This window comes from Limnobacter thiooxidans, assembly GCF_036323495.1.
GTDB lineage: Bacteria > Pseudomonadota > Gammaproteobacteria > Burkholderiales > Burkholderiaceae_B > Limnobacter > Limnobacter thiooxidans.
This window is the reverse complement of record NZ_AP028947.1, coordinates 57,672-172,628: the sequence shown is the minus strand read 5'-3', so window position 1 is coordinate 172,628 and position 114,957 is coordinate 57,672. Positions and strand designations below refer to the sequence as shown.

The window sequence follows — 114,957 nt, the reverse complement described above, 5'->3', positions numbered from 1 at the left end:
AGAAATCAATCGTTTGTTTGGTAGTCATGGTGCTTTTCGGCTCCAGATTAGGGTGTTCCTGTGATTCTATCTAACTTATTGAACACTAAGTGGAGACATAAGGTGCAGTTCGCACACCGACCTGCGCCTTGTCAGGAAAAAAGCCAACCCAACCATTGGCTGGCCCAAGGCTGCTTTGACACCCACAGAAAAACGGCATACCCGCCCCACCAAAGCAGAAGCACCAGCAAGGCAGCCAACAGCGTGAACACATAACCGGCCAGCACCAGGCGACCGTCGCGCACCCGCAAGCCAAACGTAATGCACACCATGGCGGCAGCCGGCAGCACATTGTCAAAGGATGCAAAAGGCACTGGTGCGGCCATGGTCAACCCGGCGAAAGCCAACACCAGCCCGTTTAAAGGGCGCATACGCGGATGGCTCATGATGAACAGGCGCGGCTTGCTGTGCTTGGCAACCCTGGTGATGAACACCATCAACAGCTTTTTCAGCACGCTGGCTGCTTTGGGCGGCAAACGCTTTTCACCCACTGATTTTGGAATGGGAATACCGAACCCCAGCGCATAACCCAAACCCAACAGAAAGGTCAGGTAACCCAGACTGGTGGCAATACCGGGAATTCCGAAAGGCAACAACAGGGGCAGGGCAGCCAAACCGATCCAGGTCAGTTGCTGCTTGGGGCTGCGGCCAATGGCATCGGCCACCTTGGCCTGAGCCATGTTGTCAGCGAACAGAACCACTCGCCGCCAGGCGTAGGGCAATGCCTTCAGGACATCATCGTGCTCTTCGGAGGGGTTCAACAGATTGCTCAATCAGGGGTTGATGGGTCATTTGGCGCGGTAGGTATACCGCGGAAACCCGTCTATCTTAGGTGATGTGAATGCGATTGGCGCATAAACCTACCCTTTTCGAGTGAAGGGTATGCCCGATGGACATCAACCTTGACCCGTTCTATAACTGAACCATGAGTCACTACATGGATATCACTCTAGATGATGATTTCCCATGGATCCGAGGAGTTGTCATGTTCAAACGAATTTGTATTTCACTTGTACTTGCTGGCAGCGCATTGATGAGCCTGCCAGCACAGGCAGAGCGATTTCCGGATGTGCTCCGGCCGATCGACTATTTTATTCACGGTGAAGAAATACTTGCCGTGGATACACTGCGGGACACCATTCGCGCACAAGGCAACTTTCCCCTGGGCAAGGCGCTGTTCACCATTGGCCGGACCGACCTGCTGGGCCTGAACCGCAGCCTGGACAGCTTTGACACCAGCACGCTTGAAACACCGCTGGGCGGCAATTTCGAAGTGGATAAGGAACAGGTAGCCGAATTTCGCACTGCACGTGCCCAGCGCGCCACCCGTGGTCTGAATAGCGGATTTGACAGTGGACGCTTTGACTCGCCCTTGGGCGGCCAGTTTTCGGTCGAGATGGTGGAACAGGCCGTGCCTTTTCGCGGTGAAAGAGCGATACGCGCTGCGCGGGGCTTGAACCGCTTGGGATACCGAAGCGGGTTTTAGGTGGAGAGGGATTAATCAGGGTGGGGTAATGTTTGGTGTCTAAAGACGACCTTGTTAACCTTCGACTTCATCATTTTCCACGCCATTGCCTCCAATGCAAACTAAACACTATTGCGACGGAAAGTTGCCCAACTGTATTTCAGTTCATTTCAATCTTGAAGATCTCACCAAAACAAATAGTGGTGTTTCAAACATCCCTCAAGACAACAGTGTAATCGCCAATTTGCGTAAAGTGGCAGAACACATTCTGGAGCCTGTGCGCAAACATTTTGAACAAAAGGTGACAATTCACAGCGGCTATAGAAGCCCGGCGGTGAACAAAGCAGTAGGAGGCTCCAACAACTCCCAACATTCCCGTGGAGAAGCTGTTGATTTTCGGGTGCAGGGCCATACTGTTCATGAAGTAGCAATGTGGATAAAAACCAACCTGATCTTCGATCAATTGATTCTTGAGCACTTTTTGCCAAACTCACCGCATTCGGGCTGGGTTCATTGCTCTTATTCACACAACAACCGCAATCATGCTCTAACCAAATTCAAAGGATCACAGATTTATCACCCCGGTATTTTGCTTGCTCCTCCAACTGCAAAGGTAAAGTAACTGTGCGCGTTCTGCTCAAAACAATGGTTTTGCTGGCCACTGGCGCATGCTCAGTTGAACGTCCTGCTGTGGCACCGTCATTTGTGTACGAAAACTTTCTTGGAGAGGGCAAACCGGAATACAAAATCACGGGGACTCAAATCAAGTTGCTGGACTTACCCAATAGGGAGTCTTCGCTTGTGGGCACCGAATCCATTTCGGGAGAACAGGTGCTGCCGTTTGATGATGTCGTCACCAAGGTCATCAAGACAGGAGAAATCCAGATTTCAGGCGATCTTTCAGTTCAAACCAGAAATTTTGGCGCAATTCAAAAGTTGACCAAGGAAATGTATTACGACGAATCCATTGCTTGGGTCGAGAGAACCCTTACCGCGACGGATCAGCCGACCCTGTTAATGTGGATGTCAGAAGGCAACTGCCTGATAAAAATTAAACAGACCGTTAATGAGAGCAGAGATTGCCCCACAGACTCGGGAAACCCTTGGCAACTGTTGAATCCACCTGAAACAGAAAGCTGGATCAAAATAGAGCTTAATCAGTCAAAGGGCTGGGTGGAGGTAGACGACCGGCAAATCAGGGAAGTGGACAGAAACTTTTGATCTGGAAACTTCTAGCGCTTCATAAAACAACAGCCGGTTGCTCAGCAACCGGCTGTTGATGTGAATGCCTGAATCTTCCGATGAACTATTCGATCTGATTATTCAGCTTCATTTTCCTGATCAAGCTGCCTGTTTTGCAGGTGCCTTGCGGCTTGAAGTTTTCTTGGCAGTGCCTGAACCTGCTTTCGCAAATTCCAGAACACCATCTTCAAGTTTGCCTTTTTTCAACACGGGGCGGTCAGCCAGGTAGTTGTTGACCACGGTCCACGGCGCTTCTGGCCCCTGCTTGGGCAAGCGGTCAGCAGCACGCTTCATGTAACCTGCTTCCAGGTCGAACATTGGCGTGTCGTCTGCCTGAACACCTTCGGCATTGGGCACTACGCGGCTGTATCCGTTCTTGTCCATGTGGTTGATCACGCGGCAAACGAATTCGGCAGCCAAGTCGGCTTTCAAGGTCCAGGACGCATTGGTGTAACCAAACACCATGGCAAAGTTGGGGATGCTGCTCATCATGACGCCTTTGTAGCTCATGACTTCGCCCACATTCAGCTCGTTGCCATCCACGGTGACGCCCATGCCACCCAGAATCTGCAAGTCCAGGCCAGTCGCGGTCACAATGATGTCCGCCTCAAGCACCTGGCCACTTTTCAGCTTGATGCCCTTGTCGATAAAGGTATCAATGTGGTCGGTCACGATGTCGGCCTTGCCTTTTTTCAGCACCTTGAACAAATCGCCATCGGGTACCACGCACAGGCGTTGATCCCATGGGTTGTAGCTCGGCGTGAAGTGCTTCATGTCGAAGTCTTTGCCCATGCGCACACGGGTTGCACTCAGCAGCAGGCGCTTGATGGCTTTCGGGCGCTCCTTGCTCAGCTTGAAAATCAGGCGCTGCAAACCAATGTTGCGTGCACGGCCGATGTTGTACACCCAGGTGTCGGGCATGAACTTCTTCAACACCACCGAAACAGGGTCAACCGACGGGATGGACGCAATGTAAGTGGGTGAACGCTGGAGCATGGTCACATGCTCGGCCTTATCGGCCATGGCAGGCACCAAGGTAATGGCGGTCGCGCCACTGCCAATTACCACCACACGCTTGCCTGCGTAGTCCAGGTTTTCAGGCCACTGCTGGGGGTGAATCACCTGCCCCTTGAAATTCTTAAGACCGGGAAACTCGGGGCTGTAGCCCTTGTCGTAGTTGTAATAACCAGTACAGCCCAACAGGAAGTTGCTGGTGTACACCTGCTTTTCACCGGTTTCTTCGGCAATACCTTCAACGGTCCACTGGTTGGCAGAGGAATCCCAGTTGGCGCTGGTGACCTTGAAGCCAAACTCGATGTCCTTGGTGACATTGTGTTCCTTGGCGGCTTCAGTCACGTACTCGCGGATTTCCTGGCCGTTGGCCAGCACTTTCTCGCCCTTCCAGGGCTTGAAGCTGTAACCCAAAGTGAACATATCGGAATCGGAACGGATGCCGGGGTAACGGAACAAGTCCCATGTGCCGCCAATCGCTTTGCGACGCTCCAGAATGCGGATCGACTTGCCCTTGCAATTCTGCTTGATATGGCATGCTGCACCGATGCCCGACAGACCGGCACCAATAATCATTACGTCTACGTGTGGATTGTTCATTGTGTTGTCCCCTTATGTGACTTTTTGTATTGTCAGTTGAGAGAATAGTGGCGAGCCGGGTCTGTTGGCTAGTAATAAATACTCTAAACTGGGCTAACTATTACACAGAGCAAGGGAAAATGGAATTTCTTGACACATTGAAAAACCGCCACAGCGTTCGTGCCTTTGCACCCACGCCTGTGCCCGAAGACGTGCTGGAACGGCTACTTCAACAGGCTGCACTGTCACCAAGTTGGTCAAACACACACCCCTACAGAATTGCTGTGGCCACGGGCGATGTGCTGGAAAGTCTGCGTACCGAACTGTATGCGCGTTTTCAGGAAACCATCAAATTGCAACGCGGCGGCAAGCTGGCCCAGATCAAGGGATTGATTACCCGCAACAAGGGCATTCCAGACGGGGATGTGAAGCCGGTTGTGAACTACCCCAAAGACCTTCAAGCCCGCCGGGTGGAATGTGGCAAGGGCCTGTACGGTGTATTGGGTGTGGCGCGTAACGATCTGAAGGCCCGCGACCAAGCCATGGCCGAGAACTTCCGCCTGTTTGGTGCCCCAGCCGCTGCGTTTGTGTTTGTCCACGAAGGGGTAGGTATTTACAGTGCATTGGATGCAGGTATTTTTCTGCAAAGCCTGATGCTGGCTGCCACCAATGAAGGCTTGGGTACCTGCGCGCAAGGCGCACTGGGCCTGTTCCGCTCGCCGCTGGACAAGCACTTCGACATTCCAAAGCAATACAAGCTGCTGTGTGGCGTTGCGATTGGCTATGAACTTGATGTGCCGGTGAACAAGTTTCAGCCAGAGAAAATTGCGGCGAGCGAGTTGATGCTACCGACTCGGCGTTGAGCCCATTCGGCATCAGGCTCACTCGGCGCGAACCGCTCACTGGCTGGTTTGAATGCCCACTCGGCGCGAATTACAATCGTTCGCCTGAAAACCTGTTGATCCCGTTTTGACCACGTCACACTGCTCACCGAAATCGGCAAAACAGATGGCCGATTTCGGTGGCGCCCTTCGGGCCCACGCAGCGTACCGGGTCAATCGGGCAGGTTTTCTTGAATGGCGAAACGATCGGAACTTCGCTGCCGATTGGGCTGAAACCTGTCGGTGATACATCGCGCACGAGTGGACGCGACTGTGATAGGTTGGCGCTGTCCGCATGAACCCGCTGCGTCAGAGCTTTCCTGGCAGTGCGCTTGCTCATCTCGCACATTCAGGAAAACCGCCCGTTTTGAACAAGGCTTGAATGCTCGCGCGTTGCGCGACACATGAATCCGACCGTCTTTATTGTCGGATTCATGTGAATGCAAAGCCTTCGTTCAAGAAGGGATCAGCGGTTTTCAGTGCGAAATGAGCAAGGCACGCTGAGCAAGCCATGAACCCGAGGCGAGTTTTCAGAATGCAGAACGGAGGGGCTCAGTAGTTGAATCCCACCGACACGCTCAGCGATTCCTGTTCCATATCAATCGACTCGCGCAAACCGGGCAACGGCAAAGCCGATTCCCCGCGAACCCGCACGGTTGGTGCACGCATGTAGTGCCCGGAAATTTCGGTGGCCTCACTCAAACGATAAGTGGCTCCCAAGGTGTAATGCTTGGTGACCACACCCGGCGCAAGAATGTTGAATGTCACATTCTCTTCAGTAACCGGGTTGTCACCCTTGTTGTAACCCGCCCGCAGCAACAAGTTTCGGGTTGCTTGGTACTCCAGGCCCAACTTTTTCACTGTCACGTCACGCCAGCCAAAGCCTGGTCCATTTTCATCGCCCAGGCAGTTGCACAACGGGGCGGCAGTCCGGCTGGAATTGCCCACCGCCGGCACTTCACTGAACTTGATCTTGGTCACATCGGCGGCAAGCATCAACTTGCGGGTGGGGCGCCACGAAACCCCCACACCGTAATTCGTAGGAATGTCGAAATCACCTTGCCCGGCAAACAGCCCCGCGTATTCATCAAACTTGTTCATGTCCACACGGGGCGAATAGGCTGCCCCCACCTGCAAACTGCCAAAGGTGCCGAAGTACCCCACCCGGTAACCACGCCCATTGCTGGTGCTGGTGCCCTCGTTGGTCAAGCGGTTGGCGTCGCTGCTGTAACCCAGCGTGCCGAACAGCTGCAGCCCTTCCGCGTAAAAACGCTGATAAACAAACAGGGGTGAAAATCCGAATGCGTGGTTTTCATTCAAACGGTAGGCCAGCGTGGGTGCAATCACCAACTGCTCCAGGTTCACGCCCGCTGACCCCTGGCCACAAAACGGGTTACCACGCGCCGTCGGCAGGTTGTTCACACAGGCCGTGCTGTCCCCTTCCTGGTAATCCGTATTCAAGCCACCGTTGCCGTACACAGTTACGCCCACAGTCAGTTTTTGACTGAGTTTTTTACTCATCCCGAAGTCAGGAATGATGAACAGGTTGCGGTCGCTGCGCTCGTTAAAATTAAACTGCCCCAACGGGCCATTGGTACGCTCTGCACCACGCCTGGGTACAAAAGCGTCGAAGCCCGCATCAATCCGATTGTTCAAATCGGCAAACAAGGCCGGGTTGGTTGCACCCGCCATGGTGTCATCCGAAATGGCCAGGGAAACGCCCCCGCGACCCTTGGACTTGGTGCCATAACCATGCGAGAAATAACCATTGGTGGCGTGCGCTGCTGTAAAAGACAGGGCCAACAAAGTGGCCAGGCTGAGTTTTAGTGTGTTCATGTTGCCGGGTTTCAAACAAACTTCAGGTTAGGCTCTCCCAACTTGGGTAAGCCAAAAGCCGAAGCAGTTTAGAACCAAGGGTTATGAGGCACAACAATTAAATTGTAATTTTGTTATAACCAGTGGTGCAGTTCAGGTTTTCCTGATGAACCGGTTGGTAAAGCGTATCGCCTCGGAATAGGGGAAGATATCCTCGATGTGCCCTTTGCCAATCCGGTCTTTTCGCTCTTGCCAGAACTCATATTCCAGCAAATCCCGATGCCGGCTCAGAAACGCCTTGCGTACCCGCCGGTCACCCAGCAGGAAGTGCCCGAACTCCTCCGGGAATACATCCTTCGGCCCCACGGTGTACCAAGGCTCGGATGACATTTCAGCCTCTGGGTTGGGCGCTTCCGGAATGCGGCGGAAGTTGCAATCCGTCATGTATTCAATTTCATCGTAGTCGTAGAACACCACACGGCCCAAACGGGTCACACCGAAGTTCTTGAACAGCATGTCGCCTGGGAAAATATTGGCTGCGGCCAACTGCTTGATGGCGTTGCCATACTCCGTAATGCCATGTTCCACTTCCGCATCGGTTCCCTGCTGCAGGTAAATATTCAACGGGGTCATCCGCCGTTCAATGTAAACATGCTTGATCACCACCGTGTCGTCTTCGAAAGACAGCGAGCTTTCACACGTGTCCTTCAGGTGCTCGATCAACTCCTGAGAGAAACGGTTCAACGGCAAACCCACGTGGCTGTATTCCCAGGTGTCGGCCATTCGGCCAACCCGGTCGTGCTCTTTCACCAATTGGTATTTGCGCATGACCCCGGCACAGTCGATTTCCTTGGAAGGCGCAATTTTGTCCTTGATCAACTTGAACACATACGGGTAAGACGGCAAGGTAAACACCGCCATCACCAAACCCTTGATACCGGGAGCCACGATAAACTCATCGTGCGAGTGTTTCAAATGGTGCAGAAAGTCACGGTAAAACATCGTTTTACCCTGCTTTTGCAAACCCAGCATGGTGTACATCTCGGCCTTGGGCTTGTTGGGCAACAAGGTACGCAGAAACTGCACATAGGCACCGGGCGTTTCCATGTCCACCAGAAAGTAAGCCCGCGTGAAACTGAACAGGGTCGCAATTTGCTGGACGTTGAACAACACCGTGTCCAGGTACAACTTGCCGGAAGAATCCCGCAAAATTGGAATGGCGAAGGGCTGGGGCATGTTGGCATTGATGAACTTGCCAATGATGTAGGCGCCCTTGTTGCGGAAAAACAGGCTGGACAGCACTTGAATTTGGCAATCCGGGTCCACCTTGATGGGCCGGGGCATCAGTTGCCGCGCTGCATGCACCACGTAGCGCAGGTCACGCTCCAGGTCCACAAATTCTGCATTCAACGAAAAATCGGCAATCAGGCTTCTCAGCGTGGTTCTCAGTCCACCGCTTTTTGGATTGGCCGGGTAGTAACTGCGGTAGGAAGGGGGGTCGCTTTCCACATAATCGGTGCTGACAGCCGGGCGAACAAACAAAAACCGATTGTGATAATAGTCGCGGTGAAGAATCTTGGTCACTGCGGAATTGAAGAAAGTTTCCGCCAGCTCGGGCTGCTTGTGGTCCACCAGATAGGTCACAAACCGGGTCTTGATTTTCGCCCAGACCGATTCCGACATCAGCAGCGAACCATAATTGCGCCGCAACAGGTCCACGGCCTCCTTCACACGCTCATCGTAAAAATCAATCCGGTCGCGCGCCAGTTGCTGGATCAAATGCCAATCGCCTTCTTCAAACAGCTTCTTGGTTTGCTGCGCGCAATAGCGAAACAAGCGGTAGTGCTTGTCAAAACCAGCCAACAGGTCAGACGCCACTTTTTTGGACAGCTCACGCTCTTCGTCCTCGCTCAAATGGCTGGTTTCGCTAAGTTCACCAAGGTCTTCTTCGAGGGTTTTCAGGTCCAGGGGCTGGCTGCTCATAAACTGGCTTCACTCCAAATAGTTAGCCTTTAATTCTACGAGATCCCCTTTGTTTCTGCCCGAAAAAATCCCAAACCTTGAAATTACCGTGTGAATCCGGGTGACATTCTGTCCACTTCCTTCATGAACTGGCTCTGAGGAATTCCGCGCACAAACCCCAATTCCGTGTTCGCGACCTGCTTGAACAGATCCACCTTGATTTGCGCAAGTACCGCTTCATCCACGCCTTCCAGCGCATCCATATCTTCCAGCTCGGTGCCGTCAAACAAAGTGCTCATCTCGTTTTGAACCCGCGCGGCCAGCTCAACGACATCCTGTTTGATTTGCTGATCAACGGGGATTGCACTGACAGCGGGGTCAATGCCGTTTGGAATGTCCAGCATCCGCTGTACACAGCCACTGAAACACGGTCTTTCCCTGCCAATCTCTGCCAATTGCAACATGGAGGCATCCCGCAAGTTTGCCGCCACATCCGGATTGTCGTGATGTTGAATGTAGCCAGCCAGGGTTCGAAGCGCCAGACCTGGGCTTAATCTATTGGTTGACGACGCACCGATAGAAACCGCATCGTGGCTACACACATGCCCAATCCCGAGATGAATGTCCTGTCGGTCGCTGCGTTCCATCGAATGCCATTTCACATCAGACAGCACCTCCTCCAAACTGGGCAATTCCCTCCCTTGGAGTTTTTGGCTCATCAAATTCAAAACCTCGTTGCCTGCTTCCACCACGCCATCACTGTGCACAGACTGTTGACGGCTTCCATCCTGACCGCGCATCACGCGATCCATACTGCGGGCAATGTTCAGGCGCTGTTTAGACCAAATGGCCTCTTGCTCGGTTCGTAACGAGAATTTGGAGGACGGGTTTTTCAATTCCTGAATCCAGATTTTTATCAGGCTGCGCTTGACCGAAGCCCCCTGAATCGAAAACTCCTGCCGGTCGGGGGCAATGTCGTTCACCCAATGAGACAACACGGCAATGAACTTCTTTTTGACAAAAGCCAGGTTCGCCAGGCCGCAGTCACTCAAATACAGATCAATCGCCATGCTGGCGAAAAAGCTGTCGCCCCTCTTGGCATTGGCATAATTCACGGTTTGGCCCTCCTCAAGCGTGTGCGCCAGTGCAGCAGACAACTCAAAGCGCAGCGGATGGCTGTGCTCAGGGCTATTCAGGCGCTCAGCCAGGTTACTCGCCAAGGCCATGCGGTGTTTGGATTCGCAGCGACCCGGGCGAGCAAATCCAATCAATTGATCCGCCGAATAAGAGCAGCCTGGTTCATACAGCGCCGGGCTTTCGTCAAGAGCGGGTTTCAGGGAAGTTCTAATGCGAGGAAGATTCACGAACAGCGGGCTCAGAGGCTCAGGCTCTGGCTCATCAATCGACATGCTTGTTGCCTCGTCCGAAAACTGGGGGCTTTGTGGCTCCTCTTCAAAAGCAGGTCTACTTAACTGGAAACCCAAAAACTGCGTGTAGGCGGGCTCCCGCTGCTCCGCAGAAATTCTCACCATTTCCTGAATCAAGGTCGGTGCACTGCGTCGCACAGCATGGCTGAACGCTGAAGGCGTCATTGGCGGGGTGTTTTGCACACTTCGGCCCATTGCATTGATACCAGGATGTGGTGCGTGCACCGACACTCGGGATACCGCATCAGGATTTGACTCTCCGCCCGAACGTCCACAACACGCACCAAAAAGCTGACCAATCATTGTCATTACATACCTCGGTTATTCACAGGACACTTGGGTGGTCGTCAAGCATCCTGGGTTCCTTGGTATGTCAATGCCTGCCTGCCCCTGCAGAACACACCTACAGGGTTTCTGAAAACAGCTCGCGGCCAATCAGCATGCGGCGAATTTCGCTGGTTCCTGCGCCAATTTCATAGAGCTTGGCGTCGCGCCACAAGCGGCCACAGGGGTATTCGTTGATGTAACCGTTACCGCCCAGAATCTGAATGGACTCGCCCGCCATCCAGGTGGCTTTTTCAGCCGCATACAGAATTGCGCCGGCGCAATCCTTGCGCAGGCTGCGAAGTGTTTCGGGCGTGGCCTTGTCGCAGGCTTTGCCTACCTGGTAAACATAAGCGCGGGTAGCCATCATGGTGGAATACATGTCGGCCAGCTTGCCCTGAATCAACTGGAATTCGCCAATGCTTTGGCCAAACTGCTTGCGGTCATGCACATAGGGCACCACCACATCCATGGCCGCTGCCATGATGCCCAGTGGGCCGCCCGACAACACAGCGCGTTCAAAGTCGAGCCCGCTCATCAGCACATTCACACCCCGACCCACATTCCCTAACACGTGGGTTTCAGGCACTTCGCAATCTTCAAACACCAGCTCACCAGTGTGGCTGCCCCGCATGCCCAGCTTGTCCAGTTTCTGGGCGATTGAAAAACCCTTGAACCCTTTTTCGATCAGGAAAGCTGTGATGCCACGGGGCCCGGCCGCCAGGTCAGTTTTGGCATAGACCACCAGCACATCGGCATCGGGGCCGTTGGTGATCCACATTTTGTTGCCGTTCAGCACATACTTGTCGCCCTTTTTGTCAGCCCGCAATTGCATGCTGACAACGTCTGAACCAGCATTGGGTTCGCTCATGGCCAAGGCACCAATGTGCTCGCCTGAAATCAGTTTGGGCAGGAACTGTTTGCGCTGCCAGTCGTTGCCATTGTTGCGGATCTGGTTCACGCACAGGTTGGAATGCGCACCGTAGCTCAAGGCCACAGATGCACTGGCGCGGGAAATTTCCTCCATGGCCACAATGTGGGCGAGGTAGCCCATGCCGCTGCCACCCAACTCCTCTTCCACGGTTAAGCCCAGCAGGCCCATGTCACCCATTTTTCGCCACAAATGCATGGGAAATTGGTCTGTTTTGTCCATTTCTGCCGCCAACGGGGCAATTTCAGCCTGGGCAAAGGTTTGTACTGCATCGCGCAAAGCGTCGATGTCTTCTCCAAGATCGAACTGAAGTCCGGGCAAATTCAACATGGCTGTCTCCGAAAATTTTGGTTTCCAGAATAATGCCTCACATTGATCCAACTCAGCGACGTTCAGCCTCAGAATCGGGTTGTTTGGGAAGCGGCAATGGTTCGCAAATCACGTGGATCACCCCAGCACCGATCAAGGCCTGTTCAAGCTCCTCTTTTTTGGCAAATCGGGATGATGGTTGTATACCCGTGAAGTTCGTTCCGTTGCTGTCAAGCTTCACCCAGTCGCCGTTTTCTGCTCTGGCCACAGCAAAGTAATGACCACTGATCATGCAGATCATGGGAAACCGGGTATTGCCCGCTTGGTCGCCTTCCCGTTTTTGGATCAGGTCTTTAATACTTTCCTCTAACTCAGCTCGATTGTCTGCGTAACCGTCGCCCACCGAGTACCGCGTTACACGGTCAGGATAAGCGGACCAGTCTCGGCTGTTGCCCTTGGTTCTCAAGAATTGGTTGACCATGCTTTCCAGACGATCCACGTGCATACCTTTGGCCACAGACAACCACAGGTCTGGTGTAATTTCCACTTCATCGGGTTTCGGGAGACCGGGATATTTGTAATTGCACACCGAATCCCATTGCTCGGCGGGGGATGTGTTTTCAAAAAGGACCTGATGATCCTCATAGTTGTCCAGTTGGTTATTTACATCTACAAAGTCGTTGCGCCGCATGACTATGCCTTTTCCTTCACGAATGGCAGCAACCAGGTTGGGGTGATACAAGCCTGGAAGACGTGATTGAGCCAGGTTTCTCACTGACGAGAATGATTCATCATGGTCCAGAATGTGATTAACAGCTTTGGCTGGGCTAATGACCGGGGTCTGGAAAAAGCCGTTAATCGCGGCAATTCCACAGTGGTTGTCGTGCCCAATCTGCCGGAATGCACGCCCTTCAATGGGCCGGTACGGCGGTGCTTTGCCAACCAAAGTCAACTCCCTTGGAGAGTCCAGATTGGAAACAGGGGGCACACGCACAAATACAGGTTCGGGTTCGGGATCAAGCAATATCGTTGGCGCGGCGGCGGGCGCAGTAGCGGACACCTGCGATGCATCAGGTAAAGGCGTAGGCTCCGTGCCTCTGACAAAATGCCGTTTGCTTGCCAATGGGCCTTGCTGTATTTCCCCTTCATTTGACTGCCTTATGATCAATTGCCGCTGCAAAACCGGCCCCAACTGCCACGGGGCTTCGCCCGAATTGTTGGGCAGAAATTCTGGGGCCAGTTGCCTCAAGGTTTGGGTCAGTTCGTTCTGGCTTTGGACAAGCCCCGCCTGTATGCGGGACGACACCTCGGTCTGCAGGACATGCAGGTCAGCCAGCCGATTGCAGCCACTGCTCAAAACAAGAGGGGTTTCCACACTGTCCTGATAAGGCGGGTCCACCTTGGACAAATGAAACTGCAAAGCTCTTGCCGATCGCCTCAACCAGTCCTTCTCAATCACCTTGCCGTTAGGAACCTGCAATTCCGTCACAGGCACCACAAATGTATCGACTTCCCCTTCCACGTCCTGTGCAGGCGCACTCACCAAAATCTGGTAATGCTGAACGCCATTCCTGGTTTTCAAACCTTCCAGGCCGTGGACCACAACCCCATGGCCCAGCGACACCGATTGACTGGCGATCAGCCCGCTTTCCAGTTGGCTGCGCAACCCCTTACCCCCCTGCCTGGCCCATTCGAATATGCCCTGGCGACTCAGGATCGAATTACGGAGTTCGCTCCTGAGCGCCTGGTCCGTTTCAATGGAGATACCAAGACGACTCGCGACAGGCACCTTGGCCAGGTTGTAATTCACGCCGAAGGGAAATACATTCGGAAAATTGTCCTCCGGGTTTGCGGGCATGTTGAGTTGTTGCAACTCCACGGGCTTGGGCAAGGGGCGCGGGCAAACGGCGCGGCTTGAAGGGTGAGGCGTAGATTCTGCCTTGGGCGCAATTCGGGATTTCGGAATTTTCAGGCAATCCAAGTCATACCGAGCCTCTTGAGGGTTCCAGGGCTCTTCGTCTACCAAAGCGGGAGCACTTTTTGAACCGCTATCTACTCTTGAGGTGTTGAAAGCCTGTTTCAAGGTATTGGCAATACACCTAAGAATCTGCTTGATGGCCTCCATGGGCCGGGATGCAGAGTAAGAAGATTCTCCACCGGATGCGTTTGTAGACGCACTACGGTCACACAGTGACAGGCCGATTTTCACAAAAAGCCCCGGTGGTTAAATGGACACCTGGGTACCAATTGAAAACGAAAGGGTTCAATAACTACTTCGGTCTGCACAAGCAAGGAGACGCCAAACATCACCAAAAGCCACAATTCACCGACATTTCAGTCACAAAGCGCTCTTGCCGCGCTGCGAAACACTTACCATGATCGCCTGTCCACAAGCACATGATTCATCGCCATGGGAATTGAACGCCTGTTTGAACCGCCCGTCCTGGGCCAGCCAACCCCCGTGGCACCCGGGGTGCTTTGGCTGCGTCTGCCCCTGCCTTTTGCACTTGACCACATCAATGTGTGGCTGATCGAGGAAGAAAACCAGTACACCCTGGTTGACTGCGGTGCAGGCCTGCCCGACGTGGCAGCCATGTGGGAAGAAATCGAACAAACCCTGTTTGTGCGCAAGCCTTTGGGGCGAATCATCTGCACCCACGCCCACCCGGACCACATCGGCATGGCCGGCCCGCTGGCCCGTCGCCACGGCGTGCATGTGCACATGTCAACAGGCGAATATTTCATGGCGCGGGGCCTGTGCGCCAACCTGCCCGGCTTTGACGGCAACACCCTGGCCAACTTCATGGCCAGCCACGGCCTGGTCAACGAGAAAAAAGCAGACGAAACCCTGGAAGCCCGTGGCGGCATGTTCTCCCGCCTGGTGCCCGAGCCACCCTTGAACTACCAGCGCATTCAACACGGCGACCACATTGACATTGGTGGCCACGCATGGCGTTGCCTCGCAGGTTTTGGGCACAGCCCGGAACACATCAGCCTGGTGTGTGAAAGCCTTGACCTCATGATCAGCGGCGACATGCTGCTGCCCACCATTTCAACCAATGTCAGCGTGTACGGTATCGAGCCCGAGGGCAACCCGTTGGCGCTGTTCCTGAAATCAGTGCAAGACATGGCCCGACTGCCCAACACACTGACTGTTCTGCCCTCACACGGCGTGCCTTTCAAAGGCGTTCACGACCGCTGTGCCCAATTGCTGCGCCACCACGAACACCGCTTGAGTGAACTGCTAGACGCAATGAAGGAAAAATCACTGACCGCCCGGCAAGCCATCAGCGTGCTGTTCAGGCGCGAAATGGATGGCCACCAAATGAGCTTTGCGATGGGCGAAGCCATCGCCCACCTGCATTACCTGTGGTACAAAGGCGTGGTGAAACGCAGCAATGTGGAAGGCCTGTGGACCTTTCAAGCGGTTTAATTTGCCCAATACCCCTTTAAATTTGCCCTGGCAACCCCATATCCTCAATCGACCCAATTTTTGCAGCAAACAAAGCCCATGAACAAGCCCGCCCACAACATGATTCCCGTCACCATCCTTACAGGCTTTCTGGGCAGCGGTAAAACCACCCTGCTGAACCGCATCCTCAAGGAAAACCACGGCATGAAAATCGCCGTGATTGAAAACGAGTTCGGTGAAGAGGGTGTCGACAACGACCTGCTGATGCAAAACGACCAGGAAAACATTGTTGAAATGAACAACGGCTGCCTGTGCTGCACCGTTCGTGGCGACCTGGTGCGCATTCTTGGCGAAATGGCAGCAAAACGCTTGGCCGGCACCATCAAGTTCGACCGCGTAGTCATTGAAACCACTGGCATGGCCGACCCTGGCCCCGTGGCGCAGACCTTTTTCGTGGATGACCTGGTGGCTGAAAGCTTCATCCTTGACGCGGTCATTACCGTGGTGGATGCCAAACACGGCATGCAGCAACTGGACGAGCACCGTGAAATTCAGCAGCAGGTGGGTTTTGCAGACCGCATTCTGCTGTCCAAGACCGACCTGTGCACCGAAGACGATGTCACCGCGTTGAAACGTCGCCTGGTTAAGATGAATGCCCGCGCCGAAATGATGATTTCCGAGTTTGGCGTGGCACCAATCGACAAATTGCTGGACGTGCGCGGCTTCAACCTGAATTCGATCCTGGACATTGCGCCCGATTTTTTGGACGAAGACAAACACACCCACAACGATGAAATTCAAAGCTTCGTGTTCAAAAGCACCAAGGCTTTTGACGGGCAGAAATTTGAAGAATTCATGGGCTCCGTGACCCAGGTTTACGGCCCCGACATGCTGCGTTACAAAGGTATTTTGAATATCAAGGCCAGCGACCGACGCGCGCTTTTTCAAGGTGTGCACATGCTCATGGGCCTGGACTGGGGCAGAAAATGGGAACCCAGCGAGAAAAAAGAAAGTAAAATTGTGTTTATTGGGCGTAAACTCCCCAAGGAATTTATCACCCAAGGGTTAGAGCTTTGTTTAGCCCGATAGCAGATATACTGGTATATAGTCAATAAAAACCAAAGAACACGAGGCTGTGCTTATGACCACTGAAAAGACGCCCCTCATCACCGAGAAGCAATTGCTCGCGATGAAAGAAGACGATTACATGAACGAGGTGCAGCTTGCCTTTTTTCGCCAGCGTTTGCAGGACATGGAAAAAGAACTCCTGGCCAACGCAGGAGAAACCACAGAACACCTGCGTGAAACCGTGGTTGTTCCTGACCCCGCCGACCGCGCAACCATCGAAGAAGAGCATGCACTTGAACTTCGCACACGCGACCGTGAACGCAAACTGCTGAAGAAAGTGCAACAGTCTTTGCAGAAAATTGATGCGGGTGACTACGGCTGGTGCGAAGAAACTGGCGACCCGATTGGTGTGCCACGCCTGCTGGCCCGCCCAACCGCCACGCTGTCACTGGAAGCGCAGCAGCGCCGGGAATTGAAGCAGCGCATGTACGGGGACTGATTCTTCGTATTTGCCAGCGATGAAATCAAGCACGTTGATTGATGTCAGCGTGCTTTTTTTACGCCCACTCGGGGCGGGTTTTGAATCGCCTACTGGTTTTCAAGCTCACTCAGCGCGAGTTCCAATCGCCCGCCTGAAAACCTTTTGAGCCCTTTTTGAAATTCACATTGACTCAACCCACTCGACAAAACAGATGGTCGAGTGGGTTGTCGGCTTTCGGCCGAACGTTGCATGTGAATTCAAACGGGCAGGTTTTCTTGAATGGCGGGCGACTGAAACCTCGCTGCTGAATGGGCTGAAACCGGTCGGCGACGCATCCAGCAGATGAGAGCAATCATGCGGGGTTGCAAAACTCGCGGAGAGCTGGCGTGACTTGGCGCTCGTCAGGTGGTTAGTCTGCGGCGTGCTGATCGCATTTACCGGCGGGCTTCCGGCCTTCCCGGCAGGGGACTTGCCTGTTCCGCACATTCAGAAAAACCGCCCCGCTTAAACAAGGCTTCAATGCTCGCGCGTTGCGCGACACATCAACCCGACTGTGTGTTTTGTCGGGGTGATGTGAATGCAAAGCCTTCGTTCAAAAAGGGAGCAGCGGTTTTTCGTGCGGGATCGGGCAAGCCACGCTGGGGAGGCTTTAGAGACCACGGGGAAGACTGAAGCAGCCGATACAGAATCAGCAAGCCGCGTCAAACAGGCACAGTTCAGCCTTTCAGCGCCAGCGCTCTGTCATACACCGTGTTCTTGGCCAAGCCAGTGGCCTTCACCACCACCGCCACTGCGGTTTTCAAAGGCAGCTCCGCCAGCAGCAACACAAGCCAGGTGTCCAGGTCCGCACTGGCCTGGGCGGAATCAGCATCCGCTGCAGATAAGGAAGAACCCGCGATCACCCAGGCCCATTCGCCCCGCTCGGCATTTGGGTCGTTGCGAATCTGTTCAAAAACACTGGCGCCCAAACCCCGGTAAAACGTCTCGAACTGCTTGGTCAACTCTCGCCCCGCGCACATGGCGCGGTCGCCTGCACCCGCGGCCTCCAGGTCATCCACCAGTTGCATCACCCGGTGCGGCGCTTCAAAAACAACCTGGGGCTCGGCACAGGCTAGCCAGCTTTTCAGGGCATCCACACGCCCCTTGCCCTTCGCGGGCAAAAACCCCCGGAAGGTGAAAGGGCCTTCCACCAAACCACTGGCTGCCACCACCGCCAGTACACTGCTGGCACCGGGTACGGGCACCACCTTGAAACCAGCCTGCGCTACACGGCGAACCACCACTGCGCCAGGGTCGGAAACAGCAGGTGTTCCCGCGTCGCTGACCAAGCCCACGGATTCACCCCGCTGCAGGCAGGCCAGAATGCCCTCGGCACTGTCCTGCTCGTTGTGGGCATGGTGCGCCATCAAGGGTTTTTTAATGCCCAAGGCGTCCAGCATGCGGGCTGTGTTTCGGGTGTCTTCCGCAGCAATTCGATCCACCTGCTCAAGCACAGCGCGCGCACGCAGGCTTAGGTCACCCATATTGCCGATGGGCGTTGCCACCACATAGAGTGAAGGTTCTCGCCGGGTTTCATCCTTTGCGTCAGAATTCAAGACACCCTTCACCATTTCCACTTCACCGGCTTTCTGCATGGCATTCACACCCAAATCCAAAGTTCCTGAATTGTCCGGCATTCCTTGGACCCCCAGCAAATCCCGAACACGAAAACCCAAAATTCCTTGGGCAGCGCCCAAAGAAACCCAGCTCACCCCGCCATCAAGCCCGAATGAATACAAACTCGCCATACAGGCCCAAGGCAGGGAAGCAGAAACACGGGCACTTCGCCTGTTGGAATCAAAGGGGCTTGTGCTGATTGCACAAAATCACCGGTGCCGCTGCGGCGAACTCGATCTGATCATGGCACACGGCGATACCGCCGTGGTGGTGGAAGTTCGACAGCGCAGCAAAAGCCTTCACGGCAGTGCGCTTGAAAGTGTTTCAACCCACAAACAAAGCCGTGTAACACGCTGTGCAAAGCTGTGGTGGGTACAGCAGGGTCAACGCAAATTCACTCATCTGCGTTTTGATGTGGTTGCATTGGAAAGCGACAGAGCACCGCGGTGGATACAAAATGCGTGGCAAATCAGCAACTAAACACCCACCAAACATCCACTAAAGCGGAATCAAACCGCTGTGGTAGGTAAATCGCCCGCAATCGGGTCACCTATAATGGAAGACTCGATAACCGCCCGAAGGCCTGTCGCCATGGACATGATTACACGCGTTACCCAACAATTTGACGAAAGCATTGCCGCCAAACAAGCCGCCACCGAAGAACTGGCAGGCCCCATCGCCGAAGCCATTGAGCTGATGGTGAACGCACTAACCGGTGGCAACAAGGTTTTGGCCTGCGGCAATGGTGGATCCGCTGCTGACTGCCAGCACTTTGCAGCTGAACTGGTTGGGCGCTTTGAACGTGAACGCCCTGGCCTGGCTGCCATTTCGCTGGCCACCGACACCTCGGCACTGACCGCCATCGGAAACGACTACAGTTTTCACGAAGTGTTTTCAAAGCAGGTTGCTGCCATTGGGCAACCGGGCGATGTGTTGCTGGCCATATCCACCAGCGGCAACTCGAAAAACGTACAGCTGGCCATTGAAGCCGCCCATGCACGCGACATGAATATCGTGGCACTAACTGGCAAAGGCGGTGGTCAAATGACCCAGCAACTGAAAGAAGGCGACGTGCATATTTGTGTTCCACACAACCGCACAGCCCGAATTCAGGAAATACATTTGTTGGCGATCCATTGCATTTGCGATGGCATCGACCTGAGTTTACTTGGAGAAGAAGAAAATGAGTCTTAAGCCCCTGTTTTTTGCCCGCACCCGGAACTCTGCAATCAGTGCCGTGTTGGTTGCTTCCCTTGCAGCACCGCTGCTCGGCGGCTGCTTCGTGGGTGCCATGGCAGGCATTACCGCAGGTTCACTGGCTGCAGCCGATCGCCGCACCGTGGGTACGCAGGTTGAAGACCGTTCATTGCAGCTCAAGACCGAAAGCGCAATCCGCGAAAACTTTGGTGACAATGTCCATGTGAATGCCACTGTATACAACCGCCAGATTTTGTTGACCGGTGAAGCCCCGGACGAAGCCACCCGCAACAAGGTTGAAGCCCGTGTTGCAACGCTCCCCAATATCCGACTGATCGTCAACGACATTCAAGTGGGTGGCTTCATCAGCTCACTGTCAGCACGCTCCAACGACGCATTCATCACCGGCAAAGTGAAAGCATCGCTGCTGGATGCACAAGACATTTTCGCCAATTCCTTCAAGGTCACCACCGAAGCAGGTGTGGTTTACCTCATGGGGCTGGTCACCGAGCGAGAGGCCAATCGCGCAGCGTCGATAGCTGCCGGAGTTCCCGGCGTGGTCAAAGTGGTGAAAGTCATGGAAATGATTTCCGAGGCTGAACTTTCCCGCCTTTCGGCCTCTCCAAACAACGGAACTGCCCCGGTCGAGAACGGACCCCGTTGATATCACACATTAATTGGCTATGAAAAAATTTCTTTCCCTGTTTTCAACCCTCGCTTTGGTCAGCCTGCTGGCGGCCTGCGGGGGCGACAAAGCACCGCAAGTGGACTACACCACGATCAAAGGTCAAACCATCACGCCTGCCGATTATCAAGGGCAAGTGATGTTGGTGAACTTCTGGGCAACCAGTTGTACCACTTGCGTGAAAGAAATGCCCGCAATTGTCGATACCCACAACAAGTTCAAGGAACAGGGGTTCCGAACCATTGCCGTGGCCATGAGCTACGATCGACCCGACTACGTGGTGAATTTCGCTGACACCCGGCAATTGCCTTTTGACGTGGCTCTTGATGTTTCTGGCAGCATCGCCAAGGCCTTTGACGATGTCAAAATTACGCCCACCACCTATGTGATTGACCGCAAGGGCAAGATCATCAAAACCTATGTGGGCGAACCCGACTTTGCCGCCTTGCATGCGCTGATTGAAAAGTCATTGGCTGAAAAAGTCTAGAAGCGGGTTACATACCAGCGCAGTTCCCAAAGGTCTTACTGAAACCAGCAAAGCCGGTACTGAACAACACAGGCCGGCTTTTGTTTGTACTTGCTCACTCATCGCCCCACTTGTAATCGTCCATCACGCGGCGGTCCCGCTTGGTGGGTCGCGCCTTGATTTCCAGGGCAGGGTCTTTCATGAGCTTGCGATTGGCCGCGCGCTCGGCCCGCTTTTTGGCACTCTCCATGGTTTCTTCGTACAGGCCTTGGGCAATGGCCGCACTGCCGCGCTTGTCACCCAGACCTTTCACCACCAGTACCATGTCGTCCCAACCCACCGGTACAGTCAGCACATCTCCCACCTGCACACCGTAAGCGGGCTTCACACGCTCATCATTGCATTTCACCTTGCCACCATCCACCACTTCGGTGGCCAACGAACGGGTCTTGAAAAATCGCGCCGCCCACAGCCACTTGTCGATGCGAACCTTGGCACCGTGCGCTGAAAAGTCGGTTTTGCCGTTGGGCGTCTTGGCGGGCTCGGGGTTTCTGTTTTTACTGCGACTCAAATTAACTCCGTGCGTCGTGTGGCTTGTACCCTCTCGGGGATTCCCACACTGGTTGACATCCCTTGGCTCAGGTAGCCTTTCGGACTTCAACTGAACTCGAACAAGGGCAAGCTGTGAAACATTCCATCGCGATCATTCCCGGCGACGGCATCGGTCAGGAAATTATGCCAGAAGCGTTGAAGGTCCTGGCATGGGCTGAAAGAACCCATGGCATTCAGTTGGACCTGCATCACAAAGACTGGGCACACTGCAACTATTACCTGAAACACGGCACCATGATGCCCGAGGACTGGAAGCCCCAACTTGAGGCCTGCGAAGCGATTTTGTTCGGTGCCGTGGGCATGCCCGACTTGGTACCAGATCACATTTCACTGTGGGGCTCCCTGCTGCGTTACCGCCGCGAATTTGATCAGTATGTGAACCTGCGCCCGGTGAAACTACTGCCAGGCGCACCCTGCCCATTGGCCAACAAAAAGCCGGGCGACATCGACTTCGTGGTGGTGCGTGAAAACACCGAAGGCGAATATTCCGCCGTGGGTGGTCGCATGTTTGAAGGCACCGACCGTGAAATCGTGCTGCAGGAAAGTGTCTTCACCCGCCACGGTGTGGACCGGGTATTGAAATTTGCGTTTGAAATGGCCAACAACCGCCCCCGCAAAAAACTGACCGCCGCCACCAAAAGCAACGGCATTGCCATCAGCATGCCCTACTGGGACGAGCGGGTGGACAACATGGCCCTAGGCTATCCGGAAGTGAGTTACGACAAGCAGCACGTGGACATTCTGGCTGCGCGCTTTGTCATGCAGCCCGAACGGTTTGACGTGGTGGTGGCCAGCAATCTGTTTGGCGACATTCTTAGCGACCTTGGGCCTGCCTGCACAGGCACCATTGGCTTGGCTCCCTCGGCCAACCTGAACCCCGATCGCACATTTCCGTCACTGTTTGAACCTGTGCATGGTTCAGCTCCCGACATCGCAGGCAAGGGCATTGCCAACCCAATCGCGATGATCTGGTCAGCGGCACTGATGATCGAATTTCTAGGCAACAGCCCCAAGGTGATTGCACAAGGTCGTCAGGCCAGCTACCAGCAGGCACACGACAGCATTCTGGCTGCGATTGAAAAAGTGCTGGAAAGTGGTGACCTCGATGTACTGACCGGAGACTTAAAAGGCAAAGGCACCACCAAAACGCTGGGTGAGGCCATTCTGAAGGCATTGCCTGGACAGTAAAGCAGTCAGTGCAACAATAGCCCCACAACTCGCCTCACTACTGAACGCCGTTTTTGGCCAGGTACCAGCCAGTGTGGGTGGGGCGAAGCGCCATTTCAATCACGAATGAGGGTTGAAGGGTACCGGCCACCGCAGTGCCTGTGCTCAAGGTGAATACGCTGGGGTCGAACGACTCCACCTTCAGGTTCCTGAAATGGTGCAGCATGTGGGCGTCTTTCAAATTCGCTTCAAACCGGGCGGACACCGCATCACTCAAACCAAACGGCTTGTTTTCTGCAAAATCCACCGTGCGCTCAACCCACAGGCGACCAAAGCACAGGGCTTCATTCTCGCCCTGAGGGCCCTGCCGAAAATGAACACCATCCAGCTTTTTCAGGCCCGTCGAGGGCATGATCACCCAACGGCCATCACGGGTCTGAAGAATGTCCAGCAAACCTGACAGGTCCCAAGCTTTCACATCACGCGCCACCACACTGTTGGCGGGAATCAAATCGCGTGAGTATTGGTCAATCGCTTCAACGGTGGGCAAGCGGGCGCAAAACGCGCCGTGGCTCAAAATAAAGGTCTCGGCCCGCGCGCCTTTCAGCAGGTTGTCTTCATTCAGTTGGGTGCGCGGGTTGCAGGCCGTCAACAGGCCAGTGGCCAGCAGACAGGCTAATAAACGAGCAAACACATGGGTCAACAAAGGGGGTATCGCAGAGGACACAGGGCGAATCATTCTCAGGTTCCTTTTTCACTTGCTACCAGTGTGCCGCGTTCCTGACTTCAGCAAAGCCTCAAGAAAAGGAGGAAACCCCCGCCATTTGAAAAGTTTGAATAACTGTCAACTGGACTTTACTTGCGTTCATGGCCCAAGGCGCGTGGCGGCGAATACCCCAACTGGCGTGCGCGCGCTTCAGCCTGTGCAGCCAGCAGTGGCTGGGCAGCTTCACGGTAATACAAGGCCAACTCGTAACTGGCAATTCCATTACCCAAGCCGCTGGCATACTGCAACCAGCCAACATAGCGCAACAAGCCTTGCTCCGTTTCAAGGGCACGGTGAAGACGGGCAATGCGGGCCGCCGCATCTTTGTCACCACGCGCAGCGCGCATCAACTCTGTCCGTTGGCTATGCGGCAGCTGTTCGGAACTTGCCTGGGAAACAGGTGGTGGAATTACAAAACTGGTCTTGAACAGCTTGACCTCTTTGCTTCGCAAAATCCGCAAGGCCTCTTTGGCGCCCGCCAGCAACAACCCAACTGTTTGAGCTTGTGCGCTATCGGGGTAAGTGGCCAAAAACGCGTTGCAAAGTCTGAGCAAATCCACGGGCCAATCCGTGTTTTGAATGGTTTCCCATGCCGCTTGCTCGGCAGGCGGCAAGGGCTGTTCCGCTTTGCCTTGATCATTCGACCCACCCCAGGACAATGGCACTTGAACACGGGTGTTGTCCGCAATGAAGGGGTTCTGGGCCAACTGGCGAATAGCGGCCAGCGGGTGGTTCAACATGGTGTGCTGTACTTCGGTTTTGACCAGTTGAAACAGGTCATTGAAGGTGACCTGACCTGCGGCCTCGCGCAGCAAGCGCACCAGGGCGGCCGTGTAAAAGGTGTTTTGGTCTGCACTTGCTGGCGACACGGCAGGTCGCCCCGCCCCGGTTGAAAAACACACCAGGCTGCCCAAGGGCGCTTCCACCTGGTTCAGGCCTTCGCCATCGCCCAAGGCATTGCGCAAATCGGTTCGGCAAGCGTCAATGACAGTGATGTTCAAGGCTTGCGGCCTGGGTGGCAAAGCCGCAAGCAGTTTTTGCTGCAACACCAGCGAACGGGCAATCAAGTCCTTGCGGGGTGCTGTGGGGTTGGAACCGGAACCCAGCAACAAATTGTTCGAATCCACCTGCAAACCATGGCCGGCATAGTAAAACAGGGTGACCGTATCGCCGGGTGCGGCCGCCACCCTTTTTACGAACTCAGTCACGGTGGCTTGCAAGCTGCTTTCATCCAGATTCATGGCCTGGGTTACATCAAACCCCCGAAAAGCCAGTGCCTCGCCCAGGTCCATCACATTTTTGGCAATGGGCGGCAAATCATGGGGAACCGGGTAGTCGCCGTTGCCAATCAACAGCGCAAGGCGGCCGGCGTTAGGTACAGTTGCAGGGGGTGCGGTTGTATTGGGTGTAGTCGCATTGCCAGCGTGAGCCACGCCGGCAGACACAGGGATGCTCAAGGGCGCTGTGAATGCGCCCGCAGCACCAAGCCACAACGACAAGGCATTGCGCAGCACAGTGCGCCTGCCCGGTGACTGCAAGTTGTACCCGGGCGTGTTTAATGGTGTGTACAAGGGTTCGCGCGCCAGTGTGCGCGCTTCTGTATTACACGTAACAGTAGGTGAATTCATGGCCATCGGTGTCAATGCTCAATTGGGTCACCGGTTTGCCTTCCAGCGTGGCCTGAAGAATGTGACGGCTGATGGTGGGCAACACGGTATTGCTAAGAATGGCCCCCACCATTCGCCCGCCGGAATCAGCTTCGTTGCAGCGCGCCACAATGCGTTCAATTACAGACGGTGCAATGGTCACCCTGATTTTGTGGGCGCTGGAAATGCGCTGCTCGATTCGAGCCAGTTGCAAGCGCACAATGCTGGCCAGCATGTCGCTTGACAGCGGGTAGTACGGCACCACTTCCAGACGACCCAGCAAGGCGGGTGGGAACACTTGCAGCATGGGTGCACGCAAGGCCTGAACAAGTTCCTCGGATGCAGGGTACTGCCCAGTTTGCAAGCCGGTTTTGCACAGCGACATCAGCACTGAAGTACCCACATTGGTGGTCAGTAAAATCAGGGTGTTGCGAAAATCGATTCGACGCCCTTCACCGTCTTCCATCCAGCCTTTGTCAAACACCTGGAAAAACAGCTCATGCACATCGGGGTGGGCTTTTTCAACTTCGTCCAGCAGCACCACGCTGTAGGGTTTTCGGCGAACGGCCTCGGTCAATACGCCACCTTCGCCATAGCCCACATAACCGGGTGGCGCGCCTTTCAGGGATGACACCGTGTGCGCTTCCTGATATTCGCTCATGTTGATGGTGATCACATTGTGCTCGCCACCGTACAGGTTTTCCGCCAGGGCCAGGGCAGTTTCGGTTTTACCCACGCCCGATGTTCCCGCGAGCATGAACACACCCACGGGCTTGTTGGGGTCATCGAGACCTGCGCGGTTGGTCTGGATTCTGCGGGCAATTGTGTCCAGTGCATGGGTTTGCCCGATGATGCGGCTGCCCAAGGCTTCAGGCAGATTCAGCACGTTTTCGATTTCATTGCGCACCATTCGGCCCACCGGAATCCCGGTCCAGTCTGCCACCACGGCAGCCACGCACTGGGCATCCACTTGGGGGTGAATCATGGGGGACTCGCCTTGCAGCGTCTTGATCTCGAATTCCAGTGCTTTAAGTTGTTCAAATACAGCCTGTTGGTCGGCACAAGCGGCTTGCGTATTCAATTCCGCATTGAATTCCGGTACGGGATCGGGTTCGACCTGCGCCTGCCTACTGGCCTGTACCTGTTGCCGCAAGGTCAGCAACGAATCCAGCAGACGTTTTTCCTGCGCCCACTGGGTTTGAAGCTGTTCAAGCTGGTCACCCAACTGTTGAGTCATTTGCGCAATCTCATCTCGCCTTTGCGAATGTTCACGGCCAAAGGCAGTTTCTTTCTCAATGGCCTCACGCTCAGTGCCCAAGGCATCCAGCTGTTTCTGGAGGCATTCAATCGAAGGGGGTGTGGCGTGCTGTGAAACTGCCACACGCGCACAGGCAGTGTCCAACAGGCTGATGGCCTTGTCGGGCAACTGGCGGGCGGGAATATAGCGGTGTGACAGGCGCACGGCGGCCTGCACCGCCTCGTCGAGCAACCACACCCGGTGGTGGGCCTGCATGGCCCCAGCCAGGCCACGCAACATGTCAATGCCTTGGGTTTCCGATGGTTCACCCACCTGCACCACCTGAAAGCGGCGTGTCAGCGCAGGGTCTTTTTCAATGTACTTTTTGTATTCAGCCCAGGTGGTGGCACCAATGGTGCGCAAGCTGCCCCGGGCCAGGGCAGGCTTCAGCAGGTTGGCTGCGTCGCCAGTGCCCTGGTTGCCCCCGGCCCCCACCAGCGTGTGCACTTCGTCAATGAAAAGTATCGTGCTTTGTTCACTGGACTGTATTTCGTCAATCACTTGGCGCAGGCGCTGTTCGAACTCACCCTTCATGGAGGCACCGGCCTGAAGCAAGCCGAGGTCCAGTGTCAGAATGCGCACATTCTTCAAGGCGGGCGGCACGTCACCGGCCACCACCTGCAGGGCAAAACCTTCGACCACCGCGGTTTTACCCACACCAGCTTCACCGGTGATCAGCGGGTTGTTCTGGCGGCGGCGCAGCAAAATATCCACGATCTGACGTACTTCCAGGCCCCGACCAGTGACGGGGTCGATTTCTCCCTTTCTCGCCTTCTCGGTCAGGTCCACTGTGTAACGCTTCAAGGCTTCCTCACCACCCAGCTGCGCAGCGGGCATGGCACCACTGGCTTCACCGGGCACTGCGTTTTCAGGGAGTACGCTGTGTTGCAAAGCCTGCTCCGGGGAGTTCTCGACCATTTTCGCAAACCGGTCGCCAAGCAGGTTTTCAGGGATTTGCCGGAAACGGGGTGAAATGCGGAGAAGTTCCTGCAACAGAAAATCGGTTTTCAACACCGCCAGCAGTACGTGCCCGGTACGCACCTTCTGTGCACCGAACATCAGCGAGGCGTACACCCACGCCCGTTCCACGGCATTGGTAATCGACTCGGAAAGGTCTGAAATACCCTGTGCACCACCAGGCTGCCGTTCCAGCGCGCGTTGAACGTCGGCCAGCACAGCGCCTGCATCCAGTTCAAAATGGCGAAGAATGTGATGCCAGTCGCTGTCGTCCTGTTGCAGGATCTGGGCAACCCAGTGCACCAGTTCCACAACCGCATTCCCGCGGAGTTTGCACAACACAGTGGCCCCCTCAACCGATTTGAATGCGATGGGGTTCAATGTTGCAAACAGGGAAACACGGCTGATGTTGCTCATGCGGTACTCCGAGACAAAGTGGAAGGGTTGGGAATGGCGGGGCATTTGACTCGCACCATGGCGGGAGCATTGCGACGAAGTTGGCCCTGCGGGCTGCCAAGCCAGGTGGTGCGACCCAACTGCGACGAGCCATTCAAACGCGCTGGCGGAATTTGTTCGGGCTTGATCAACAATCTGAATTCGCAATCAAACTCAAGCCCCAGGTAAGCATGGGTGGCCTGAACAAGTTGCGCACGGCCAGTGGTTTTGGGCAGCAAACGCAGGTAGCTTGCATACGGCATGGGGCCGATGTGCACGGTGATTTTGCTTTGTGCGCACCACACGCGGCTACCCAGCATTGCCCCTTGGCCCAGCAGGCCTAAGCCAGCTTTCGGGACAAGTTGCAGCCATTGGGCAACAAAAGGCTGTACTTCAACTGCCTGCCCGGTGCAGGCCGACAAGGCACACGCCAGCCCTTCCCGGGTTTTGGTTCGCCGTGTGAAATGCCCCGCCAGCCCAGCCCGAAAATGGGTGGGCAAAACCTCCCGGCCCCAGCTGGTTTGCGCACCATGCCCGACCAGGCTGTTCAAACGGTGGGCAAACGGGTTGTGAAGGGGACGGTGATAGGCAATGTGGGGTTGCGCCTGTGCCCAGGCCCGGTAAAACAGCAGATAGGTGCGGTGGTGAAACACATCCAGAAATTCTGAAAAGGTGCGGTCATTCCACTGGTGCACACGCGTGTAGGCATGCTCGGTGTAATGCAAAGGCAAGGCACCGTTGGGCCCGAGCAAACCGAAGTTCTGAACATAGAACTTGGGCACCGCACCCAGGCGGGGCGATTGTAGGGTTTCCTCTCGCTGAAAATCTTGCGTGGCGAAATCCAGGTGGGGGTGTTGGCCCAAACGAAGGGGGTCATCCCGCAGACGAAGTGAAGTACCCAGCATCGGCCTGCCCGGGTGTGCATCTTCAATGTGGCGCAGCAATGCAAAAAAATTCGGTGCGGGCGGACGCGTTTTGCTCATTGGCCTGAATTCCGGTTACAGCAAAGGCCGATTTCCGGACCATGCCGGAAAATCCAGCACGGCACCCGAGTGCACACTGCGAATGCGCGTTTGCACGAACGAATTGACTGACACGTGCGCAGCCAGGTAGCGGGCCAACACGCTGCCCAAAACCGCCACTCCCAAGCCCTGCAGCGCAAGTTCGTCGAGGGTCAAGGTAACCTGCAAGCCACGCACCACGGCTGGCTTGCCCTGGCGCACAATGCGGGACACTGCCACCTGGGAATGAACGCTTTGCACTGCACGAACAATGTGCTGCTGGGCAGGCTGTGCCGGGGCAGCGTGCAAACCAAGCAACTGGGTAATCGCGGCAGCACCGCCCTGTTGCTCGGAGCTAGCGGGATCGATCAGACCGAGATAGTTCAACGACAAATGTTCGATCAACTGCCAACAGGTTTGCGCGGTTTTCACGGGTGCTTTGGGTCGACTTGGCCCCCGCAGGAATCGAATGGACTGCAAAGGCAAATTGCCAGGCCACACCAGATCAGTGGGGCCTTTGCCCACAGGCATCAGCAAGGGCAGGTCCCGGTTGGTGCACAGGGCGCGAACTGCCAGTTGTTGAAGTCCATGACCGGCGATCAATTCACCAGTTGATTGTGTCAAGCCGAGATAGACATCCGTGCCGGAATAAGAGGAACGCCCGCCCTCGCGCGCCTGTTTTTCAGAAACCAGTGTGGGCGTGCGCCTGAGCACATAATGCGGCGTATCAAGACCATGCACACCACCGTTGGAATACAAAGCGGGCACTGACAACAACTTGTGTTGACCATGTCCCTGCACGCCCAGCACGCTGTGTACCTCGAAATCCTGTGGGCGGCTTCTGTTGGGCTGAACATGCATTTCATGCAGGCGTTCATCCAGCAACACGCGGTCGCAAGCGTGTTCAAACAGGTTCACAACCGGCGTGCAATTCAGGGCCAGTGAATCCTGATCCACCACCCGATCCATTTCAAGGTTGCTGTCCGTGAAACACAGCGCCAATTCAAAGGACTGTTGCTGAAAACTGGCCAAATGTGACTTCAAGCCACGCACTTGAAAAAACAGAAAGCGCTGGGGAAAGGCAAAAAATTCCTGAAGCAAACGGGTGCCGCTGAATTGCCGCGCATCGGCAGGCAGCAGGGCCTCTTCGTCACTCATGCCCATGGCCTGCACTGCCCCCGCCGGCAAGAAACGCCAGGCGGATTGCCCCGTGGGCCGAATGGCCACAACAGCAGTGGCATAACAGGCTCGTTCGAATAGGGGGAAAGCATATTCGTCGCCACAGCTGACATGAAAGTCGAGCGTGTCGACCGGCAACTGCGACAAAGCCGACTGCGTGGTGGTTTGAATGTGAATGTGCAGGGCGGAACGAACCACACCTTTGCCTGGTACCTTCGGTGGAGTACCCCGGAACGGACCATGTTCCACAGCCTGAATTTCAAGTGGCCACAGGGTCAGGGCATGGCCTGTGCGGAATTTGCACGGCGTGTGAACACCCTTGGCCACCTGACTTTGCAGCACAGTACCCGCAGGGACAGAAACGCCTTTTTTAAGCGCCACATCGCCCAGATTGGGTTTGAGTTGTACGACACCCATGGCAGGCACGGGTGCCAGAAAATTGACACTGATCCGGTTCAGCAATTGCTCGGTGAAGCGGGGAAATTCTTCGTGCAGGCGAAGTTGCACGCGCGCGGTGAGAAAAGCAAAACCCTCGAGCAGGCGTTCAACGTAGGGGTCTTGAACCTCGGTGGCATCCATGGCCAAACGCGAGGCTATTTTGGGGAAACGCGCTGCAAATTCAGCCCCCATGTCGCGCACATGCGCAAGTTCCTGGGTGTAAAACTGGAGAAGACGCGGGTCCATGGTGTTGAGCGGTTGGGGGCGATTCAGAAACCGGAAAGCGGCATCAAAGCTACCTTGCCGGTTTCAAGATCCACTTCCGTGCGAAGCATCAGTTCGATGGGATAAGGTTGCGCCCACAGCAAACCGGAAATGCGCAAACCAATGACGTTGTGCAGGTGCATCAGGCCCTGCTGGGTTTCCGCCTGCACTTTCAGTGAATTGCCATCAATTCGGGGCTCGAAATTGCGAATGAGTGATTCAACGGTGCGCTCGAAATCCTTGACGTCGATCATCGATGCAATTTTTCCCGCCACGGGAGGCATGCCGTAAGCCAGCACCGATCCATGCAATTCAGGATGACGCTCCAGGTGTTTGCTCTCGAGAATTCGGGTGGCGTTCAATAGCTGTTCGAGATCGCGGAGCACCATGTGGCGCAGTGCTTCCTTGGTGATGAAGCGGCTGTTGGCCGACTCCGCAACACGAGTGGGTTCGTCGTCCTGCAGACGGTCCAGCAAGGCGGGCTGCAAGGCATCTCGGGATTTACTCATAGACATCAATGTAGGTGCAGGCGCCTGACTTCAAATTGGCTGCTGACTTGGGGGTGTACACCACTTCAATTTCCTTGAAGGCAATTGAAAAGGACTCGACAACCTGCCGACCTTCATTGCCGCCGCCGGAAATTTCATAGTCGCAGATGCGTGCCTTGCGCAAGGTAATTCGCAGGTAATCGATGGTGGCAATACCGCCTGGGTCGCGGCAAGTCAAGACCACCTTGCCCAGCAATTCGGCCGATTTCAAGGCACTCATGATGGCGGTGCTGGAGCTGTCGATGGCCTTCTGGACATTGAGCGTTCGCACTGAAGCCTTGGAGGCCAGTTGAGAGGCTGAGTGAACTTGCTGCGACATGCCCCAGGACCAGGACAGCACTTCAATTTCACCGGCATGACCCGCAACCTGACTTTCCCCCTGGATGGCCCCCTGACGGGAGCCATCCAGGGCCAGGAACATATCAACTTTGGACATTGTGTTTCCTGGCTTTCCGATTATTTCTCGGAGTTGGTTGCAATGTTGAAAGTCGCCTCAACCTTGCCGTCTGGTCCACCGTCTTTTTTCTGTGGAACATACACGTAGCTGAACTCAGCGAAGTTCAAGGTCACGTTTTCTGTCAAACGGTCTTCACCACCTGAACCGCCCTGGCTGACGTTGGAAATGATGACGTCTTTCATGGTCAACACCACGTATTCCAAGGGCTTCTCGCCAGCCTTGCGCACTGTCAGAATGGCTTCATCGAAGTGCTTGCCGTTGCAACAGGCTTTGATCAGGTTGGGCGTGGACTTGTCGATGTACTTTGTGAAGCTGATGTCTTGCACACTGACCTTGCCTGCACCACCACCGCGACCCACGTGCGTGGTACCTGACTGGGACATGCCCCAGCTCCAGGCGGCGATGTCGATTTCCTTGGCATGCACGCTATCGGCAGACTCACCATCCACACCCTTGATTTTCAAAAACATGTCTACGGACATTTGATTCCCTCTGTAATTGTTAGGTTAAAAAATTGAAGTTTTAAGACGCTTTGGCGGATGGCAACTTGCTGACCAAACGCAAAGACACGGTTAGCCCCTCTAGCTGGTAGTGAGGGCGCAAATAGAAACGGGATGCGTACATGCCGGGGTTGCCTTCAATTTCTTCGACCACCACTTCGGCAGCAGCCAGCGGTCGGGAAGCCTTGACTGCCTCGGAGGAATTGGCAGGATCTCCATCGACGTACTGCATGATCCAGTCTTGCAACCAGCGCTGCATGTCGGCTCGTTCCTTGAATGAACCGACTTTGTCGCGCACGATGCACTTGAGGTAATGCGCAAAGCGGCAGGTTGCAAACAGATAAGGCAAGCGGGCAGCCAGCTTGGCATTGGCTGAGGCATCGGGGTCTTCATATTCAGCCGGCTTGTGCAGGGACTGCGCGCCAATGAAAGCAGCCAGGTCGCTGTTCTTCTTGTGAATCAGGGGCAGGAAGCCGCTTTTGCTGAGTTCCGCTTCACGGCGATCAGAGATTGCGATTTCGGTGGGACACTTCATGTCCACGCCGCCGTCATCGGTGGGGAAGGTGTGCGTGGGCAGATTGGGCACCGCACCGCCCGATTCAATACCGCGAATTCTTGAGCACCAGCCAAACTCCTTGAAAGAACGGTTGATGTTCACTGCCATGGCATAGGCCGAGTTGGCCCAGGTGTAACGGCTGTGGTCTGCAAGGCCGGTGTCTTCTTCAAACGCGAACTCTTCGACCGGGTTGATTTTTGCGCCATAGGGCTGACGCGCCAAAAAACGGGGCATGGTCAGGCCGAGGTACTTGGAGTCGTCGGTGTCGCGCAGGCTGCGCCACGCAGCGTAGTCGGGGGTGGAGAAAATCTTGGTGAGGTCGCGGGGGTTGGCCAGCTCTTGCCAGGAATCCATTTGAAGTGTGGCCGGTGAAACGGCTGACAGGAATGGCGCGTGGGCCGAGGCGCTGACCTTGGCGAGTTCGCCGAGCATTTCCACATCGGGCGGGGAATGGTCGAAGTAGTAATCACCAATGAGGCAACCATAGGGCTCGCCGCCAAACTGGCCATACTCGTGTTCGTAGATTTTCTTGAACACCGGGCTTTGGTCCCAGGCCACGCCCTTGTAACGTTTCAGCGTTTTTGCCAACTCGACCTTGGACACGTTCATGAAACGTATTTTCAGGAACTCGTCAGTTTCGGTGTTGTTCACCAGGTAATTCAAACCACGCCAGGCGCTTTCGATTTGCTGGAAATCGTCGTGGTGAATAATCTCATTGATTTGCACAGACAACTTTTGATCGATGGCGGCGATCATTCGTTCGATGGAATCCACGACATCGTCGCCAATCAGTTCAACGCCATCCAGCGCTTGCCGGGCCAGCGTCAAGACAGCGGACTCTACTTCGGATTTCGCTTCGTCGGTTTTAGGCTTGAATTCTTTTTGCAGCAGGGCCGACAGTTCGCTGCCTTCCAGCTCGAGTACGTCAAGCGCACGGTTTTGCAATTGTTCAGACATGATTACTCACCTTGTGAAGGAGTGGGTTCAACAGGCTTTTGGGTGGCTGACAGGCTTTTCAGCAAGGCTGGATCGGCCAGCAGCTTGGCCAGCAATTCTTCTGCACCTGTTTTTCCATCCATGTAGGTCAGCAAATTGGACAATTGCTGGCGGGCCTCAAGAAGCTTGCGCAGGGGCTCGACTTTGCGTGCGATTGCTGCGGGGCTGAAGTCGTCCATGGATTCAAACGTGATGTCGACTGCGACATTGCCTTCACCGGTGAGGTGATTGGGGGCATGAAAGGCCACGCGGGGTTTGATGCTTTTCATGCGGGCGTCGAAATTGTCGACATCGACTTCCAGAAAATCACGTTCGGCCACTGGCGCCAAGGGCACTTCCGATTTGCCGGAGAGGTCGGACATCACACCCATGACGAAGGGAAGCTGCACTTTTTTCTGTGACCCATACACTTCGACGTCGTACTCGATCTGCACGCGTGGTGCACGGTTGCGCCCTACAAATTTTTGTCCGCTCATTGATTTAACTCGCAAGTAAGAGTGGTTGAACGCAGGGCGACTTTAGGCATCTTCCTGCTCGAGAGAATCGGGATTGACCCCCATGATTTTTGCCACCTCGGCCAAGGCTTCTGGCGCGAGGTCTTTCATCAACTGCATGAAGTTTTTGTCGATCAAACGGCGGGCACGCTTTAACAAAAGCTGAGCAGGGTTGGTGGGTTCGGCACGTTCAAGGTAAATGCACACCTGATCAATTGCGGTCAGCGCCTGTTCACGCGACTGGATTCCCTGTACGGCCTTGGCGAGATGCTGCGCACCCACGCCGGGAGACACTGGATCCAGTGAAACCTGATTCGACAAATCGCTTGGTGGTACCGGTTTTTGACTTGGTTCCATTTGCGGGGATGGCAGGCAGGCCAACAGGTGCCCAAGGAGAGACTGAACTTCCAGCAAGTGGGGAAGACGTTCCGGTTCAACATGGGTCGCCAGCGCCAAATGAATACGCTTTAGACCGGTCAGACCCTGCGTGACAAGCAAACGCAAGGTATCAGGCTGGCCTTCCGGAGAGCGCAGGAACTGCTCCACCTGATCGCGCACCACGTGCAATTCAACACCGGGTGCATTGCCGGTCAACACTTCAAAGTCTTTCAGACGAAGCTCGCCAATGCGGGGATTTCGGACCACCACGCAATTGCGCAAAGACTGAAAGAATGAGCCGCCGTACCCCAGCGCTTCCACGGCGTTCAAGCGCGCATAGGGATCACTGTCGTCCAGGGGAGGGTTCAGGGTGGGCCAAGCCTGCTCCAGCAGATTGCCCATGGCGTGCAAGCCTTGCGGCAGGCTGAAAAAACCCTTCAGATGGAGTTGGGATTGCGCCCAAAGCAAGACCAGACGAAGATCGCGGCTTTGTTGAAGCAGCGACAGAGTGGCTGTTTCTACGGCATTCCAGTCTGGCGGGGTGGCGGGCTCGAACTGCGTTTCAGGTTTGCCAAGCGCAGCTTGCTGCAACTCAAGAAATGCGTTGTCGTATTCCAGGTTGGGGCCACATTCACCATGCTCGAGAGGATAGGCCCACGCAGGAAGGGTGTCAGTTTCGCAGGTGGCGGCGAGCCTGGATGGCGATGATTCAGATGAAAAAGACACGTTGCGCTAAGGCCCTTGGATAAAACCATGCGGGACTCTAACAACGGATTTTGAAGTTGGCGATTGGTCTAACCTGACCGAGATCACCACATGGGGTGAACGAGGTAGACCCTGTCATTATTCATGGGGTGAATAGAAAAAGGCCCTTGCCTGTTGAGTGCAAGGCCTTGAAGTTATCCGACCTTGCGGGTCAATTCGCGCAGCAGCACCCACTCCTCTGCGGAGCTGGGGTGAACTGCAATTGTTTTGTCAAAATCGGCCTTGGTGGCACCCATGGTGTACAACACGCCGAGCAGCTGGATCATCTCGGGTGAGTCTTCTCCCAGCATGTGAATGCCCACCACGCGGTCGGTGGCGTCATCCACCAGCAACTTCATGTAGGTCTTCTGTTCACCACCTGAAAACTTGGTTTTCATGGGTGTGAATTCTGTTTCATAAACACGCGTGGGCCCACGCTTCGCAGCCTGTTCTTCAGTCAAGCCAACACGGCCAATGGGCGGGGAAGTGAAGGTGGCTGTGGCCACGCTGGTGTGGTCCACGGTGAGATTTTTGCCATTGAATTCGTTCTCGGCCAGGGCGCGACCCTCTGCAATGGCCACGGGTGTCAGGTTCACGCGGTTGGTGACATCGCCCACCGCATACACACCTTTGATGCCCGTTTGGCTATATTGATTGACTTCAATTTCACCGTTGGGGCCGGTGCGCACACCGATGTTTTCAAGACCAAGGCCTTGCGTGTTGGGGCTTCGACCTGTGGCGTTAAGCACGAAATCAAAGTGATGGTTGCCCGCTGCGGTGTGCAATTCGAACGCTTCACCTGCCTGCGACAGGGTTTTGAAGTCGGTTTTCGGAAACAGTTGAATGCCTTGCAAGGCCATGGCGGAAACCAGGCGGCTGCGTACGCCGTCATCGAAACCGCGCAGTGGCAAGTCGCCCCGATAGAAGACAGACACCTCGGAACCAAGGCCGCGCAAAATGCAGGCGAATTCAAGTGCGATGTAGCCGGCGCCAATGACGCCGACCTTCTTGGGCAAGGTAGAAAGGTCAAGCAGCTCGTTGGAGGTTGCTGCAAGTTCCAGCCCTTCAAACGCGCTGCGGTTGGGGGCTGCGCCACTGGCGATCAGAATGCGCTGGGTAGACAGAACGCGGTCGCCGACCTGTACTTCGGTCGCGCTGAGGATGGTGCCGTGGCCACGAATGGTTTCCACACCGCTGTTCTCAAGCATGCGGGCGTAAATGCCTTCGAGCCGGTCAATTTCTCGGCCCTTGGCTTCTTGCCATTGCGCCATGGAAAATTCGGCCTGCGTAACCTGCCAGCCCGGTTGTAAACCTTCGCGCAATGTTTGACCGAACTGCGCGGCATACATCATGAGTTTTTTGGGCACGCAACCGCGAATGACACAGGTACCACCCAGGCGACTGGATTCTATCAGCGCGACTTTGGCGCCGTAACTGGCTGCGCGACGGGCGCTTGCGACGCCGCCGGAACCACCGCCGATGACAACAAGATCGTAAGGGGTGTTGGGTGTGGTCATTGTGTGCTCCTGGGGTGCTGCGTTGAGGACCTATTGTAACGCGAGTGGAGGTGTTGCTGCCCGGACGGGCTTGTGTTGACTCGACGGATTGAACCGTTGACTCGACGGGCTTGTTTGTCTTGCACAGAAAACCACTTGTCCCTTTTTGAAGCAGGCTCTGCATTCACCCGGTTCCGACAAAACAAATGGTCGGAACCGCGCGTCGCCCAAAGGGCGAACATTGGAGCCTGATTCAAACGGGGCGGTTTCCTTGAAGTGCAAGGCAAACAAATCCACTGCCGAGCCAACTCAACCACATCCGAGAGGCTCGCCGCGTCCGTGAGATTCACCAAGGCCGTAGCAACGCGCTGCAATAAGGGCTGGCGCACGCACACTGATGAGGCTTGGATGACCAAGTCAGTCGGAGTCTTCGCTGGAAGGCTGGCTGATTCAAGAGGGATAACTAGCGCGACTGGTGAAGGTGGTACAGCTGGTGCAACATTGGATTGGGCTACGCGGCAAGTGACGCTGCGTTGTTCGGGCCACTCGGCAATGGCTTTGCCAGTTCCGCATTTGAAGAAAACAGCCCCGCTTGAACAAGGCTTGAATGTTCGCCCGAAGGTGAAGCCGAGGGCGACACCTGAACCCGACCAGCTCTTTTGTCGGGTTCAGGTGAATGCAAAGTCTTCGTTCAAGAAGGGATTTGATGTTTTCATGCGGAAGCAGGCAAGCCATGACGAGTGGCCAATCTAATTCACGCAGTGGGCAAGCCATGCCGAGTCACCCAATTCACGAAGAGGGCCGCCCTTGCGATTTACCCCAATCGCCACGCATGGTATTTGCCCAACCACACCAGCAGCTTCTCTGGCGCATGCGCCCGCTTCCATTCCCCGGCCGCATACTTGTTGGCCTCGGCCAGCGTGGGGTAGGTGTGTATGGTGCCCAGAATCTTGTTCAGGCCCAAACCGTGTTTCATGGCCAACACGAACTCGGCAAGCAGGTCGCCTGCATGCACGCCTGCAATGGTGACGCCCAGGATTTTGTCTTTGCCGGGCACGGTGAGCACCTTGACCACACCGTGTGCGTCGCTGTCGGCAATGGCGCGGTCCAGGTCGTCGATGCCGTAGCGGGTGACTTCATACGCGATACCCTGCTCTTTGGCGTCTTGCTCGTTCAAGCCGACGCGCGCCACTTCAGGGTCGGTGAAAGTCGCCCAGGGAATGACGGAATAATCCACCTTGAATTTCTTGAGGTGACCAAACAGGGCATTCACCGAGGCGTACCAGGCCTGGTGAGCGGCCACGTGTGTGAATTGATAGGGGCCGGCTACATCGCCTGCCGCAAAAATATTGGGATACAGCGTTTCAAGGTATTCGTTGGTGACCACAGTGCGGTTGGTTTCCACGCCCAATGCTTCAAGACCATAACCGGTGAGGCGGGCTTTGCGACCCACCGCGCAAATGACATCGTCAAATTCAATGTCAACCTGCTTGCCCTGGTGTTCTGTAATCAATACTTTTTGATCACCGCGGCGCTCGAAGCGAATGGCTTTGTGCTGCGTCAAAATGTTGACGCCATCGGCCCGCATGGAGGCCATGGCCATTTCGGAAATTTCCGGGTCTTCGCGCACCATGATGCGCTCGCCCAATTCAACCTGCGTCACCTGCGAACCCAGGCGCGCGAAAGCCTGTGCCAGTTCGCTGCCGATTGGCCCGCCGCCCAGCACAACCAGCCGCTTGGGCAGTTCCTCGCGCTTGGCAAATTCATCCCACAGGGTGTCGCTGGTCAAATAACCACTGGTTTCAATGCCGGGCAGGGGTGGCACCACGGGTGAAGCGCCTGCGGCGATCACGATGCTGCGGGCAGTCAGGCGGCTGGTTTCACCGGTGTTGTGTTTGATTTCAACCGTCCAGGGATCCACAATGGTTGCGTAACCTTGAATCACATCGACGCCCAGGCCGGTGTAACGTTCCACGCTGTCGTGCGGCTCAATGGCCTTGATGATGTCGTGCACACGGGCCATCACCGCTTTGAAGCTGAAGCTGGGCGTGGCTGCGTGCAAACCGTATTGGTCGGCGTGGCGCATTTGGTGGGCCAGCTTGGCACTTTTGATCAAGGCCTTGGAAGGCACGCAGCCGAAATTCAGGCAGTCGCCGCCCATTTTGTGGGCTTCAATCAAAGTGACCTTTGCTTTGACAGCTGCGGCAATGTAGGAACTGACCAAACCCGCTGCACCCGCACCAATGACGATCATGTTGCGGTCGAATTTCGCAGGCTTGGTCCATTGCGCGTACACCTTGCGCGCCTTGATTTTGTCGATGATTTTCTTCGCGACCAGCGGGAAAACTCCCAGCAACACGAAAGACAACACAAGGCCCGGTGAAAGAATGCCAGACAAGCTGTCGATTTTCGCAAGCTCGGTGCCTGCATTCACATACACCACCGTGCCCGCCAGCATGCCCAGTTGGCTGACCCAGAAAAAGGTGAATGCCTTCATGCGGGTCAGGCCCATCAGCAAGTTGATCAGGAAGAATGGAAACACGGGTACCAAACGCAGGGTGAACAGGTAAAACGCGCCCTCCCTTTCCACACCCTCGTTGATGGCTTTCAGGCGGTTACCGAACTTGGCTTGAACAGAATCACGCAACAGGTAACGCGCGCCAATGAAGGCCAGTGTGGCACCAATGGTGGAAGCAAACGACACCAGCACCAAGCCTTGTACAAGCCCGAACAGTGCGCCTGCAGCCAGTGTCATGACAGCAGCGCCAGGAATGGAAAATGCGGTGACCACTACGTAGGCGGCGAAAAATATGCCACCGACCAACCAGGGTGACTCGGCCTGAAAACCGCGGAATTGTTCGAGGCTGCCTTTGAGGCTTTCCAGCGTGAGCAGGCTGTGCAGATCAAAGGCAAAAACCAGCGCCACAGCGGCCACAATCAGCAGCATTATTATTTTTTTCATTTCAATTCCTTGGTATTTCCGGGAAGGTGTCCGATCAATGATGCATGGACTTCATGACATGTACTGATAGTTTCGACGAGTTGTACAAAAAAGTTACCTCGATTTGAAAAGATAGTCCGGTTAGTCTGTGGACATGCCTTTTGACAATCGACTACAACATGACCGCTTTTATTGACTCAATCTTCATCAGCCATGGCGCACCGACTTATGCAATGGATCCCGGGCTGCCAGGAAAAGCCCTTGAGCAGGTGGGCCAAAAACTGGTGGTGCAAGGCACATCGGCCTTGATTGTACTCAGCCCGCACTGGCGAAGTGCAAAGCTGGCGGTAACAAGCCACAGCGCGCCGGTGGTTGTGCATGATTTTCATGGTTTTCCCAAGGCCTTGTATGAATTGAAACCCGAAATTGCAGGCGCCCCCCTATTGGCCGGAAATTTGGTCGAAGCCTTGGGCGGGCAAGGTATGTCGGTTGAGCTTCGGCCACAACAGGGATTTGATCATGGTGCCTGGGTGCCGTACCTTCACCTGTTTCCAAACGGCGGGCCACCGATGCTCCAATTGAGCATGCCGGTGGAGTGGACCAGCCAAACAGCAATGAAGGTGGGTGAGTTGTTGGGTGAATTTGCGCGCAAGCACAAAGCAGTGGTGGTAGGCAGCGGCAGCCTGACCCACAACTTCGAAGACATGGATTTAAGGGGTGCCCTACAGGGACAATCCACTCCACCCGAGTATTTGACTGAGTTTACAGAGTGGGTTAAAGCCAGATTAAGTACGGGCGACAGGCAAGCCATTGCGCAAGCTGAGCATAAGGCACCGCACTTTGCCCGCGCCCACCCCGATGACGACCATTACCTGCCCTTGCCGTTTGCACTGGGTGCAGCGGGCGAGGGGGCAATGGTCGAGGCACTGCCTGAAGAGGTGCGCTACAAAGCCTTGTCGATGCAAAGCTTTATATTCACACGCGGGTTTAAACCACAGTGATTGTTGCCTGCGCAGTGATGGGGCACGGCAAGGTGGGGTCGAAGGTGAGCGACACCGCACTGGCCACAAAAAATCCGCCAATGTGCTGGGCTGCAATTTCCGGTGGTGTGCCTGGCTTGGTCAGGTTCACGTCTTGTGCAAAGGCGTAGATGCGCCACAGCCCGCGCACTTCATGACGGTGCCTCAACAATTGCCGCATTGCTTCCTTGATGTCCAAAGAACCTGCATACGCACCATCATTGGCACCTGGATCAAAACCGAGACCATCGTCAGTCAGCGGCACTACAAAGGTAAAACCATCGGGTGCGCGGAACAGTGCAAAGGCATACAGGTCGGTGCCCTTGAACAATTTGCCCTCGGTGCGATGGAATTTTGCACGTACCCACAGGGGTTCGCCCAGCGCAACGGTGTTGGGTGTTTCCAGTTCCACGCCATCAGACAAATGGATGTTGGTTTGGGTTTCCCGCACGGAGTATTCGTAGGTTTTACCGGTGGTGAATCGAGTGTAAGTCCATTCCACGTCGGCGGTGTAGGCCTTGCCGGCGTTGGGCTCATCCGGCAGCTTCCACTTGGCCACCACTTTTTCACCCACGGTGAGTTCATCCTCAGCAGGCAGGGTATTGGCTTGTCCACGCCAGAAGGGATCTGCTTCATCGGAAAGCGCCACGCCGATTGCCACCGTGGCCACAGCCGAGGCCACGCCGGCGACGGTGAATTCTTTCTTAGGGCCGGCATCGACATCGGGCGTGCAACAATTGACCGAGGGCTCGGTTTCATCGAATGTACCACTGACGCCAAATGAAGCGGTGCCAGCGCCTTTGGCGGCGGCAACCGCAGCCACAATGGCGGCGATGACGGCGATGATGATGGCAAGCACTTTCCACCAAGGGTCGGAAAATGGCAGCTCGGCGTGCATGCCGCTGTACGCCGGGTTGGGCACCCAGGCCAGGGTGGCGCCGGTGGGTATCCAGGGACCCATGTCGGGTGGGCACTCGCAATTGCCCTTTTCATCCCGACCCCACTTCGGATTTTGAACAATGGCGCTGATGTTTGACATGGTCAGAACACCTTCTTCAATGCTACAGGTGTAACTGTTGGTGACCGGGTCATATCGGGTTTGGGATACGAATATTTGCTGGATGGTTCTGCGAGAATCGAAGCCATCGGCCTTGGCCACAAAGCTGACAAGGCGCTTGCCCGGTGTGGCATTTTTAAAATTGGCGTCCCACATGACCAGCACGGCGGCACCTGCAGGAATGGAAGCGAAGTGAAATGTTTTTGCGACCGGCACAATGCCGGGGTCGCCAGTGCTTTCAAGGTAAATGGTGACATTGGTCAGCGCAGCACCCGACATGTTGGTGTAGTGGCAAGCGATGCGCAGGTCATAAATGGCGTTGTCGAAAATGCCATCGGGCAGCATGATGTTGGTGACGGGTTCGATGGCAAATGGACGGGTTAAAACCTGAAGGGGTGTGGCGCTCATGACTGGGCCTCCTTGTGTGTTGTTGCCTGACCTATCAGCACGAAACCGAGTCCACCCAGTACTTCATCGCCAGCACGCTCAACAATGTGAATGAATTGGTATTCGCCAGCTACGAGGCTTTTCGCACGAATGGCCACGTGCAGGCCGGTTGAAGTGCCCTTGGGTATGCGCATTTCCAGTTTGGTTTCCCCCACCGGGTCTTTCTCGCACAAGGTGCGTGGGCTGGAGCTTAGGCCAACTTCCACAGCCGCTTTTCGAGCAGGCTTTAAACCGCGAAGCCCCAGGCTGAGCAGGGTTTTTTCATCCAGCTTGTCGCCCAGTTCGGCCGTCACGGTGACTGCTTTGTCAACACGCGGTAAGGCAGATACGGTGAGTGCGAACAGGAATGCGCGCTGCATGGCGGCATTCAGCACAGTGAGGTTTTTCTGGGCCACTTGCGGGTATATCGGGGGATTGAACGCATCGGGCAGGGGGTTGGGCAATGGGTGCCCGGGATGGTCTGCGACGGCAACCAGGCATTCATGGCCACCGTTGACGATGACGGGGAGCCAGGGCACCAGACACAAGGCGTCTTGCACGCCACCGGCCGGTACATCGGCGAAGGCAGAACCCACCAGTGTTGCGTTGCTGCGCGTGACCTGCAGGGCCGGGTTGGCCCAATAGAAGTCAATTCGTATGCCGTTGGCGGGTGTGGTGCCGTTGTTGGCCACTTTGGCCCACAGGTAAGCAGGCTGCCCGGCCATCGGGCTACCGGGCGAACCGCCGGGGTCGTTGCCGGGAACAACCCAGATGTCCGGGCTTAAATACCAATGGGGTTCGCCGTCGCGAATGAGCAAATCAACAGCCATGAAATTCTCCTTGAGAAGGAAACCTGGTGGGCTTCTGTTGATTGGTATTCTTCGGCTTGGCGGGGTTGGTCACCACCCCCTAAAATGCTCCCTGTTCCGTTCTGGATCTGGTCTTCTGGAATCAGGCGCCCATCCAGGCCAATGCGATGGCGGTGAGCACGGTTGAAATGCCTGCACTGTAAATGGTCTTGATTTTTCCTGTCATTTTGATGCTCTCCGGAATCATTTCATTGCACACCACAAAGGCCATGGCCCCTGCGGCAAAAGCCATGGAAGCAGGGGTGCCCATCGGCCAGGCCTCTGCCACAAGCACACCAATTGCAGCGCCAACCGGTTCAACCAATCCTGTGGCCAAGGCAGCCGACGCGGCGACTGCTTTGTGAATACCGATACTCCACAAGGCAGTGGCCACGATCAAACCCTCGGGTATGTTTTGCATGCCAATGGACAAGGCCGTGCCGGATGCACCGTTGATGTTGCCCATACTGGCACCCACGGCAAAACCTTCGGGCACGTTGTGAAGCGCAATGGCAATGGTCATGAGCAAGGCCATGCGCGTGCGTTCTGCACCCGCCATTTCATGGCCTGCTACAGGGTGTTCGTGGGGCAAGGTTTGATCAAGAATGGTCATGACACCATAGCCTGCTGCCGCAGACACCAGGGCCAGCATCAGGGCACCCTCGGTTTGAATGGCGGGGAGGAACAGGGAGATGACTGCAGCGGCGGCCATCATGCCGCCCGCGATTGCAATGAACAGGCCCAAACCGTTGTCGTCAATTTTTTTCATGACCAGAAGGGCCAAACCGCCCAAGCCTGTTGCTGCTCCAGCAATGGCGGACAATTTCACAGCCTGCAACTGGGCGGGGGTTGCGAGAATGTGCTGAATGGCTGCCCAGACAAGTGGCGCACCTTCCGAAGAGATTACTGCCACACCAAAGCCGGCGATCAGCACGCCCATTGCGGCGCGGGCCACACGCACGGTGTCCAGACCGGGTTGACCCATACGGTTCAATCCCGCAATTCGGGTGATTGTTTGAAAAGTCATGGTGGGCTCCTGTTCTTCGAATTGCTTGAATACAAGATGGATTGTGTTCCACCAATGGACATTGATCCAACGGATTATTTCGATAGAATCAATCGGATTTTCCGATTAATAATGGAGATCCTGACAGTGACCCTATTTGCAGGTACGGAATCCGGACAACACGTCCTGCCGTTCAGGCTGAAAGTAGTTGCGATACTTGGGGTGAACCATTTCAGGTGCAGTGGCCCAGCTGGCGCCTTTGAGCACCTTGCGGTCATGAAACCAAGGTTGGGAATAATCCACGTAGGGATGCATTTTAAAACCCGCGAAGGGCAAAAAGGTGTCTGCGGTCCATTCCCAAACCTGGCCCCAGGTCATGTCGGGTTGGGTGTGGGCAGCGTATTCCCACTCGGCCTCGGTGGGCAATCGGCGGCCGGCCCACTGGCAATAGGCTTGGGCGTCGAACCAACTGAGGTTTTCAGCCGGTGCATGCAGATTCAGCGGACGCTTCTGCCCGAAAGCGACATTCATCCAAAGACCCTGTTCAAACGCAATGAACGGAGGTGCCGTGTGGCCTGTGGCCTGAATGAATTGCAGATACTGCGCCCACGACACCGGCTGGGAGTCGATTTGAAACGCACCGATTTGAACGGTGTGTGCAGGTAACTCGTTGTCGAATGCGAAGCCGCTGGTTTGCCAACCGAGAACCCATTTCGAGGCAGGAATTTCCAGTTGAACGTTTGACTTGCTGACTTGCGCGCCAGCACGCCTTGCGTACTGTGGGCTTAATGGAATATTCAGCAACTTGGCCATGAACACTGCAGCCTCGTTGTGCATTTGCTCATGCAGCAGGCTGAGGCGAAAAAAGTACAGGAACTGGTCGGATTTTTCAGGGTGCTCGCGACACAGTTCATCGGCTTTTTCAAGCAGCTTCAGTGTTTCATCGAGTGCCGATTGCAGGTAGTTGCGTGTGCCTTGTAAATCGGGCAAACCAATTTCCCAACGGGTGTCGTGGGCAATGGTGCTGGAATTCAAACGCGCATCCGCATTGGGCAAACGCGATTCCGTCCGGGGATGATCCGGGTTGCAGGCCAAGCCCAAAGCCCAATCGGGATTACGCGCCAGCCACCAGTCTTGAAACCAGGCCACGTGACACAGTTCCCAAAGTGGCGGGTTTAATCCGGGGCGGCAGGGAACATGGCAATCTGCTTCCAAAGTGGCCACATAATCGGCCAACAAACCCAGTGTGCGTTCACGCGTGCGCAACAAGGCCTCGCGAAGAAATGCGGCACCGGCAGTGCGGGCGAGTTGGGCGGGGCTGGGTTGCTTATTCAAGGTTGATTGCTGCGGTACAGGGGGGTTTAGTGTACGACAGGTTTTAACCCGGATCACTGAACAGAAACGATTGTCGACCCTTGCTACAACAACACAAGTTTGTAAATTTCCTGCCCATCCGGGTATTCCTTGGTTTCCATCACACAGCGCTCCAAGCGCAGCAGTTTGTTGAACTTGCTGCTGTTTTGTTGAATGACATGGCCAGGGAACACGTTGCAATAAAGGTCGCCAGGTTCAGTGCACAAATGTTCCATACGCACCGCGCCTACCACCGGGCTGCCCAGCACGGATATGTCTTTGGCGAAGGTTTCAATGTAGCCTGGGCCGACATCAATCCCAATGCCAACACCCACCCCCCGAGGCATGTTCTTGGTATTGCGGCGCAATTCTTCAATCACTGCGACATTGAAGCGATCCACCAGGTTTTTGGACAACTTCAGCACGGTGTGCATGGTGTCTGCCAAGCTGTTGGGTGAAACCAGCCAGAATGACAGAAAACCATCACCGGTGAATTTGTCGAACCACCCGCCTTGGCTGCGCACCAGCCCCTCGGCATATTCGATGTAGCCACCCACGGTTTTCGCATACAGGTCAAACCGTATGGCCTCTTTCATGAGCATGGTAGATTTTCGGATGTCCAGTGCCATGACCAGCATGTCCAGGGACTGTTTGCTGGCGTTGGCTTGGCAAACCTGTGCGTACAAGTCGGAACCCATGCCGTGCGGCGCATGGGTTTTTAGCAGATCACCGAAGCTTTTGATTTCTGAGGGGTCGGCAAACGCATGGGCAGGATTCATCGAGCAAGTCAGGGGAAATGCGGAAGGGGTATTGGACCGCATCAAAGGAAGGTTTGGCGCACAGTGCTTGAAGAAATGCCCGCGGTGCTCCGTTCTGAATTGCCAAATCAATCATCACCAATACAACCCAATTATTTTTCCTGCTTTAATTGGAAAATACGATTAACAAACGCGCATTAAAACAGGCATTGAATGAGCTCCCGATACACGCACGCACCGGCACTGTCATTAAAACAGCTCAGCTACCTGCTGGCTGTTGCAGACACACTGAACTTCACTCGCGCGGCTGAATTGTGCTTTGTCACGCAGTCGACCTTGTCAGGCGGCATTGCTGAACTGGAACGCACGCTGGGCGTGCAACTGGTTGAACGGGACAGGCAGTATGTGGCCTTGACTCCCATTGGCTTGGAAACCGCCCGGCGTGCGCAAGACATTTTGTCGGCGGGCAACGACCTGGTGGCCAAAGCGGGGCAGGCTGTTGACCCAGCCCTTGGCCATTTCACGCTGGGGGTAATACCGACAATTGCGCCTTTTTTGCTTGGTGCTGTTTTGAGCGAGATACGCACCCAATTCCCGGAGTTGCGGCTTAACGTCCGCGAAAGCCAGACCCGTGCTTTGCTCGATGAAGTAGAGAACGGCGAACTGGACGCAGCCTTGATTGCGCTTCCCTTCGCGTTGGGAAAACTTCAGGCATTCAAGTTGTTTGACGAGAAACTGCACTGGGTGGCCCATCAAAAGGACACCCTTTTCAATGGAAAAAAGCGGCATTTGACAGAAATTGATACAAGTAAACTGCTAATGCTCGAAAAAGGACACTGCCTTCGCGACCACACCTTGTCTGCTTGCAACACAGATGCTGGAAAAAATGGGTTGAGAGACCATGGTTTGGTAGAAGTCACGAATCTGAGCACGATTGTGCAGTTGGTAAACTCGGGCCTTGGCAGTGCGATGCTGCCGGCCATGGCGATTCAGGCTGGTATTTTGAAGGGTACGGATGTGAAAGAGGTGTCACTGGGCTCCCCCCACCCGGTGCGGACCATCGCCTTGGTAACCCGAGGCAGCCACCCCAACCTGGGTTTTGTTGAGCATCAAATTTGCCCACTTCTAAAACACAGCAAACCCGCGTGACTTAGGTAGTCAAGTCAATATCGCCAAGCCCTCTTAACTGGTATGATGAGTTTACCAGTTAGTCTGAGTTTAAATTAGGCAATGCGAGACCATGGATTCCATACAAAAAACGTCAATTTCGGAGCAAGTCTACTTGCAGCTGCGCAAGCGAATTCTGAGCCGCTCCTTGCCCACAGGCGCGGAGCTGCCATCCGAACGTGAACTGGCTGAAACTCTCGGGGTGAACAGAGGTGCGGTGCGTGAGGCCATCAAACGCTTGCAACAGGCCCGTTTGGTACGTGTCAGGCATGGTGGTGCAACCCAGGTTGAGAACTTTGAATCAGAAGGCGGGCTTGAACTGCTGCCCAGCCTGATGAGCACCGCAAAAGGCCAGGTGAATCTTGAAGTGGCGCTGGGCATCATCGCGCTGCGCAAGGCGATTGCACCGACAGTGGCGGCACACGCCGCAGTGCACGGGGGTGAAGTGCTGGCACAACAGCTTCGTCCAATCGTCCACAAAATGCAGGCTGCGACTGAACTGGAGACCTTGCAGCAACTGGCCTTCGAGTTTTGGGGACATGTGGTTCAAGGCAGTGGAAATGTGGTCTTCAAACTGGCCTTCAATTCCATGAACCAGACCTACCTGGCCGCCTGGCACAGCCTGACCCAGGTGATGCAGGAAGAATTTCGTGACGTTGTCACCCTGGCGCAATTGGCAGACGCCATTGGTGCCGGGGAACACCGCCGCAGCGAAGTGCTGGCACGGCAACACATCGAGTTGGGCAGCCGGGCTTTGAGCGCCGCATTCAGCAAAACCAATTCAAACAATTAAAACAAGTGACGGAGACATCTCATGCTGGGAATTCCATTGGGCCTTTTCACTGCCAACGCGGTGGAGTGGGGCATGCACCGCTACGTGCTGCACGGCTTGGGCAAGAAACGGGGCACGTTCTGGGCGTTTCATTTTCATGAGCACCACAAGGAAGTACGCCAACATGGGTATTGCGACCCCAACTATGAAAAATTTCCTCTGGGACTTCACGCACAAGGCAAAGAGGCCTGGGCGCTGATTGCCAGTGCAGTGGCTATCGCACCGCTGTTTCCAGTGGCTCCATTTTTTGTGGGTACCCTGTGGTACAGCGGTTTTAACTACTACCGGGTTCACAAGAAGAGCCACATGAACCCGGCCTGGGGTGAACTACGGGTACCTTGGCATTATGACCACCACATGGGCAACAACCCAAGTGCCAACTGGTGCGTAACCCGCCCATGGTTTGACTACATCATGGGAACGCGAGTTTTTACCGAAGATGGCATGCGCGAAACCAATGTGCTGGGGTTGAAAAAAATACCGGCCTGGCTGGAACGCGCATTGCCCAAACCGGTAATGCTTGGCAAAGTAACCTCAAAAACAGCGCAACAGCGCACCGCCTGAGCCTGTGACATAATCGCCCCAACACAACAAGGAGAATTGAATGGGCTTGCTGATTTTGGTTACCGGCCTGGTGCTGTTTTTGGGTATGCACGCTGTACGCATTCCAGATGAGCAACGCAGGGCTGGCATGATTGCCCGTTGGGGGAAAAACAAGTACCGGGGAATTTACACGGTTTTGTCAATTACCGGTTTGGTATTGATTGTTTACGGTTACGGACAAGCCCGACTGGACCCGATTTTCGTGTGGAGCCCACCTGCAGCCACACGACACATTGCAGCCCTGCTGATGCTGTTCTCGATGATTCTGCTGGCTGCTTGCTATGTGCCGATGAATCACATCAAGGCCAGGCTTCAACACCCCATGACGCTGGCAGTCAAGGTCTGGGCGCTGGCACACTTGCTGTCCAATGGCACCTTGGCCGACATCCTGTTGTTTGGCTCCTTCCTGGCCTGGGCTGTTCTGCTGTTCAAAAGCGCACGCAAAAGGGCTATTCCGATGAGTTTCAGCGGAGACGGCCCCACCAAGGTCGGCACCATGATGACCGTGGTGGTGGGCGTACTCGCCTGGCTGGTGTTTGCAGCCTGGCTGCACGTGCAACTGATCGGAGTCAGCCCCTTTAGCCGTTAAAGCTTCAGGGGTTTACAAGTACCAGAAACACAAGGCTGCTACTGCTGTGGGCGCCAAAGCCCCAGCAAGCAGCCCGCCTGCGGACACTGCTTCGCCGGGAAACTGGCGTTTGAGCAGTGACAAACCAGCCGGGTTTGGTGCATTGGCGATCACAGTCAAGCCACCGCCCGCTACCGCACCGGCCACCAAGGCATAACGGAAACTTTCTGAGGTGCCTTCAATCAAGGAACCAAGGTAGGTCAGAGCCGCATTGTCGGTAATGGCTGTTAGCGCCATGGCTGCAACAAACAACACACCGTCATCCAGATCGCTGACCGCAGGCTGCAACCACCATTGCTGCATGCCCCCCAGCACCACCAGACCGGCCAGGAAGAAGGCAACCAGCAGACCTTCCTTCAACAGAAGGCGCGACTGGAAGGAGTTGTAAGCAGCCGTGAAACCCAGAAAGAACAAGAAAATACCCATGAACACCGCTGGGTGGTGTGCAAACAGCACCACAGCGCCCAAAAAGGCAAGGTGAATCACCATGGCCCACCAAGGCACAGGGGCCAGGGGTTGGCCATCTTCACCCAGGGCTTCAGGCGTTTTGACTTCGGCACCCAAATGTTTGGCCGCAAAGAAGATGAACACGGTGGCGTTGATGAATACGCCAACTGCAGCCTTCCAGCCAAAGTTGGCGAGCATGAACGGTGTGTCCCAGCCCCAGGTACCCGCGACCATCAACACGGGGGGCGCGGCAAACGAAGTCAGCACACCGCCAATTGAAATATTGACGAACAACACGCCCAAGCCCCAATAACGAATGAAATTGGGTACGGCCTTGTTGAACAACACATCGCGCAACAACAGTGCAGCAAGCGTCATTGCAGCAGGTTCGGTAATCAGGCTGCCCAGCAACGGGACCATGAACAAACCCAACCACGTGAATGCAACACCCTTGCTCACTGGCATCAGCCTGGCCAGCCCTTCAACGAGTAAGCGCGAAGCATCCAGCACCGGGCGGCTGGCAGCCACCACCATGATGACGAAGACAAACAGGGGTTCTACATATTTGCGCGTGTCGACATATTCCACTGCGGAATCAAGATTGACACTGAAAGCCATTGCAATGACCAGGAACAGGGCCCAGATGCCGAAGACCGCTTCAACTTCGCCAAGCAGGTGAAACAAGCCACTGTGGTGCTTGCTGGTGTGGGCCAAGCGCTCAAAGTAGCTGGCAGAAAAAGTATGTACAAGTGCGCCGGCAAAGAGAAAGGCGGCTATCCACTGGATGGTCGTTGCAGTCATGTCGGGTTCTTTTTTTGTGGGTTTGAAAGGACACTGGTCGGGCCTAGAACGCCCGGAATTCAGCAGGGTTGATAGAAAGAGCCTATCACACCATTAAAGTTCCCTTATTTCACTATCTAAAGGGAATTTCATCAGAATGGCCACAAATCCATGAATAGCCTAGAGACATTCCCTTGAGCAGCACTGCATTTCGGGAAAAATTCCCTATGTGACCACCGGTCAACATTCCTACACTCGCAGGACTACTTATACAGTTCACGAGAGGGACGACATGCAAGCATTTCGAATTACCGCAGTAGCCGGTGCCGTACTGGTAGCGATGGGGTACACCACATTCAGTCAGGCACAGAGCGCAGCATTGCCAGGCGTTGAAGTGTCAGGCAGCAGTATTTTGCCATCCAATATCGAAAACCTGCCTGGCTCCTCGAGCGTCTTGACACGGGACGACCTGGACAAGCGCGAGCCATTTTCAATTCTGGAAGTGGTGCGAGAAGTACCTGGCTTGCATGTGGTGTCGGAAGATGCTGCAGGTACACACCTGAATATTGGCTTGCGCGGATTGAACCCGCGCCGCAGTTCGCGGACGTTGCTGCTGGAGGATGGAGCCCCTACCGTATTTTTTGCACCTTATGGCGACCCCTCGGCGCACTATTCGACTCCATTGGAGCGGATCGAACGAGTTGAGGTCTTGAAAGGATCAGGCCAGATTCTGTATGGCCCGCAAACATTGGGGGGCATGGTCAACTTTGTGACCAAGCCTGTGCCCAAGGACGGCTTCGAAGGCTCCGCCAAGCTGTCGGTTGGCAACCAGGGTTACCGTGGCACACACTTGAACATGGGCACGGGTTCAGAGCAGGGCGGTGTCATGATTGACCTGCTGAAACGACAAGGCGACGGTATACGTGCACAACATGATTTTGATGTGCAGGATGTCACCATCAAAGGGCAGTTGAATATCAACAGCCAGCATTCGTTGACCGCCAAGTACACTCGTTTTGAAGAAGACTCTCTGTTCAGTGAAACGGGTCAGACCGCTGCGGAGTATCTTGCCAATCCCTATTCTGTTCCGGGCAGTGAAGGCGAGCGATACGAGATGGAACGCGACACCATTCAGCTGATTCACGGCTGGAAACTGGGTGAAAAAGCGAAACTGACGACGCAGGTCTATCACTCTAAAACGGATCGAACCTCCAGACGTTCAAGGGAATTCGAATCTGAGTTTGACCCCGCCGACCCCACTACTTTTGGCTTGGGCGAACTGGAAACCGATGCATTTGCAACTCGACCCCGTGAGTATTCTGTTTTTGGAATCGAACCGAAACTTGAATTCACGCACACTGCATTCGGCTTGCCCAGTGAAGCCATCATCGGGATGCGTTATCACACTGAAGACATCGACAGAAAGAAGTTCCTGCTTGATTCAGTCAATGGAAACGTAACCAACTTTGACGAACGCTTGCTGGCCGATGTTGAAGCGACTGCATTTTATGCCCAAAACACCTTTATCGCTGGCAACTGGACAGTGACACCAGGCCTGCGTGTTGAGCGCATTGAACTGAACAAGACACTGTTTATCGAAGATGCAGGCAACCCACTGGGGTTTGCCCAGGCCGACAGATTGCAAAGCAGTGAAACCGAAACATTGCCCGGCATCGGTTTCACCTGGAACGGACTGGACAACACCACCGTGTTTGGTGGAATACACAAAGGGTTCGCACCCCCACGCCCTGACCGGGATGTGGACAACAATATACTTCAACGTGTAACGCCTGAACTGGCCACGGTGACTGAGCTGGGTATTCGCCGAAATGTAAAGGCTGGCACATTGGAAGCGACCCTGTTCAACATGGACATCAAGGACATCGTGGTGCAGTCAGGCGGCGTGTTCCGCAATGAAGGTGAAGCACAGCACACCGGCCTGGAGTTGGGCGGCAAATTGAACCTGGGCGAACTGTTCAGCGAAAAAGCCAATCCTTTCTTTGTCAGCGTGGCCTACACGAACCTGTTTACAGCCAAATTCAAGAACTCGGGTATTGTTGGCGGTGAAGGTGAAGACGGCTATGGCGCTTACCAGGCCGGTAACCGCTTGCCATACGCACCAAAACAAACCCTGGCGTTGAACTTGTCTTATGAAACACAGCAGTGGAACGCGCGCCTGGGTGCCACCCATATCAGCAAGCAGTTCGCCAACACTGACAATTTCAGCGGGACGAGCCCTCAAGGTTTTTGCCCCAATGGAGACGACCCAGCCAACGACCTGTTCTGCGGACTGGCTGGCGAAGTTGAAGCGGTCACCTTGTTGAATGCATCCGTCAGCTTTCAGCCTGCAGGCAGCAAGGTTGGCTATTTCCTGAATGCGGAGAACCTGACTGACAAGCAATATATTTCTGCACGCACCAACGGTATTCAGCCGGGAAGGCAACGGCAGGTTGTTGCGGGTATCAATGTGAAGTTCTAAACGAAGCGCGCGTGCACCGAGTCTTTTGCACTTGGTGCATGCCCTTCATTAGTTTGCTCAGGCGCATGCCCTCTTCCGCCAGAAAGCCTGTATTTCCCTTTTTTGAAATTCACACTGACTCACCGGGTTCGGCAAAACAGATGGCCGAACCCGTTGTCGGCTTGCAGCCGAACGTGGCGTGTGAATTCAAAACGGGCAGGCTTTCCTGAATGGCGGTACGAGGGCCATGCTGCCTTTGCAAACTGAACGGGCAGCGCCTGTTAATCGCTGTGAGCGACTTGCGACTTGCAGCGTCCACTGAATCACTGGCCCCATCTCCGGCGCTAGTTCGCGGCCTGCGAGATGTTCGTTTGCTGCATCATCTTGACGATTCAGGGCAAGGCTGCCCGGCTGATTCGCAGCGCGGGGCGATTGCGCAAGCAATCGATGCGAAGACGCGATCGCGTTTCGCATTCCCCAAGCCAGAATCAACCAGCCGGGAAATCAGCCTTGACCAAGGCAGGATGAGCAGCAACGAACATCGAGCAAAGCCAGTGGAATCTAGCGCCCAACCGGCTTCTTGGCCAGCTTGCGTTGCAAGGTCCGCCGGTGCATGTTCAAGGCTCTCGCAGTAGCAGACACATTGCCCTCGTTCTCATTCAACACACGCTGAATGTGTTCCCATTCAAGCCGCGACACAGACATGGTCTGGAACTCCGAGGTGTCCTGTTCAACAACCTCAGCGTCGGCCACATCTTCATCTAGCGCACGCAATATGGCAGTGCTGTCGGCGGGTTTAGCGAGGTAGTTATCCGCACCCAGCTTGATGGCTTGAACCGTGGTTGCAATGCTTGCATACCCAGTCAGCACCAGCAAACTGGCCTGGGGTTGCAGGGCGCGCAGCTGGGTAATCAGTTGAAGGCCAGACTGTTCGCCAAGATTCAAATCCAGGGTAATGTCAGTGAAGGCGCGCTGGCTGGCTGCAAGTATGGCCTGCTCGCGGGTCAACGCCACGCAGGTCTGAAGCTGCTTTCGCTCCATGGAATTTGCCAGGGTGTTCGCAAACGCTTCGTCGTCATCCACGATCAGGATTGATCTGTTCATGCGGGCAGCACCGGCAAACTCAAACTGGCGCAAACACCCGGATTAAGGTTGCGTAAGCTCAACTTGCCGCCTTCCCTTTCAAGCAGGTTCGACAACAGGAACAAACCCATGCCCTGTCCATTGGCCTGAAACAGCTGCTGTCCGATCTTGGGCAACAACTCGGCATCAATGCCACCACCGGAATCATTCACGAACAGCGTCATGCAATTGTTGTCACATTGCATGCCCACCTGCAAGGGCGCCTGAACACCCGCGCGCTGCTGGCTTTGGGCGGCGTTGTCGAGCAGTGTCGTCAGACCCAATTCGAGCAATTCCTTCCTGACCTTGAACTCACCGGCAATCGAGGCGAGGCTGGGCATCAAACGGACCTCGTGCTGGGGATTGCGCGTACGCCATGTGGACAAGGTGCGCTCAAACCACTCACTGGGCTTGATGAGCTGGGCATCGGCAATGTGGCGGGGGTCGACCTCGATTTGCGCCCGCAATTGGCTCAAAGTGTCGGTAATCGACTTCACCTGCGCGCTCAAAATGGCCATTTCCCTTGCATGGGCCTGCATGGCGGGCTCGTGCTGCCAATCTGAAACGATGGTTGAAATGGTTGATACTGGCGTGCCCAATTGGTGCGCAATGGATGCCGCCTGATTGCCCAAAGCGGCTAGCCGAGCCTCGCTTGTCAATCGATTCTGGGCCCTGCCCAGGGCCTGGTCACGGTTGCGAATGGACGAACTCAGCCGTGCCACAAAACCCACCAGAATCAGGACGCTGACCATGAAGTTGACCCACATGCCCACCAAGTGGAAATGAACACCATCGTCGGGATTGGACAATACCAGTGGCAGGTAGTTGGTCATCAACACGGTGTAAGCCAACACACTGAAAATGGCCAGCAGTGCAACCTGCACCCAAGGCAACAAGGCCGCAGCCAACCCGAGGAGGGGCAAATAGAGCGACACGAAAGGGTTGGTCACACCACCGGTGAAATAGAGTACAAAACTGAACGCGGCTAGGTCTGCAAAAAGCTGTGCCGCCACTTCAAAACTGCCAACCGATTGACCCTTGTGCAAACGGATGAAGGTCAGCGCGTTCAGTAAAGCCAAAGCGCCCAAAATGCCCATCAAGGTCAGCCAGGGCAAAGAGACTTTCAACAGTAAACCGACCACAGCAAGCAGCATGACCTGCGCGCACAAAGCCAAAGTACGCATCCAAAGCACGGTGACCAGCTGTTGCCGGCGCACCGAAGGGGCGGTTTGATCCTTCAGTCCTTTGACCCATGCCGGAGCATGCAGTCCTTCTGCACTGGCTTGGGGTGATGCCGCTTGATCAGGAATTGGTGTTGATTTCATGTGCTTATTTTAAGGGGCTTCTCGCGTGGCTGCCGGGAATTGGTGGGGTCTGATGACGGCTGCGACAATATGCCGCATTCACTCTCATGTTACTCAGGGGTATAAGTCCAAGTCGACATTAATTTTCAAACTACCTGAGCCAATGATGCCAATTCGCCCACCCCACGCCCTTCGCCTTGTTCCAGCAGCTTTGTTGTTTGCCCTTTCGCAAGGCCATGTTCACGCCCAAACAAATCTTGCCGATGTTGAAGTGAAGGCACAACGCGAAGCGCTGAGCGCGGCCAACGTGCGTGTGGCCACTGAAAAACTGGAACAGATTCCGGGCGGTGCCGCTGTGGTGGATGCGAAAACCTTTGAAGCCGGTAAGGCGGTGACCATCAAGGACATGCTGGATTTCACACCGGGTGTTTTTTCTCAAAGCCGGGTGAATGAAGAATCGCGCTTGAGCATTCGGGGATCCGGTTTGTCACGCACATTCCACATGCGTGGCATTCGCCTGTTACAGGATGGTATTCCCATCAACCTGGCCGATGGCGGTTCAGACTTCCAGGACATCGACCCGCTGGCCCTTCAGCACATTGAAGTTTACAAGGGCGCGAACGCGCTGCAATACGGCGCAGCCAGCCTCGGGGGTGCCATCAACTTTGTGACACCGACCGGCTACACCACGCCCAACAGCGTGGTACGCGTAGACGCCGGTAGTAACGAGTTTGCCCGTGCACAGTTCAAAACAGGTGATGTAGTAGGCAACTGGGATTACTTCGCCTCGATTTCGCAACTTCGTTCAGACGGGTTCCGCCAGTTCAGCGGACAGAAAAACACCCGCTTGAATGCCAATGTCGGCCTGAAAATCAGCCCACAGCTTGAAACCCGTTTTTACGTGATCCACGGCGACATGAATCAGGAACTGCCTGGTAGCCTGACCAAGGCACAGATGCAGGCTGACCGAACTCAGGCAAACTCTGTGTCTTCATCGAACAACTCCCAACGCGATTTCCTGATTACCCGTGTTGCAAACAAGACCACGTGGATTTCACCCAATGGGGTGGAATACAACGCCGGTGTCTATGCGGTCAACAAGAACCTGTATCACCCACTGACCTTTCCCAACATTGTGCAAGGCAACCCAAATCCGCCACGGCCAGCATTGATTGACCAGCAAAACCGTGATGTAGGAATTTTTGGCAGTCGCATCAGTGAAAGTGAATTGTTTGGCTACCGACACAACGCAACCGTGGGATACAACTATGTCAAGGGCATGACCGAGAACAGGAACTTTGATCATGTTCGCGGAGAGCGGGTAAGGCTTCATGCCTACGATGATCAGAAAGCCAGGAACATCGAGCTTTACGGAGAAAGCCGATTACATCTGAATGATCGCTTTCAATTCATAACCGGTCTGCAATGGACACACGCCAAGCGCACATCAGATGATCAATTGCTTAGCGACGGGAACGGCAGCTATGAACGCCGCTATGCACAGTTCAGTCCCAAGGTGGGAGCACTGTGGCAAGCCGCTGACAACATTCAAATCTACACCAACTTGAGCCGTGCATTTGAACCCCCCACGTTTTCCGAGACCAGCCCCGTGCGTGCTTTGGAGGCTCAAGAATCAACCACGTTTGAATTAGGTACACGCGGAAACCTGAAAGAAGTTAAATGGGACATCAGTGTTTACCACAGCCGACTGAATAACGAGTTTGTAACCTATCAGTTGCCGGCCATGCAACCAGCCATTTTGAATGCCGACAACACACGCCACCAGGGCGTTGAAATTGGTTTGGCTGGCCCCTTCGCAAAAAATGCACTGTCGCAGGGTGACAAACTGGACTGGACACTGGCCTACACATTCGGTCGCTTCCGCTTCGACAATGACAGCGTGTACGGTAATGCTGCCATTCCCGGTATTCCAGAAGAGTACGTTCGCGCGAAACTGGATTACACGCACCCCAAGGGCTGGACCGTTTCCCCAAATCTGGAATATGTGCCACAGGGTTATTTCGTAGACCTGAGAAACACCTTCGCCAGTGACCCCTACCTTCTGGTGGGGCTGAGTGCTTCTTACAAAGCGAGTGAGACACTTCGCTTCTTTGTGGATGGAAGAAACTTGACTGACAAAAATTATGCTGCGACAACTGGTGTGGTTATTAACGCTGGTGGAGCAGATGTCGCCCAATTTGCCCCAGGGGAAGGCCGTAGCGTGTTTGCAGGTGTGGAAGTCAAATGGTGAAGCTTCAAGGCGCATGACCTTCTTTAGTTTGCAAGGCGCATGCCCTACTTCCGCCAGAAAGCCTGTCTTTCCCTTTTTTAAACTCACACCGACTCACCGTGGTTCGGCAAAAGGAATGGCCGAACACGGTGTCGGCTTGCAGCCGAACGTGGCGTGTGAATTCAAAACGGGCAGGCTTTCTTGAATGGCGTTACGAGGGCCATGCTGCCTTTGCAAACTTGAAGGAGCTCTACGCCTGAGGCTTGCAGCTTGCGACCTGCGACCTGCGACCTGCGACCTGCAACCTGCGGTGTTTCTTGAATCACCGGCCTTCCTCCAGCGGAAGTTCGCAGCCTGTGAGGTGTTCGTTTGCTGCATCATCTTGCCGATTCGGGGCAGGGCTTCCCGGCTGATTCGCAGCGAGGGGCGATTGCGCAAGCAATCGATGCGAAGACGCCACGCGTTTCGTATTCCCCAAGCAAGAATCAACAAGACGGGAAATCAGGCTTGTCCAAGGCAAGATGAACTGCAACGAACACCGAAAAGAGCCTGCGCAACGAAGCGCCTCAGCGAAACTTGCTTCGCAATCCAAACCCCGCCATCAACACGATCGACAGAATCACAAACACGGCCATTGCGATGTTCTGGATTTCCCTGCCCAATGGGAACATGAAGTTCCACTTGTGCAGCATGCTGAAACTCCAGGTTTCCGGCTTGGCTGAATTCAGCGCCTTGTCGGCCATCACGCCCGTGGCAGTGTCGATAAAAACACTGGCATTCAAGGGTTGTGCGTACTCAAACTTCCACACCGGCAAGCGTTTGTTTCTAAAATCATAGTCGGGGCCAAACCGCGTCACGAGCGTGGCATTTTGAATGGCTTCACGTGGCAACCCCGTGTGGTAAGCAGCCAATTGATAGGCCAATTCCCGGTCGCCTTCAGGCCATACCTTGCCGTCTGCCGCATCAACATAGAGCGCGGGGCCGGTGGGTTGTACACCATCGAATCGCGCGTTGCGAATGGCAGAATCACCGATCGGCACCTGCCCCTTGGGAACAGGAAGCGCCAAGCGGTAAAAAGTGTTGCCCGATTCATTGGCCACAAGTGAAACCCCCGACACGGTCAGATTTTCAGTCAAAGCGACCCACTCGGAATTCACCGGAAACTGCAAACGCGAGATGTCCATTGGCTTGCCCATGCTCAAGTACGAGGTGTCGCTTGGCCAGCCATGCTGAATGAGGTGATAAAAACCACTGAAAGAAAACATGAACACCGGCAACACCAGCACGTACCCAGCAATGCGATGCCACCCTTTGGCGCCCGCAGCGCGCACCTTGCGACGAATCAGAATCAACATCGAGAGGCCGGTCAGACTCATCAACACCAAGGCACCTACCAACACTGCCATTAATATCACGCGTGGGGTTTCGGCAGATTTTGGCATCCAGCCCCAAGTGTGAAACCACTGGAACCCGGTCTGAACCCAGTCCTTGGTGTGATTGGACACGCCAGCCAGCGAGGCTGTTTCGGTGTACACCAGCGTATTCAAACCATCGGCACGGTCGAAAGTGACGCGGTAAACAGGCAACAGCCGGTTCACGGGGTGATAGTCGGATGAAAACTGGTCGATCCACTGCACTGAAGCAATGTTCTCGTAAGGCAAGTTCATGTAGTGCCGGGCCAAAAAGGCGGCGTACGCCTTGTCATGATTGGGCAGCTCAACCCCTGTTTTCAGGTCAAAGTAACGACGAGGCTTGCCTTGTTCTTCTGTGACTTGAAGTAGATTGTCTGCTTCACCCACCACCACCTTCACGGCCACTGCCTTCTGAATACCGGCTTTGGTCAGAATGTCCCGGAATGGCTGCGCCGCAGACAAACTCAATACCCGCTGCGGTGGGGCGAACACGGCGGGTTGTACACCAAACAAGGTCAACCACGAGTGCAGCAAACCCGAACCACCCCACAACAACAAGGCCGCAAAACCAAGCCAGGCCAGGCGGCGGTGCCACTTCAGCATACGGACCTTGAACTGGGTGGGTACAGACTTATTGGATGACGACGACATAGTTGAGCAAACCTGAAAAAACAATTTGCGATTGTGGCGCATGTCAACGCGCATAGGCTGCGACATTTCGTCGCAGGGGCGGCAGAGTGCTGAGTACCCGCTCTTTCACCTGCGCAAGTGAGCAGCCTTCAGAGGTGTTCGTTTGCTGCATCATCTTGCCGATTGAGGGCAAGGCGAGATGAGAAGCAACGAACACAGAACAAAGCCTGCGTTACACAACACCGAGTGAGGGAACATCGCCCAACCGAAAGATTGAACCATTCACCGCCCTGCGTTACAGTGACTCATCCCCAACTGCAAACCATCCCAAGCCCCATGCTGAAATTCAACGTTCGGGCAAGCTTCACGAGCCGCCTCATCGCCGGAAGTCTGATCGCCCTGTTCCTGCTGTCCATCCCGGTGGCCATCACCGCGCACTGGATTTTGCGCAACAGTACCATTGAGAAGGCCGGGGCCAATGCACTGGCACAGACCGAGCAGATAGCCCAATCGGTGAATCGGCATTTGAAGGAACACCTGCGCGACCTGATCTACACCAGCAAAATTGAGCAGTCCTTTGGCAATTTCTCTGCCGAGCAACAAACTGCCCTGCTGCAAATCATGCGGCAAAACACACCCGGCTATCTCTGGATCGGTGTCGCCTCCCCGGACGGCACGGTATTGGCCGCGCTGGATGACCTTCTCGTAGGCAAGAGTGTTGCTGCACGTCCTTGGTTCAAACAAGGCCTGATTTCCCCTGCAATCATGGACGTGCACGAAGCCGCCTTGCTCGCTGCGTTGTTGCCAGCCCGGGCCGAAGAGAAGTACCAGTTCATCGACTTCACCACCCCCCTGAAGAACCAGCGCGATGAAATCATCGGCGTGATCGGCATTCACCTGGACTGGAAATACTTCATTTCTGAAATCGAGCAAGATGTCTTCAACACCATCAACCCTTCCGCGCCCACGGTCATTCTTGCCAAAGACGGTACCCTGAGAATGGGCAATCGCCTGGAATTGGCAGACCTTCAGGACAGCACCGCTTGGACAGCCATGCAGGGTTTTCAACAGGCAGTGAACGGCAAAAGCAACTGGTCCATTGAAACCTTGAGCGACGGGGAAAGCTACCTGATTGCCTTTGCGCCCAACAAAAGCGCGGAAACCGACAGCCTGGGTTGGGTGTCGGCCACCCTTACGCCACTGAACGCAGTGTCCTCCCCAATTTCTACAGCCTTGATGGGCGCCATTCTCGCCCTGATTATTGGTACCCTGTCGACGCTTTTGCTGGTATTGGGCCTTGGGCGCAGCCTGTCTAACAAGGCCACAGCCTACCTGGAGCTGGTGCGCAAAAATGACGAGAAGTCACTGGCCCGCTCACTCAACGAACTGCCAACCGAATTGCAGCCGATTGCCCGGGACATTCTGGACCTGACTCGCGGGCTGACCGAGAAGAGCAAGTCACTGGAAAAAGCACTGAGGTCCACCAAGGAAAGCTACTGGATTGTCGAAGCATTGATTGTTCAAGCGCCTGTGCCAATTGCCATGTTCGACACCGAAATGAACTACGTGGCAGCTTCGTCCCGCTGGGCGCAAACCTTCACGCGCACACCTGGCAGCCTCGTGGGGAAAAATCACTACGATGTGGTGGAGAACCTGCACGAGCGCTGGCGCCAGGCCCACCAGGCTGGCTTGGCGGGCGAAAGCATTTCAGCTACGTCCGACCCGTGGACCAGCCCTGAAGGAGACACCATTTGGCTGGACTGGGCCATTGAGCCTTGGCTCAAGCCCGACGGCCAACGTGGCGGCATTATCGTGATGTGTAAAGACGTCACGGAAGAAAGGCAGGTACGCGATAGCCTGGCGGAGAGCGAGGAACGTTTCAAGCTCGCGATGGAAGGCTCCCACGACGGGCTTTGGGACTGGGACATACACGCCAGTACAGTTTATTTTTCTCCAAGCTGGAAGCGCCTGCTGGGCTATGAGGACCATGAACTGGAAAACTGTTTCAGCACCTGGGAGCGGCTCACTGCACCAGACGATCTTGAAATGGCCAAGAGCAGACTGACCGAAGCACTCCAGGACCCGGAGAAAAAGTCGTATGAAGCCGAATTCAGAATGCGCCACAAAAGCGGGCACTGGGTCAATATCCTGTCCAAAGCCCTGATTGTGCGTGACCTATTGGGAGAGCCCACCCGCGTGGTCGGTACACACTTGGACCGCACTGTTCAACTGGCACTGGAGAGCCAGCTGCGCGAAACAGCCATCGCCGCCAAAGCGGAAAAAGATGCGAACACTGAAAAAAGTCGCTTTCTGGCCACGATGAGCCATGAAATCCGCACACCCTTGAACGGCATTTTGGGCTTTTCCCGTTTGCTCGAAGCAGACCTGCCTGCGGGCGAGCTCAAGGAACAAGCGGGGTATCTGGTTCAATCGTCAGAAACACTGTCAACCATCCTGAACGATATTCTGGACTTCTCCAAGCTGGAATCGGGAATGGTTACCCTGACCGAATCACCCTTCGTGATGGATCAATTGCTCAAAGGCAGCTCGGAACTGTCGCGCTTGAATTGCGAATCCAAGGGGGTGGCCTTTGAAATTGAAAACAACCTGGGTGAACATCAAATTTATCGTGGCGACATAGGCCGCCTGCGGCAAGTTATTCAGAACCTGCTTTCCAATGCGATCAAATTCACTTCTCACGGCAAAGTAGCATTAAAAGCAAGCAAGTCACCCTTAAACGATGGCTTCTACCGACTAACCTTTGAAGTCATCGACACGGGTCTGGGCATTCCGGCCGACAAGCTCAGCCAACTGTTCAAACCCTTTTCACAGGTACATGTCGACCGGGACAACCGCTTTGGTGGCACCGGGCTGGGACTGTCGATTGTAAAAAGCCTGGTCGGTGCCATGGGTGGGGAAATTCACCTGCAGTCCGAAACCGGCAAGGGTACGCGAGTGACCTTTTCAGTTTCATTGAAGCGGGAAACCGCACTCAAAGAACACAGTGAAGAGCGGATCTTGCCCAAGCGCGCGCTCCGTGTGCTGGTTGCAGACGACATGCCGTTGAACATCAAACTGCTCGAGGTGTTTCTGAAAAAGGATGGTCACACTGTGGAAATTGCCCGGGACGGACAACAGGCCCTGGAAAAAGCCAAAAATGGGGTTTTCGACTTCATATTGCTCGACATCGACATGCCGAAATTGTCTGGTTATCAGGTCGCTGTGGAAATCCGCAATACCCCTGGCCCCAATCAACAGTGTGAAATGGCTGCCCTGACAGGTTATGCTTTCGACACCGACATTCACAAAGCGCAAACAGCGGGTTTTAACTTCCATTTTGCCAAGCCGATCCAGTTCAATTTGTTGTTAAATCGCTTGGCAATCAGTAGCCAGAATACGAAATGACCACCCACAATGCGAAATGTGGTGCAGAATAGCGGCCTGTTGATCTCTTGATTCAAAAGTGGAGTTTTCTATGGAATTACTGATGGATCCAAACGTCTGGATCGCCTTTGCGATTTTGACGGCTTTGGAAATTGTGCTCGGCATTGACAACATTGTGTTCATCACGGTGTTGGTATCCAAACTGCCGGCAGACATTCGCGACCGCGTGCGGCAATTCGGCCTGATGTTCGCCATGGTGACCCGCGTGGGCCTGCTGTTCTCGCTGTCCTGGATCATCGGCCTGACTGAACCACTGTTTGAAGTGATGGGGGCGTCAATCACCGGCAGGGACCTTGTCTTGTTCTTTGGTGGCCTGTTCCTCTTGTACAAGGCATCCAAGGAAATCTACGAGGAAGTTGAAGCGCCTCAAAAACACGAGGACGAGCTGGCCTTGGGCGCTGCCGCGCAGCAAACCGGCAAGAAACTGTTTATTTATTCCATTATTCAGATTGGTATTCTGGACATCGTATTCAGCTTGGACTCCGTCATTACCGCCGTGGGTATGGCCGATGACATCGAAGTCATGATTGCAGCCGTCATGGTTGCCGTAGGCGTGATGATGGTATTTGCCAAATCCATTGGTGAATTCGTTGAAGCACACACCTCTGTCAAGGTTTTGGCCCTGGCCTTCCTGATGATGGTCGGTATGCTGCTGATCGCGGAAAGCTTCGGCCAGCATGTGCCAAAAGCCTACCTGTACAGCGCCATGGGCTTTTCACTGCTGGTTGAGTTGCTCAACCTGCGCTCGAAAGCCAAGCGCCAGCGTTTGCTGGACGAGGCAGCACAAGCCAAAGCCTGATTTTTCAGGTTGTTGTGAAATGCAAAAAAGCCAGTGTAGACTGGCTTTTTTGTTTTCCGAATGCGGAAAATTTCATGAAGAAGGTGAATTCATGCTGTACCGAATTGCGCGCGTTTTTTTACTCCCTTTCTTCGCTTTATTTCCCTGCTTTGCCTTGGCACAAACTGCCACCGATCCTTGGCAACTGTGGAAACAACCGGGTGTTCACGCCATCATGCGGCATGCTACCGCGCCTGGTTTTGGCGATCCCGAAGGCTTTGTTCTTGGTAACTGCGCCACGCAGCGTGACTTGAATGCGACTGGCCGCAAAGAGGCCCGAGTTCTGGGCAGAGCCATCCGCGACAAGGGCATTGCACTGACCGCTGTGTATTCAAGCCAGTGGTGCCGGTGCCTGCACACCGCCGAAGAACTGGATGTAGGAAAGGTCCGGGAGCTGCCCGCACTGAATTCGTTTTTCCAAGGGCGTGGTAACAGCGCTGAACACACAGCGGCCTTGAAGAAACACCTGGCCACTCTGAAACCTAGTGACAAGGTGCTGTATGTCAGCCACCAGGTCAACACCACCGCACTGACCGGGGTTTATCCAGACTCGGGCGAGGTGGTGCTGTTCAAATTTTTGCCCAACGGCGAGGTGACGGTACTGGGTCGGGTGCGGGCAGACACCCTGTAATCGCCGCTATGGGCATGATGTAGTGACCATGAACTGGAGACCCGGACCAAGTGCGCGTTTTTGGTCACGAAACAAAGACTTCACAAAACTTGATTGCAAATACTTGAACTTACTGCCCCTAATGGCCTCGAACTAAAACGATTCCGGTTTGTACACCGAAGCGTATGGAAGATCTTTAGTTCGAAATTCCAAATTGGAGGTTATAAGAATGTTGAAGTCAAAATTCACGAAAACCGCACTGATCAGTGGCCTGGCCCTTTCTGCAGCAGCCATCACCCTGCCTGCGCAAGCGGATGTCATGGTGGGCGGTGCAGCCATGTACGCCAACAAAGACATTGTCGACAATGCGGTGAATTCCAAAGACCACACCACCCTGGTGGCTGCAGTAAAAGCCGCTGGTTTGGTCGACACCTTGAAAAGCAAAGGGCCTTTCACCGTGTTTGCCCCCACGAATGATGCATTTGCCAAATTGCCTCCCGGCACTGTGGACACGCTGTTGAAGCCTGAGAACAAGCCCACCTTGCAGAAGGTGCTGACTTACCATGTGGTGCCCGGCAAGATTTCCGCAGCCGACCTGAGCAATCTGATTGTGCAGGCTGGCGGCATGGTGAAAGTGAAAACCGCTTCGGGTGGTTCACTGGGTGCCATGTTGAATGGCGACAAAGTGATACTGACCGACGAAAAAGGCGGCACGGCCCAGGTCACGATTGCCAATGTGTATCAGTCCAACGGGGTGATTCACGTGGTGGACAGTGTGTTGCTCCCTAATTCTTGAGCAATAAGTCTTGAGCAATCCCTGATCGTCTTCATCGCGATTGCTAAAGTGGCGAACCTGACTGGTTCGCCATTTTTATTTGGACCGCGTCACGAGCACAATGCCCAGCACCACCGGCACAATGCCCAGAAAGTCAGCCCAGTTCAAAGGCTCATTCAACAGCCATGCGCCGGCCAGCAGCCCCAAGGGGGGAGTGAGGAAAAACCACACACTGGCGGCACTGGCACTGCCTTGCTCCAGCAAATTGAACCAGAGCTGGTACCCGGTGATGGACACCACCAGCACCAACCAGGCAAATGCACCCAAAAATGAAGGCGTCAACGCCATGGCCGAAGGGTCTTCAAACCACAGGGCAACTGGCAGCAACAACACACCACTGATCAGGATTTGAAAGCCGGTGCCGGTCACCACATCGGTTTTTACAGGCCATTTTTTGTACAACACGGTGCCACAGGCCAAGGTCAGCAAAGCCGCCAAGACCAGTAAAAAACCTTCCAGCGTGTCGGTGGTCGACCCCATTCGATTGCGCACAATGTAGGCCACACCCAGAAAGCCCAAGGCCAGTCCCAGCTGCTTTTGGCGGGTCAGCGGTTCGCGCAGCAGAAAGGTCGACAACACAGCCACCACGATCGGGTTGGCACTGATCAGAATAGTAGACAACCCCGAGGACAAACTGCCCATGCCGGTCCAGCTCAACCCCAGGTACAAGGCATGGTTAAGCAAGCCCAGTGTGGCCAGTACGGCCAACTCCTGCAAGCTCATTACGCGCAAGCTGCCACGCCAATGGGCCCAAGCCAGCATCAACGCGCCGGCAACCAGAAAACGCGATGCCAGAAACAGCAGGGGCGGGCTATCCATCAGGCCAATTTTTGCGGCTGGAAAAGCACTCGTCCAGATCAGCACAAAGGGAAAAGCCAGGCTGGCATTGCGCAACAGGGTGGATTGATTCATTTCAACACAACTTAAAAGGCGTGCCACATTGTAATCAAGCCAGTGACATCACAGTGCGGTGTTTTTCAGCTTGGTTTCAGGTGGGCTCACTACACTGGGAACCATCGAGTCACACACTGGAGTTTAAAAATGAAAAATACATGGATCAAAACCCTGTCAGCCCTGGCCATTGCGGCTGCCATTCCTTTCGCAGCGCATGCCGATAGCGACCACCGCAGCAACGGCCAGCGCGATGCAGAAATCGTGAAAACCTTTGGCCTGATCTCCGCTGAACAGGCTCGTGAAATCGCCTTGAAGGAATTTCCTGGTGTAGTCACCGAACTGGAACTCGATGACCGCGATTATGGCAAGGGCTGGAAATGGGAAGTGGAAGTGGTGAATACCGACGGCAAGGAAGTGGAAGTGGATCTGGATGCGAAAACTGGCAAGGTCCTGAAAGTGGACAAAGACTGGTTCTAAAGCAGCACACCGGGCTTGAAGTGCACGCTCACTTCAAGCCCGGGCCGATTGGTGCTACCACTTGTGGCCAAACGGCCTGGTGACCGAAATTCCAGCCGAGCCTCGTAGGTGCCAGCAATGTCCTGTGCAATGGCCAGGCCAAGCCCGCTTCCTGGCGTGGATTCATCGGCACGAAACCCGCGCTGAGTCAATTCAGCCAAGGCTTCGGCAGGGCAGCCCGGGCCATCGTCTGCCACCGTCAAGGTGTTCCCTTCCATCACGATGTAAACCTCGCGGTAAGCCCACTTGGACGCGTTGTCGAGCAGGTTGCCAAACAACTCAAACAGGTCTTCCCGATCGCCGAGCAACTTGGTGCCTTGGGGCAGCTCCACAACAAATTGAAGTGATTTGTCCAGGTACAGGGCCCGGCAACTGTTGACCAACGCATCCAGAATTTCACGCAGGTCCACACGCTGGCCAGGCCGCAAGTCGCCCACCACGCGCACACGGGCTGTTTCACGGTCAATCAGGCGGGCCACTTCCTGGTTAAGTGTTTGTACTTCAAGGGCAAAACCGGCTGTACCTGCCTCATCGCCCTCACTCAATTGCGACAAGCGGGCCAGGCGGGTTTTCAAGGCATGCGCCAGGTTGCCCATGCCCTCACGGGACCGTTTCAGGCGTTGATCGATGGCAGTCAACAGGCGGTTCAACTCGGTCACCAAAGGCTTGATTTCATCCGGGCCGCGAAATTCAAGCTGGGCAATCTCGCCTTGCTGCAAACGCACCAATGCCGACTGCACATCGTTCAGCGGCTTGAGCGTGTTGAGCACAATCCAGCGTTGAATAAGCACCAATGCCAACAGGAACAAGGCTGAAAAACCGGCATTGGCCAGTTTGTAATCGGACAGGTTGTTCAAGAGGGGCGTGATGTCACGGGCCATTGCGATGGTGAACTGTTGGCGGTCTTTCTGGTAAGTGCGGGCGTGCACCAGCAAACGCTGGCCGTCCGGGCCCGATTGGCGGGCAGTCACGGCCAGCTCGGTTGTCGGGTCTGGAAAACTGAAATCAGCCCCCCACAGTGAACGGGAATAACGGGTATCCGCTCCAAACTGCAAGGCAAAGTAACTGCCGGAATAGGGTTGCTGATAAGCAGGTGGCAGGCGGGTGCTGTTCAGCGTCGGCTGACCTTCGGCATCAAACTCGATACCAGCCAGCAACACCTCGCTGTCCTGTTGAAGCTGATCCAGAAACTGGTTTTCCAGCAGTCGTTCAATGGCTTGGGACGACAGCCACCACTGGGCCAGCAACAGCACCAGCAGGCTGAGAATCAAACCAAAAGACAAACGGTTGCGCAGTGAATTCAAGGCGCAGGCTCAGCAAACACGTAACCTTGCCCTTTGCGGGTTTGTATCCACTGTGGGCCAATTTTCTTGCGCAGGCGGTTCACATACACCTCCATCACATTGCTGTCTTTGTCGGCATCGTATTCATACACATGCTCGGTTAACCGGGTTTTGCTCAAGGGCTGGCCGGCGTGCAGCATGAAGTAGCGCAACAGGCGGAATTCGGTGGCGGTCAGTTGCTGCGGTGGGTCGCTTTGCACCTGCACGGTTTGTTGGGTTTCGTCCAGTACCAGACCCCTGGCATTCAATGTGTCAGGCGCATTGCCGATGGATCGTTTTAAAACAGCGCTGATGCGGGCCAGCAATTCTTCCGTTTGAAAAGGCTTGGGCACATAGTCATCGGCCCCGGCGTTGAAGCCTTCCACTTTTTCCTGCCAGGTGCCCCGCGCGGTCAGTACAATCACGGGCAATTTCAGGCCCTCCGCTCGCCAGGCTTTCAACACCTCCAGACCTGGCTTTCCGGGCAAGCCCAAATCAAGCACCACCAGGTCATAAGGCTCTATGCTGCCCTGTGCCTGCGCCTCGCGGCCATCTTGCACCCAATCGGCGGCATAACCAGCCTTGCCCAACTGTTTGTGCAGTTGTGCACCAAGTACCGGGTCGTCTTCCACCAACAACAATCGCATGGCCTTCAGTCGTCCTGTTCCAGTTCAATCAAGCGCCCAGTCCTGGCATCCAGCTTCATTTCCCAGACGCGCCCACGGGCGTCCAGCAATTCTATTTCATAAACCAGCCGGCCGTCGTCTTCATCCAGGTCGGCGTCCAGGATACGGCCTTGTTTCACAGCGCGGGCACGGTTGAATATCTGGTCCAGGGACAGAACTTCGCCACTGCGTTGCAATCGGCGAATGCGTTTGTCATCGTCGTCGGCATGGGCCAGCGGCGCCAGTGCAACTGCACAGGCCATTGCGGAACCAAGCAACAGGAGAAGGAGGGCGCGGGTTTTCATGGTGGAAGCTACTTTAAACCATCCACCTGAACCAAAGCTTAAAAAACGGGAGTCAAGACTTGTTTGAACTGTTGCTCGATTCAACCAGGCGGGGTTGTTCGTCATCCGGCCATTCAAAACTGTAAAAGCCTTCCTTCCCATTGATGGTGTAATCGAATTGCCCGCTGACCGATTGACCTTTGACTTCCAGGTTAAAGGCACAGCGGTTGGGGGCCTCGCAGCCATGGCGCTGCACCAGTTGCGACACCGCGGGGTCGATCAAGGGAGCGGTGTGCAAGCCATCCGGGGTCATGAAGTACACCCCGGCGTCTTTTCCGCAATGGTTTTCAATCAGGGTCAAGCCCACCCCTTCAAAACGAAACTCACAATCGTTTTTTGACACATACGCCAGTGTTTGCTGATGGGCGGCCTTGTTCTGGCAAGACGATACGCCGAACAAGGTCACGGCCGCGATCACCATCAAACTGAACACGACGAAAAGAAACTTGCCCAGCTTGCCGACAAACGATCCGCGATTGCGGTGCGAGTCAAAAGACAAGGAGCGTGACCTGTTGCGTTGGTTGAACATGGCGAAACCTGTTGATGAGAAGTAAAGAGTTTGACAATGAAGTCATATCTTTCTCAACGTGACAGGTCGGTCTGCGTTTACCCGTGAGCAGTTCCGGAAGGAATTTTTTACAGAAAACAGCCGCGGGGCCTGGCTTTGCGGGGCATGCACAAGCACACAAATTTGTATCATCAGATTGGGTGAAGGCAGCAACCTTATCGGGGTATACCGCCTTGTTCAAGCCTGAATCGTGAATCCAATTCGTACCCAATCCCCGTCGCAGTGTGCAAAAGGCTCACCACCGTGAAGCCGTGCGATGGCGGCCACAATGGCAAGGCCCAAGCCATGGTTGTGTCCACTTTCATTGCGAGATTGATCTACCCGGTAAAATGGCTCAAACAAGTGCGGAATACTGGGCTCGGGAATACACACGCCCTTGTTGCTGACGGTGATGCGAACCTGCCCTGAAGGCATGGTCTTGTCGATCCTGATCTGGATCACGCTGCCTTCCTGTGCATACCGTGCGGCATTGGATAACAGGTTGGACAGGGCCCGCTTGATCAATTCTGAATCCACACGTACGGCCGCGTCGCCCTGAATCTCAAAGCTCAGCTGCTTTTCTTCCAGCATGGCTTCCATGTAATCCACCACTGTCATTACCGGTTCGCTGAGTTTGTCGACCCAGCGGAAATTGTTGTATTGCCCTTGGCTTGCATGCGACAAAAACAGCATGCTCTGGATGATGCGGTTCATGCGCTGCAATTCTTCAAGGTGACTGTGTAATGCCTCCCGAAGTTGCTCGGGGTCGAGCGTTTTTTCACGCAGCAACAGCTCGTGGCTCACAGTGAGGCTAGACAGCGGCGTGTTCAACTCGTGCGCCACATTGGAATTGAATGAACGCAACTGGTCGTGAAAATACCCCACCTTGCCCATCAGCTTGTTGAACTGTTCAATGACCGGATAAAGCTCTTCGGGCTCGTTGTCACTTTTGATGCGGGCCCGCAAATCCGAGGGGTCAAAGTCGGCAATCCGGCGGCCAAATGTATTCAAGGGCTTCAATTCGAAGCGGGCCAGCGTGCCGCTGACCATCATGATCACAAACCCCCACACCACGGTGACACCGGCAAACAGCAGTGCAACGAAATTCAGGAACCGTTTGTCTTCTGACACGTCCAGCGCCAGCTCCAGGTCCCGCATGGGCATGGTGCCACCCAAATTGTGCAGCGAGTGCATGTAGGTGGCCTTGTGCTTGACCCTGCTTAACAGCACTTGCGGGCCATACAACACCTGGCCAGCGTTGCCGTGCACCTTGGCTCGTAAATTGCCCAGGCTCAACAACAATTCATCGACACGACCCCACATGTCGGTGGGCTCCAGCTCGCTGTTTCTGGCCAGCACTTGTTCGATACTTAAAGCGGCGCGGGTCATGGTGTCCTGATGGCGCATGTCTTGCCACATGTGGATGGCCTGAAAACTGATGATGGCAATCATCGCCACACCCAGCGTGCTGAATATCGACATTTGCAAGGCCGAGCGCCAGGCCATCGAATGTCTTTTCACGCTCCATTCTCCACGGCGCGTTGCTCAAGCACATAGCCCATGCCCCGCACGGTGTGCAGCAGGGGCTGGTCAAACGGTTCATCCATTTTGCCGCGCAAGCGCCGAACAGCCACATCGACCACATTGGTTTCACTGTCAAAGTGCATGTCCCACACCAGCTCAGCCAGTTCAGTTCGTGACAACACTTCACCCTGCCTGCGCAGCAACAACCACAACAAGCTGAACTCCTTGGCGGTCAGGCGCAAATCCTGCCCAGCGCGGCGGGCCTGGCGTTTCACGGCATCCAGTTCCAGGTCAGCCAGGCTCAAGTGACTGCTGTCCGAACCTGCACTGGGCTTGCCTTGCGCACGCCTCGCCAACGCATGAACACGGGCCACCAGTTCGGAAAAGGCAAAGGGCTTGGTGAGGTAATCATCCGCGCCAGCCTGCAGGCCCTTCACCCGGTCTTCCACCATGGCGCGCGCGGTCAGCATCAAAACGGGAATGTCCATGGTTTGGCGCAAGGCTGCCAACACGCCCAAACCGTCAAGGTCAGGCAACATGCCATCGAGAATGATCAGTTCATAGTGCCCCTCGGTGGCCAAGTGCAAACCATCGATACCGCGATGCGCGACATCGACCACAAAGCCTTCGGAGTTCAGGCCCTTTTGCAAATAGCTCGCCAGTTTTTTTTCGTCTTCAATGACCAGAATTTTCATGGCGGGCAGATCGCTTTGCGAAGGATGGACAAGCTTTGAAGTATAGAAGGGTGGCCCTGTTTTTTAAATTACAAATTTGTAATGTTTCTGTGGGGGCTTGGTCATGCATGGATGCGTAAAGTACAACTCATGCCAACGCAACAATGCTGCGGCAAACAGTTAAAAAACAATCCATTCAGGAGATTTACCATGAACGCACGTCAATTGATCGCCACTTCCGTACTCGCCATTTCCGCTACCGTACCCGCTGTTGTAATGGCCAGCCCAGCAACCCAGCAAGGCGATGGCACATCGCATGTTTACAGCGTGAGCCAGCAGCGTGACCAGATCACACGCCAAACCGTGTTGAATGAATATCAACAAGCCGTGAAGTCTGGCCAATTGAGCCCAGTAAGCGGCGATGCCAGCGTGGCCATGCAGGTTGGCAAGTCCAACGCCACCCGCGCTGAAGTTTTGGGCAAGATCATGGGTGCCAACTTGACCGAAGGCGATGCCAGCTAAGCACTGAATTTGTCAAAAAACTGGTCTGATTGACGGTTTTCAAAGGGCGCCTGTGATTCCCCGCACAGGCGCCTTTTGTTTTAAGATGAAGCTCAGCCCCGCATCAAGCAGTGTCCAAATGCCTTCCAAAAAATCACCCTCCGAACAAAACAACCCGAATGAAATGGCAGTGCCCTCCGGGAGGTTCGCCCGCCTGAGCAGGTTTGGGGCGCTGGCAACCACCGTGGCAGGTTCTGTCGTTAAAAACGGCACCAAGCAACTGGCCCAAGGCAAACGCCCCAAGTTGAGCAGCCTTTTGCTGACCCCGAAAAACGCCTTGCGCGTGGCTGATCAACTGGCACAACTGCGCGGTGCGGCCATGAAACTGGGTCAGCTGGTGTCGATGGACGCAGGCGACATGCTGCCACCCCAACTGGCTGAAATTCTGGCCAAACTTCGGCAAGACGCCAAGCACATGCCCCGCGCGCAATTGTTGAAAGTGTTGGAAAGCGAGTGGGGCGCACAGTGGCGCGACCGAGTGCGGGAATTCAATTTGACCCCCATCGCCGCAGCGTCCATTGGCCAGGTGCATGAAGCCATTTCGCTGGAAGGCGAAAAACTGGCCATCAAGATCCAATACCCGGGGGTACGCGACAGCATCGACAGCGACATCGACAACGTGGCCACCATTTTGCGTTTCACTGGCCTGGTACCCAAAACATTTGATTTGGCCGCGTTGTTGACCGAGGCCAAAAAGCAGTTGCACGAGGAAGCCGATTACCTGCGGGAAGCGCAGTGCATCGTGCAGTACACCGCTGCGTTGGGTCAGGATGACCGTTTTGAAATACCCACCGTGAATGAAGTGCTGACCACTCGGGGTATTTTGGCCATGCGATTTGTGGAAGGTGTGCCAATTGAATCCATGGCACAGGCAACCCAGCCAGTTCGCGACACAATTGCCACCACCCTGTTCGAGTTGATGTTCAAGGAATTGCTGGGCATGCGCCTGATGCAAACCGACCCCAATTTTGCCAACTACCGCTACAACCCAAAAACCGGCAAGGTGGTGTTACTTGACTTCGGGGCCACCCGGGGCTTCGACGCAGCACTTATTGATGGCTATGTCGCCGTGATGAACGCGGCCCAAGCCGGCAGCCGCAGCGCAATGGATGCAGCGGCCCGACAAATTGGCTACTTTGACAGCACCACGCAAGCCCACCACCGGGAACTGGTACTGGACCTGATGGAAATGGCCTGCGAGCCCCTGTGCACCAAAGGTACTTTTGACTTTGGCAATACAGACCTTGCCGCACGCATTCGTGACAAGGGCTTTGAGCTGGGCGAGGACAGAAAATTCTGGCATGCCCCGCCCATTGACTGCCTGTTCATCCACCGCAAACTAGGTGGCCTGTTTTTGCTGGTCACCCGGCTGAAGGCGCGGGTGAATGTCAGCGCGTGCACTTAACCAATACAGTGCGGGGGTGATGTAGCTGTCCAGCAAGGTCGAACTGATCAAGCCTCCGAAGATCACCACCGCCACGGGGTGCAGTATTTCTGTGCCCGGCCTCTCGGCTTCAAACAGCAGGGGAGCAAGCGCAAATGCGGTGACCAGGGCTGTCATCAGTACGGGGCTTAAGCGTTCGATGGACCCGCGTACAATCATGGATTGGCTGAATTGCTCTTGCTCAAAACGCATCAGGTGGATGTAGTGACTTACCTTCAATATTCCATTGCGGACAGAAATTCCCGCCAGTGTAATAAAGCCGATCAGTGCCGCCACCGACAGGGGTTGGCCCGACAGCCACAATGCGAACACCGCCCCCACCAAGGCCAATGGAATATTGGCCATGATAATGAGCGACAGCTTTACCGACTGATATCGACTGTAAAGCACAGCAAACATCAGCCCCAGCGACACAATTGACAAAACACCGACCAATCGAGTGGCTGTTTCCTGCGCCTCAAACTGGCCGCCCAACACCACAAAATAGCCCTCAGGCAGCGCCTGCCGTGCCACCACAGTGCGAATGTCTTCGACCACCGCCGATAAAGCCCTACCTTGCGCATTGGCAGAAATCACGATGCGGCGTTTGCCATCGTCGCGGCTGATCTGGTTGGGGCCATCACTGTCCTCAACCTCAGCCAGTGCGGACAAAGGCACCGCACCACTGGGCGTTTGTATCAACAGTTGTTGAAGCTGCTCCAGGCTTCTGTCACGGTCTGCAAGCTTGAGCACCAACGCAAAGCGACGGTTGCCCTCCACGATCTGGGTGATTTTTTCACCCTCGACCAGGGTTTGCAGGCCCAGCAAAATGTCAGTGGCCGATACCCCGTATTGCGAGGCTGCGGCGTAATTCACCCGCACCTTGATTTCAGGCGCCAGCACCTGCTTTTCCACTTCAAGGTCAACCAACCCATCAATGTCGGCCAGTTGCATGCGCAACTGTTCCGCTGTGCCTCGCAAGGTGTCCAGGTCTTCACCGAACACCTTGATGGCAATTTGTGAACGCACGCCAGAAAGCATGTGGTCTATCCGATGGGAAATGGGTTGCCCCAAGGCAATGGCTGCAGGCAGATTTTGCAGGCGCGCGCGAATGTCGGCATTCACTTCATCCATGGGCCGGGTCATTTCCGAAACAGGGATCAAGCCAATGTCCAGTTCCGACACATGCACCCCCTCTGCATGTTCGTCCAGTTCTGCGCGGCCGCTTCTGCGCCCGATGTGTGTAATCTCGGGCACGCCCGCCAACAGCTGTTCGGCCTGGGTGGCCAGTGAAGATGAATCTTCCAGCGTAACACCGGGGTTCAGGCGTAAACCGATCAACAACGTTCCTTCATTGAAGGGCGGCAAAAAGGTTTTCGGAAAAAACGGTACCGAAGCGGCTGCCACAACAACAGCAAGCAGAGCCACCCCAATGGCTTTTTTAGGTTGATTCAACACACCCTGCAAGCTGCCCCGGTAACGTGCCTTTAGCCAGGCCAGCGCCCGGGTGTCGCCATGGTCAAGGTTCTTGATGCCGGGCAACAGGTAATACGACAACACCGGCGTCACTGTGACCGACACCACCAGTGAGGCCAGTGTGGACACAATAAAGGCAATACCGAGAGGCACAAACAACTTGCCTTCAATGCCGGGCAATGCGAACAGGGGAATGAACACCAGCACCACAATGGCCGTGGCAACCACAATACCGGCGCGCACTTCAAGGCTGGCCTTGCGCACCAGCGCCACCCAGTCGAAAGGCTGACCAGGGTTTCTGGCCCGTTGCTCTTTCAGGCGCCGCAAAATGTTTTCAACATCGACCACGGCGTCGTCAACCAGACCACCAATGGCAATGGCCAAGCCACCCAGTGTCATGGTGTTGATCGACAGGCCAAAGTACTTGAACACCAGCGCTGTCATGAAAATGGACACTGGAATGGCGGTGAGTGCAATGACCGTGGGACGCAGCGTGCCCAAAAACAGAAACAGCACCACCGCCACAAACACCGAAGCCCCAATCAGTTTGCCCTGCAAGGTGGTGATGGACGCTTCAATAAAACTGGCTTGCCGGAAGGTGACGCGTGGTTGTTCCATGCCTTCTGGCAAACTGTTTTTCATGCCAGCCAGCGCCTCTTCAATGGCGCGGGTCAATGCCAGGGTATCGGCATCGGGTTGTTTTTGAATGCCCAGAATAACGGCTGGCCTGCCTTCAAAACCGGCATCCCCCCGCTTCACCGCTGCAGCAAATTCAACCTGGGCCACCTGCATCAGCAAGACAGGCTGGCCATTGCGAACCCCCACCGCGACATTGCGCAAATCATCCAGCGAAGATGTTCTGCCCAGATGACGAATCAGGTATTCACGGCCATTCAATGACAAAAATCCGCCCGATGTGTTGGACGCAAAACCTTTCAGTGCAGCTTGCAGGTGTTCAATCGTGATGCCCAGATCAACCATGCGCTGCAAATCGGGCTGCACCTGAAACTGACGCACCTCACCACCAATCGGGATGACCTGTGCCACGCCCTGAATGGACAGCAAACGGGGCCGCAGCACCCAGTCTGCGTACTCGCGCACCGCCATCGGGGACAGCTTTTGTGTGTCGATCGGAATGGCGATCTGCATGATCTCACCCATGATGGAACTGACAGGCCCCATCGTGGGTGTCAACCCGGCCGGAATGGATTCTTCCATGCTGGTCAGGCGTTCAGACACCATCTGCCGGGCGCGGTAAATTTCCACATCCCAATTGAAAGTGACGTAAATGAATGAAAGCCCAGCACTGGACACGGAACGGATCACCTCCACACCAGGTAACCCATTCAACGTGGTTTCCAGCGGAAAGGTGATCAGCTGCTCCACTTCCTCGGAAGCCATGCCACCAGCCTCGGTAATCACCGTGACTGTGGGCTTGTTCAAATCGGGAAACACATCCACGGGGGTTTGGGTCAGTGTGAATGCCCCATAAGCCGTCAGCAGCAAGGCACCGAACAACACCAGCAGCCGGTTTTTCAGGCTGCTGTCGAGTAAAAACTGAAACATGCTGTTCTCCCTTTAGCGAACCTGGTTAATCAAGGTTGCGCCTTGCGTCACCACGCGGTCATAGGTCGTCAAGCCGCTTTTCACCAGCACGCGCTGCCCATCGAGTGGTTCTGTCACTACCACCTGTGGCTGAAAGGTTTCGGGTTCGGTTTTCACCCACACCATGGTTTGGTTCGCCGCGTTTTTCACCACGGCTGAACTGGGTATGGCAACACCCTCTGTTTGATCAGCCAGCGCGGCGAACACTTTCACCAGTTGCCCGGTGAAAAACCGCGTCTGCTCCAGTTTGCGGTTTTCAAAGACCAGGGTGAGCGATTGATCACGCACGGCACCCGCTGCACCCACGTAGTTCAATTGGATGGTTTGGTCGCCCAGCACCACTGTTGCGCCACTGAAACCCGGGGGAACGCCGCCGCTGGCCCACGTGGCATCGATGCGCACCACCGAAGGATCAAGCACTTCAAACACCAGCGCACCCGCGTCAAACACTTTGCCCGAAATGGCCTGGCTGCTCGATACAACACCACTGGCTGGTGCTCGCAATGCTTCTTTCGCGCCGATGCCACCCGCCAGGGCAGCAACCTGGCCTTTCAAACCCTGCACCTCGGCATTGGCGGCGTCCAGTTCTTTCCTTGGCAAAGTGTCTTGAAGCTGCTGTACTCGTTGAAGCCTGCTTTCAGCGAGATTCAGTTGCGATTTCAATTGCGCCAGTTGACCCTGCTGGGCAGACCGCTCCAGCGTGCCATGGCTGGCCAGCACATGGCCCAGCAGTTCGCCTTTTGTCACCTTTTGACCCATCTGCGGGATGCCTTTGGGTGGGGCTTCAAAACGCCCACCTGCGGTGGTTTGCACTAGCCCGCCGGTTTGCGGATCAACAACAACCTTGCCATTCAGTTCAATGACTTTCGCATGCGCCTGAAGCACTGCAGGAGTGGTGCGCACGTTGAGTTGCCGCTGTGCGGGCTTGGGTAAAAATACCTCGCCAGTGGGCAGGCGGCGCGGGCTGTTGCCCATCGCGACATCAGGTGTTGCCTGCGCTTGCGCATTGTCGTGCTCTTCGCCATGGTCATGCCCAGGCCCAGCCCAGGCAGTGGTGTTGTTTGAGAAATTCAGCGCCAGCAAGGCCAATGCGCAGGTGAACACGGATGAACGTGAAATGACTAGTTTCATGATTATTTCACTCCCTTGTTGCGGCGTTTGATGAAGAAGGCAATCAGGCCCAAGGCCAGCAGCGCAGCAGCGCCCACCACCACCCAATATTCAACACCGTGCGGGCCATGCTCTTCGTGGCCTGCGTGGTCAGCGTGTTCCTCATGGCCTTCGTGCGCATGGCCTTGATCTGCCAACAGCAACGTGCCAGTCAGCACCTCGCTTTGATCACCCACGCTGACCTGCAAGGCCACCGCCAGTTGCTCACCCAATCCGGATTCGGGCAACACGGCATCGAACTCACCCTCAGCGTGCAATTCAAGCGGTACTTTTTGCCCGTTCAATTGAAGATCAAGAGTGGCGTTTTGCACCGGTGCATTGGTGGCGGCGTGGTCGACAAAAATTTCAAGCGTGCGGCCATTCAATACGCCCACGGCTTCAAACAAATCGGATTCCATGACAACACGGGGCAATACAGCCCCTGCCGCAACAGAGGCTTCATCGCCATGGTCGTGGCCGGGGCCAGCCAAGGCCAGTGTGTGCATGGCGCATAACAACAAAACAGTGACAGGTTTTTTCATGGTGCTTGCTCGGGTAACAGACCCAGCGCCTGCAACAAGGCAGACACTTTGGTCGAGAATTCAATGGTGGATTTTTTGGCCAAACGCTCAGCCTCAAAGGCCTGCTGCTCGAAACGCAACAGCGTGGGGAAATCGGTTTCACCCAGTGCAAATGACTTTTGATGCAAGGTATAAACCTGTCGGGCCAGTTCCGCCTGTGCCTGCGCATTGCCTTGCAGCTTTTCAAACCACTCCACATTGGCCTGCGCGGCAGTCGCTTGCGCCTTGATGCGGGTGCCCACACGCTTGAGCGTTTCCTGAGCCTCGGTTTCATCCGCACGCGCTGCCAGCAATCGGCTGGCATGCGCTGTCCGGGAGCCCAAGGGAATTCGGGTGGAAAGCAGCAGCGACTTTTCATTCGGCGCACCGAAAGCCGCGCGCTCGTTGATCAATGCCAGCCCCACCTCGGGGTTTTCACGCCGTTGAATGGCAACCAGGTCTGCCCGGCTGCCATTGAGCAGTGCCTCGTTTTGCGCTGCCTGAAAAAGCGGATGTCCCTGAATGTTCAGCGTGGTTTCATTGGGCAGCGTTTCTGTCGAGGCACGGCCATGGGCATTCAGCACAGTGACGGGTAAGCCGGTAAGCTGCGCAAACTCGGAACCCACAGTGGACAAGGTGGACATGGCACGGCCAAGCTCAACATGGGCTTGCGCTCGCAGTGCAGTGGCTTGCAGCAGGTCAACCTTGGCCAGATCACCGGCATCCACCCGGCGCTTTACATCAGCCATCAGCCTGTCAGCCGAAATGACACGCGCCTGCGCGAGGTCAACATCAAGCTGCGCAGCCAGCGCGTTCCAGTACACCTGCCGAACTTGCCCGGCCAGTTCCAGTTTCAACTCGGCTGCACGCTGCTCGCCAGCGGCCAGTTCAAGCTGGCGAAGGTTCTGGTTCGTGCTGCGTTCATTCCACAACCAAAGGGGTGCGCTCAGGCCCAGCGAGGTTTCCCGCAAACCCTGGTTGTCCCGGTTGCGGTCGCTTCGATACGACCCTTCAAGTGCCAGGGGTGCAGCAGTCAAACTGTTGGCATTTTCACGCCCGGCTTTCAGTGCTGCAATGCGCTGGCCTTGGGCCAGCAAAGCCGGGTTGTGCGCAAGCGCCGATTGGTAAACCTGTGCAAGCGGCACAGTGGCTTCTTGAGCGTGTGCCCAAGGCGCGGCGGCAAAACCGACGCACGCCCAAAGCACCACGCGCAGTGGTGAATTCATGGTGAAAAACTCCGTGAACAAGTGAAAATCCCCCTGCATGCAGGGGCACAGGTCAAAGCAGGTTCAACACCAGTTGGGGCGTTCTATTCGGGAATTGAAAAAAGAGGTGGCCAGTGTTGGCTCAGGGGAAAACTCGGCGTAGGTCAGGTCGGGGTGCGCATTGGCGGGCAGGCTGGACAACACCACCGTACAATGCCCTGGGCAATGGTGGTGGTGGTCGGTCTCTGCGGAATTGTCTTCAGTGGTTTGGACATGGCCATCGGTAGGCAACGTTTGCACATGAGTGTGTGAATGCGTGTCCTCGAGTGCATGGAAAAACTGCCCCTCAGCCAGCAGGCTTTGCAGCGGTAGAACCATCATCAGCAAAAGAAGAAACCACTTTTTCATGAGCGTGAGATTAACACAGGCCGAAAAAGGTTCAAAACCAGAATATGGGACAGGTTGGACCAAGCATTTGCCATGGCTTGGTGTGCACGTCCATGTGACCTTCAGTGTGAATGTCCATGTTCATTCGCAACCCTTGGTGGTTCACCACGTAATTCACCCCGGGCTTGCCGGATTACACTGACCGAGGCAGATAGACCCAGCGAGGCCATCAAGGCGGCCACCACCAGGTCGGGCCAGGCGGCCTGGGTTACGCCCACCAACACAGCTGCACCCAGCACAGCCAGGTTGCCTATGGCGTCGTTTCGACTGCAAAGCCACACTGAACGCATGTTGGAATCGCCATTGCGGTAACGGTATTGCAAGGCAGCCACACCCACATTCACAGCGAGCGCCAACACCCCCACCACACCCATGGTGGTGTAGGAAGGCACTTCCCCATTGAACGCCGCGTACAGCGCAAAACCCAGCACGCCCACCCCGTACAGCCCCATGGACACGCCTTTGAGCAAAGCCGCCTTGGCGCGGGTTTGAAGGGCCATGCCCAAGACGAACAGCGAGAGTGCGTAGTTGGCAGCGTCTCCGCCGAAATCGAGCGAATCCGCCAACAGCGACACGGAACCTGCCTGCCAGCTCGCACCTATTTCCAGAAAAAACATGGCTGCGTTGGCGATCAGGGCGATCCACAACACCTTGCGGAAACCAGGATTGGCCGCTGAGGCGGCCGCTTCATGAGAATGGCTGTGATTGCAACCGGGCATGTCAGGTCTTCCTTGCGGTGGTTAAAAACGTCTACAGAACCACTGTATTGGAAACCCTGACAAGGTGGCAAGGTCAAGCTTTTTTTGACCGTCCCCGCGACGCCTTGCCTGCAGCCGCTTCCAAGGCTGCTTTCACTGCCCACAGGCGATCCTGGCCCCACACTGCCGTGTCGCCCACCTTGAAGGAGGGCACACCCCACAAACCAGCAGCAAACAATTCTTCCCTATTGGCTGCCGCCACTTCGCGCCAGGCCGTGTGAAGCAGGGCCACTTGGGCACCTTCCCAACGCAAGCCAACGCGTTCCACAATGGCTCGCAGGCCTTTGTCGCTGCCCGCATCAATACCTTCAGCCCACACGCCATGCATGAAAGACAATACAAACTCCGGCCCACAGCTGTGCATTTCCGCAAACGGAATCAGAGCCAGGCCGCGCTCGGTGGGTTTGCCAACAGGGTCATTCAGGCGACCAAACGGAATGTTGCGAACATGGGCTTCGCGGGCGGTGTCAACCACAATGTATTCGCGCTTTACCTTGGGCACGGGCAAGCCCCGCATCACCATGGGTAGCACATAGCGCAAGTTCACTTTCGCACCTGTTTGACGGGCCAGTTCGAATACCCGGGGCGCCACAATGGCGGAATAAGGACTGCGGAAGGAGAAAAAGAAATCAATGGCAGGTGGGTTGCTCAGTGGGTTGGTCAGTGCGTTGGCCTGCGCCAACCCGTCATCGGGTGCAAACAACACGGAATCGGGCACGCCACCTGACCCGCTGCGCTGGGCACCCAGTTCCTGCAAGCGTTGCTCCAGGTGGTACAGCCGGTCAATTCCCCAGTACCACTCGCCTTCGTAATACAGCATGCCGCCCAGGTAATGCCCCAGCTTTTGCCGCAAGGCATCCGCCTGTGCAATGTGGGCTTGTACCTCTTCATTGGACACCGGTTTCAAGCCATTGACTTGCTCGGGTGGAACCCGTGTTTCATCGCTGGCCCACAACCATTGGCCCATCGCAGCCGCATGCTCGCCAAACTGTCCAGCGAAAATGGCAGCCACCAAAGTGTGCTTGGCTTGCGCGCACCGCTGCGCATTGGGCTGGTAGCCGGGGTCGGTGAACTTCAATCCATGGCGCTGGGCCAGCAGGGCTGCGTCCACGCGGCTGTAGGCGACCAGTTTTTCACGCTCGGGCGCCGCTGAGTCGGGCGGCGGGCTGACCACATGCGGAATCAGTTGAATGTTGTAAAGGCTCAGAAACCTAGGCAAAGCCTGCGCCAGCAAGTGGCTGTAAGGGTCATCGATCTGATGAAAGTAATGCACCTCGTGAGGACGCCGGGCGGCTTGCCGAGCCTTTTCTGCCTTGGCTCGCTTGGCCAACAAGGTGCTGCGTGCAAAACGCCTTTGAGTGATGGCGGGCATCAACAGGGTTTTCAGGCTCATGGTGCTGTCTCTGGTTATTGTTTTACAGCACTTTCGCCTGATATTTACATACTGTCAATATTTAGCGCGCGATCAATGAAATCCCTGGCCACTGTGGGGCGGGGCACTTTCTGGTCAAACCAGCTGCGTACATTCTGGTCAAGCCCAATGCCATGCATGTAGTTGTACAGGGCCTTGTTCAAGCCTTCACCCAGTGCGCCATGGTCCACGCCGGTCGGGTCGATAAAGCCGATGTCGTTTTTGGCAAAAGTGCCTTGCGGCATGGGTTTCAACTGAATACCGTATTCCTCGGGGTTTTTGCCCACCGGCGAATGAACCGTGCAGGCAAAGCGGTGAAAGTAGCCTGACTGTATACAACCAGCAGCAAACAGCTGGCGCACGTATTCCAGTGCGTCCACCGTGTCTTGCACGGTCTGGGTCGGGAAACCGTACATCAGGTAGGCATGCACAAGCACACCAGCATCGGTGAAACCCTTGGTGACTTGGGCCACCTGTTCCACCGACACGCCTTTCTTCATCAAGTTCAACAGCCGGTCGGAAGCCACTTCAAGCCCGCCGCTGATGGCGATGCAACCACTGTCGGCCAGCAACTGGCACAGCTCGGGCGTGAAGGATTTCTCGAACCGGATATTGCCCCACCAAGAAATGGAAACTTGCCGCTCAATCAGCTCCAGCGCAAGGGCCTTCAAGGCTTTGGGGGGTGCAGCCTCGTCCACGAAATGAAAACCGGTTTGGCCCGTTTCAGCCACAATGGCTTCAATGCGATTGACCAACTCGGTAGCCGTGGCATTTTCATAGCGGGAAATGTAGTCCAGCGACACATCGCAAAAGCTGCACTTTTTCCAGTAACAGCCGTGCGCCACGGTCAGCTTGTTCCAGCGCCCGTCGCTCCACAGGCGGTGCATGGGGTTGAGCATGTCCAGCAGGCTGAGGTATTGGGCCAAGGGCAGGCCATCCCAGGTTGGGGTGCCTACATCGCCAAACGGCACATCGGGTTCAGCCCAGTTGGTGTACTGCACTTGGCCTTCTGCGTTGCGGGTGAACGTGCGCACCAGGCGTTGCGGGCCGCGCTTGCCTTGCAAGTGTTCGATCAGGCACAGCAAAGGGCGCTCGCCAGAATCAAGCGTGACAAAATCAACAAAATCAAACAGGCGGGGCTCGGCCAGTTCGCGCAACTCGGTATTCACATAGCCGCCACCCAAGCCAATTTTGACGGCCGGGTTTTCTGCTTTCATGGCTTGGGCCATGCGCAGGGCGGCATACACCGCACCCGGAAAAGGCACGGACAACAGTACCAGTTGGGGTTGCTGGCGTTTGAACTCAGCCAGCGTCAGCTCCACCAGAATTTCATCAATCAGGGTGAAAGGCTGTTCAAGCGCCTGCGCCAAGGGGTCGAAGCTGGGCTGGCTGCCCGCCAGGGACTCGGCATAGCGAACAAATTCGAATCGTTCATCAATTGCGTCGGCAATCACATCGGCCAAATCGTTCAGATACAACGTGGCCAGGTGGCGGGCCTTGTCTTGCGCGCCCAAGGCACCAAAGGCCCAGGCCAGCGGGTCGCCACCGTCTTCGTCCACATACACATCCAGCGTTTCGAACCTGGGGCCTTCCGGTAAAAAGCCGCGGCTGTTGATGCGGTGGGCCAGGGTGGAATCGCCACCCTGCAAAAAGCGGATGGTGGGCGCAATGGTGGCGCGGTATCGGCTGAACTGGTCCATGAAAAGGGCCACGCGCTCGGTCACTTCCTCGTATTGCTCAATTTCTGCGGCAATTCGGTCCAGCCCTTCCGGGGAAAACAGGGTCAGCACCAGGCCCAGCGCAATGTCAGCTTGCACGGAATCGATGCCCTGCTTGCGCAGAAAGCCGGTGATGTAAGCGGTAGACGGGTAGGGTGTGTTGAGCTGTGTCATCGGCGGGATGAACGACAACACACGGAATGCAGTAGACACAGTAAACCTCGGGCAGAATGTGGCTAGATTCTACACCCGGTGGTCTGTATTTTTAACAAATGCAAGCCTGGGGTTTAGCAGCAAGGCATGCTGAGGGCACAACACACGGCACCCACTTCACAGCATGAACCTGCGAATGCATAGGTGGCGGCCAATACGCTGGTCAGGAATACACTGGTTTTTGCTACAACTGCTTTCATGAAATACTCCGTTGGAAAATAAAGCGGCGGCCAATCTGCCTGCATTTACAATAGACCACGATTCAATACAAAGTTCAATTCATGCCAGTGAAACTGCTTTCATTTGCGGACACCCAGACGCCGCCGGAATACGACCGCCCCCGCCCTGACCGGCTGGAAAAGGGCAACCCCCTGCGCACCACCCTGAACCATTACAACAGCAATGGCGTGAATGCAGGTATATGGGCTTGCGAAACCGGGGCGTGGCGCATTGCCTTTGCCGCTGGGAAAGACGAGTTTTTTCATGTGCTGGAGGGGCGAATTCAAATCACCGATGCCCAAGGAGAAGCGAAACAATTTGGCCCTGGTGATGCCGGAGTTATACCGGCTGATTTCACCGGCGTATTTGAAGTGCTGGAGCCTGTGCGCAAACATTACGTGATCATTGATCGCGAAGCGATCAAGTAATATGGACCCCATCAACGCTGGCGAGCTAAGCCACAATATTCAACTGCTTATTGAGGTGGTGGCCACACTGGCCTTCGCGCTCAGCGGCATTCTGGAAGGCGCACGCAAGCGGCTGGATGCGGTGGGGGTTTGCGTGGTCGCTTTTCTGGCCGCGTTTGGTGGCGGCACGCTGCGCGACTTTTTGCTGGATGTGCGCCCCTTTTTCTGGGTGAAGCACATTGAACTGCTGTGGGCCGTGTTCGTGCTTTGCCTGGTGGCCATGCTGTTCATGCGGCAGCGACATTTTCATTTCACCGAGAAAGCCATCGCCTGGCCCGACACCTTAGGGCTGGGGCTGTTCACCGCCGCAGGCGTGTTTGCGGCCATTCAAGCGGGCCTGCCCAGCCTGGTTGCGGTATTCATGGGGGTAATCACTGGCGTGTTCGGCGGCGTGCTGCGCGACATTGTGTGTAACGAAATTCCACAGGCCTTCAAAGACCACCGCCCCTATGCCATTTGCGCTTTCTTTGGTGGTTGGGCCTACATCGCCCTTCGCGAATTGGACAACCCCGCTTACGTCAACATGCTGGGCTGTGTACTGGTCACCGTGGGCCTGCGCGCCTTTGCCGTGTGGCGCAACGTGCGTCTGCCGGAGTGGAGAAACTAAGTAGCGAAAATGAGTAGTGGTTAGAACAAACCCATAGCCAAACCACTGGCAAAAGCGGCACCCAGTTCACGGCAGCGCTCCAAATCGCCTGGGTTGATTATTTTTTGAGCAAGAATGTCACCCGGTGTTTGTGCATGGGTACAAACAATCATGGGTTCGGCGATCAGGTTCAAACGCCAACCCATGGCAATGCGCTGAATCTGCTTGACCGCACCTTGCCCGCCACTGCCCGCACACACCAGTACGGCATAAGGCCGGCCGTTGATGTTGTCCAGCACCGGGTAATAGGTCCGGTCGAAAAAGTCTTTCATCAAACCCGCCATTGACCCCAAAGTTTCCGGGGTAATGAAAACATAACCATCGGCCTGAAGCACATGCTGTTCAGTGGCCTCACTCGCTTGAAGCAGCAAAGATTGGATTCCCGCTTCAGCGTCCATTTCTTCCGCCGCCCCTTCAGCCAATGCCTGCGCCATGGCCCTGGAGCCACCGGTGATGGAGTGGTAAATAATCAGCAGGTTTTTCATTGGGGGAGTAAGTGTTTGCTATGTGAATGGTCTTGAATTTTATTCCAATGCTGTCCTTGCAAGTGCGATTCATGATTAACCTGATCAAGGTACTGTTTTGAGGACCTTGCACACTCGAATTAGACTTGCTGGCCACAACACCCTAGCGAGTTGATGCCTATCATGTCAAATGTTGCAATTCAAAAGCCAATAAACGCCACAATGACCATTTCAAAAGCAGGAATTGACCACATATCCAAAGATGAAGGTTTTTCTGCCATGCCCTACGACGATATCGCTGGCAATTGCACGGTGGGTATCGGGATTCTGCTCAGTTACAGTCCATGCACGGAAAAACAGAAAAAGACCAGGTATGACTTGGCTAAATTGAACGCGACTTTTCACGATCGGCTTGAAGAAGCACAAAAATATGTTCGGTTTTATGTAAGGGAAACTGAATTGGGCCAGGCGCAATTTGATAGCTTAACCAGCTTTGTATTTAACACCGGCGTGGGAAATGCACGTGGCGTGCTTGCTTTGGCCAACAAGGGTGAACACAAACTGGTGGCTGAAGAAATGAATCGTTTTGTTTACATTACCCAGAAAAGTAAAGATGGCAAACCGAGTAAAAAACAGTACTCCAATGGACTTGCCAATCGCCGCAAACGGGAAATTGTGCCTTTTCAAGCGCAGCCTTGAGTTTAAAATCTGACCGAGGTTTCTCATAATGAACAAGTTGATATTCGTTTTGTTCCTCAGCCTTACGGCTTGCTCAAACAATTTATCGGTGGACGACCTACATGGAAACTGGTCCATCCGGAAAGAGAAATCAGCTGCTCAAATTGTTGGCATTGGAGAGGAGGAATCCTCAGCGCTGATAAATGAAAAGCTGGTGATTTCCCAGCACCAAATCCAACTTCAAAATCAGGTTTGTCAATACGACGAAATCAAACAGGGCGAACAAACTGTCACAGAGTTCCTGCAACTTTATAGATTGGATGCCAGCACCCAGTTCCCCAAGAATACTCAGGTTTTAAACCTTGAATGTGAAGGCGAGTTTTTTATTGCGCACCTCTTGAAGAGTGATTCAACGCTTTGGTTCGTTTGGTATGGGTTGTTGCTCGAAGCAACAAGAAAGCCTGCTTAGCGCAATCAAAGCAACATCGCCAATTCACGCCACGGCTCTACAGTCCAGAACCTGCGTGCCAAACCGGAAGGTGAAGGCAACACAAAAAGCAGGGTATCGCCCACTTTCCTTTCCTGCGGACCATACTGAAGCGGTCCACCCAAAAACTCCTGCCCCGCACGCTTGGAAGTGAAGGCCAGAATTCGCGGTTGGTAATGCAGTATTTTCGCCTGAAGTTCTTCACGACCAAAGTCGGAAGAGGACAACACGCTGTCGGCACCGAATGTGTGTTTCACCAAGTCGGTCAGCCCTATTCCCAGTGGCAATAGTGCAGGGTATTCGGCCGGCGTAAAGCGGTGGGGTGTCAGCCCAACCTCGAACAGGGTGGGCCAGAACTTGTTTCCGGGGCCTGCGTAATAGGCTTGCTGCATGGCTGAAACCGTGCCTGGGGCTGTGCCACAGAACACAATGTTTAGCCCGGCTTGAAGTACGTCAGGCAATACGCTCATTGGGTTGGATACTTGTTCAACATACGGCGTGGCTGGTCAGGCAAACTAAGGGCTAGTTTAAACGAAGGAGTTTTCCCTTGCGCTTCACATTCATTGTTCTGGTGTTCCTGGCGATATCAGGCTTGTCGGGCTGTAGTTCTCAACAGCTTTACAGCGCGGGCCAAGAGTGGAAGAAAAATGAATGCAACAAGATCGTCGATGTGCACGAGAGAAATCGGTGCATGCAAGGCAACCAAAATTCGCACGACGACTACAAACGCCAAACTGAAGAAGCCAGATAGCAAGGCTGGGCAGCGATAGCGAACGCTGCCCAAAGCACGTTACGAACTACTCGATAACGCGCTCGCCGATGTCACCCCAGGTTTGTATCTTGTTGGCTGTCACCTTGATCAGCGCCACTTCGGGGTGTTCGGGGCCGTTGTCAAACCACTGTTCCAGGCCCTCGTGCCACAGTTTTTTCTTCAGTTCAACATCGTCCACCACTGCGCCGGTGCCCCACACAGAAATAAAGTTGGGGCCATCATGATCAGCGAAAGTCAGTTGCACGCGGTCGTCTTCGGCCAGTTCGGCAATTTTGGTTGAATCGGATTTGGCGAAGAACCAGTTGTCTCCGTCGTATTCCACTTCACCATTGTTGGACATGGGGCGCGTGTTCACACCATGCTCTCCGACGGTTTGCATCATGCAAACATCGATTTTGGCCATCGTTTTGGCCACGTCAGCGAACTCTTGAGATTTTTCCATGAGGTCCTCCTGTTGAGAGTTTCCCGAGCAACCCACCGGGGGCAACCAGGATGTGTTGGAAAGGTCTTGCCTGGAGTGATTGAAATACAAGGGCGACATCCATTTGTCAAAACACGTTGGGTTTTGCCGACAACCGCCATGTATTCAAAATGTCTAGCGCACCTTGCAATTCAATCACCCCAATATAAACACCGCTGGGTGGCGTGGCCAAACTTTGGGTTGGGTCTGGAGGATGCGGGAAATTTGTGGGGTGGCTTTTAGTCGGCCATTACCGGCATTTGGACTAACCGGTGAGGCGTCTGAGTTCTGGTAAGAAGCCGACCTTGAAACATCTAACCGGATTTGATAATGATCCGGTCCTTCAGAATTGAAATCTAAGCTCTCCTTTTGTCGGCGTATAACCAGGGTTTATTTTTCATCCTCTTCATGCAATCCTTGGCAAACATTTAAAATAGTTGAGTTGAAGAAAAAACTGGCGATATTCGGTTAAATGGATATCACCGTTATTGTTTGATCAATCAAGTCAGGAACCTGAAAGTGCCGCATCCGAACCATCACAGCCACACGAGTGCAGATCAGCGAATCGAGAGTCTTGGCATTCAACTTCCCGTCGAAAGCGGCCCCGCGGGAAGTTACGTATCCGCCGTTCAGTCAGGAACCTTGCTTTTTGTTTCAGGCAAAGCACCACTTCCCATTGGCGGCAAGGTGCCCAAAGGCCGCCTCGGCAAAGAATACTCGACGGAAGAGGGCTACGCTCTTGCACGCTCGGCCTGCATCAATCTGCTAGCCACGGTTAAGAGCGCACTGCAGTCTCTCGATCAGGTAGCCAAATTTGTGGAGATCCAGGGTTCGCTTTGCACCGTTCCAGAGTTCGAAGATCATGCGCGGGTCCTAGACGGTGCCTCCGATCTCCTGGTCGAGATATTTGGCCCTTCTGGCCTACATGCCCGCTCGGTCGTTGGCGTCTACACCCTACGCAACGGTGTGCCCCTGACGCTCAAGGCTACGATCGAAGTCAAACCGAAGTAGTCCATGCAGGTGCCCAACCCTTCAGGCAGAGTCGAGCTACTTGCCGTGTCGACGCCACAGCAAATTGAGCAAGGGTTTGACACTGGTGCCGTGCACGACAATTGACAACGTAATGACAATCAAGGTTAGGTAAGTTAGCTCGCGTGCCAGTGCTTCCGGAAGACCGTGTTGAATCGCATACATCAAGTAATACACGGAGCCGATTCCGCGCACGCCAAACCATCCTGCAATGCCGCGCACTCGCCACGACGTCTGGGTGCCGATCAATCCAATGGCAACACTGACCGGGCGTGCCACGACAAACACGAATACCGCGAGGCTGACCGATTGCCAGTTCCAGTAATCTAAAAAAAGCATGCCGCCTACAAGAAGAACCAGCATCAGCTCCGACAGCCGCTCTAAATGTTCCTTGAACACCAGTGCTTCGCCGCTCACAATCGGCGGCGTCGCCGCGCCGGAATCATCGCCTGCAACAACCGGTTCGGCAACGCCTGCGCCGAGTTGCTCAGGCTTCACACCAATGGCGCGTGCAAGCTTGAGTTCGGTATGGCGCAACGCGACAGCAGCGAAAAACACAGCAAGAAATCCCCAAGCCTGCAAAACCTCGCTTAACCCATAAACGATCGCAATCAACCCCAAGCCGACCAGGTCATCGAGTACATCATGCTCTGCGTTGGCACCGCGAAGCCGCCACACGAGTTTTCCGATTGCAACGCCGCTTAACACGCCTATCCCAATCGCAACAGCGGTCGCCCACACCACATCGACGACAAGCCAGCGCCATCCCGTGCCTCCCAAATCGTGCAAGCCAAGCAGCCCCAAGCCAAGCATGACGAATGGGAAGGCCGCGCCATCATTCATACCGGCTTCGCATGTCAGTGTGAACCGGAGTTGATCCTTGTCGCCCGGATAGCGGGATTGCGTATCGGCTGCCAACACTGGATCGGTGGGGGCAAGCACCGCGCCCAGCAAGACGCAAGCACCTAGCGGCAATTTGAGTACGATGTAAGCACAGGCTGCAATGAGAGATACCGTTACCACCATGGAGATAGAAGCCAGACGTAGCGGCGCTTGCCAATCCGCAATTTGAACCGGTACCGGCATTTTGACGCCGGCTGAAAACAGGGAGATGAGCACCGCAATCTCCGTCAGCATTTCCAGAACGGATGATTGCTTGACCGGATCGAAATAAAACAAGTTGAGAATAGTCGGCCCTAACAAAAGACCAACGGCGAGATAAACAATTGCCGGGGTGAAAGGAAGCCGCAGCAGATATCGACTACCGAGTCCTCTGCTCAACATCAGGAAACCGATGAGAAGAAACCACAATTCAATTGACATTGTCGTCCTGCAAGAAACATTGTGTGGACCTGGACAAATGGATGGACAGCCAAGCGCTTTAAACTGTGGCGACAAAGGTAAGTGATGTTACCCACCCACAACTGATTGGGCCCTGCTCAGAGAACGTCTCAGGTCAGGTAAGGTGCACCAGCGGGCCCTGGTGTATCTCGAAAGCTTTGTTGACTGCCTGATCAACAGGGCTGGCCTGTCGATGCCTTTTGCGCCAGGCGTAAAAACATTGGTGGACTTTTTTCAGGCGCGAGGGTGTCAAAGGCATGACAGAAAAAGTGCGGCACCTGTTTGAAGGGAAATACTGTTAATTCTGCAGGGGCAGTGGGCACTCACCCCACCTCACAACAAATCTCCACATCCTTGCTCAACAAAAAACCGGGCGAAATACCAAACATGGTTTTGAACGATGTACTCAGGTGGGCAGAGTCTGAAAAACCGGCACCAAGTGCTGCATCAGTCAAACTGGCCCCCTTGGACACAGCCTGCGCCACATGCGCCATGCGTCGCCAAAGTCGATACCGCCTGAAAGGCAGCCCCACTTCTTGGGCAAACAAGGCCCTGAAACGGGAACTCGACAGGCAGGCCAGACTGGCAGCCTCTTCAATCGAATTGAACTGGGCAGGGCACGCTTCGATTTCCTCAAGCACATGCCTGATTCTTGAAGATGACTCGGGTCGACTACATCGGGGAAAACACCCTTCAATGTCTTTCAGGGACAAACGGGCGCTGTCGATTCCGCACAAGGTATTTCGTGCTTCATGCAACAAGGTTTCTGTGACCAGTCGGGCTTTGTCTTGCAGAGGGTCCAGGTAATAGAAAACCATCTTCGCCTGATCACTGCATTTCAAATGGTGAAGGGTGCCACCGGGAATCAATGCTGCAGAAACCTGGTTCCAATCACTCCAACCCTTCATTTTTGACCAGGTGCGCAACAACATGGGCTCATTCAGCGAGAACGCCAGGGTGCAAGCTGCATTCAGATGAGGCTCAAGATTCAAACCGGGGCCAATGTAGGCTGCTCTTGAGGGACCAATCAACAGTTTCATTTTCTCAGGCACTTTTTAAAAGTTTGTCTGCGCGCGTTCAAGCACAATAACTGATGTCACTTGCCGATGGAGAAACCCAATGACCTGGATCACCACCCTCAGCCTTTTGCTGGGCACAATCATTCATGCCTTGCCAGTCACAGGTGCGCTTGGGGCCACCTGGCTACAAAAACTGTACGGCATTGAGTTTTCCGAGCCCAATACCCTGCTGCTGATGCAACACCGCGCCTTGTTGTTCGGCGTGGTTGCCCTGGTTTTTGTGTACGCCTTGTTTCAACCAGACTACCGTGTGTTTGCACTGGTGCTAGGGCTTATAAGCACGGTGGGCTTTGTGGTTTTGGCCATGCCTTTTGAGCACTACAACGCCTTGGTAGTCAGGGTGGCCAAAATTGACTGGGTACTCATCGTGTTTCTCGTGATCGGGCTGTTGAATGAACTGTTTTTTCTCAAACGCTGAGCCTGTGCAGAATTGATTCGCCCTGGAACATTCACTACCATGTGCATCATCCGTTCAATTCAAAAGCCAGCACCATGCTTCAGTACCTCACCATCCCGGTCACCCCGTTTGCCCAAAACTGTTCCATCGTGTGGTGCAGTGAAACCAACAAGGCAGCGATCATCGACCCGGGTGGTGATCTTGAAAAGCTCACCAAGGCCATTGCCGATCGCAATTTGCAGCTCGAAGCCATTTGGCTGACCCATGCGCACATTGACCACGCAGGCGGCGTGGCGGAACTGGCCAGCAAACTGAACCTGCCCATTATCGGCCCGCACGTGGGCGACCAGTTCTGGATCGACCGGCTGGCAGACCAAAGCCGCATGTTCAATTTCCCCTTGTCCAAACCCTTCACACCCAACCGCTGGCTGGTTGATGGTGACACGGTTCAAATCGGCAATTCCACCTTGAATGTTCGCCATTGCCCCGGCCACACACCGGGCCACGTGGTGTTTCATTCCCCAGAAGCTCAACGCGCTTTTGTGGGCGATGTGCTGTTTGTAGGCAGCATGGGCAGAACCGACTTTCCCGGTGGCGACCACGACACCCTGATTGACAGCATCCGCAACCGCCTGTGGCCCATGGGCAATGAAACTGTGTTCATTCCGGGCCACGGGCCAGAAGGCAGCTTTGGTGAAGAACGCCGCCGCAACCCCTATGTTCGTGATTTGCAGTTCTAGGTCGCGCTTTATTCCTGCCCCACCCAAAACGCCCCGATGATGGTTTTGACATCGCTCACTTCGCCGGCCTTGATCTGCTTCATCAACTCCGCAGGCTCTACCAGCACAACATCCAGAAATTCGTTGTGATCCAGCTTGCGTTCCTGCAGCGTAAGGCCACGCGCCACATACAACTCTATTTTCTCGGTTGAATAGGAAATGACCGGGTGAATGGTGGTGAGGTGTTCCAGCGACTGGGCCACATAACCTGTTTCCTCAAGCAATTCGCGGTGGGCCGTGGCCACAGGGTCTTCACCAGGATCAATTTTGCCAGCGGGGAATTCCAGAAATACTCGGTGCAAGGGGTAGCGAAATTGCCGTTCCATCACAAAACGACCATCGTCAAGAATCGGGATAATGGCCACAGCGCCGGGGTGCACAGTGTATTCGCGCACCGACTCCTCCCCGTTGGGCAGGCGCACCGTGTCACGGTTTACTTTCATCAATTGTCCATCAAACACGCGCGTGCTGGTGATGCAGGTTTCTTCAAGGTGTTTTTCTGAATTGGGCATGGTCATGAATTGTCAGTGGAACAAGTCTCGCATTTGATCACATTGAATTCTCGGTGTTAACCCTAGACTTGCCGGTGGTAAACTCAATCGCCAGCCTTTTATGAATTCTCCTATGTCTCTGCTTTCCAGCCTTCTATTGCTTATCGTGGTGGCCCGTTTGTTCGGGCGGCTGTTTGCGCGCTACAACCAGCCCGAACTGATCGGTGAAATTCTGGCTGGCGTGTTGCTGGGCCCAGCCCTTCTGGGTTTGATCGAGCCCAACAAAGCATTGGCTGGGGTTACTGAACTGGCCGTATTCCTGATCATTCTAAATGCTGGCCTTGAAATGCGCTTCTCCGACATCTTTGGTGCGATGAAAGGCCGTGGCCTACTGCTGGCAGCCATCAGCTTTTTCATTCCGTTCGGGGGCGGCGTGCTGGTGGCTGCCGCATTCGAGCAAGACATCATGCGAATGATTTTTCTGGGCCTGTGCATTTCCATCACCGCACTGCCGGTCGCTGTGAAGTTGATGGACAGCTTGGGTATTCTTCACACACCCATTGCCAAATTTTCATTAGCCACTGCAGTGGTCAACGACGTGGCAGCCCTGTTCATTCTGGGCATTGTGCTGAACCTGCCTGAAACATTGACCCTGGGAGACGCGAGCTCAGCCGTGGGTATTGCCACGCTGAAGCTGATTGCAATGGGGCTTGTGGTGTTGTGCTTGAACCAGCTGCTGAACTGGCTTGAAAAACGCAACGTCAACGTTCAGGCCCTGCCGGAGGCCATGATTCGCGTGTTTGGTCCTGAAGCGCTGTTTGGCATCGTGATTGTGTTTGTGCTGATATTTGGCACCATCAGTGAAGCGCTGGGTTTCCACTTCGTGATTGGCGCATTTTTTGGTGCGCTGTTTCTGGACAAGAAGCACTTCATTGCCTCGCGCTACAAGGATCTGCAAAGCACCCTTGGTTCAGTCACCAATGGCTTTCTGGGTCCGATCTTCTTTGCCTACCTTGGCCTTGAACTGCAACTGGTCAGCCTCAGCGATTGGGAGTTCCCATTGATCGTCATCGTTGTATCCATTGTCACCAAGCTGTTTGCCGGGTGGCTGGGCGGCTTGATGGTGGGCATGGAACACCGGGAGGCCATGGGCTTGGGTGCTGTGTTGAACGGCCGTGGCGTCATGGAACTGGTGGTCGCGGGCATCGCCTACCAGAATGGTTTCATTGGGCCCACCATGTTCTCCACATTGGTATTGATGGGCATTGTGACCACCTTCCTGACCCCGATTTTCTTCAAGCAGATTTATCGGGGCAACAAGCTGGAAGAGTACAGGCAGGAAAGCAGGTAAATATTTCTGCCTACTGCCCCAGCCAGGCAACCTCTCTGGCGCGGGGTGATCCCCACTGCAATCACCACTGCATAGATCACCCGCTGTTTCTCAACCCTGTTGCAATGCCATTGATCGACAGGTGCACACCCCGGGCCACGCGCTCGTCCAGCTCGCCTTGCCGGTGCCTGCGCAGCAGTTCAACCTGCACATGGTTCAGTGGGTCCACATAAGGAAAGCGCGCTTCAATAGACCGCTTGAGCAGGGGGTTGTCGGCCAGCAATTCATTTTGCCCCGTCAACCACAACAAACCGTCCACAGCGCGCGCGTGCTCGGCTGCAATCTGCCCAAACACCTTTTCACGCAAGGCAACGTCTTCCACCAGCGCAGCATAACGCGAAGCAATCGCCATGTCGGCCTTGGCCAGCACCATGTTCAAGGTGGACAGCATGGTGTTGAAGAAAGGCCATGTCTTTGCCATCGCCTGAAGCTCCGCCCGCTCACCCAGAGCAAGCGTGTCGCGCAGTGTGGCCACCGCCGTGCCAAAGCCGTACCAACCGGGCAACATCACCCGGCTTTGCGCCCAACTGAACACCCAGGGAATGGCCCGCAGGTCTTCAATCGTCCAGTCGGCCTTGCGTGAAGCAGGGCGGCTGCCAATATTCAAACTGGCAATTTCGGAAATCACTGTAGACTGCTTGAAATACTCCAGAAATCCATCCGTGTTGTACACCAACTCACGATAAGCACTGAAGGCCAAATCCGACAACTTCGCCATCAAATCCAGGTAGTGGCCGGGCACGTCACGCGTCAGCTCCGTGTGCTCGGAAACCATCAGGTTGGCCGACACCAGCACTTCCAGGTTGCGCCGGCCCAGCGACTCAATGCCGTACTTGGCGGCAATCACTTCGCCCTGCTCGGTCAGGCGAATTCGCCCATCCACCGCACCGGGAGGCTGGCCCAGAATGGCGTGGTAACTGGAACCACCGCCACGCCCAACTGACCCGCCTCGGCCATGGAACAGGCGAATGTTCACGCCATGCTTTGCAAACACGTCCACCAAGCCGATTTCTGCTTGGTACAGACTCCAGCCGGATGTGACAAAACCACCATCCTTGTTGCTGTCTGAATAACCCAACATCACTTCCTGCACATCGCTGCGCGAGGCCACCAAGGCCCGATACTCGGCGATGCCAAACAACTGGTCCATGATGGCGGGTGCGGCCTGCAGGTCTTCAATGGTTTCAAACAGCGGCACCACATTCACCGCCAATTCGCGGGTGGCGACATTCAGCAAATGCGATTCTTTCAACAACACAGCCAGTTCAAGCAGGTCACTGACCGACGCTGTTTTGGAAATGATGCAGTTTTGAATGGCGGCGGCACCCAGCATGTCGTGGGCCAGCTTGGCTTTGCGAAAAATCGCCATTTCAGAATGCGTGCGTTCGCTGTAGTGCAGCGAATTGCTGAACAACAAACGGGGTGTGCGCAATTCATTGCACAACAACTCAACACGTTCAGCTTCAGTGCACGCCAGGTAATCGGTACAGCCCAGGCTAGCCTGTTTGAACAGGTCGGCCACTACATCTTCAAACACATCGCTGTTTTGCCGCAGGTCCAGTGCCATGAGCGAAAACCCGAACACTTTCACTTTGCGGGCCAACAAGGCCAAACGGCCCTCGGCAATGCGCTGCATGCCGTTCTCGCTCAAGGCACTGAACAAGGTGTTCAAATCAAGCAGCAAGTCCGCCGGGCTGGCATAGGCTTGTACTACGCATTCGCCCTGCTGCGCCTGTTGCAAGGTTGCCTCCAGCCGCTTTTGAATGGCCACGCAAGCGCGGCGCAGGGTTTCATCCAAGCGGTGGGCAGAGTCTTCACCCGAGGTGTTGGCCAGTGCAGTCAGCGGTGGGTTGGGCTTCAGGAAATAGTCGGTCACGCTGAATTCGCGGATCAGGCAATTCATTTCTTCAAGGTAATGAACAAGCGCTTTGCTGCTTTGAATTTTAAGGGTGGTATCCAAAACCTGTGCAGTCACAAATGGGTTCCCATCGCGGTCGCCACCAATCCACGAGCCCACGGTCAGCACCTTGCCCAGTGGGTCTTCCTCAACGGGTAAGAAATTGTCGGTGCTGGGCAGGTTCAGCAGGCTTTGCAGCTTGCGGTACACCTGCGGCACCTGAGCAAAAAAAGTGGAATCGAAATAGGCCAGGGCGTTGTTCACTTCATCAATCACGCTCAGCTTGTTTCTGCGCAGCAGACGGGTCAGGAACAGGCGTTGCACGGCGGCCTTCAATTCATCGCGCCAGGCTTGTGCTTCTTCCTTGGTCAGCTGAATTTCATCGCGTTGGCGGATCAGGGCAATAATGCTTTGTTGTGCGTCCAGCACGCTTTTGCGTTGCACCTCCGTCGGGTGCGCAGTCAACACCGGCACCGATTCGGTTTGCTTCAAACGCGCCAACAAGTTGTCACGGTTCACGCCCACCCGGTTCAATTCGGGAATGGTGTAATCCAGGCTGGCTTCACGGGCTGGCATACCAGCCAGTTCATGCTGTCGGTTGCGGCGAATCAAGTGGCAGTCTTCCGCAATGTTGCTCAACATAGAAAAAATCGAGAACGAGCGAATCAAGGAAATGGTTTCGTCTTGCGACAAGGCTTCCAGCCGTGCCTCCAGCTGCGCACGGGCTGCCTTGTCATCAAAGCGGCGGTACTGCACTGACAACTGCCGCACTTCCTCAATGGCTGCAAACACGGGCTGGCCCTGTTGCTCGGCAATGATTTCACCCAGCAGGGCACCCAGCAGGCGAATGTCGTCGCGCAGTTGCTGGTCTTTGTCTTCGATGTTCACAGTCCGTCCTCCGACCAAATTGCGCCTGCCCGCATGGCCATGGCTGTGGCCGATGAGGGGCCATACGTGCCGCTGGTGTAGGGCACAGGCTCCATGCCATGGCTTTTCAGATCATTCAAAATTCGATCGACAAATTGCCATTGGGTTTGTACTTCATCCCGACGCAAAAACAGGCCCAAGCGGCCACGCAGAATGTCGGTAATCAGGCGCTCATAAGCATCGCGCACCGGAATGCGCCAGGTGTTGAAAAAATCCAGATCGAGTGACACTGGCTTCAAGCGTTCGCGTTCACCGGGTGTTTTCGCGAGCAACTTCAATTCCAGTTTGTCTTCGGGTTGGAGGTGAATCACCAACTGGTTGCCCACCCATTGCCCGCCCACCGGTTCAAACAAGGGCTTGGGCACATCGCGAAACTGGATCACGATTTCTGCAAAACGGCGCGGCATGCGCTTGCCCGTTCGAATCAGAAAGGGCACACCGGCCCAGCGCCAGGTTTGCACCTCGGTGCGAAACGACACATAAGTTTCAGTGGTTGAATTGGCCGCCACACCTTTTTCATCACGGTACTTGGGCACAGGCTGGCCTTTCACATAGCCTTCGCAATACTGGCCCACCACAATTTCGGGAATACCGCTGACCTGCGGCACTTTCAGTGAACGCAACACTTTCAGTTTTTCATCGCGCAGCGAATTTGCTTCCAGGGATACGGGCGGCTCCATGGCCACAGTGGCCAACAACTGCAACATGTGGCTTTGCACCATGTCACGCAGTGCACCGGCATGTTCGTAAAAACCGGCGCGGTTTTCGACACCCAGGTCTTCGGCCACGGTGATTTGCACATGGGCCACATGTTCGCGGGTCAACAGGGGTTCGAAAATACGGTTACCCAAACGCAAGGCCAACAGGTTTTGCACCGCCTGCTTGCCCAAATAATGGTCAATTCGATACACCTGCGATTCATCCAGCTTGGCCGCCACAGCTTCCTCAATCAGAGCCGATTCTTTGGCATTGAAGCCCAACGGCTTTTCCAATACCAGGCGCAAGCGGGCAGGGTCACGCACTGTGGGTATGCAATTGATCAGGTCAATAAAGCGGGAAGAAGGCAGGGCCGCGTAATGCACCACCGGTTCCGGGCAATTTGCGACTGCACTGGCCATGGCCACGCACGATTGTGCCGTGCCCAGTACCACCTGCAGGGTTTGCAAAAAAGGCAGCAGGGCGGAAATGGACTGACGAGCGGCTTCATCGCCCGCCGCCTGCAGGAAAGCATCTACCTGGGCCAAGGCCTCTGCTGGACTCAAGGCTTCCCGCTGTGCAAAGATGATTTTTGATTCAGCAGCGAAGTAACCGGATTTGGCCAAATGGGCCAGCGCAGGAATGATTTTGCGTTTGGCCAGATCGCCACCCGCACCGTGCAACACAAATGTGAACGAGCCTACGGGCAGGGGAGAATTGTCGGTCATGTTGGCATCCAGGTCAGTTACATTAATTGCTTGTTTTTTGTAATTATGTTACAAACACTTCACCTCTACAAGCCATCTTATCAAGGTCTGTGCGATGACTACGACACTTCACTCTACGTTGCTGGCGCTTCGCGAGCAAATCGAACAACGCTCCAAAGCAAGCCGCACAGCCTATTTGAACAGCTTGCCACAAGGTCCGCAAAACCGCACTGCAGTGGGTTGTGCCAATCTGGCCCACACCACGGCCATTTACCCCAGCAGCACCAAGCGTGTCATTTCATTACACAAATCACCCCACATCGGCATTGTGACGGCTTACAACGACATGCTGTCTGCCCATCAACCTTTCGTGGACTACCCCGAAAAAATTGCGCTACATGCACGTGCATTGGGCGCCACCACGCAAGTGGCAGGTGGCACGCCCGCCATGTGCGACGGCGTGACCCAAGGCCGCGAGGGCATGGAACTGTCCCTGTTCTCGCGCGATGTGATTGCCCTCTCAGCTTGTGTGGGTTTGTCCCATGACGTGTTCGATGGTGCCATTCTGCTGGGCGTGTGCGACAAAATCGCACCCGGCCTGCTGATCGGTGCATTGGGCTTTGGTCACCTGCCTTTTGTGTTCATCCCGGCCGGGCCCATGGAAACAGGTTTGTCCAATTCCGAGAAAGCAAAAACACGCCAACTGGCTGCACAGGGCAAAGCTACCCGCGAAGTCTTACTGCAATCTGAAGAAAAGGCCTACCACAGCGCTGGCACCTGCACCTTTTACGGCACCGCCAACTCCAACCAGTTGATGCTCGACTTCATGGGTTTGCAGTTTCCCGGTGGCGCGTTCAACCTGCCCACCAGCCCGCAACGCCAGGCACTGATTGCAGAAAGCGTGCGCGCGATTGAAAGTGCTACACGCAACCCGGCGCTGAGGCTAGGTACGCTGGTGGACTCGCGTTGCCTGATGAATGCCTTGGTAGGCTTGATGGCCTCGGGTGGATCGACCAACCACACCATTCACTGGATCAGCGTGGCCCGAGCCGCTGGCTACCTGATCAACTGGAGCGACCTCGAAGTCATTTCCAGCGTGACACCACTACTGACCCGCGTGTACCCCAATGGGTCTGAAGACGTGAATGCCTTTCACGCCGCAGGCGGCACCGCGGGGCTGCTCGCCACCCTGATTAACGGTGGCCTTGTAGACGGTGAAGCCCCCACCCTGTGGGGCACCAGCCTGGCCGACACCGTTGCTGAAGTGCTACCCAACGCAGAAACATTTTCAACCCGCAAACCGGAAGCGACGCGCAACAGGGAAATATTGCGGCCCCACGATGACCCTTTCGAGCTGGATGGCGGTATTCGCCTGATGCAAGGCAATCTGGGGCGGGGCGTGTGCAAGGTTTCAGCCGTTAAACACGAACACCGCCTGGTGGAAGCGCCTTGCCGCGTGTTCACCGACCAGCAACAGGTCATTGATGCTTTCGATCGGGGCGAGTTGACCCAACCCGTGGTGGTGGTGGTTGCCCACCAAGGACCCCGCGCCAATGGCATGCCGGAACTGCACAAGCTCACCCCCCTACTGGGCGTTCTGCAAGATCAAGGCTTGCCCGTGGCCTTGGTGACCGACGGGCGGATGAGCGGTGCTTCCGGCAAAGTGTTGTCAGCGATTCACATTTGCCCGGAAGCCAAAGCTGGTGGCCCCATTTCCCGCCTGCGCGATGGCGACATGGTCCGCGTGGACGCCGACGAAGGCCTGCTGCACACCACGGCCAACCTGGATGAACGCGAGCCCATGCCCACGCCACCCCAGGCCGTAAGCCACGGGCGTGGCTATTTCCAGGTGTGGCGCAACACCGTGAGCAGCGCCGAAGAAGGTGCCAGCAATTTGTTTGCCGAGTAACAGGAGCAACCCCATGCAAAATTCTTCAAACCACAGTGAGCCCGGCACCGAACAAGACACTGAGCAGGACGCTGATCGAATTGAACGAACCCGAAACTGGCTTCGCCAAGGCGTTCTGCCAGTCGTGGTGATTTCCAGCGTGAAGCAGGGCCTTGAAATTGCCGAAGGCCTTTGCGCTGGAGGCATCACGCAAATTGAAATTACCCTGCGCACGCCAACCGCCATGCAAGCCATGGGCGACATTGCAAAGCGCTTTCCCGAAATGCGCCTGTCCGCAGGCACTGTGTTGACGGCTGAGCAATTTGATCAAAGTGCCGACCAAGGCGCCACGCTGTTCATTTCACCCGGGCTCACTGAAACACTGGCTGACCATGCGTTAGAAAAGGGGTATGCCTGGGTGCCGGGTGTGGCCACAGCATCGGAAATGATGCGCGGGCTTGAGCTGGGCTTCGAGTTGCTGAAGTTTTTCCCTGCCATGGCAGCAGGTGGACCCAAAGCGCTGGCGGGCATCACTGCACCACTGGCAGCAGCACTTGTGGTACCCACAGGTGGTGTGACACTTGAAAACCTGCCGCAGTGGCGTGAAATCAAGGCGGTGCAAGCGGTGGGTGGCACTTGGCTGACCGCAGGGCTGGACAATGTTACCGATGTAGCCAAAGTGGTTCAACAACGCGCGGAGCAGGCTGTGGCGGCATGGAATGGAACCGTGTTGGTATGACCCTGAATGCAGTTTGCCCTGACTAGCCGTGTCTTGCCCGATCCCCATTTGAACCAGGCTTCTGTTTAGGCCTCCCCGGCGTGCCTTGCCCGATCCCGCACAGAAAACCGCTCATCCCTTTTTGAAACAAGGCTTTGCATTCACGTCAACCCGACAAAACAGACGGTCGGGTTGATGTGTCGCCCTCGGTTTCACCTTCTGGCGAGCATTGAAGCCTTGTTTCAAACGGGGCGGTTTTCCTGGATGTGCGGAACAGGCAAGCGCACTGCCGGGAAGACCTTGAAGCAGCCGGTTCTTGCGCGAAAATGCAGCGGCGTGGCGACCACTGTACAAAGGCCCTTGGAAATGCAGTGCGCTTCAGCGCTAGTGGCTTAGTCAACGCCGATACGCACCAAGACGCGGTGGATTGATTGCCTGCGTTGGCGCAAACACGATCAATCGCGAATCAGTCGCCACCAAGTTTCAGCCCATTCAGCAGCGAGGTTCCAATAGCTTCGCCATTCAAGAAAACCTGCCCGTTTGAATTAACATGCAGCGTTCGGCTGCAAGCCGACAACACACTCGACCGTCCTTTTTGTCGAGTGTGTTGAGTCAATGTGAATTTCAAAAAGGGATCTACAGGTTTTCAGGCGAGCGATTGAAATTCGCGCTGAATGGGCATTTAACCAGCAGGCGAGTTAACCAAACTCGGGTTACACCCAAGTGGCATTCACTCACCTCGCATGCCACACTTTCACCCAACATTCACAAGAACAACACCATGTCCTCCACCCTTCATAGCCCGCCCCCATTGCGGATGTCTTTCATAATCTGGGGCCTGGCCGCCGCGTTTTACCTGTTTGGTTTTTTTCAGCGTGTCACCCCGGGTGTATTGACCGAAGAACTCAGCGCCACGTTTGACCTCAGCCGCGCAGCCTTGGGCAACTTGTCCGCGTTTTACTTCTACTTTTATGCGGCCATGCAAATTCCGGTCGGCTTGTTGGTGGATCGAATCGGGCCACGCAAAATTTTGACCGTGGGCTGCATTCTAGGTGGCTTGGGTGCACTGATGTTTGGTTTTGCGCCAACCCTTGGCTGGGCTGCGGTGGGTCGCGGCCTTGTGGGTGGTTCAGTGGCTGTGGCCTGGGTGTCAATGCTGATGCTGGTGGCGCAATGGTTCTCGCCGAGTCGTTTTGCAAGCATGTCGGGCGTTAGCCTGGCTGTGGGTACCATGGGTGCCGTGCTGGCCGGGGTTCCATTGCGCGCGCTTTCGGAACTCTTTGGCTGGCGAATCGTAATGGCAGGCAGTGGCATTGTCGCGCTGTTACTGGGTGTACTGATCTGGATTTATGTTCGCGACATGCCCACGCAGCGCGGCTACAAAAACCACGTGGCCAAGCGGCCCGATACAGAAGTTCAATTGCCGCTGCTCACCGCGCTGGGGCACACCCTTCGTTTTCCAGCGGTGTGGCTGATTTTCTGGATTCCCAGCGGGGTGTGCGGTGCCATCCTGACATTCACCGGCTTGTGGGGCGTGCCCTACCTCACCACCTGGCACGGCCTGTCCGTGAAAGAAGCTTCCCTCATCGTTACCGGCATGCTGGTCGCCTTTGCCGCGGGCAGCCTGTTTTTCGGTGCACTGTCCGACAAACTCAAGCAACGAAAACTGCCTTATTTGCTTGGGGCTGCTTGCTCAATCAGCGGCTTTCTTGTGCTGGGCCTGCAGCCCGAATTGCCCGCACTTGCCGTGTCTGTGCTGCTGTGGATTTCCGCATTTGGTGGCGGGTCCATGGTGCTCAGTTTTGGGTATGTAAAGGAATCGGTTCCGCACCACCTGGGTGCTACAGCGGTAGGCATCGTCAACTTGGGTGTGATGGTTGGCCCACTGGTGCAGCAACCGCTGCTGGGTGCCATTCTGGACTACTACGCCACCGCGGAAAACATCACCGGTGCGTATTCAAAAGCGGGCATGACAGTGTGCATGCTGGTGCTGGCCGTGTGGATTGCAAGCTCCACACTGACCTTGCTGCTAAGCCGTGAAACGCACGCTAAACCACGGTTTGCGTGACCAGTGAACACCGCGCCACACACGATGCACGATCCTTGGCGTGCGGAAGCTTCGGGCCGAGGACGTTGAGCTGAACGTCGAAATTGTCGCGGCTGACCAATCAGAAAACTTGCCGACTTTGTATGTTGAGTTCAAACGGTCGCGACAGCAAAAGCCAAGACCCGACCTTCTTTTTTGGAGGGCTTGGCTTAGTACGACTCAACATGCAAAGTCGAGAAGCCAAGTTTTCGGTCAGATGGGACACTGCGGGCTCAGCGCAAAAGTCAAAACAGTTCAATGAGTCAAGCAACGCCGTTGTTGCAAGCAGGTAGGGAAGTGGCAAAGCGCGTCAGGGGGACAATGCAGCTTTACAGAAGAGAGTATAGAGGATGGAGCGCCGAGATGCTGAAGTAGCCCTCGGTCGCTCAAGACAGGGCTTAGTTAATGCAACGTAACCGGATGTTGCATCCAGGGTTTGTAACCTTCAATAAAGGCTTCGATGTCATCAATATCAGGTTCCTGGGCGGCCAGGTATTTCACCTCTTCGCGGAATCGTTCAGCCGCATCACCCTGCAAAAAGAGTTCGCGCTGATTGTTCTTGTCCACGATTTCAATGCCAAGGCTGGGTTGCCCCTCGCTCATGACCAAATCCACCACGCAGTAAAAGGGGCTATCAATCATCATTAACATCGCAAACCTCCAAATAATACTTTCAGGTTGAATATGGTGATCTCTATAGCAATTTCAAGGCCACGCGCGTGGCGTCAAACCCCTTAAGCAACAACCTCCACGAGAGTTATATCGGCAAACCAATCAGTCCATTGAGGCTCTTTCAGCAACTTTATCACTTGTTCGGGATGACTTTGGCTTTCCAGTTCAAGTAACAATACATCGGGTTGATTCAATCTTAAGGTACGAGCTAGGTGGGTTGATAGCACCAATTTAGAGGAACAACACAAACAACCGGGGCTGAGCCGCAACACATGAATGCCTTGGGCTTTGCGCGCTTCGTCCAGCCGGAACAAATCGGCCTGGGCCTGCACAGAGGCAATTGAAAAAAACTCGGTGCTCCCCATCAGGGTGATTTTTCCATGGCCATCCTGCTCAGTCAGCAATTGTTCAATCCGCTGCGCCCGATGTTCCGGATTGCGCCCAGAAACCAGAAAGACACGGGTTTTCATTTGCGCCAGAAAGCGGGGGTGAACAACACGAGAATGGTGAACATTTCCAGTCGTCCCAACAGCATGGCAAAGGAATACACCCACGTCTGAAAATCTCCAAGACTTGAGTAATTGGACGCAGGGCCCAGCACACCCAGCCCTGGCCCGGTGCAGTTAATCATGGCAATCGTGCCAGTCAATGCAGCAATCGGTTCAAGGCCAGTGAACATTTGAATCATGGTGATGGTGATGATGCTCATCCCATACATCATCATAAACGCCAGCACGCCGGAAATGACCTGGGAACTTACCACGGTGTCGCGAATGCGAACCGGGTTAACCGCTCGCGGGTGGAGGGTTCGCGACAATTCGCCCACCGCATGTTGAAACAGGATGACCGCACGCAGCATTTTGATGCCACCGCCGGTTGAACCGGCCGCAGAGGCAAATACGCTGAGGAACAACATGAACAGGGGCGCAAAAATAGGCCACTGGCCAAAATCGGTATTGGCGAAACCAGTGGTAGTTGCCACCGACACCACATTGAACAGACTAAAACGGAAGGCCTCACTGAATGTCGTGTACTGCTGGTGCGCCAAAAGGAAAGTTGCAATCAACAGCACCGACACCAACATCAACACCAAAAACCACTTGGTCTCCGGACACATCACATAGGGACGAAATGACTTGCCACGCCAGGCCAGAAAATGAATTGCAAAGTTGACGCCTGAAATCAACATGAAGGCGACCGACACCATTTCAATGGCTGGTGAATCAAAGTAGGCAAAACTGGCGTCGTGGGAAGAAAACCCGGAAAGCGACATGGTGGTTCCCGAATGCATGAACGCATCCAGCCAGGTCATGCCCGCCAGTTTGTAACTGACCGCACAGGCCAAAGACAGTGCGACATAAACCAGGTAAAGCGACTTTGCTGTTTCAGTGATTCGGGGGGTCAGTTTGCTGTCTTTCATGGGGCCTGGTGTTTCGGCCTTGAATACCTGTGAACCGCCCACACCCAACAGGGGCAAAATGGCCACCGCCAGCACGAGGATGCCCATGCCACCAATCCAAGACAACAAGTGGCGCCATATATTGATACTGGCTGGCATGGTGTCCAAACCGGTCAACACGGTGGCGCCGGTGGTTGTCAAGCCGGATACGGTCTCGAAGTAGGCGTCCGTGAAACTAAGGTCATCAAAAAACAGAACCAGGGGAATGGTGGAAAAGGCCGGAATCAGCGACCACACAGCAGACACCAGCAAGAATCCGTCACGTGGCTGCAATTCCCGCTTGAACCGCCGGGTTAAAAAATGCGCAGCAAGACCCACGAAAAATGTGATCAGGAATCCGGTTGCAAACGAGTCCACTGTAGGCTCGTTCGTTGCAAAAGCATAGGCCAGCGGAACGAGGAAAGACACGGAGAACAGCGCCGTAGCAAAGCCCAGAACGGTGACAACCGGAAAAATTGAGCTTCTCATCGCGGGTGCGCCACTTTAGATGAACCCCACACCAACCTGAAACAACTTTTCTACCTGCGGCACCAGTTTGCGGTTTTCAACAAAAGTGATGATGTGGTCTTCTGCTTCAATGACCGTGTCGTGGTGCGCCATGATGACCTGGTCACCGCGCACAATGGCACCAATCACCGCACCTTTGGGCATGTCGATCTTTTCGATACTACGCCCCACGACTTTTGACGACTTGGAATCGCCATGGGCAATGGTTTCAATGGCCTCAGCCACGCCGCGGCGAAGCCGGTGCACCGCCACTACATCACCACGGCGAATGTGCTTGAGCAACTCGCTCAACGTGGCATTTGAAGGCGCCAGCGCAATGTCAATTTGCCCACCCTGCACCAGCTCGGCATACACCTTGCGCTGAATCAGCGCGATGACCCGGCGTGCGCCCATGCGCTTGGCCAGAAGTGAGGACATGATGTTGTTCTCGTCATCGTTGGTCAGTGCGATGAAGGTGTCCACATCCTGTACATTTTCTTCGGCCAGCAAGTCTTCATCGGTGGCATCGCCATACAACACCAGCGTGCGCGAACCCAGTTGGCTGGCCAGGTCTTCGCAACGCTTGCGGTCTGCATCAATCACCTTCACCTGGTAGTTTTCTTCCAGGCTTTTGGCAAGCCTCAACCCAATATTCCCGCCACCTGCAATCATCACCTTGGTCACTGGCTTGGACATGCGCCGAAGCTCAGCCATCACAGTTCGCACATGCTCTGTGGCAGACAGGCAAAACACCTCGTCCCCAGGCTGAATGGTGGTGTAGCCTTCGACGGCCACTGGCTGGTTTTCGCGAAACAGGGCCACAATGCGCACATCAACCTTGGGAAGGTGCTTGCGTATGTCTTCAATCGGATGCGACACCAATGGCCCGCCGGCGTAGGCACGCACGGAAACCAGTGTCACCTTGCCATCGGCAAAATCAAGGACCTGCAAGGCATCGGGAAATTCAATCAGCCGTTCAATGTGGTCGGTCACGCTTTGCTCGGGGCAAATCACGTGGTCTACATTGAAGCCTTCATCACCATGCAAATTACCTTGTTCAAGCATTTCAGGTGATCGCACCCGCGCGATGCGGCGGGGCACATTGAACATCAACGCCGCCATGCGGCAAGCCACCAGGTTGGTTTCGTCGTTGCGGGTTACGGCCACCAGCATGTCTGCGTCTTCGGCACCAGCCTGTTTCAACACACGGGGAATGGCACCGTTGCCTGCAATGGTGCGCAGATCGAAACGATCCTGCAAATCAGCCAGCACTGCCGGGTCCGGGTCAATCAAGGTGATGTCATTGTGTTCAGACACCAGGCTTTCCGCGAGGCTTGCGCCCACGCGCCCAGCACCAACAATAATGATTTTCATGCGATGTTTTTGCGCGCGGTGCGACCCACTTCCACGCCGAGTTGTTTGAGCTTGCGATACAAGTGGGTACGTTCAATGCCCGTGCGCTCGGCCAGGCGGGTCATGCTGCCATTTTCAAGGCGCAAATGGTACTCAAAGTAAATACGTTCGAAGGAATCGCGGGCATCGCGCAACTGGGCGTCCAAGTCGAGCGTGGACAATTCAGCCAGGGCAAGACCCAAGGGGCTGGTGTCTGGTGTGGATACCCCGCTGGCCGGAGCCCCGGAGGTCGTTGCGCCCAAGCCTTGCGCGGTGCCGGTTTTGGGTTGGGCCTGCATCAAAGCGCGCGCAGACTGCACCATTTTTCCGCGAGCCAGGCCCTTTTCAACAGCACCTAGCAGTTTTTGCAGTGAAATGGGTTTCTCAAGAAAATCCAGTGCGCCAATGCGTGTGGCCTCCACGGCCGTGTCGATTGTGGCGTGACCACTCATCATGATGACGGGCATGGTCAAAAGGCCCTTCACGGACCATTCTTTCAGAAGGGTCACGCCATCGGTGTCAGGCATCCAAATGTCGAGCAGTACCAGGTCAAGCTGCTCCTGCTCACGCAAAGTTCTGGCCTGGCTTGCATTTTCTGCAAGCAGCACCGCGTGTCCTTCGTCACCTAGAATTTCAGACAGCAATTCCCGAATTCCAATTTCGTCATCAACAACGAGAATGGTCGCCATGGTTAGAGAGTTCCTTTGTTATGCGGCCTGACTATGTTCGGCATTGTTCAACGTGTTTTGCAAGACAGGGAAGGTCAGTTCCACCGCCGCACCAACCACTCGTCCTTGTGCATCTACCCTGTTGCGTATGGCAATTCGCGCTTTGTGTTCGTCGGCGATTTTTCTCACGATGGCCAAACCCAAACCGGTACCCTTGGTCTTGGTGGTAATGTACGGCTCGAAGGCCTTGGCCAACAAGTCCGGATTAAACCCGGGGCCATTGTCGGCTACCACCAATTTCACACCGACCAGTTGGTCTTGATCACCTTCCGGCGATTTCAAGCCCTCGGTTCTCAACTCCACACGAGGTTGATCGCAATCCGCACAAGCGTCTAATGCATTTTGCAACAAATTGTGGATCACTTGGCGCAACTGCGACGAATCTCCCGCCACCAGCGGCAAATTTTCAGTCAATTTCGGAATGAAGCGCGTGTCCAGTTGTTCTTCCATGCCCACATGCACATCGTACAGCGCCAATACATCCACCACCAAGTCGTTCAGGTCCAGCGGTTTCAGGTCGGCGGGCGGCAAGCGTGCGTAATCACGGAAGTCGTTCACCAACCGCTTCAGTGACTCCACTTGATTCACGATAGTCCGCGTGGCCCGCTGCAAAATGCCCGATTCAGGTTCCTGCAGCTTGTCGGCCAGTTTCATTTGCAGGCGCTCTGCAGACAACTGGATGGGCGTTAGCGGATTCTTGATTTCATGGGCAAGGCGGCGGGCCACTTCACCCCAGGCCGCCGTGCGCTGGGCGGAAATCAGCGCAGTGATGTCATCGCACACCAGCACATAGCCCGCCTTTTCGCCAGGCAGGCGAGAACCCCTGACCAGGATGGACTTTGAACTTTGGGAATCAAACGCGCGGGGAATTTCAAGCTGCTTTTGCCAGATCCCGCTGTCCTCACCCTCAGTGCCCTGGTGGTCTGCCACGCTTGCGCGCACCGCCATTGCAAAGCCTTCGAGACCGGGCATTTCATCCAGCGTGTGGCCCTGGTTCTCGGCCAGTGACCGGTCGAAAATCCGCAGGGCGCCATCGTTGTACATTTTCAGGCGTAGCTTGTGGTCCAGCACCAGGACCCCGGCCGACAGACTGGTGAGCAAGCTTTGCAGGAAGTCGTTGTTGGCAGCCAGCTGGTTCTGGTTGGCCTGCAAACGCCGCTGCGCTTCCGACAACTGCCGGGTCATGGTGTTGAAGGAATCGACCAGCTCGCGCAACTCGTCATCGGCATTGACTGGCTGCATGGTTTTGAAGTCGCCACTGGCCAAGGCCTTGGTGCCTTCCGCCAACCACAACAGGGGCGAAGACAAGCGTGACGACAACCAGAATGCGGCGGCCACCGATACAAACACGGTCAGCAACAGCGCAAGCGTCAAGGTGATGCCATAAATCTTGCGCAAACCGGAACGCGACAACTGCAATTCCTGGTAGTCCCGGTACACGCTTTGTACGGCATTGGCCCGTTGGGAAAGGGTGGTGGGCACCGGGTGCATGATTTGCACATACCTCTGACCCAGATCAAAGCTGGTCAAGGGAGGCGCAATCGGCACCACCACTCGCATGTACAGCCTTTCTTCGGGGTCATCCGGATCGGGCTCAATTTGCTGGAAAGGTCGAGTCATTAGGGCCTGACGCAACATGACTTGGGTGGGCAAACTGGGCAGCAAGCTGTCAAGCGCGCCACCGGAGCTGCCAAGGATCTGGCCTGTTTCGGTCAGCAGAGTGAGTTCTTGCACATTGGCCGCATCGCGCAGGCGCGGCAATTCCAGCAGTTGCTCGCTTGGTGTAGCGCGAGAAAGCTCAATCGAGATCGACTGGCCTTTCAAACTGAGTTCATTGATCAGGCTGTCCAGTGCGGTTTGCCCCAAGTTCAAACCCGACTCCAACGCGCCGTCCACCCGCACGTCAAACCAGCTGTCGATACTTTTTGCAAGAAACTGCACCGAGACGAGATACAACACAAAACCGGGAATCAGGCCCATCAGTGCAAATGAAACCGACATGCGCAACATCAGGCGGGAACCGAATACACCTGCGCGGTAACGCCGTACCATGCGAACAACAAGCAACACCAGAATGGCAAAAAGGCCTGCTGCAATCACACCGTTCAGCGTAATGAGCAAAGGATAATTGCTTTCAAAAAAATCGGTGTTCGACGACGCGGAAGCAAGCAGGAACAGAAACACACCGCCCAAACCACCCATGATCAACAGCGTGTATCGCAGCCAGCGCGTGTTCTCAAGCCACGGGTTCATTTGAGCGCCTCGCGCCGAGGGGTGAACTCAAAGGTCAGCCATTCGGATGACAAATCCCATTCGCTGTTCACCAAGGCGCTGATCTGGAAAGGCTTGGGCAATTCCGTCAACAGCAAGCGAAAACGCACGTGGGCCACATAGGGCTCGCCAATGGCAATACGGTCACGTGGTATGACCGACCAATCCTTGATTTTCACCATATGCTGCATCACATCCTCAAGCGTTGGCGCATTGTAGGTACTGGACGGGGTGATCAGGCGGTAGGTGCGGGTGAGGGCGTTGTACGACAAATTGTAAGGGTAGGTGGTGCTGATGACTTGTTCATCCACCCAATACCAGCGCGGGCGAGTCAGCTCAAAATCGACTGCGAACTGCAAGGGCAAGCCACGGTCCACAGCCTCCCGAAGCTTGTGACCCAACTGGATGTTGAATTCCGCAGCCAGGCTCCAGCCCGCTTCTGCAGGTGGCCGGGTTGGCTCCAGCTTCACCGCGGTGACCTTGGTCACAGAATCCTGCTGCGCGAAAGCCAGCACAAGGTTGCCCAACAGAATCAAGCCCAAAAGGGCCTGCAGCATGCGGGACCAATACAAAGGGCGAGCCTGGCTAGGTTTCAAGGCACACCCTCAACTGATGGGAGATTTTTCGAACTTGGCGTAGAAAAAGCCATCGGGTGACGCTTCGAATCCAGCGTTGTCGCTGCCCGTTGAACTGGTTGGCAATACCAAACCGGGCGCCGCATGGGCCACCGCATCGGGATGGTTGTCTTGGAAAGCTGCTGCCAACTGGGGGCCCTCTTCAGGAAAGATGGAACACGTCACCAGCAAAAGTGTACCGCCCGGCTTTAGCGTAGACCACAAGGCATTCAGTAATTTGTGTTGTAAGCGCGACAACTTGGCCACATCGTCCGGTCTGCGCAACCATGGGATATCCGGGTGACGGCGCACCACACCTGAACCAGTGCAAGGCACGTCCGCCAGAATGCCGTCGAAGGGCACACCGTCCCACCAGCTCTCCAGTTGCTCGGCCTGAGCCACCTTCAGCTTCAGGTTCCATTGCCCAGTCAAGGTGGGGGCAATGCGGCGAATGTTGTCTTCAACGCGGTCCAGTCGGTGCGGGCTTGAATCGAGTGCCACCAGGTCAATGTCTGCCAGTTCCAGCAAATGGCCTGTCTTTCCACCTGGCGCAGCGCAAGCATCCAGAATTCGCTGACCATTCTGGGGGTTCAGCAAAGGTGCAGCCATTTGGGCGGCGCTGTCCTGTACCGACACGTGCCCAAGCTCGAAGCCGGGCAGGGACGACACGGGCACCGGTTTTTCAATCCACACGGCCTGTGGACCGATCACCGATGCGGCCATGCCAGCGGCATTCAATTGGTCCGAATAGGCCTGGGCCGTCATGCAACGGCTGTTGACACGCACCACCAGGGGTGGATGGCTTTGGGCTTGTGCAAGCACCGTTTGCCATTGTTCAGGGTGACCCGCCTTGAGTTGTTCTACCCACCACACTGGCAAGTTGTGCTGGGCCAGTGGGTCTTCAAGCGCCTTGGTTCGCCAGGTGTTTGCATCACGTAGAAAGTTTCGCAGGCAAGCGTTGGCCAGGCCTTTTGCGCGCGCAAACTGTTCGCTGCCGGTGCAGGCATACACCATCTGATCCACCACCGTGTGCGCAGGGTACTTCGGGTTCTTGCCTTCCCACAACAAACCGAAACCAAGGGCCATCAACTCATTCAAGGGTTCCGGGCTCAACAAGGGCTTTCCGCTGATCAGGCGGGTAAGAACCTGGCCCTGACCCAGGTGGCGCATGCCGAAATAGGCCAGGTCCTGAATGGCACCCAATGCCTGGGGAGTTTTCACACCCTTGGTTTCCTGGGCAATGGCCTGATCAAGTGAACGACCCTCACGCAATACACGGGTTAGAACGGCTGCTGCTTTCAACAGTGCAAAGGCAAGGCTTGCTTCAGCCAGCTTTGGCGGCTTCGTATTCATCATTTGAACAATTTCTGGAGAGTGGTCGGTAATCAGGAATGGCAGGCGTTTTGCCTGCCATCGACTTGTATTCGCTTGTCTTTATCGCTTTATTCTATTCAGGCACCCAGCTGGCTTCCGGCATTCAGACCCAGCGCTTGCGCCACCTGGTGCGCAGCCTGTCGTTTGGCACCCGCTTTTTGCGCGGTACGAATCCGCAAAACGCCTTGACCACACTGCACTTCAAAGCCTGCAGGGCCCACGGCCAAAACTTGTCCCACGGTACCCATCAAGCCGGCGATGGCAACAGTCTGCGGGTCGAAACACTTCAGGGGTTCGCCATTGAACAGGGTATTGGCACCGGGAAACGGATCGAAGGCTCGCAGTGTACGCTGAAGTTCAACTGCACTGCGCTTCCAGTCGATATTGCCTTCTGCTTTCGTGATTTTCTCAGCGTAGGTGACGCCCACCACGGGCTGTGGCACCAAGGGCAGGGTTTCATCTTGCAAAGCGTCCAGTGCCTCAACCAGCAGGTCGCCACCCAACACAGCCAGCTTGTCGTGCAGCGTGGCGGCGGTGTCGGTCAGTTCAATCGGCAAGGCACGGTGCAAACGCACAGGTCCGGTGTCCAGCCCGGCTTCCATCTGCATGATGCACACGCCGGTTTCAGTGTCGCCCGCCTCGATACAACGCTGGATGGGCGCAGCACCCCGCCAGCGCGGCAACAGGCTGCCATGAATATTCAGACAACCCAGCCGTGGTGCATCCAGCACCACTTGCGGCAAGATCAGCCCGTAAGCGGCCACCACCAGCACGTCCAGCGCCTGCCCATGCACAGCTGTTTTCAGGGCATCCAGCGCCTGCACCGCTTCGTCACCCTTTTTCAGACTGACCGGCTGCAACACGGGCAATTCGTGTTCAAGTGCCAGCTGCTTGACAGGCGAGGCCTGAAGCTTCATTCCCCGGCCTGCCGGGCGATCAGGTTGAGTCAGCACCAAGTGTACGGGGTAGCCAGCGGCAATGAGTTTTTCCAGCGCCACCCGGGCAAACTCGGGCGTGCCGGCAAAACCCACTTTCAGGGTTCGATTCATGGAGGAGTAGGCAATCAAGCGGTTTGAAGCTTGTCTTGCTTCTTCATTTTGGTTTTGATGCGGGTTTGCTTGAGCTGTGACAGGTATTCAACAAACACCTTGCCATTCAAATGGTCAATTTCATGCTGAATGCACACCGCCAGCAGTTCATCGCAATCGATCTCGAACCACTCGCCTTTCACGTTTTGGGCACGCACCTTCACGGTGTCGGGGCGTTCCACTTTCTCATAAATGCCGGGTACGGAAAGGCAGCCTTCCTCGTACACCTTGCTTTCAGCGCTGGCGCCGACAATTTCCGGGTTGATGAACACGGTCAAGCCGGTGTTGTCTTCGGTCACGTCAATCACGATGACCCGCTTGTGCACATTCACCTGCGTAGCAGCAAGGCCAACGCCGGGGGCATCGTACATCGTCTCTGCCATGTCTTGGGTCAGCTTGACAAGCGCGTCATCAAACTGGGTGACAGGGGTAGCAACCGTTTTCAAGCGCGGATCCGGATAACGCAAAATTGGAAGTAAAGCCATGATCTCTAAACCTTAACTGTCATGTGCAAAAGGATAACCCTTCTGTGACAAAAATAGTTCGCGAATTCCATGAGTAAACCGATGCACGACCTGCTACAGGGCATGAACCTGGCCTACAACACGGGTCTC

104 protein-coding genes (2 of these 104 running past the window's edge) are annotated in these 114,957 nt (G+C 55.2%); 38 read left to right on the top strand and 66 right to left on the bottom strand.

Annotated features, from left to right (window positions below):
- Both RGQ30_RS00755 and RGQ30_RS00750 read right to left on the bottom strand, forming a co-directional pair.
- A protein-coding gene (locus RGQ30_RS00755) for a 2-hydroxychromene-2-carboxylate isomerase (protein ID WP_130557110.1) crosses the window boundary here: on the bottom strand, positions 1–28 show its 5' end (the start). It extends 581 nt beyond the left edge of the window; only the first 28 of its 609 coding nucleotides appear in the window; the start codon lies at positions 26–28; its stop codon lies off the left edge, out of view.
- A 103-nt stretch (positions 29–131) separates the two neighbouring features.
- Complete coding sequence (locus tag RGQ30_RS00750) at positions 132–812, bottom strand: exopolysaccharide biosynthesis protein (protein WP_130557111.1); 681 nt, start codon at positions 810–812, stop codon at positions 132–134.
- A gap of 212 nt (positions 813–1,024) precedes the next feature.
- Between RGQ30_RS00750 and RGQ30_RS00745 the strand changes: the two genes are divergently transcribed.
- The 3 genes from RGQ30_RS00745 (at position 1,025) to RGQ30_RS00735 (ending at position 2,725) form a co-directional block, all read left to right on the top strand.
- A complete protein-coding gene (locus RGQ30_RS00745) occupies positions 1,025–1,525 on the top strand; it encodes a hypothetical protein (RefSeq protein ID WP_130557112.1) in 501 nt (166 codons plus the stop codon).
- Between the two features lie 94 nt (positions 1,526–1,619).
- Positions 1,620–2,126: a D-Ala-D-Ala carboxypeptidase family metallohydrolase gene (locus RGQ30_RS00740; RefSeq protein WP_130557113.1), complete on the top strand. Its 507-nt coding sequence runs from the start codon at positions 1,620–1,622 to the stop codon at positions 2,124–2,126.
- Positions 2,127–2,305: 179 nt separating this feature from the next.
- Positions 2,306–2,725, top strand: coding sequence for a hypothetical protein (locus tag RGQ30_RS00735; RefSeq protein WP_130557114.1), 420 nt, complete (start codon positions 2,306–2,308; stop codon positions 2,723–2,725).
- A gap of 120 nt (positions 2,726–2,845) precedes the next feature.
- On the opposite strand, the gene RGQ30_RS00730 is transcribed toward RGQ30_RS00735, so the two are convergent.
- Positions 2,846–4,357: a flavin-containing monooxygenase gene (locus tag RGQ30_RS00730; RefSeq protein WP_130557115.1), complete on the bottom strand. Its 1,512-nt coding sequence runs from the start codon at positions 4,355–4,357 to the stop codon at positions 2,846–2,848.
- A 119-nt stretch (positions 4,358–4,476) separates the two neighbouring features.
- Between RGQ30_RS00730 and RGQ30_RS00725 the strand changes: the two genes are divergently transcribed.
- Positions 4,477–5,199, top strand: a complete 723-nt coding sequence (locus RGQ30_RS00725) for a nitroreductase (RefSeq protein ID WP_130557116.1) — start codon at positions 4,477–4,479, stop codon at positions 5,197–5,199.
- 570 nt (positions 5,200–5,769) lie between these two features.
- Here RGQ30_RS00725 and RGQ30_RS00720 read toward each other — a convergent pair.
- From RGQ30_RS00720 to RGQ30_RS00700, 5 genes are all read right to left on the bottom strand, one after another.
- Positions 5,770–7,053: an OmpP1/FadL family transporter gene (locus RGQ30_RS00720; RefSeq protein ID WP_130557117.1), complete on the bottom strand. Its 1,284-nt coding sequence runs from the start codon at positions 7,051–7,053 to the stop codon at positions 5,770–5,772.
- 132 nt (positions 7,054–7,185) lie between these two features.
- Positions 7,186–9,015, bottom strand: coding sequence for a bifunctional isocitrate dehydrogenase kinase/phosphatase (gene aceK / locus RGQ30_RS00715; protein ID WP_298218460.1), 1,830 nt, complete (start codon positions 9,013–9,015; stop codon positions 7,186–7,188).
- 83 nt (positions 9,016–9,098) lie between these two features.
- Complete coding sequence (locus tag RGQ30_RS00710) at positions 9,099–10,730, bottom strand: hypothetical protein (protein WP_338284612.1); 1,632 nt, start codon at positions 10,728–10,730, stop codon at positions 9,099–9,101.
- A 94-nt stretch (positions 10,731–10,824) separates the two neighbouring features.
- Positions 10,825–12,006, bottom strand: a complete 1,182-nt coding sequence (locus RGQ30_RS00705) for an isovaleryl-CoA dehydrogenase (RefSeq protein ID WP_130557119.1) — start codon at positions 12,004–12,006, stop codon at positions 10,825–10,827.
- A 52-nt stretch (positions 12,007–12,058) separates the two neighbouring features.
- Positions 12,059–14,194: a hypothetical protein gene (locus RGQ30_RS00700; RefSeq protein WP_130557120.1), complete on the bottom strand. Its 2,136-nt coding sequence runs from the start codon at positions 14,192–14,194 to the stop codon at positions 12,059–12,061.
- 201 nt (positions 14,195–14,395) lie between these two features.
- Between RGQ30_RS00700 and RGQ30_RS00695 the strand changes: the two genes are divergently transcribed.
- From RGQ30_RS00695 to dksA, 3 genes are all read left to right on the top strand, one after another.
- Positions 14,396–15,418: an MBL fold metallo-hydrolase gene (locus RGQ30_RS00695; RefSeq protein ID WP_130557121.1), complete on the top strand. Its 1,023-nt coding sequence runs from the start codon at positions 14,396–14,398 to the stop codon at positions 15,416–15,418.
- A gap of 78 nt (positions 15,419–15,496) precedes the next feature.
- A complete protein-coding gene (locus RGQ30_RS00690; protein ID WP_298218451.1) occupies positions 15,497–16,486 on the top strand; it encodes a CobW family GTP-binding protein in 990 nt (329 codons plus the stop codon).
- Positions 16,487–16,538: 52 nt separating this feature from the next.
- Complete coding sequence (gene dksA, locus RGQ30_RS00685; RefSeq protein ID WP_130557122.1) at positions 16,539–16,964, top strand: RNA polymerase-binding protein DksA; 426 nt, start codon at positions 16,539–16,541, stop codon at positions 16,962–16,964.
- 698 nt (positions 16,965–17,662) lie between these two features.
- Here the strand turns inward: dksA and rsmI are convergent.
- Entirely contained in the window at positions 17,663–18,580 is a 918-nt protein-coding gene (rsmI, locus tag RGQ30_RS00680; protein ID WP_338284611.1) for a 16S rRNA (cytidine(1402)-2'-O)-methyltransferase, read from the bottom strand.
- Between rsmI and RGQ30_RS00675 the strand changes: the two genes are divergently transcribed.
- From RGQ30_RS00675 to RGQ30_RS00660, 4 genes are all read left to right on the top strand, one after another.
- Positions 18,579–19,082, top strand: coding sequence for a YraN family protein (locus RGQ30_RS00675; protein WP_130557123.1), 504 nt, complete (start codon positions 18,579–18,581; stop codon positions 19,080–19,082). The two genes, rsmI and RGQ30_RS00675, sit on opposite strands and share 2 nt — an antisense overlap.
- A 111-nt stretch (positions 19,083–19,193) precedes the next feature.
- Positions 19,194–19,796, top strand: coding sequence for a phosphoheptose isomerase (locus RGQ30_RS00670; protein ID WP_130557124.1), 603 nt, complete (start codon positions 19,194–19,196; stop codon positions 19,794–19,796).
- Entirely contained in the window at positions 19,786–20,463 is a 678-nt protein-coding gene (locus tag RGQ30_RS00665; RefSeq protein ID WP_130557125.1) for a BON domain-containing protein, read from the top strand. The genes RGQ30_RS00670 and RGQ30_RS00665 overlap by 11 nt, the downstream gene beginning before the upstream one ends.
- A 19-nt stretch (positions 20,464–20,482) precedes the next feature.
- Complete coding sequence (locus tag RGQ30_RS00660; protein WP_130557126.1) at positions 20,483–20,971, top strand: peroxiredoxin family protein; 489 nt, start codon at positions 20,483–20,485, stop codon at positions 20,969–20,971.
- A gap of 94 nt (positions 20,972–21,065) precedes the next feature.
- On the opposite strand, the gene RGQ30_RS00655 is transcribed toward RGQ30_RS00660, so the two are convergent.
- Positions 21,066–21,521: an RNA-binding S4 domain-containing protein gene (locus tag RGQ30_RS00655; RefSeq protein ID WP_130557127.1), complete on the bottom strand. Its 456-nt coding sequence runs from the start codon at positions 21,519–21,521 to the stop codon at positions 21,066–21,068.
- A gap of 164 nt (positions 21,522–21,685) precedes the next feature.
- On the opposite strand from RGQ30_RS00655, the gene RGQ30_RS00650 reads away from it, so the two are divergent.
- Complete coding sequence (locus tag RGQ30_RS00650) at positions 21,686–22,750, top strand: tartrate dehydrogenase (protein WP_420915183.1); 1,065 nt, start codon at positions 21,686–21,688, stop codon at positions 22,748–22,750.
- 37 nt (positions 22,751–22,787) lie between these two features.
- On the opposite strand, the gene RGQ30_RS00645 is transcribed toward RGQ30_RS00650, so the two are convergent.
- The 13 genes from RGQ30_RS00645 to RGQ30_RS00585 form a co-directional block, all read right to left on the bottom strand.
- Positions 22,788–23,468, bottom strand: coding sequence for a hypothetical protein (locus RGQ30_RS00645; RefSeq protein WP_130557129.1), 681 nt, complete (start codon positions 23,466–23,468; stop codon positions 22,788–22,790).
- Positions 23,469–23,584: 116 nt separating this feature from the next.
- A complete protein-coding gene (locus RGQ30_RS00640; RefSeq protein ID WP_338284608.1) occupies positions 23,585–25,123 on the bottom strand; it encodes a caspase family protein in 1,539 nt (512 codons plus the stop codon).
- Positions 25,098–27,812: a type VI secretion system ATPase TssH gene (tssH, locus tag RGQ30_RS00635; RefSeq protein WP_130557131.1), complete on the bottom strand. Its 2,715-nt coding sequence runs from the start codon at positions 27,810–27,812 to the stop codon at positions 25,098–25,100. Before tssH ends, RGQ30_RS00640 begins: the two co-directional genes overlap by 26 nt.
- Positions 27,809–28,813: a type VI secretion system baseplate subunit TssG gene (gene tssG, locus RGQ30_RS00630; protein WP_130557132.1), complete on the bottom strand. Its 1,005-nt coding sequence runs from the start codon at positions 28,811–28,813 to the stop codon at positions 27,809–27,811. Before tssG ends, tssH begins: the two co-directional genes overlap by 4 nt.
- Positions 28,814–28,828: 15 nt before the next feature.
- Entirely contained in the window at positions 28,829–30,694 is a 1,866-nt protein-coding gene (gene tssF / locus RGQ30_RS00625; RefSeq protein ID WP_130557133.1) for a type VI secretion system baseplate subunit TssF, read from the bottom strand.
- Between the two features lie 23 nt (positions 30,695–30,717).
- Positions 30,718–31,227, bottom strand: a complete 510-nt coding sequence (gene tssE, locus RGQ30_RS00620) for a type VI secretion system baseplate subunit TssE (RefSeq protein ID WP_130557134.1) — start codon at positions 31,225–31,227, stop codon at positions 30,718–30,720.
- Complete coding sequence (locus RGQ30_RS00615) at positions 31,214–31,696, bottom strand: Hcp family type VI secretion system effector (protein WP_130557135.1); 483 nt, start codon at positions 31,694–31,696, stop codon at positions 31,214–31,216. The genes tssE and RGQ30_RS00615 overlap by 14 nt, the downstream gene beginning before the upstream one ends.
- Positions 31,697–31,716: 20 nt before the next feature.
- Positions 31,717–32,199 carry an Hcp family type VI secretion system effector gene (locus RGQ30_RS00610; RefSeq protein ID WP_130557136.1) on the bottom strand — a complete coding sequence of 161 codons (483 nt, stop codon included), beginning with the start codon at positions 32,197–32,199 and terminating at the stop codon, positions 31,717–31,719.
- Between the two features lie 40 nt (positions 32,200–32,239).
- Positions 32,240–33,730, bottom strand: coding sequence for a type VI secretion system contractile sheath large subunit (gene tssC / locus RGQ30_RS00605; RefSeq protein WP_130557137.1), 1,491 nt, complete (start codon positions 33,728–33,730; stop codon positions 32,240–32,242).
- Between the two features lie 2 nt (positions 33,731–33,732).
- Complete coding sequence (tssB, locus tag RGQ30_RS00600) at positions 33,733–34,245, bottom strand: type VI secretion system contractile sheath small subunit (protein ID WP_130557138.1); 513 nt, start codon at positions 34,243–34,245, stop codon at positions 33,733–33,735.
- 42 nt (positions 34,246–34,287) lie between these two features.
- On the bottom strand, positions 34,288–35,367 hold the full coding sequence (locus RGQ30_RS00595) for a type VI secretion system protein TssA (protein ID WP_130557139.1): 1,080 nt from the start codon (positions 35,365–35,367) through the stop codon (positions 34,288–34,290).
- A 173-nt stretch (positions 35,368–35,540) separates the two neighbouring features.
- Positions 35,541–36,902, bottom strand: a complete 1,362-nt coding sequence (gorA, locus tag RGQ30_RS00590; RefSeq protein WP_130557140.1) for a glutathione-disulfide reductase — start codon at positions 36,900–36,902, stop codon at positions 35,541–35,543.
- 793 nt (positions 36,903–37,695) lie between these two features.
- Positions 37,696–39,843, bottom strand: a complete 2,148-nt coding sequence (locus RGQ30_RS00585; protein WP_130557141.1) for an FAD-dependent oxidoreductase — start codon at positions 39,841–39,843, stop codon at positions 37,696–37,698.
- A gap of 140 nt (positions 39,844–39,983) precedes the next feature.
- On the opposite strand from RGQ30_RS00585, the gene RGQ30_RS00580 reads away from it, so the two are divergent.
- Positions 39,984–40,823, top strand: a complete 840-nt coding sequence (locus tag RGQ30_RS00580) for a DODA-type extradiol aromatic ring-opening family dioxygenase (protein ID WP_338284605.1) — start codon at positions 39,984–39,986, stop codon at positions 40,821–40,823.
- On the opposite strand, the gene RGQ30_RS00575 is transcribed toward RGQ30_RS00580, so the two are convergent.
- The 5 genes from RGQ30_RS00575 to RGQ30_RS00555 all read right to left on the bottom strand — a co-directional run bounded on the left by RGQ30_RS00575 (position 40,810) and on the right by RGQ30_RS00555 (position 46,310).
- Entirely contained in the window at positions 40,810–42,306 is a 1,497-nt protein-coding gene (locus RGQ30_RS00575; protein WP_130557143.1) for a hypothetical protein, read from the bottom strand. The two genes, RGQ30_RS00580 and RGQ30_RS00575, sit on opposite strands and share 14 nt — an antisense overlap.
- Positions 42,303–43,154: a hypothetical protein gene (locus RGQ30_RS00570; RefSeq protein ID WP_130557144.1), complete on the bottom strand. Its 852-nt coding sequence runs from the start codon at positions 43,152–43,154 to the stop codon at positions 42,303–42,305. Before RGQ30_RS00570 ends, RGQ30_RS00575 begins: the two co-directional genes overlap by 4 nt.
- Before the next feature lie 121 nt (positions 43,155–43,275).
- Positions 43,276–44,199 carry a ZIP family metal transporter gene (locus RGQ30_RS00565; protein ID WP_130557145.1) on the bottom strand — a complete coding sequence of 308 codons (924 nt, stop codon included), beginning with the start codon at positions 44,197–44,199 and terminating at the stop codon, positions 43,276–43,278.
- Positions 44,200–44,331: 132 nt separating this feature from the next.
- Positions 44,332–45,513 (bottom strand): selenoneine synthase SenA, encoded by a 1,182-nt coding sequence (gene senA, locus RGQ30_RS00560; RefSeq protein ID WP_130557146.1) that lies wholly within the window; start codon positions 45,511–45,513, stop codon positions 44,332–44,334.
- Between the two features lie 83 nt (positions 45,514–45,596).
- The gene (locus RGQ30_RS00555) at positions 45,597–46,310 is read right to left on the bottom strand and encodes a hypothetical protein (protein ID WP_298218409.1); all 714 of its coding nucleotides are present in this window, start codon (positions 46,308–46,310) and stop codon (positions 45,597–45,599) included.
- Between the two features lie 192 nt (positions 46,311–46,502).
- Between RGQ30_RS00555 and RGQ30_RS00550 the strand changes: the two genes are divergently transcribed.
- The 4 genes from RGQ30_RS00550 (at position 46,503) to RGQ30_RS00535 (ending at position 49,480) form a co-directional block, all read left to right on the top strand.
- Positions 46,503–47,438 carry a hydrogen peroxide-inducible genes activator gene (locus tag RGQ30_RS00550; RefSeq protein ID WP_130557148.1) on the top strand — a complete coding sequence of 312 codons (936 nt, stop codon included), beginning with the start codon at positions 46,503–46,505 and terminating at the stop codon, positions 47,436–47,438.
- Between the two features lie 91 nt (positions 47,439–47,529).
- A complete protein-coding gene (locus tag RGQ30_RS00545) occupies positions 47,530–48,249 on the top strand; it encodes a FadR/GntR family transcriptional regulator (protein ID WP_130557149.1) in 720 nt (239 codons plus the stop codon).
- 21 nt (positions 48,250–48,270) lie between these two features.
- Entirely contained in the window at positions 48,271–48,852 is a 582-nt protein-coding gene (locus RGQ30_RS00540; protein ID WP_130557150.1) for a sterol desaturase family protein, read from the top strand.
- A gap of 40 nt (positions 48,853–48,892) precedes the next feature.
- Entirely contained in the window at positions 48,893–49,480 is a 588-nt protein-coding gene (locus RGQ30_RS00535) for an NnrU family protein (protein WP_130557151.1), read from the top strand.
- Between the two features lie 12 nt (positions 49,481–49,492).
- On the opposite strand, the gene RGQ30_RS00530 is transcribed toward RGQ30_RS00535, so the two are convergent.
- Positions 49,493–50,767: a putative Na+/H+ antiporter gene (locus RGQ30_RS00530; protein WP_130557152.1), complete on the bottom strand. Its 1,275-nt coding sequence runs from the start codon at positions 50,765–50,767 to the stop codon at positions 49,493–49,495.
- Between the two features lie 271 nt (positions 50,768–51,038).
- On the opposite strand from RGQ30_RS00530, the gene RGQ30_RS00525 reads away from it, so the two are divergent.
- The gene (locus RGQ30_RS00525) at positions 51,039–53,225 is read left to right on the top strand and encodes a TonB-dependent receptor family protein (RefSeq protein WP_338284604.1); all 2,187 of its coding nucleotides are present in this window, start codon (positions 51,039–51,041) and stop codon (positions 53,223–53,225) included.
- A gap of 540 nt (positions 53,226–53,765) precedes the next feature.
- Here the strand turns inward: RGQ30_RS00525 and RGQ30_RS00520 are convergent.
- Positions 53,766–54,308, bottom strand: a complete 543-nt coding sequence (locus tag RGQ30_RS00520; RefSeq protein WP_130557153.1) for a response regulator transcription factor — start codon at positions 54,306–54,308, stop codon at positions 53,766–53,768.
- Positions 54,305–55,651 (bottom strand): ATP-binding protein, encoded by a 1,347-nt coding sequence (locus RGQ30_RS00515; protein ID WP_130557154.1) that lies wholly within the window; start codon positions 55,649–55,651, stop codon positions 54,305–54,307. The genes RGQ30_RS00520 and RGQ30_RS00515 overlap by 4 nt, the downstream gene beginning before the upstream one ends.
- A 142-nt stretch (positions 55,652–55,793) precedes the next feature.
- Here RGQ30_RS00515 and RGQ30_RS00510 point away from each other — a divergent pair, with 142 nt between their 5' ends.
- Entirely contained in the window at positions 55,794–57,881 is a 2,088-nt protein-coding gene (locus RGQ30_RS00510) for a TonB-dependent receptor family protein (protein ID WP_338284603.1), read from the top strand.
- 545 nt (positions 57,882–58,426) lie between these two features.
- On the opposite strand, the gene RGQ30_RS00505 is transcribed toward RGQ30_RS00510, so the two are convergent.
- Positions 58,427–59,923: a hypothetical protein gene (locus RGQ30_RS00505; RefSeq protein WP_130557156.1), complete on the bottom strand. Its 1,497-nt coding sequence runs from the start codon at positions 59,921–59,923 to the stop codon at positions 58,427–58,429.
- Between the two features lie 279 nt (positions 59,924–60,202).
- On the opposite strand from RGQ30_RS00505, the gene RGQ30_RS00500 reads away from it, so the two are divergent.
- The 4 genes from RGQ30_RS00500 to RGQ30_RS00485 all read left to right on the top strand — a co-directional run bounded on the left by RGQ30_RS00500 (position 60,203) and on the right by RGQ30_RS00485 (position 65,590).
- Complete coding sequence (locus tag RGQ30_RS00500; RefSeq protein WP_130557157.1) at positions 60,203–63,307, top strand: ATP-binding protein; 3,105 nt, start codon at positions 60,203–60,205, stop codon at positions 63,305–63,307.
- Between the two features lie 70 nt (positions 63,308–63,377).
- Positions 63,378–64,145 carry a TerC family protein gene (locus tag RGQ30_RS00495; protein ID WP_298218391.1) on the top strand — a complete coding sequence of 256 codons (768 nt, stop codon included), beginning with the start codon at positions 63,378–63,380 and terminating at the stop codon, positions 64,143–64,145.
- A gap of 91 nt (positions 64,146–64,236) precedes the next feature.
- Positions 64,237–64,815: a histidine phosphatase family protein gene (locus tag RGQ30_RS00490; protein ID WP_298218389.1), complete on the top strand. Its 579-nt coding sequence runs from the start codon at positions 64,237–64,239 to the stop codon at positions 64,813–64,815.
- A 208-nt stretch (positions 64,816–65,023) separates the two neighbouring features.
- Complete coding sequence (locus RGQ30_RS00485; protein ID WP_130557158.1) at positions 65,024–65,590, top strand: fasciclin domain-containing protein; 567 nt, start codon at positions 65,024–65,026, stop codon at positions 65,588–65,590.
- Between the two features lie 75 nt (positions 65,591–65,665).
- Here RGQ30_RS00485 and RGQ30_RS00480 read toward each other — a convergent pair whose 3' ends face one another.
- Positions 65,666–66,541 carry a DMT family transporter gene (locus RGQ30_RS00480; RefSeq protein ID WP_130557159.1) on the bottom strand — a complete coding sequence of 292 codons (876 nt, stop codon included), beginning with the start codon at positions 66,539–66,541 and terminating at the stop codon, positions 65,666–65,668.
- 129 nt (positions 66,542–66,670) lie between these two features.
- Here RGQ30_RS00480 and RGQ30_RS00475 point away from each other — a divergent pair, with 129 nt between their 5' ends.
- Positions 66,671–67,000, top strand: a complete 330-nt coding sequence (locus RGQ30_RS00475; protein WP_130557160.1) for a PepSY domain-containing protein — start codon at positions 66,671–66,673, stop codon at positions 66,998–67,000.
- On the opposite strand, the gene RGQ30_RS00470 is transcribed toward RGQ30_RS00475, so the two are convergent.
- The 6 genes from RGQ30_RS00470 to RGQ30_RS00445 all read right to left on the bottom strand — a co-directional run bounded on the left by RGQ30_RS00470 (position 66,997) and on the right by RGQ30_RS00445 (position 72,136).
- A complete protein-coding gene (locus RGQ30_RS00470) occupies positions 66,997–68,343 on the bottom strand; it encodes a sensor histidine kinase (RefSeq protein WP_130557161.1) in 1,347 nt (448 codons plus the stop codon). The two genes, RGQ30_RS00475 and RGQ30_RS00470, sit on opposite strands and share 4 nt — an antisense overlap.
- Positions 68,340–69,008 (bottom strand): response regulator transcription factor, encoded by a 669-nt coding sequence (locus RGQ30_RS00465; protein WP_130557162.1) that lies wholly within the window; start codon positions 69,006–69,008, stop codon positions 68,340–68,342. Before RGQ30_RS00465 ends, RGQ30_RS00470 begins: the two co-directional genes overlap by 4 nt.
- Positions 69,009–69,013: 5 nt before the next feature.
- Complete coding sequence (locus RGQ30_RS00460; RefSeq protein WP_130557163.1) at positions 69,014–69,331, bottom strand: PepSY domain-containing protein; 318 nt, start codon at positions 69,329–69,331, stop codon at positions 69,014–69,016.
- A 52-nt stretch (positions 69,332–69,383) separates the two neighbouring features.
- The gene (locus tag RGQ30_RS00455; protein WP_130557164.1) at positions 69,384–69,899 is read right to left on the bottom strand and encodes a hypothetical protein; all 516 of its coding nucleotides are present in this window, start codon (positions 69,897–69,899) and stop codon (positions 69,384–69,386) included.
- 216 nt (positions 69,900–70,115) lie between these two features.
- Positions 70,116–71,438 carry an ATP-binding protein gene (locus RGQ30_RS00450; protein WP_130557165.1) on the bottom strand — a complete coding sequence of 441 codons (1,323 nt, stop codon included), beginning with the start codon at positions 71,436–71,438 and terminating at the stop codon, positions 70,116–70,118.
- Positions 71,435–72,136, bottom strand: coding sequence for a heavy metal response regulator transcription factor (locus tag RGQ30_RS00445; RefSeq protein WP_130557166.1), 702 nt, complete (start codon positions 72,134–72,136; stop codon positions 71,435–71,437). Before RGQ30_RS00445 ends, RGQ30_RS00450 begins: the two co-directional genes overlap by 4 nt.
- A gap of 189 nt (positions 72,137–72,325) precedes the next feature.
- On the opposite strand from RGQ30_RS00445, the gene RGQ30_RS00440 reads away from it, so the two are divergent.
- Positions 72,326–72,637 carry a hypothetical protein gene (locus tag RGQ30_RS00440; protein ID WP_130557167.1) on the top strand — a complete coding sequence of 104 codons (312 nt, stop codon included), beginning with the start codon at positions 72,326–72,328 and terminating at the stop codon, positions 72,635–72,637.
- Between the two features lie 118 nt (positions 72,638–72,755).
- Positions 72,756–74,081 carry an ABC1 kinase family protein gene (locus RGQ30_RS00435; RefSeq protein WP_338284601.1) on the top strand — a complete coding sequence of 442 codons (1,326 nt, stop codon included), beginning with the start codon at positions 72,756–72,758 and terminating at the stop codon, positions 74,079–74,081.
- On the opposite strand, the gene RGQ30_RS00430 is transcribed toward RGQ30_RS00435, so the two are convergent.
- The 9 genes from RGQ30_RS00430 to RGQ30_RS00390 all read right to left on the bottom strand — a co-directional run bounded on the left by RGQ30_RS00430 (position 74,016) and on the right by RGQ30_RS00390 (position 84,841).
- Positions 74,016–77,141, bottom strand: coding sequence for an efflux RND transporter permease subunit (locus RGQ30_RS00430; protein ID WP_130557168.1), 3,126 nt, complete (start codon positions 77,139–77,141; stop codon positions 74,016–74,018). The genes RGQ30_RS00435 and RGQ30_RS00430 overlap by 66 nt on opposite strands.
- 12 nt (positions 77,142–77,153) lie before the next feature.
- The gene (locus RGQ30_RS00425; RefSeq protein ID WP_130557169.1) at positions 77,154–78,311 is read right to left on the bottom strand and encodes an efflux RND transporter periplasmic adaptor subunit; all 1,158 of its coding nucleotides are present in this window, start codon (positions 78,309–78,311) and stop codon (positions 77,154–77,156) included.
- A 2-nt stretch (positions 78,312–78,313) separates the two neighbouring features.
- Positions 78,314–78,871, bottom strand: coding sequence for a hypothetical protein (locus RGQ30_RS00420; protein ID WP_130557170.1), 558 nt, complete (start codon positions 78,869–78,871; stop codon positions 78,314–78,316).
- A complete protein-coding gene (locus RGQ30_RS00415; RefSeq protein WP_338284600.1) occupies positions 78,868–80,115 on the bottom strand; it encodes a TolC family protein in 1,248 nt (415 codons plus the stop codon). Before RGQ30_RS00415 ends, RGQ30_RS00420 begins: the two co-directional genes overlap by 4 nt.
- A gap of 63 nt (positions 80,116–80,178) precedes the next feature.
- Complete coding sequence (locus tag RGQ30_RS00410; RefSeq protein ID WP_130557172.1) at positions 80,179–80,502, bottom strand: hypothetical protein; 324 nt, start codon at positions 80,500–80,502, stop codon at positions 80,179–80,181.
- A gap of 101 nt (positions 80,503–80,603) precedes the next feature.
- Entirely contained in the window at positions 80,604–81,260 is a 657-nt protein-coding gene (locus RGQ30_RS00405; RefSeq protein WP_130557173.1) for a cation efflux transmembrane domain-containing protein, read from the bottom strand.
- A gap of 73 nt (positions 81,261–81,333) precedes the next feature.
- Positions 81,334–82,692, bottom strand: a complete 1,359-nt coding sequence (locus RGQ30_RS00400) for a DsbA family protein (RefSeq protein WP_130557174.1) — start codon at positions 82,690–82,692, stop codon at positions 81,334–81,336.
- A 44-nt stretch (positions 82,693–82,736) separates the two neighbouring features.
- Complete coding sequence (locus RGQ30_RS00395; RefSeq protein ID WP_130557175.1) at positions 82,737–84,602, bottom strand: B12-binding domain-containing radical SAM protein; 1,866 nt, start codon at positions 84,600–84,602, stop codon at positions 82,737–82,739.
- Positions 84,603–84,715: 113 nt separating this feature from the next.
- Entirely contained in the window at positions 84,716–84,841 is a 126-nt protein-coding gene (locus RGQ30_RS00390; RefSeq protein ID WP_298218366.1) for a hypothetical protein, read from the bottom strand.
- Positions 84,842–84,922: 81 nt separating this feature from the next.
- On the opposite strand from RGQ30_RS00390, the gene RGQ30_RS00385 reads away from it, so the two are divergent.
- Both RGQ30_RS00385 and RGQ30_RS00380 read left to right on the top strand, forming a co-directional pair.
- The gene (locus RGQ30_RS00385) at positions 84,923–85,288 is read left to right on the top strand and encodes a cupin domain-containing protein (protein ID WP_130557176.1); all 366 of its coding nucleotides are present in this window, start codon (positions 84,923–84,925) and stop codon (positions 85,286–85,288) included.
- Position 85,289: 1 nt separating this feature from the next.
- Entirely contained in the window at positions 85,290–85,934 is a 645-nt protein-coding gene (locus RGQ30_RS00380) for a trimeric intracellular cation channel family protein (protein ID WP_130557177.1), read from the top strand.
- Positions 85,935–85,954: 20 nt separating this feature from the next.
- Here the strand turns inward: RGQ30_RS00380 and RGQ30_RS00375 are convergent, their stop codons facing one another.
- Positions 85,955–86,458, bottom strand: a complete 504-nt coding sequence (locus RGQ30_RS00375; protein WP_130557178.1) for a flavodoxin family protein — start codon at positions 86,456–86,458, stop codon at positions 85,955–85,957.
- A gap of 201 nt (positions 86,459–86,659) precedes the next feature.
- Between RGQ30_RS00375 and RGQ30_RS00370 the strand changes: the two genes are divergently transcribed.
- Positions 86,660–87,136, top strand: coding sequence for a lysozyme (locus tag RGQ30_RS00370; protein WP_338284599.1), 477 nt, complete (start codon positions 86,660–86,662; stop codon positions 87,134–87,136).
- 28 nt (positions 87,137–87,164) lie between these two features.
- Positions 87,165–87,584, top strand: coding sequence for a hypothetical protein (locus RGQ30_RS00365; protein ID WP_130557180.1), 420 nt, complete (start codon positions 87,165–87,167; stop codon positions 87,582–87,584).
- Positions 87,585–87,589: 5 nt separating this feature from the next.
- On the opposite strand, the gene RGQ30_RS00360 is transcribed toward RGQ30_RS00365, so the two are convergent.
- Entirely contained in the window at positions 87,590–88,072 is a 483-nt protein-coding gene (locus RGQ30_RS00360) for a mismatch-specific DNA-glycosylase (protein ID WP_130557181.1), read from the bottom strand.
- Between the two features lie 327 nt (positions 88,073–88,399).
- Positions 88,400–88,816, bottom strand: coding sequence for a pyridoxamine 5'-phosphate oxidase family protein (locus tag RGQ30_RS00355; protein WP_338284598.1), 417 nt, complete (start codon positions 88,814–88,816; stop codon positions 88,400–88,402).
- Between the two features lie 510 nt (positions 88,817–89,326).
- Between RGQ30_RS00355 and RGQ30_RS00350 the strand changes: the two genes are divergently transcribed.
- Entirely contained in the window at positions 89,327–89,845 is a 519-nt protein-coding gene (locus RGQ30_RS00350; protein WP_298218353.1) for a RidA family protein, read from the top strand.
- 36 nt (positions 89,846–89,881) lie between these two features.
- Here RGQ30_RS00350 and RGQ30_RS00345 read toward each other — a convergent pair whose 3' ends face one another.
- A complete protein-coding gene (locus RGQ30_RS00345) occupies positions 89,882–91,186 on the bottom strand; it encodes a cation:proton antiporter (RefSeq protein WP_130557183.1) in 1,305 nt (434 codons plus the stop codon).
- A gap of 341 nt (positions 91,187–91,527) precedes the next feature.
- Positions 91,528–92,244: a helix-turn-helix transcriptional regulator gene (locus tag RGQ30_RS00340; RefSeq protein WP_130557184.1), complete on the bottom strand. Its 717-nt coding sequence runs from the start codon at positions 92,242–92,244 to the stop codon at positions 91,528–91,530.
- Positions 92,245–92,323: 79 nt separating this feature from the next.
- Between RGQ30_RS00340 and RGQ30_RS00335 the strand changes: the two genes are divergently transcribed.
- Together RGQ30_RS00335 and RGQ30_RS00330 are read left to right on the top strand one after the other, a co-directional pair.
- On the top strand, positions 92,324–92,701 hold the full coding sequence (locus tag RGQ30_RS00335) for a phosphopantetheine adenylyltransferase (RefSeq protein WP_130557185.1): 378 nt from the start codon (positions 92,324–92,326) through the stop codon (positions 92,699–92,701).
- A gap of 74 nt (positions 92,702–92,775) precedes the next feature.
- The gene (locus RGQ30_RS00330) at positions 92,776–93,420 is read left to right on the top strand and encodes an MBL fold metallo-hydrolase (RefSeq protein WP_130557186.1); all 645 of its coding nucleotides are present in this window, start codon (positions 92,776–92,778) and stop codon (positions 93,418–93,420) included.
- Positions 93,421–93,428: 8 nt separating this feature from the next.
- Here the strand turns inward: RGQ30_RS00330 and RGQ30_RS00325 are convergent, their stop codons facing one another.
- On the bottom strand, positions 93,429–93,977 hold the full coding sequence (locus RGQ30_RS00325; protein ID WP_130557187.1) for an NUDIX domain-containing protein: 549 nt from the start codon (positions 93,975–93,977) through the stop codon (positions 93,429–93,431).
- A 106-nt stretch (positions 93,978–94,083) separates the two neighbouring features.
- Here RGQ30_RS00325 and RGQ30_RS00320 point away from each other — a divergent pair, with 106 nt between their 5' ends.
- The gene (locus RGQ30_RS00320) at positions 94,084–95,301 is read left to right on the top strand and encodes a cation:proton antiporter (RefSeq protein WP_130558007.1); all 1,218 of its coding nucleotides are present in this window, start codon (positions 94,084–94,086) and stop codon (positions 95,299–95,301) included.
- Between the two features lie 76 nt (positions 95,302–95,377).
- On the opposite strand, the gene ppc is transcribed toward RGQ30_RS00320, so the two are convergent.
- A complete protein-coding gene (gene ppc / locus RGQ30_RS00315; RefSeq protein ID WP_130557188.1) occupies positions 95,378–98,125 on the bottom strand; it encodes a phosphoenolpyruvate carboxylase in 2,748 nt (915 codons plus the stop codon).
- Positions 98,122–99,588, bottom strand: coding sequence for a glucose-6-phosphate dehydrogenase (zwf, locus tag RGQ30_RS00310; RefSeq protein ID WP_130557189.1), 1,467 nt, complete (start codon positions 99,586–99,588; stop codon positions 98,122–98,124). The genes ppc and zwf overlap by 4 nt, the downstream gene beginning before the upstream one ends.
- 94 nt (positions 99,589–99,682) lie before the next feature.
- Here zwf and edd point away from each other — a divergent pair, with 94 nt between their 5' ends.
- The 3 genes from edd to RGQ30_RS00295 all read left to right on the top strand — a co-directional run bounded on the left by edd (position 99,683) and on the right by RGQ30_RS00295 (position 104,241).
- Positions 99,683–101,476 (top strand): phosphogluconate dehydratase, encoded by a 1,794-nt coding sequence (gene edd / locus RGQ30_RS00305; RefSeq protein WP_130557190.1) that lies wholly within the window; start codon positions 99,683–99,685, stop codon positions 101,474–101,476.
- Positions 101,477–101,489: 13 nt separating this feature from the next.
- Positions 101,490–102,194, top strand: a complete 705-nt coding sequence (locus RGQ30_RS00300; protein WP_130557191.1) for a bifunctional 4-hydroxy-2-oxoglutarate aldolase/2-dehydro-3-deoxy-phosphogluconate aldolase — start codon at positions 101,490–101,492, stop codon at positions 102,192–102,194.
- 637 nt (positions 102,195–102,831) lie between these two features.
- Positions 102,832–104,241: an MFS transporter gene (locus RGQ30_RS00295; protein ID WP_338284596.1), complete on the top strand. Its 1,410-nt coding sequence runs from the start codon at positions 102,832–102,834 to the stop codon at positions 104,239–104,241.
- A 420-nt stretch (positions 104,242–104,661) separates the two neighbouring features.
- On the opposite strand, the gene RGQ30_RS00290 is transcribed toward RGQ30_RS00295, so the two are convergent.
- The 10 genes from RGQ30_RS00290 to def form a co-directional block, all read right to left on the bottom strand.
- A complete protein-coding gene (locus RGQ30_RS00290) occupies positions 104,662–104,910 on the bottom strand; it encodes a BTH_I0359 family protein (RefSeq protein WP_130557193.1) in 249 nt (82 codons plus the stop codon).
- Between the two features lie 83 nt (positions 104,911–104,993).
- Positions 104,994–105,401 (bottom strand): GTP-binding protein, encoded by a 408-nt coding sequence (locus RGQ30_RS00285; RefSeq protein ID WP_130557194.1) that lies wholly within the window; start codon positions 105,399–105,401, stop codon positions 104,994–104,996.
- Entirely contained in the window at positions 105,398–106,858 is a 1,461-nt protein-coding gene (locus tag RGQ30_RS00280) for a TrkH family potassium uptake protein (protein WP_130557195.1), read from the bottom strand. Before RGQ30_RS00280 ends, RGQ30_RS00285 begins: the two co-directional genes overlap by 4 nt.
- Positions 106,859–106,873: 15 nt before the next feature.
- Positions 106,874–108,250: a Trk system potassium transporter TrkA gene (gene trkA, locus RGQ30_RS00275; protein ID WP_130557196.1), complete on the bottom strand. Its 1,377-nt coding sequence runs from the start codon at positions 108,248–108,250 to the stop codon at positions 106,874–106,876.
- Complete coding sequence (locus tag RGQ30_RS00270; protein ID WP_130557197.1) at positions 108,247–108,957, bottom strand: response regulator; 711 nt, start codon at positions 108,955–108,957, stop codon at positions 108,247–108,249. The genes trkA and RGQ30_RS00270 overlap by 4 nt, the downstream gene beginning before the upstream one ends.
- Positions 108,958–108,975: 18 nt before the next feature.
- On the bottom strand, positions 108,976–111,249 hold the full coding sequence (locus RGQ30_RS00265; RefSeq protein ID WP_130557198.1) for an ATP-binding protein: 2,274 nt from the start codon (positions 111,247–111,249) through the stop codon (positions 108,976–108,978).
- Positions 111,246–111,863, bottom strand: coding sequence for a DUF4390 domain-containing protein (locus tag RGQ30_RS00260; protein WP_130557199.1), 618 nt, complete (start codon positions 111,861–111,863; stop codon positions 111,246–111,248). Before RGQ30_RS00260 ends, RGQ30_RS00265 begins: the two co-directional genes overlap by 4 nt.
- A gap of 9 nt (positions 111,864–111,872) precedes the next feature.
- Positions 111,873–113,237: a 16S rRNA (cytosine(967)-C(5))-methyltransferase RsmB gene (gene rsmB / locus RGQ30_RS00255; protein ID WP_338284594.1), complete on the bottom strand. Its 1,365-nt coding sequence runs from the start codon at positions 113,235–113,237 to the stop codon at positions 111,873–111,875.
- A gap of 95 nt (positions 113,238–113,332) precedes the next feature.
- Entirely contained in the window at positions 113,333–114,304 is a 972-nt protein-coding gene (gene fmt / locus RGQ30_RS00250) for a methionyl-tRNA formyltransferase (RefSeq protein ID WP_298218327.1), read from the bottom strand.
- A gap of 14 nt (positions 114,305–114,318) precedes the next feature.
- The gene (gene def, locus RGQ30_RS00245) at positions 114,319–114,828 is read right to left on the bottom strand and encodes a peptide deformylase (protein ID WP_130557201.1); all 510 of its coding nucleotides are present in this window, start codon (positions 114,826–114,828) and stop codon (positions 114,319–114,321) included.
- A gap of 69 nt (positions 114,829–114,897) precedes the next feature.
- Between def and dprA the strand changes: the two genes are divergently transcribed.
- Positions 114,898–114,957, top strand: partial view of a DNA-processing protein DprA gene (gene dprA / locus RGQ30_RS00240; RefSeq protein ID WP_130557202.1) — the 5' portion only. Its footprint extends 1,050 nt past the window's final position; 60 of the gene's 1,110 nt are visible here — the first part of the coding sequence; its start codon is at positions 114,898–114,900; its stop codon lies off the right edge, out of view.

What these genes read in the sequence shown, in the direction of transcription:
- RGQ30_RS00745 (WP_130557112.1), top strand. Translation starts at nt 1,025, where the DNA reads ATGTTCAAACGAATTTGTATTTCACTTGTACTTGCTGGCAGCGCATTG.
- RGQ30_RS00740 (WP_130557113.1), top strand. Translation starts at nt 1,620, where the DNA reads ATGCAAACTAAACACTATTGCGACGGAAAGTTGCCCAACTGTATTTCA.
- RGQ30_RS00730 (WP_130557115.1), bottom strand. Translation starts at nt 4,357, where the DNA reads ATGAACAATCCACACGTAGACGTAATGATTATTGGTGCCGGTCTGTCG.
- RGQ30_RS00725 (WP_130557116.1), top strand. Translation starts at nt 4,477, where the DNA reads ATGGAATTTCTTGACACATTGAAAAACCGCCACAGCGTTCGTGCCTTT.
- RGQ30_RS00720 (WP_130557117.1), bottom strand. Translation starts at nt 7,053, where the DNA reads ATGAACACACTAAAACTCAGCCTGGCCACTTTGTTGGCCCTGTCTTTT.
- aceK (WP_298218460.1), bottom strand. Translation starts at nt 9,015, where the DNA reads ATGAGCAGCCAGCCCCTGGACCTGAAAACCCTCGAAGAAGACCTTGGT.
- RGQ30_RS00710 (WP_338284612.1), bottom strand. Translation starts at nt 10,730, where the DNA reads ATGACAATGATTGGTCAGCTTTTTGGTGCGTGTTGTGGACGTTCGGGC.
- RGQ30_RS00705 (WP_130557119.1), bottom strand. Translation starts at nt 12,006, where the DNA reads ATGTTGAATTTGCCCGGACTTCAGTTCGATCTTGGAGAAGACATCGAC.
- RGQ30_RS00695 (WP_130557121.1), top strand. Translation starts at nt 14,396, where the DNA reads ATGGGAATTGAACGCCTGTTTGAACCGCCCGTCCTGGGCCAGCCAACC.
- RGQ30_RS00690 (WP_298218451.1), top strand. Translation starts at nt 15,497, where the DNA reads ATGAACAAGCCCGCCCACAACATGATTCCCGTCACCATCCTTACAGGC.
- dksA (WP_130557122.1), top strand. Translation starts at nt 16,539, where the DNA reads ATGACCACTGAAAAGACGCCCCTCATCACCGAGAAGCAATTGCTCGCG.
- RGQ30_RS00675 (WP_130557123.1), top strand. Translation starts at nt 18,579, where the DNA reads ATGGCATTCACACCCAAATCCAAAGTTCCTGAATTGTCCGGCATTCCT.
- rsmI (WP_338284611.1), bottom strand. Translation starts at nt 18,580, where the DNA reads ATGCAGAAAGCCGGTGAAGTGGAAATGGTGAAGGGTGTCTTGAATTCT.
- RGQ30_RS00670 (WP_130557124.1), top strand. Translation starts at nt 19,194, where the DNA reads ATGGACATGATTACACGCGTTACCCAACAATTTGACGAAAGCATTGCC.
- RGQ30_RS00665 (WP_130557125.1), top strand. Translation starts at nt 19,786, where the DNA reads ATGAGTCTTAAGCCCCTGTTTTTTGCCCGCACCCGGAACTCTGCAATC.
- RGQ30_RS00660 (WP_130557126.1), top strand. Translation starts at nt 20,483, where the DNA reads ATGAAAAAATTTCTTTCCCTGTTTTCAACCCTCGCTTTGGTCAGCCTG.
- RGQ30_RS00650 (WP_420915183.1), top strand. Translation starts at nt 21,686, where the DNA reads ATGCCAGAAGCGTTGAAGGTCCTGGCATGGGCTGAAAGAACCCATGGC.
- RGQ30_RS00645 (WP_130557129.1), bottom strand. Translation starts at nt 23,468, where the DNA reads ATGATTCGCCCTGTGTCCTCTGCGATACCCCCTTTGTTGACCCATGTG.
- RGQ30_RS00640 (WP_338284608.1), bottom strand. Translation starts at nt 25,123, where the DNA reads ATGAATTCACCTACTGTTACGTGTAATACAGAAGCGCGCACACTGGCG.
- tssH (WP_130557131.1), bottom strand. Translation starts at nt 27,812, where the DNA reads ATGAGCAACATCAGCCGTGTTTCCCTGTTTGCAACATTGAACCCCATC.
- tssG (WP_130557132.1), bottom strand. Translation starts at nt 28,813, where the DNA reads ATGAGCAAAACGCGTCCGCCCGCACCGAATTTTTTTGCATTGCTGCGC.
- tssF (WP_130557133.1), bottom strand. Translation starts at nt 30,694, where the DNA reads ATGGACCCGCGTCTTCTCCAGTTTTACACCCAGGAACTTGCGCATGTG.
- tssE (WP_130557134.1), bottom strand. Translation starts at nt 31,227, where the DNA reads ATGTCTATGAGTAAATCCCGAGATGCCTTGCAGCCCGCCTTGCTGGAC.
- RGQ30_RS00615 (WP_130557135.1), bottom strand. Translation starts at nt 31,696, where the DNA reads ATGTCCAAAGTTGATATGTTCCTGGCCCTGGATGGCTCCCGTCAGGGG.
- RGQ30_RS00610 (WP_130557136.1), bottom strand. Translation starts at nt 32,199, where the DNA reads ATGTCCGTAGACATGTTTTTGAAAATCAAGGGTGTGGATGGTGAGTCT.
- tssC (WP_130557137.1), bottom strand. Translation starts at nt 33,730, where the DNA reads ATGTCTGAACAATTGCAAAACCGTGCGCTTGACGTACTCGAGCTGGAA.
- tssB (WP_130557138.1), bottom strand. Translation starts at nt 34,245, where the DNA reads ATGAGCGGACAAAAATTTGTAGGGCGCAACCGTGCACCACGCGTGCAG.
- gorA (WP_130557140.1), bottom strand. Translation starts at nt 36,902, where the DNA reads ATGACCACACCCAACACCCCTTACGATCTTGTTGTCATCGGCGGTGGT.
- RGQ30_RS00585 (WP_130557141.1), bottom strand. Translation starts at nt 39,843, where the DNA reads ATGAAAAAAATAATAATGCTGCTGATTGTGGCCGCTGTGGCGCTGGTT.
- RGQ30_RS00575 (WP_130557143.1), bottom strand. Translation starts at nt 42,306, where the DNA reads ATGAGCGCCACACCCCTTCAGGTTTTAACCCGTCCATTTGCCATCGAA.
- RGQ30_RS00570 (WP_130557144.1), bottom strand. Translation starts at nt 43,154, where the DNA reads ATGGCTGTTGATTTGCTCATTCGCGACGGCGAACCCCATTGGTATTTA.
- RGQ30_RS00565 (WP_130557145.1), bottom strand. Translation starts at nt 44,199, where the DNA reads ATGACTTTTCAAACAATCACCCGAATTGCGGGATTGAACCGTATGGGT.
- RGQ30_RS00555 (WP_298218409.1), bottom strand. Translation starts at nt 46,310, where the DNA reads ATGAATCCTGCCCATGCGTTTGCCGACCCCTCAGAAATCAAAAGCTTC.
- RGQ30_RS00550 (WP_130557148.1), top strand. Translation starts at nt 46,503, where the DNA reads ATGAGCTCCCGATACACGCACGCACCGGCACTGTCATTAAAACAGCTC.
- RGQ30_RS00545 (WP_130557149.1), top strand. Translation starts at nt 47,530, where the DNA reads ATGGATTCCATACAAAAAACGTCAATTTCGGAGCAAGTCTACTTGCAG.
- RGQ30_RS00540 (WP_130557150.1), top strand. Translation starts at nt 48,271, where the DNA reads ATGCTGGGAATTCCATTGGGCCTTTTCACTGCCAACGCGGTGGAGTGG.
- RGQ30_RS00535 (WP_130557151.1), top strand. Translation starts at nt 48,893, where the DNA reads ATGGGCTTGCTGATTTTGGTTACCGGCCTGGTGCTGTTTTTGGGTATG.
- RGQ30_RS00530 (WP_130557152.1), bottom strand. Translation starts at nt 50,767, where the DNA reads ATGACTGCAACGACCATCCAGTGGATAGCCGCCTTTCTCTTTGCCGGC.
- RGQ30_RS00525 (WP_338284604.1), top strand. Translation starts at nt 51,039, where the DNA reads ATGCAAGCATTTCGAATTACCGCAGTAGCCGGTGCCGTACTGGTAGCG.
- RGQ30_RS00520 (WP_130557153.1), bottom strand. Translation starts at nt 54,308, where the DNA reads ATGAACAGATCAATCCTGATCGTGGATGACGACGAAGCGTTTGCGAAC.
- RGQ30_RS00515 (WP_130557154.1), bottom strand. Translation starts at nt 55,651, where the DNA reads ATGAAATCAACACCAATTCCTGATCAAGCGGCATCACCCCAAGCCAGT.
- RGQ30_RS00510 (WP_338284603.1), top strand. Translation starts at nt 55,794, where the DNA reads ATGATGCCAATTCGCCCACCCCACGCCCTTCGCCTTGTTCCAGCAGCT.
- RGQ30_RS00505 (WP_130557156.1), bottom strand. Translation starts at nt 59,923, where the DNA reads ATGTCGTCGTCATCCAATAAGTCTGTACCCACCCAGTTCAAGGTCCGT.
- RGQ30_RS00495 (WP_298218391.1), top strand. Translation starts at nt 63,378, where the DNA reads ATGGAATTACTGATGGATCCAAACGTCTGGATCGCCTTTGCGATTTTG.
- RGQ30_RS00490 (WP_298218389.1), top strand. Translation starts at nt 64,237, where the DNA reads ATGCTGTACCGAATTGCGCGCGTTTTTTTACTCCCTTTCTTCGCTTTA.
- RGQ30_RS00485 (WP_130557158.1), top strand. Translation starts at nt 65,024, where the DNA reads ATGTTGAAGTCAAAATTCACGAAAACCGCACTGATCAGTGGCCTGGCC.
- RGQ30_RS00480 (WP_130557159.1), bottom strand. Translation starts at nt 66,541, where the DNA reads ATGAATCAATCCACCCTGTTGCGCAATGCCAGCCTGGCTTTTCCCTTT.
- RGQ30_RS00475 (WP_130557160.1), top strand. Translation starts at nt 66,671, where the DNA reads ATGAAAAATACATGGATCAAAACCCTGTCAGCCCTGGCCATTGCGGCT.
- RGQ30_RS00465 (WP_130557162.1), bottom strand. Translation starts at nt 69,008, where the DNA reads ATGCGATTGTTGTTGGTGGAAGACGACCCGGTACTTGGTGCACAACTG.
- RGQ30_RS00460 (WP_130557163.1), bottom strand. Translation starts at nt 69,331, where the DNA reads ATGAAAACCCGCGCCCTCCTTCTCCTGTTGCTTGGTTCCGCAATGGCC.
- RGQ30_RS00455 (WP_130557164.1), bottom strand. Translation starts at nt 69,899, where the DNA reads ATGTTCAACCAACGCAACAGGTCACGCTCCTTGTCTTTTGACTCGCAC.
- RGQ30_RS00445 (WP_130557166.1), bottom strand. Translation starts at nt 72,136, where the DNA reads ATGAAAATTCTGGTCATTGAAGACGAAAAAAAACTGGCGAGCTATTTG.
- RGQ30_RS00440 (WP_130557167.1), top strand. Translation starts at nt 72,326, where the DNA reads ATGAACGCACGTCAATTGATCGCCACTTCCGTACTCGCCATTTCCGCT.
- RGQ30_RS00435 (WP_338284601.1), top strand. Translation starts at nt 72,756, where the DNA reads ATGCCTTCCAAAAAATCACCCTCCGAACAAAACAACCCGAATGAAATG.
- RGQ30_RS00430 (WP_130557168.1), bottom strand. Translation starts at nt 77,141, where the DNA reads ATGTTTCAGTTTTTACTCGACAGCAGCCTGAAAAACCGGCTGCTGGTG.
- RGQ30_RS00425 (WP_130557169.1), bottom strand. Translation starts at nt 78,311, where the DNA reads ATGAAACTAGTCATTTCACGTTCATCCGTGTTCACCTGCGCATTGGCC.
- RGQ30_RS00420 (WP_130557170.1), bottom strand. Translation starts at nt 78,871, where the DNA reads ATGAAAAAACCTGTCACTGTTTTGTTGTTATGCGCCATGCACACACTG.
- RGQ30_RS00415 (WP_338284600.1), bottom strand. Translation starts at nt 80,115, where the DNA reads ATGAATTCACCACTGCGCGTGGTGCTTTGGGCGTGCGTCGGTTTTGCC.
- RGQ30_RS00410 (WP_130557172.1), bottom strand. Translation starts at nt 80,502, where the DNA reads ATGAAAAAGTGGTTTCTTCTTTTGCTGATGATGGTTCTACCGCTGCAA.
- RGQ30_RS00405 (WP_130557173.1), bottom strand. Translation starts at nt 81,260, where the DNA reads ATGCCCGGTTGCAATCACAGCCATTCTCATGAAGCGGCCGCCTCAGCG.
- RGQ30_RS00400 (WP_130557174.1), bottom strand. Translation starts at nt 82,692, where the DNA reads ATGAGCCTGAAAACCCTGTTGATGCCCGCCATCACTCAAAGGCGTTTT.
- RGQ30_RS00395 (WP_130557175.1), bottom strand. Translation starts at nt 84,602, where the DNA reads ATGACACAGCTCAACACACCCTACCCGTCTACCGCTTACATCACCGGC.
- RGQ30_RS00390 (WP_298218366.1), bottom strand. Translation starts at nt 84,841, where the DNA reads ATGAAAGCAGTTGTAGCAAAAACCAGTGTATTCCTGACCAGCGTATTG.
- RGQ30_RS00385 (WP_130557176.1), top strand. Translation starts at nt 84,923, where the DNA reads ATGCCAGTGAAACTGCTTTCATTTGCGGACACCCAGACGCCGCCGGAA.
- RGQ30_RS00380 (WP_130557177.1), top strand. Translation starts at nt 85,290, where the DNA reads ATGGACCCCATCAACGCTGGCGAGCTAAGCCACAATATTCAACTGCTT.
- RGQ30_RS00375 (WP_130557178.1), bottom strand. Translation starts at nt 86,458, where the DNA reads ATGAAAAACCTGCTGATTATTTACCACTCCATCACCGGTGGCTCCAGG.
- RGQ30_RS00370 (WP_338284599.1), top strand. Translation starts at nt 86,660, where the DNA reads ATGACCATTTCAAAAGCAGGAATTGACCACATATCCAAAGATGAAGGT.
- RGQ30_RS00365 (WP_130557180.1), top strand. Translation starts at nt 87,165, where the DNA reads ATGAACAAGTTGATATTCGTTTTGTTCCTCAGCCTTACGGCTTGCTCA.
- RGQ30_RS00360 (WP_130557181.1), bottom strand. Translation starts at nt 88,072, where the DNA reads ATGAGCGTATTGCCTGACGTACTTCAAGCCGGGCTAAACATTGTGTTC.
- RGQ30_RS00355 (WP_338284598.1), bottom strand. Translation starts at nt 88,816, where the DNA reads ATGGAAAAATCTCAAGAGTTCGCTGACGTGGCCAAAACGATGGCCAAA.
- RGQ30_RS00345 (WP_130557183.1), bottom strand. Translation starts at nt 91,186, where the DNA reads ATGTCAATTGAATTGTGGTTTCTTCTCATCGGTTTCCTGATGTTGAGC.
- RGQ30_RS00340 (WP_130557184.1), bottom strand. Translation starts at nt 92,244, where the DNA reads ATGAAACTGTTGATTGGTCCCTCAAGAGCAGCCTACATTGGCCCCGGT.
- RGQ30_RS00335 (WP_130557185.1), top strand. Translation starts at nt 92,324, where the DNA reads ATGACCTGGATCACCACCCTCAGCCTTTTGCTGGGCACAATCATTCAT.
- RGQ30_RS00330 (WP_130557186.1), top strand. Translation starts at nt 92,776, where the DNA reads ATGCTTCAGTACCTCACCATCCCGGTCACCCCGTTTGCCCAAAACTGT.
- RGQ30_RS00325 (WP_130557187.1), bottom strand. Translation starts at nt 93,977, where the DNA reads ATGACCATGCCCAATTCAGAAAAACACCTTGAAGAAACCTGCATCACC.
- RGQ30_RS00320 (WP_130558007.1), top strand. Translation starts at nt 94,084, where the DNA reads ATGTCTCTGCTTTCCAGCCTTCTATTGCTTATCGTGGTGGCCCGTTTG.
- zwf (WP_130557189.1), bottom strand. Translation starts at nt 99,588, where the DNA reads ATGACCGACAATTCTCCCCTGCCCGTAGGCTCGTTCACATTTGTGTTG.
- edd (WP_130557190.1), top strand. Translation starts at nt 99,683, where the DNA reads ATGACTACGACACTTCACTCTACGTTGCTGGCGCTTCGCGAGCAAATC.
- RGQ30_RS00300 (WP_130557191.1), top strand. Translation starts at nt 101,490, where the DNA reads ATGCAAAATTCTTCAAACCACAGTGAGCCCGGCACCGAACAAGACACT.
- RGQ30_RS00290 (WP_130557193.1), bottom strand. Translation starts at nt 104,910, where the DNA reads ATGTTAATGATGATTGATAGCCCCTTTTACTGCGTGGTGGATTTGGTC.
- RGQ30_RS00285 (WP_130557194.1), bottom strand. Translation starts at nt 105,401, where the DNA reads ATGAAAACCCGTGTCTTTCTGGTTTCTGGGCGCAATCCGGAACATCGG.
- RGQ30_RS00280 (WP_130557195.1), bottom strand. Translation starts at nt 106,858, where the DNA reads ATGAGAAGCTCAATTTTTCCGGTTGTCACCGTTCTGGGCTTTGCTACG.
- trkA (WP_130557196.1), bottom strand. Translation starts at nt 108,250, where the DNA reads ATGAAAATCATTATTGTTGGTGCTGGGCGCGTGGGCGCAAGCCTCGCG.
- RGQ30_RS00270 (WP_130557197.1), bottom strand. Translation starts at nt 108,957, where the DNA reads ATGGCGACCATTCTCGTTGTTGATGACGAAATTGGAATTCGGGAATTG.
- RGQ30_RS00265 (WP_130557198.1), bottom strand. Translation starts at nt 111,249, where the DNA reads ATGAACCCGTGGCTTGAGAACACGCGCTGGCTGCGATACACGCTGTTG.
- rsmB (WP_338284594.1), bottom strand. Translation starts at nt 113,237, where the DNA reads ATGATGAATACGAAGCCGCCAAAGCTGGCTGAAGCAAGCCTTGCCTTT.
- fmt (WP_298218327.1), bottom strand. Translation starts at nt 114,304, where the DNA reads ATGAATCGAACCCTGAAAGTGGGTTTTGCCGGCACGCCCGAGTTTGCC.
- def (WP_130557201.1), bottom strand. Translation starts at nt 114,828, where the DNA reads ATGGCTTTACTTCCAATTTTGCGTTATCCGGATCCGCGCTTGAAAACG.